Source organism: Pseudomonas sp. P106(2024), assembly GCF_057480815.1.
In genome coordinates this window covers 1-112,848 of sequence record NZ_JBLIYU010000016.1, presented here as the reverse complement: position 1 = coordinate 112,848, position 112,848 = coordinate 1, and the positions used below count along the sequence as shown (strand labels likewise).

Annotated in this window: 104 protein-coding genes, 1 tRNA gene, 3 pseudogenes and 1 riboswitch (1 of these 109 only partly in view); of the genes and pseudogenes, 39 read left to right on the top strand and 69 right to left on the bottom strand. The window is 62.8% G+C overall.

Going from position 1 to position 112,848, the window contains the following annotated elements; all coding sequences use genetic code 11:
* The 11 genes from AC25M7_RS21640 to tssB form a co-directional block, all read right to left on the bottom strand.
* Positions 1-1,735: the 5' portion of a type VI secretion system Vgr family protein gene (locus tag AC25M7_RS21640; protein ID WP_486971452.1), read on the bottom strand. The gene continues 428 nt to the left of window position 1, outside the view; the window shows 1,735 of its 2,163 coding nt (coding positions 1-1,735); it begins with the start codon at positions 1,733-1,735; its stop codon lies off the left edge, out of view.
* 72 nt (positions 1,736-1,807) lie between these two features.
* Positions 1,808-2,323 (bottom strand): Hcp family type VI secretion system effector, encoded by a 516-nt coding sequence (locus AC25M7_RS21635; protein WP_102682902.1) that lies wholly within the window; start codon positions 2,321-2,323, stop codon positions 1,808-1,810.
* Between the two features lie 133 nt (positions 2,324-2,456).
* Positions 2,457-3,311: a type IVB secretion system protein IcmH/DotU gene (gene icmH / locus AC25M7_RS21630; protein ID WP_186595390.1), complete on the bottom strand. Its 855-nt coding sequence runs from the start codon at positions 3,309-3,311 to the stop codon at positions 2,457-2,459.
* 1 nt (position 3,312) lies between these two features.
* Entirely contained in the window at positions 3,313-4,650 is a 1,338-nt protein-coding gene (tssK, locus tag AC25M7_RS21625) for a type VI secretion system baseplate subunit TssK (protein WP_213883007.1), read from the bottom strand.
* 52 nt (positions 4,651-4,702) lie between these two features.
* Positions 4,703-5,497, bottom strand: coding sequence for a type VI secretion system lipoprotein TssJ (gene tssJ, locus AC25M7_RS21620; RefSeq protein ID WP_186595380.1), 795 nt, complete (start codon positions 5,495-5,497; stop codon positions 4,703-4,705).
* Complete coding sequence (locus tag AC25M7_RS21615; RefSeq protein WP_486971451.1) at positions 5,494-6,051, bottom strand: FHA domain-containing protein; 558 nt, start codon at positions 6,049-6,051, stop codon at positions 5,494-5,496. The genes tssJ and AC25M7_RS21615 overlap by 4 nt, the downstream gene beginning before the upstream one ends.
* Positions 6,048-7,064 (bottom strand): type VI secretion system baseplate subunit TssG, encoded by a 1,017-nt coding sequence (gene tssG / locus AC25M7_RS21610; protein ID WP_186595376.1) that lies wholly within the window; start codon positions 7,062-7,064, stop codon positions 6,048-6,050. The genes AC25M7_RS21615 and tssG overlap by 4 nt, the downstream gene beginning before the upstream one ends.
* On the bottom strand, positions 7,028-8,794 hold the full coding sequence (gene tssF / locus AC25M7_RS21605) for a type VI secretion system baseplate subunit TssF (RefSeq protein ID WP_486971450.1): 1,767 nt from the start codon (positions 8,792-8,794) through the stop codon (positions 7,028-7,030). Before tssF ends, tssG begins: the two co-directional genes overlap by 37 nt.
* Before the next feature lie 3 nt (positions 8,795-8,797).
* A complete protein-coding gene (tssE, locus tag AC25M7_RS21600; RefSeq protein ID WP_110739891.1) occupies positions 8,798-9,208 on the bottom strand; it encodes a type VI secretion system baseplate subunit TssE in 411 nt (136 codons plus the stop codon).
* Positions 9,205-10,695, bottom strand: a complete 1,491-nt coding sequence (gene tssC, locus AC25M7_RS21595; RefSeq protein ID WP_186595364.1) for a type VI secretion system contractile sheath large subunit — start codon at positions 10,693-10,695, stop codon at positions 9,205-9,207. Before tssC ends, tssE begins: the two co-directional genes overlap by 4 nt.
* 17 nt (positions 10,696-10,712) lie before the next feature.
* Positions 10,713-11,216: a type VI secretion system contractile sheath small subunit gene (gene tssB / locus AC25M7_RS21590; RefSeq protein ID WP_486971449.1), complete on the bottom strand. Its 504-nt coding sequence runs from the start codon at positions 11,214-11,216 to the stop codon at positions 10,713-10,715.
* 366 nt (positions 11,217-11,582) lie between these two features.
* On the opposite strand from tssB, the gene vasI reads away from it, so the two are divergent.
* The 4 genes from vasI to AC25M7_RS21570 all read left to right on the top strand — a co-directional run bounded on the left by vasI (position 11,583) and on the right by AC25M7_RS21570 (position 18,518).
* Positions 11,583-12,164, top strand: a complete 582-nt coding sequence (vasI, locus tag AC25M7_RS21585; RefSeq protein WP_213883010.1) for a type VI secretion system-associated protein VasI — start codon at positions 11,583-11,585, stop codon at positions 12,162-12,164.
* Positions 12,152-13,600: a type VI secretion system protein TssA gene (gene tssA / locus AC25M7_RS21580; RefSeq protein ID WP_486971448.1), complete on the top strand. Its 1,449-nt coding sequence runs from the start codon at positions 12,152-12,154 to the stop codon at positions 13,598-13,600. The genes vasI and tssA overlap by 13 nt, the downstream gene beginning before the upstream one ends.
* Positions 13,601-13,607: 7 nt before the next feature.
* Entirely contained in the window at positions 13,608-17,225 is a 3,618-nt protein-coding gene (gene tssM, locus AC25M7_RS21575; RefSeq protein ID WP_486971447.1) for a type VI secretion system membrane subunit TssM, read from the top strand.
* Positions 17,226-17,753: 528 nt separating this feature from the next.
* A complete protein-coding gene (locus tag AC25M7_RS21570) occupies positions 17,754-18,518 on the top strand; it encodes an SDR family oxidoreductase (RefSeq protein ID WP_307941941.1) in 765 nt (254 codons plus the stop codon).
* A 129-nt stretch (positions 18,519-18,647) separates the two neighbouring features.
* Here AC25M7_RS21570 and nhaA read toward each other — a convergent pair whose 3' ends face one another.
* Positions 18,648-19,850 carry a Na+/H+ antiporter NhaA gene (gene nhaA, locus AC25M7_RS21565; RefSeq protein ID WP_028691409.1) on the bottom strand — a complete coding sequence of 401 codons (1,203 nt, stop codon included), beginning with the start codon at positions 19,848-19,850 and terminating at the stop codon, positions 18,648-18,650.
* A 360-nt stretch (positions 19,851-20,210) separates the two neighbouring features.
* Positions 20,211-20,272, top strand: a riboswitch (Fluoride riboswitch).
* Positions 20,273-20,345: 73 nt separating this feature from the next.
* On the opposite strand from nhaA, the gene crcB reads away from it, so the two are divergent.
* Positions 20,346-20,663: a fluoride efflux transporter CrcB gene (gene crcB, locus AC25M7_RS21560; RefSeq protein WP_486971446.1), complete on the top strand. Its 318-nt coding sequence runs from the start codon at positions 20,346-20,348 to the stop codon at positions 20,661-20,663.
* 44 nt (positions 20,664-20,707) lie between these two features.
* On the opposite strand, the gene AC25M7_RS21555 is transcribed toward crcB, so the two are convergent.
* The gene (locus tag AC25M7_RS21555; protein ID WP_088851952.1) at positions 20,708-21,160 is read right to left on the bottom strand and encodes a thiol-disulfide oxidoreductase DCC family protein; all 453 of its coding nucleotides are present in this window, start codon (positions 21,158-21,160) and stop codon (positions 20,708-20,710) included.
* Between the two features lie 153 nt (positions 21,161-21,313).
* Here AC25M7_RS21555 and AC25M7_RS21550 point away from each other — a divergent pair, with 153 nt between their 5' ends.
* Both AC25M7_RS21550 and AC25M7_RS21545 read left to right on the top strand, forming a co-directional pair.
* A complete protein-coding gene (locus tag AC25M7_RS21550; protein WP_028691411.1) occupies positions 21,314-21,502 on the top strand; it encodes a DUF1289 domain-containing protein in 189 nt (62 codons plus the stop codon).
* A gap of 88 nt (positions 21,503-21,590) precedes the next feature.
* Positions 21,591-21,935 (top strand): hypothetical protein, encoded by a 345-nt coding sequence (locus AC25M7_RS21545; RefSeq protein WP_028691412.1) that lies wholly within the window; start codon positions 21,591-21,593, stop codon positions 21,933-21,935.
* A gap of 85 nt (positions 21,936-22,020) precedes the next feature.
* Here the strand turns inward: AC25M7_RS21545 and glpT are convergent, their stop codons facing one another.
* The 10 genes from glpT to AC25M7_RS21495 all read right to left on the bottom strand — a co-directional run bounded on the left by glpT (position 22,021) and on the right by AC25M7_RS21495 (position 32,591).
* Positions 22,021-23,373: a glycerol-3-phosphate transporter gene (gene glpT / locus AC25M7_RS21540; protein ID WP_028691413.1), complete on the bottom strand. Its 1,353-nt coding sequence runs from the start codon at positions 23,371-23,373 to the stop codon at positions 22,021-22,023.
* 208 nt (positions 23,374-23,581) lie between these two features.
* Positions 23,582-23,887 carry an NIPSNAP family protein gene (locus tag AC25M7_RS21535; protein ID WP_069017391.1) on the bottom strand — a complete coding sequence of 102 codons (306 nt, stop codon included), beginning with the start codon at positions 23,885-23,887 and terminating at the stop codon, positions 23,582-23,584.
* A 58-nt stretch (positions 23,888-23,945) separates the two neighbouring features.
* On the bottom strand, positions 23,946-24,500 hold the full coding sequence (locus tag AC25M7_RS21530) for a lipocalin family protein (RefSeq protein ID WP_028691415.1): 555 nt from the start codon (positions 24,498-24,500) through the stop codon (positions 23,946-23,948).
* A 63-nt stretch (positions 24,501-24,563) separates the two neighbouring features.
* Complete coding sequence (locus tag AC25M7_RS21525) at positions 24,564-25,139, bottom strand: hypothetical protein (protein ID WP_069017392.1); 576 nt, start codon at positions 25,137-25,139, stop codon at positions 24,564-24,566.
* Positions 25,140-25,220: 81 nt separating this feature from the next.
* Positions 25,221-26,237: an XdhC family protein gene (locus AC25M7_RS21520; protein ID WP_486971445.1), complete on the bottom strand. Its 1,017-nt coding sequence runs from the start codon at positions 26,235-26,237 to the stop codon at positions 25,221-25,223.
* Positions 26,238-26,284: 47 nt separating this feature from the next.
* Positions 26,285-27,619, bottom strand: coding sequence for a c-type cytochrome (locus AC25M7_RS21515; protein ID WP_486971444.1), 1,335 nt, complete (start codon positions 27,617-27,619; stop codon positions 26,285-26,287).
* Between the two features lie 17 nt (positions 27,620-27,636).
* Positions 27,637-29,880: a xanthine dehydrogenase family protein molybdopterin-binding subunit gene (locus AC25M7_RS21510; RefSeq protein WP_486971443.1), complete on the bottom strand. Its 2,244-nt coding sequence runs from the start codon at positions 29,878-29,880 to the stop codon at positions 27,637-27,639.
* A complete protein-coding gene (locus AC25M7_RS21505; RefSeq protein ID WP_062360968.1) occupies positions 29,880-30,335 on the bottom strand; it encodes a (2Fe-2S)-binding protein in 456 nt (151 codons plus the stop codon). The genes AC25M7_RS21510 and AC25M7_RS21505 overlap by 1 nt, the downstream gene beginning before the upstream one ends.
* A 149-nt stretch (positions 30,336-30,484) precedes the next feature.
* Positions 30,485-31,987 (bottom strand): glycine betaine/L-proline transporter ProP, encoded by a 1,503-nt coding sequence (proP, locus tag AC25M7_RS21500; protein WP_050706435.1) that lies wholly within the window; start codon positions 31,985-31,987, stop codon positions 30,485-30,487.
* A gap of 145 nt (positions 31,988-32,132) precedes the next feature.
* Positions 32,133-32,591, bottom strand: a complete 459-nt coding sequence (locus AC25M7_RS21495) for a GNAT family N-acetyltransferase (RefSeq protein ID WP_088851945.1) — start codon at positions 32,589-32,591, stop codon at positions 32,133-32,135.
* A gap of 141 nt (positions 32,592-32,732) precedes the next feature.
* On the opposite strand from AC25M7_RS21495, the gene AC25M7_RS21490 reads away from it, so the two are divergent.
* The 3 genes from AC25M7_RS21490 to AC25M7_RS21480 all read left to right on the top strand — a co-directional run bounded on the left by AC25M7_RS21490 (position 32,733) and on the right by AC25M7_RS21480 (position 39,980).
* Positions 32,733-33,308: a hypothetical protein gene (locus AC25M7_RS21490; protein WP_280092577.1), complete on the top strand. Its 576-nt coding sequence runs from the start codon at positions 32,733-32,735 to the stop codon at positions 33,306-33,308.
* A gap of 703 nt (positions 33,309-34,011) precedes the next feature.
* Positions 34,012-35,721, top strand: a complete 1,710-nt coding sequence (locus AC25M7_RS21485; RefSeq protein WP_062360974.1) for a ShlB/FhaC/HecB family hemolysin secretion/activation protein — start codon at positions 34,012-34,014, stop codon at positions 35,719-35,721.
* Between the two features lie 38 nt (positions 35,722-35,759).
* Positions 35,760-39,980, top strand: a complete 4,221-nt coding sequence (locus AC25M7_RS21480; protein ID WP_486971442.1) for a hemagglutinin repeat-containing protein — start codon at positions 35,760-35,762, stop codon at positions 39,978-39,980.
* A 254-nt stretch (positions 39,981-40,234) separates the two neighbouring features.
* Here AC25M7_RS21480 and glsB read toward each other — a convergent pair whose 3' ends face one another.
* The 8 genes and pseudogenes from glsB to AC25M7_RS21440 form a co-directional block, all read right to left on the bottom strand.
* Positions 40,235-41,152 carry a glutaminase B gene (gene glsB / locus AC25M7_RS21475; protein WP_028691427.1) on the bottom strand — a complete coding sequence of 306 codons (918 nt, stop codon included), beginning with the start codon at positions 41,150-41,152 and terminating at the stop codon, positions 40,235-40,237.
* A 149-nt stretch (positions 41,153-41,301) separates the two neighbouring features.
* Positions 41,302-41,808, bottom strand: coding sequence for a GNAT family N-acetyltransferase (locus tag AC25M7_RS21470; RefSeq protein WP_486971455.1), 507 nt, complete (start codon positions 41,806-41,808; stop codon positions 41,302-41,304).
* A 9-nt stretch (positions 41,809-41,817) separates the two neighbouring features.
* Positions 41,818-42,375 (bottom strand): annotated as a pseudogene (locus AC25M7_RS21465) (HD domain-containing protein); the annotation flags it as partial.
* Between the two features lie 25 nt (positions 42,376-42,400).
* Positions 42,401-43,570: a MerR family transcriptional regulator gene (locus tag AC25M7_RS21460; RefSeq protein WP_486971441.1), complete on the bottom strand. Its 1,170-nt coding sequence runs from the start codon at positions 43,568-43,570 to the stop codon at positions 42,401-42,403.
* 144 nt (positions 43,571-43,714) lie between these two features.
* Entirely contained in the window at positions 43,715-44,494 is a 780-nt protein-coding gene (locus tag AC25M7_RS21455; protein ID WP_486971440.1) for an ATP-grasp domain-containing protein, read from the bottom strand.
* A 42-nt stretch (positions 44,495-44,536) separates the two neighbouring features.
* The gene (locus AC25M7_RS21450; RefSeq protein ID WP_232853790.1) at positions 44,537-45,190 is read right to left on the bottom strand and encodes an HD domain-containing protein; all 654 of its coding nucleotides are present in this window, start codon (positions 45,188-45,190) and stop codon (positions 44,537-44,539) included.
* Positions 45,191-45,286: 96 nt separating this feature from the next.
* Positions 45,287-45,670 carry a tautomerase family protein gene (locus AC25M7_RS21445; RefSeq protein ID WP_186595299.1) on the bottom strand — a complete coding sequence of 128 codons (384 nt, stop codon included), beginning with the start codon at positions 45,668-45,670 and terminating at the stop codon, positions 45,287-45,289.
* A gap of 99 nt (positions 45,671-45,769) precedes the next feature.
* Positions 45,770-46,087: a hypothetical protein gene (locus AC25M7_RS21440; protein ID WP_084941257.1), complete on the bottom strand. Its 318-nt coding sequence runs from the start codon at positions 46,085-46,087 to the stop codon at positions 45,770-45,772.
* 205 nt (positions 46,088-46,292) lie between these two features.
* Between AC25M7_RS21440 and bla the strand changes: the two genes are divergently transcribed.
* Positions 46,293-47,168 carry a class A beta-lactamase gene (gene bla / locus AC25M7_RS21435; protein WP_486971439.1) on the top strand — a complete coding sequence of 292 codons (876 nt, stop codon included), beginning with the start codon at positions 46,293-46,295 and terminating at the stop codon, positions 47,166-47,168.
* A gap of 48 nt (positions 47,169-47,216) precedes the next feature.
* On the opposite strand, the gene AC25M7_RS21430 is transcribed toward bla, so the two are convergent.
* From AC25M7_RS21430 to AC25M7_RS21410, 5 genes and pseudogenes are all read right to left on the bottom strand, one after another.
* Positions 47,217-48,080 carry a sensor domain-containing diguanylate cyclase gene (locus tag AC25M7_RS21430; RefSeq protein WP_028691434.1) on the bottom strand — a complete coding sequence of 288 codons (864 nt, stop codon included), beginning with the start codon at positions 48,078-48,080 and terminating at the stop codon, positions 47,217-47,219.
* A 245-nt stretch (positions 48,081-48,325) separates the two neighbouring features.
* Positions 48,326-49,366 carry a hypothetical protein gene (locus AC25M7_RS21425; protein WP_028691435.1) on the bottom strand — a complete coding sequence of 347 codons (1,041 nt, stop codon included), beginning with the start codon at positions 49,364-49,366 and terminating at the stop codon, positions 48,326-48,328.
* A 126-nt stretch (positions 49,367-49,492) separates the two neighbouring features.
* Positions 49,493-49,709, bottom strand: a pseudogene (locus AC25M7_RS21420) (ArsB/NhaD family transporter); the annotation flags it as partial.
* Positions 49,710-49,894: 185 nt separating this feature from the next.
* Positions 49,895-50,275 (bottom strand): hypothetical protein, encoded by a 381-nt coding sequence (locus AC25M7_RS21415; protein ID WP_241412460.1) that lies wholly within the window; start codon positions 50,273-50,275, stop codon positions 49,895-49,897.
* Between the two features lie 204 nt (positions 50,276-50,479).
* Positions 50,480-50,944, bottom strand: coding sequence for a nuclear transport factor 2 family protein (locus AC25M7_RS21410; RefSeq protein WP_062360986.1), 465 nt, complete (start codon positions 50,942-50,944; stop codon positions 50,480-50,482).
* A 182-nt stretch (positions 50,945-51,126) separates the two neighbouring features.
* Here AC25M7_RS21410 and AC25M7_RS21405 point away from each other — a divergent pair, with 182 nt between their 5' ends.
* Positions 51,127-51,318 carry a hypothetical protein gene (locus tag AC25M7_RS21405; protein ID WP_069017408.1) on the top strand — a complete coding sequence of 64 codons (192 nt, stop codon included), beginning with the start codon at positions 51,127-51,129 and terminating at the stop codon, positions 51,316-51,318.
* A 1-nt stretch (position 51,319) separates the two neighbouring features.
* Here the strand turns inward: AC25M7_RS21405 and AC25M7_RS21400 are convergent, their stop codons facing one another.
* The 3 genes from AC25M7_RS21400 to dkgB all read right to left on the bottom strand — a co-directional run bounded on the left by AC25M7_RS21400 (position 51,320) and on the right by dkgB (position 54,147).
* Positions 51,320-51,961, bottom strand: a complete 642-nt coding sequence (locus AC25M7_RS21400; protein ID WP_486971438.1) for a YceH family protein — start codon at positions 51,959-51,961, stop codon at positions 51,320-51,322.
* Between the two features lie 144 nt (positions 51,962-52,105).
* Positions 52,106-53,287, bottom strand: coding sequence for an MFS transporter (locus AC25M7_RS21395; RefSeq protein ID WP_036986217.1), 1,182 nt, complete (start codon positions 53,285-53,287; stop codon positions 52,106-52,108).
* A 56-nt stretch (positions 53,288-53,343) separates the two neighbouring features.
* Positions 53,344-54,147, bottom strand: a complete 804-nt coding sequence (gene dkgB, locus AC25M7_RS21390; protein WP_028691441.1) for a 2,5-didehydrogluconate reductase DkgB — start codon at positions 54,145-54,147, stop codon at positions 53,344-53,346.
* Positions 54,148-54,456: 309 nt separating this feature from the next.
* Here dkgB and AC25M7_RS21385 point away from each other — a divergent pair, with 309 nt between their 5' ends.
* Complete coding sequence (locus AC25M7_RS21385; RefSeq protein WP_062574440.1) at positions 54,457-55,317, top strand: AraC family transcriptional regulator; 861 nt, start codon at positions 54,457-54,459, stop codon at positions 55,315-55,317.
* A 65-nt stretch (positions 55,318-55,382) separates the two neighbouring features.
* On the opposite strand, the gene AC25M7_RS21380 is transcribed toward AC25M7_RS21385, so the two are convergent.
* Together AC25M7_RS21380 and AC25M7_RS21375 are read right to left on the bottom strand one after the other, a co-directional pair.
* Positions 55,383-55,877: a DUF934 domain-containing protein gene (locus tag AC25M7_RS21380; protein WP_028691443.1), complete on the bottom strand. Its 495-nt coding sequence runs from the start codon at positions 55,875-55,877 to the stop codon at positions 55,383-55,385.
* Positions 55,861-57,513, bottom strand: a complete 1,653-nt coding sequence (locus AC25M7_RS21375) for a nitrite/sulfite reductase (protein ID WP_062360993.1) — start codon at positions 57,511-57,513, stop codon at positions 55,861-55,863. Before AC25M7_RS21375 ends, AC25M7_RS21380 begins: the two co-directional genes overlap by 17 nt.
* A 217-nt stretch (positions 57,514-57,730) precedes the next feature.
* On the opposite strand from AC25M7_RS21375, the gene AC25M7_RS21370 reads away from it, so the two are divergent.
* Positions 57,731-58,807: an ABC transporter substrate-binding protein gene (locus tag AC25M7_RS21370; RefSeq protein ID WP_207852323.1), complete on the top strand. Its 1,077-nt coding sequence runs from the start codon at positions 57,731-57,733 to the stop codon at positions 58,805-58,807.
* A gap of 340 nt (positions 58,808-59,147) precedes the next feature.
* On the opposite strand, the gene AC25M7_RS21365 is transcribed toward AC25M7_RS21370, so the two are convergent.
* Positions 59,148-59,366, bottom strand: coding sequence for a DUF2970 domain-containing protein (locus AC25M7_RS21365; RefSeq protein ID WP_028691446.1), 219 nt, complete (start codon positions 59,364-59,366; stop codon positions 59,148-59,150).
* Positions 59,367-59,411: 45 nt separating this feature from the next.
* Positions 59,412-60,353, bottom strand: coding sequence for a LysR family transcriptional regulator (locus AC25M7_RS21360; protein ID WP_028691447.1), 942 nt, complete (start codon positions 60,351-60,353; stop codon positions 59,412-59,414).
* 140 nt (positions 60,354-60,493) lie between these two features.
* Between AC25M7_RS21360 and AC25M7_RS21355 the strand changes: the two genes are divergently transcribed.
* Positions 60,494-61,723, top strand: coding sequence for an acyl-CoA dehydrogenase (locus AC25M7_RS21355; protein WP_486971437.1), 1,230 nt, complete (start codon positions 60,494-60,496; stop codon positions 61,721-61,723).
* 120 nt (positions 61,724-61,843) lie between these two features.
* Positions 61,844-61,993: pseudogene (locus tag AC25M7_RS21350) on the top strand (SPFH domain-containing protein); the annotation flags it as partial.
* 268 nt (positions 61,994-62,261) lie between these two features.
* On the opposite strand, the gene AC25M7_RS21345 reads toward AC25M7_RS21350, so the two are convergent.
* A complete protein-coding gene (locus tag AC25M7_RS21345) occupies positions 62,262-63,674 on the bottom strand; it encodes a purine-cytosine permease family protein (protein WP_028691450.1) in 1,413 nt (470 codons plus the stop codon).
* 393 nt (positions 63,675-64,067) lie between these two features.
* Here AC25M7_RS21345 and AC25M7_RS21340 point away from each other — a divergent pair, with 393 nt between their 5' ends.
* Positions 64,068-64,493, top strand: coding sequence for a GTP pyrophosphokinase (locus tag AC25M7_RS21340; RefSeq protein ID WP_028691451.1), 426 nt, complete (start codon positions 64,068-64,070; stop codon positions 64,491-64,493).
* 6 nt (positions 64,494-64,499) lie between these two features.
* On the opposite strand, the gene AC25M7_RS21335 is transcribed toward AC25M7_RS21340, so the two are convergent.
* From AC25M7_RS21335 to AC25M7_RS21325, 3 genes are all read right to left on the bottom strand, one after another.
* Positions 64,500-65,189, bottom strand: a complete 690-nt coding sequence (locus tag AC25M7_RS21335) for an endonuclease (protein WP_028691452.1) — start codon at positions 65,187-65,189, stop codon at positions 64,500-64,502.
* A gap of 6 nt (positions 65,190-65,195) precedes the next feature.
* Positions 65,196-65,438, bottom strand: coding sequence for a DUF1654 domain-containing protein (locus AC25M7_RS21330; RefSeq protein WP_028691453.1), 243 nt, complete (start codon positions 65,436-65,438; stop codon positions 65,196-65,198).
* Positions 65,439-65,664: 226 nt separating this feature from the next.
* On the bottom strand, positions 65,665-66,753 hold the full coding sequence (locus AC25M7_RS21325; RefSeq protein WP_028691454.1) for an asparaginase: 1,089 nt from the start codon (positions 66,751-66,753) through the stop codon (positions 65,665-65,667).
* Positions 66,754-67,093: 340 nt separating this feature from the next.
* On the opposite strand from AC25M7_RS21325, the gene AC25M7_RS21320 reads away from it, so the two are divergent.
* The 7 genes from AC25M7_RS21320 (at position 67,094) to AC25M7_RS21290 (ending at position 74,210) form a co-directional block, all read left to right on the top strand.
* A complete protein-coding gene (locus AC25M7_RS21320; protein WP_486971436.1) occupies positions 67,094-68,041 on the top strand; it encodes a substrate-binding domain-containing protein in 948 nt (315 codons plus the stop codon).
* Positions 68,042-68,172: 131 nt separating this feature from the next.
* Positions 68,173-69,726, top strand: a complete 1,554-nt coding sequence (locus tag AC25M7_RS21315; protein WP_028691456.1) for a sugar ABC transporter ATP-binding protein — start codon at positions 68,173-68,175, stop codon at positions 69,724-69,726.
* Positions 69,723-70,715 carry an ABC transporter permease gene (locus AC25M7_RS21310; protein ID WP_028691457.1) on the top strand — a complete coding sequence of 331 codons (993 nt, stop codon included), beginning with the start codon at positions 69,723-69,725 and terminating at the stop codon, positions 70,713-70,715. Before AC25M7_RS21315 ends, AC25M7_RS21310 begins: the two co-directional genes overlap by 4 nt.
* 4 nt (positions 70,716-70,719) lie before the next feature.
* Positions 70,720-71,745 (top strand): LacI family DNA-binding transcriptional regulator, encoded by a 1,026-nt coding sequence (locus AC25M7_RS21305; RefSeq protein ID WP_062361001.1) that lies wholly within the window; start codon positions 70,720-70,722, stop codon positions 71,743-71,745.
* A gap of 9 nt (positions 71,746-71,754) precedes the next feature.
* On the top strand, positions 71,755-72,663 hold the full coding sequence (gene rbsK, locus AC25M7_RS21300; RefSeq protein ID WP_069017411.1) for a ribokinase: 909 nt from the start codon (positions 71,755-71,757) through the stop codon (positions 72,661-72,663).
* Entirely contained in the window at positions 72,660-73,064 is a 405-nt protein-coding gene (gene rbsD, locus AC25M7_RS21295; RefSeq protein ID WP_062361004.1) for a D-ribose pyranase, read from the top strand. The genes rbsK and rbsD overlap by 4 nt, the downstream gene beginning before the upstream one ends.
* A 135-nt stretch (positions 73,065-73,199) precedes the next feature.
* A complete protein-coding gene (locus AC25M7_RS21290) occupies positions 73,200-74,210 on the top strand; it encodes a nucleoside hydrolase (RefSeq protein WP_062574427.1) in 1,011 nt (336 codons plus the stop codon).
* Here AC25M7_RS21290 and AC25M7_RS21285 read toward each other — a convergent pair.
* A complete protein-coding gene (locus AC25M7_RS21285) occupies positions 74,182-74,394 on the bottom strand; it encodes a hypothetical protein (RefSeq protein WP_028691462.1) in 213 nt (70 codons plus the stop codon). The genes AC25M7_RS21290 and AC25M7_RS21285 overlap by 29 nt on opposite strands.
* Positions 74,395-74,681: 287 nt before the next feature.
* Here AC25M7_RS21285 and AC25M7_RS21280 point away from each other — a divergent pair, with 287 nt between their 5' ends.
* Positions 74,682-75,002 carry an I78 family peptidase inhibitor gene (locus tag AC25M7_RS21280; protein WP_028691463.1) on the top strand — a complete coding sequence of 107 codons (321 nt, stop codon included), beginning with the start codon at positions 74,682-74,684 and terminating at the stop codon, positions 75,000-75,002.
* Positions 75,003-75,212: 210 nt separating this feature from the next.
* Here AC25M7_RS21280 and AC25M7_RS21275 read toward each other — a convergent pair whose 3' ends face one another.
* Positions 75,213-75,425, bottom strand: coding sequence for a cold-shock protein (locus AC25M7_RS21275; protein ID WP_007956027.1), 213 nt, complete (start codon positions 75,423-75,425; stop codon positions 75,213-75,215).
* A gap of 162 nt (positions 75,426-75,587) precedes the next feature.
* Positions 75,588-75,890 carry a hypothetical protein gene (locus AC25M7_RS21270; RefSeq protein ID WP_028691464.1) on the bottom strand — a complete coding sequence of 101 codons (303 nt, stop codon included), beginning with the start codon at positions 75,888-75,890 and terminating at the stop codon, positions 75,588-75,590.
* Positions 75,891-76,223: 333 nt separating this feature from the next.
* On the opposite strand from AC25M7_RS21270, the gene thrS reads away from it, so the two are divergent.
* The 10 genes from thrS to AC25M7_RS21220 all read left to right on the top strand — a co-directional run bounded on the left by thrS (position 76,224) and on the right by AC25M7_RS21220 (position 84,796).
* Positions 76,224-78,146: a threonine--tRNA ligase gene (gene thrS, locus AC25M7_RS21265; protein WP_028691465.1), complete on the top strand. Its 1,923-nt coding sequence runs from the start codon at positions 76,224-76,226 to the stop codon at positions 78,144-78,146.
* On the top strand, positions 78,146-78,697 hold the full coding sequence (infC, locus tag AC25M7_RS21260; RefSeq protein ID WP_011533207.1) for a translation initiation factor IF-3: 552 nt from the start codon (positions 78,146-78,148) through the stop codon (positions 78,695-78,697). Before thrS ends, infC begins: the two co-directional genes overlap by 1 nt.
* A gap of 61 nt (positions 78,698-78,758) precedes the next feature.
* Positions 78,759-78,953: a 50S ribosomal protein L35 gene (gene rpmI / locus AC25M7_RS21255; protein WP_003250667.1), complete on the top strand. Its 195-nt coding sequence runs from the start codon at positions 78,759-78,761 to the stop codon at positions 78,951-78,953.
* 28 nt (positions 78,954-78,981) lie between these two features.
* Positions 78,982-79,338 (top strand): 50S ribosomal protein L20, encoded by a 357-nt coding sequence (rplT, locus tag AC25M7_RS21250; RefSeq protein ID WP_003250671.1) that lies wholly within the window; start codon positions 78,982-78,984, stop codon positions 79,336-79,338.
* Positions 79,339-79,449: 111 nt separating this feature from the next.
* On the top strand, positions 79,450-80,466 hold the full coding sequence (pheS, locus tag AC25M7_RS21245) for a phenylalanine--tRNA ligase subunit alpha (RefSeq protein WP_028691467.1): 1,017 nt from the start codon (positions 79,450-79,452) through the stop codon (positions 80,464-80,466).
* 31 nt (positions 80,467-80,497) lie between these two features.
* Positions 80,498-82,879 (top strand): phenylalanine--tRNA ligase subunit beta, encoded by a 2,382-nt coding sequence (gene pheT / locus AC25M7_RS21240; RefSeq protein ID WP_486971435.1) that lies wholly within the window; start codon positions 80,498-80,500, stop codon positions 82,877-82,879.
* A gap of 4 nt (positions 82,880-82,883) precedes the next feature.
* Positions 82,884-83,186 (top strand): integration host factor subunit alpha, encoded by a 303-nt coding sequence (ihfA, locus tag AC25M7_RS21235; protein ID WP_009394049.1) that lies wholly within the window; start codon positions 82,884-82,886, stop codon positions 83,184-83,186.
* Positions 83,167-83,523 carry a MerR family transcriptional regulator gene (locus AC25M7_RS21230; RefSeq protein WP_011533210.1) on the top strand — a complete coding sequence of 119 codons (357 nt, stop codon included), beginning with the start codon at positions 83,167-83,169 and terminating at the stop codon, positions 83,521-83,523. The genes ihfA and AC25M7_RS21230 overlap by 20 nt, the downstream gene beginning before the upstream one ends.
* A gap of 99 nt (positions 83,524-83,622) precedes the next feature.
* Positions 83,623-83,699, top strand: a tRNA-Pro gene (locus AC25M7_RS21225).
* 500 nt (positions 83,700-84,199) lie between these two features.
* Positions 84,200-84,796 (top strand): hypothetical protein, encoded by a 597-nt coding sequence (locus AC25M7_RS21220; RefSeq protein ID WP_258800164.1) that lies wholly within the window; start codon positions 84,200-84,202, stop codon positions 84,794-84,796.
* Positions 84,797-85,040: 244 nt separating this feature from the next.
* Here AC25M7_RS21220 and AC25M7_RS21215 read toward each other — a convergent pair whose 3' ends face one another.
* Both AC25M7_RS21215 and AC25M7_RS21210 read right to left on the bottom strand, forming a co-directional pair.
* Positions 85,041-87,305, bottom strand: coding sequence for an nSTAND3 domain-containing NTPase (locus tag AC25M7_RS21215; protein ID WP_486971434.1), 2,265 nt, complete (start codon positions 87,303-87,305; stop codon positions 85,041-85,043).
* 363 nt (positions 87,306-87,668) lie between these two features.
* The gene (locus AC25M7_RS21210; protein WP_486971433.1) at positions 87,669-88,760 is read right to left on the bottom strand and encodes an HNH endonuclease; all 1,092 of its coding nucleotides are present in this window, start codon (positions 88,758-88,760) and stop codon (positions 87,669-87,671) included.
* Positions 88,761-89,232: 472 nt separating this feature from the next.
* Here AC25M7_RS21210 and AC25M7_RS21205 point away from each other — a divergent pair, with 472 nt between their 5' ends.
* Positions 89,233-89,469, top strand: coding sequence for a hypothetical protein (locus AC25M7_RS21205; RefSeq protein ID WP_028688843.1), 237 nt, complete (start codon positions 89,233-89,235; stop codon positions 89,467-89,469).
* A 76-nt stretch (positions 89,470-89,545) separates the two neighbouring features.
* Positions 89,546-89,854, top strand: coding sequence for a DUF3077 domain-containing protein (locus AC25M7_RS21200; protein WP_258800160.1), 309 nt, complete (start codon positions 89,546-89,548; stop codon positions 89,852-89,854).
* A 138-nt stretch (positions 89,855-89,992) separates the two neighbouring features.
* Here the strand turns inward: AC25M7_RS21200 and AC25M7_RS21195 are convergent, their stop codons facing one another.
* The 6 genes from AC25M7_RS21195 to hxsD all read right to left on the bottom strand — a co-directional run bounded on the left by AC25M7_RS21195 (position 89,993) and on the right by hxsD (position 94,763).
* Positions 89,993-90,382, bottom strand: a complete 390-nt coding sequence (locus tag AC25M7_RS21195; protein ID WP_036986459.1) for a hypothetical protein — start codon at positions 90,380-90,382, stop codon at positions 89,993-89,995.
* A complete protein-coding gene (locus AC25M7_RS21190; RefSeq protein ID WP_486971432.1) occupies positions 90,379-90,942 on the bottom strand; it encodes a hypothetical protein in 564 nt (187 codons plus the stop codon). Before AC25M7_RS21190 ends, AC25M7_RS21195 begins: the two co-directional genes overlap by 4 nt.
* A 197-nt stretch (positions 90,943-91,139) precedes the next feature.
* The gene (gene hxsA, locus AC25M7_RS21185; protein WP_486971431.1) at positions 91,140-91,748 is read right to left on the bottom strand and encodes a His-Xaa-Ser repeat protein HxsA; all 609 of its coding nucleotides are present in this window, start codon (positions 91,746-91,748) and stop codon (positions 91,140-91,142) included.
* The gene (gene hxsC / locus AC25M7_RS21180; RefSeq protein ID WP_486971430.1) at positions 91,745-92,974 is read right to left on the bottom strand and encodes a His-Xaa-Ser system radical SAM maturase HxsC; all 1,230 of its coding nucleotides are present in this window, start codon (positions 92,972-92,974) and stop codon (positions 91,745-91,747) included. Before hxsC ends, hxsA begins: the two co-directional genes overlap by 4 nt.
* A gap of 5 nt (positions 92,975-92,979) precedes the next feature.
* A complete protein-coding gene (gene hxsB / locus AC25M7_RS21175) occupies positions 92,980-94,467 on the bottom strand; it encodes a His-Xaa-Ser system radical SAM maturase HxsB (RefSeq protein WP_486971429.1) in 1,488 nt (495 codons plus the stop codon).
* Positions 94,464-94,763: a His-Xaa-Ser system protein HxsD gene (gene hxsD / locus AC25M7_RS21170; protein ID WP_331832904.1), complete on the bottom strand. Its 300-nt coding sequence runs from the start codon at positions 94,761-94,763 to the stop codon at positions 94,464-94,466. Before hxsD ends, hxsB begins: the two co-directional genes overlap by 4 nt.
* A gap of 191 nt (positions 94,764-94,954) precedes the next feature.
* Between hxsD and AC25M7_RS21165 the strand changes: the two genes are divergently transcribed.
* Complete coding sequence (locus AC25M7_RS21165) at positions 94,955-95,164, top strand: AbrB/MazE/SpoVT family DNA-binding domain-containing protein (protein WP_262952272.1); 210 nt, start codon at positions 94,955-94,957, stop codon at positions 95,162-95,164.
* Between the two features lie 99 nt (positions 95,165-95,263).
* Here the strand turns inward: AC25M7_RS21165 and AC25M7_RS21160 are convergent, their stop codons facing one another.
* The 11 genes from AC25M7_RS21160 to AC25M7_RS21110 all read right to left on the bottom strand — a co-directional run bounded on the left by AC25M7_RS21160 (position 95,264) and on the right by AC25M7_RS21110 (position 111,978).
* A complete protein-coding gene (locus tag AC25M7_RS21160) occupies positions 95,264-97,087 on the bottom strand; it encodes a hypothetical protein (RefSeq protein WP_486971428.1) in 1,824 nt (607 codons plus the stop codon).
* A 71-nt stretch (positions 97,088-97,158) separates the two neighbouring features.
* Entirely contained in the window at positions 97,159-97,581 is a 423-nt protein-coding gene (locus AC25M7_RS21155) for a hypothetical protein (protein ID WP_486971427.1), read from the bottom strand.
* Between the two features lie 523 nt (positions 97,582-98,104).
* Positions 98,105-102,196 carry a DEAD/DEAH box helicase gene (locus tag AC25M7_RS21150; RefSeq protein ID WP_486971426.1) on the bottom strand — a complete coding sequence of 1,364 codons (4,092 nt, stop codon included), beginning with the start codon at positions 102,194-102,196 and terminating at the stop codon, positions 98,105-98,107.
* 263 nt (positions 102,197-102,459) lie between these two features.
* Positions 102,460-103,419, bottom strand: a complete 960-nt coding sequence (locus AC25M7_RS21145) for a carbohydrate kinase family protein (RefSeq protein ID WP_486971425.1) — start codon at positions 103,417-103,419, stop codon at positions 102,460-102,462.
* A 41-nt stretch (positions 103,420-103,460) separates the two neighbouring features.
* Positions 103,461-104,951 (bottom strand): xylulokinase, encoded by a 1,491-nt coding sequence (gene xylB / locus AC25M7_RS21140; RefSeq protein WP_486971424.1) that lies wholly within the window; start codon positions 104,949-104,951, stop codon positions 103,461-103,463.
* A gap of 16 nt (positions 104,952-104,967) precedes the next feature.
* Entirely contained in the window at positions 104,968-106,443 is a 1,476-nt protein-coding gene (locus AC25M7_RS21135) for a mannitol dehydrogenase family protein (protein WP_486971423.1), read from the bottom strand.
* 10 nt (positions 106,444-106,453) lie between these two features.
* Entirely contained in the window at positions 106,454-107,566 is a 1,113-nt protein-coding gene (locus AC25M7_RS21130; protein ID WP_062361025.1) for an ABC transporter ATP-binding protein, read from the bottom strand.
* A 159-nt stretch (positions 107,567-107,725) separates the two neighbouring features.
* Positions 107,726-108,559 carry a carbohydrate ABC transporter permease gene (locus AC25M7_RS21125; protein ID WP_028692024.1) on the bottom strand — a complete coding sequence of 278 codons (834 nt, stop codon included), beginning with the start codon at positions 108,557-108,559 and terminating at the stop codon, positions 107,726-107,728.
* Between the two features lie 10 nt (positions 108,560-108,569).
* On the bottom strand, positions 108,570-109,493 hold the full coding sequence (locus tag AC25M7_RS21120; protein WP_096049907.1) for a carbohydrate ABC transporter permease: 924 nt from the start codon (positions 109,491-109,493) through the stop codon (positions 108,570-108,572).
* 70 nt (positions 109,494-109,563) lie between these two features.
* Positions 109,564-110,874 carry an ABC transporter substrate-binding protein gene (locus tag AC25M7_RS21115; RefSeq protein ID WP_486971422.1) on the bottom strand — a complete coding sequence of 437 codons (1,311 nt, stop codon included), beginning with the start codon at positions 110,872-110,874 and terminating at the stop codon, positions 109,564-109,566.
* A 198-nt stretch (positions 110,875-111,072) separates the two neighbouring features.
* Entirely contained in the window at positions 111,073-111,978 is a 906-nt protein-coding gene (locus AC25M7_RS21110) for an AraC family transcriptional regulator (RefSeq protein ID WP_062361029.1), read from the bottom strand.
* A 413-nt stretch (positions 111,979-112,391) separates the two neighbouring features.
* On the opposite strand from AC25M7_RS21110, the gene AC25M7_RS21105 reads away from it, so the two are divergent.
* The gene (locus AC25M7_RS21105; protein WP_028692020.1) at positions 112,392-112,688 is read left to right on the top strand and encodes a DUF3077 domain-containing protein; all 297 of its coding nucleotides are present in this window, start codon (positions 112,392-112,394) and stop codon (positions 112,686-112,688) included.
* Positions 112,689-112,848 lie beyond the last annotated feature (160 nt).

Genomic DNA, 112,848 nt, shown 5'->3' with positions numbered 1-112,848 from the left:
TTCGGCCTATATCGACAAACGTATCCTGGCCAATCCGGACCCGCTCATCATTGCCCACCGTTTGGCTGCGGTCATGGCCGATACTGAGCGTCTCGTCATGATCGACCTGTTCACTGCGGTCATTGCCGACGAAAGTGGTTTCGTTGTGTTTGACGACGTTGTTCTGGTCCTTCTCCGCATGGATGAACACCTCCTGCCGGCCCAGCTCATCCTCAAACCGCAACTCATTGAACCCATCCCCCTTATGAGTCTGGCTCTTGATGGTCATGCGGGTCTTGTGATCGGGCAGGTCGTAGGGCGGCAACTGGTTACCGCAATAGGTGCGCCCGGTGATCATGGGTTGATCGGGGTCGCCGTTGACGTACTGGATGATCACGTCCTGGCCGATCCGCGGGATGGCCATCGAGCCCCAGCTGCCACCTGCCCAGCCTTGGGATACCCGGACCCAGCAGGAGCTGAACTCGTTGTTGTTGCTCTCCCGGTCCCAGGGAAAACTGACCTTGACCCGGCCCCATTCGTCGCAATAGATCTCCTCACCTGGCGGGCCGACCACGGTGGCCATGTGGGGACCGTCGACGCGGGGCTTTTTGAGCGGAGCAGGGCGCCACTCGGTTCTGCCGGGTACCAGCTGAGCGGTTTGCTCGTAGTGCGTGCTCTGGTCGAGGCCAGCGGCTTCTTCCTGCAGACTGGTGAACTGGCTGCCCTTGTGCAACACGCTGTTCACGCGCCAATGCGCATTCAGATCATCACGTGGGTGGCCGGTGAGCGTGAAGCTGAGCCCAGGCTGCAGCCTGACGTCATCGCCCTGAACTTGTGCAATGCGCACATCATGACGCAGGGCAGTGATCCGGTTTTCGGTAAACGGTTTGCCCACGGCATCGCGTTTGTAGCGGCCGGGATAGTCGAAACGCTCGTACTCGGTGGACTGGTGTTCCAGGAAAGGGCCGTAAGCACGGTGTTCCTGGCGATACGCCGGGTGAGTGAAGGTGTAGTCGCGCTGGACCTGTCGTGAGGTTCGGACCTGCTCGCTGTAGCGCAAGCGCCGTAGGCAAGGCCTGGTTTGATCGCCGCCACTGTTGGATTGATACAGGACGGTGTTGGGATCGATAACGTCCTCGCTATCGAAGAGGTCATTGTTGTCGGTCTCGAGCGCGCCATGGCTGATCAATCCAAGGGATTGCAGTTGATCCGTGATGATCAACTTATGCAGTTTTTCACTGTGCTCGAAGCGATAGACGAAGCCCTCTTCAGCCGCCAACCGGGCGATGAAGTCGAGGTCGGTCTCGCCCGCTTGCACGCAGAATTCGCGCACCTGGTGGTTCAGGCTCGCGCGAAGCTCGTATTGATCGATGCCCTGACGCTGGAGCATCAGTTCAATAATCTGCGGGACGGTCTTTTGCTGAAAGATGCGCCAGTTCGAGCGCAGTCCGGCGCGGGCCAGGATGGGCTCGACCAAGGCGTGGTAGTAGGTACGGTAAAAGCCGCTTTCACCCTGGCTGAATCGGCTGACCAGCCCATGCACGTGGCGCAGCGGACCTTTGCCATCCCAGATTGTGAATACGATGGGTTTATCCAGCAGTTGGCCGAAATCGATGTCGGGCTCGAAGCTGATCAATTCCAGCTCGAGCGTGAAAGGCGCGCTGATTTCTTCCTGGAGTTCAAACGACACCACTTCAAACTCGGCATTGCCAACGAGTGGCTCAAAGGTGTACCGAAAATCAGATTGGCTGGGCATGAAATGTCCTTCCGCCGTCCGAGAGTTCAAACGCCCCCGGCAGGGCCTGCCTGCCAGGGATGTTCAGCCGGGTTAGACGACCGGCTTACGCCAGTCGTCGGAGCCTTCGGTGCCAGCGGTGACGTGTGTCCAGGAGATCTTGCGGTATGACATCGAGACCTCGATCAACTGGGTGAAGTCAGCGTTCTCCTTGTTTTGTGCATGAGGCAAGGTGGTGTTGATGTCGACGATGGTGGCGTCCTCCAGCTTGGTGGTAAAGAAATGCTCCTGCTTGCCCTCTACCGAAGTGCGGTACCAGTTGACTTCAACGGTCGGCAGCATTTCGCCGCTGGACAGGGCCTGATACATGAGCGGTGTCGCCTTGTTCAGGGCGCTGGTGAAGATGAAAGGCTTGTGGACCCGTTGGCCTGCAGGTTGGCCGCTTTGCGGGTCGGTGGGTACGGTCACCTGGTGCTTGATCTCTTGCACCAGAATCTCGTCTTCGTGGCCCTCGACAAACACGTTGCCGACCGAATCGGAGGTGAAGGCGCCCGCGGTGATGTTGCCTTGGGTCTGGCCTTCGATCTTGATGTAAGCGGGTGTTGGCATGGCAGTTTCTCCTGCGTCCATGTGGATAAGCACGCGCATGAGCGGCAGCGTGGCCATCGGAATCGATGGGCTTTTTCAACGCAGCAAACGCCGCGTCAATTCGTTGAATACGGTTGTGCCGACTGCCGGCTGTTCATTGCTGCAAGATGCCGTTGAGCGACTGCAGCACCTCGCTGGTGATCAGGTGCAGGCGGTAGCTGTAGATGCCGTAGGCGGTGGCCATGGCGATGGCGGAAATCACCAATGGGCTCCACCAGGGCCACTGCCGATTCATGCGGAAGTTGCGCGGGGCAACGTTGGTGTAGGGGTCAGAGACCGTTGTCGGCGTGGGCCCTCGTAGTTCACGGATGATTCCGTGGAGTTGGTGAATGAGGGTATTCAGCGTTTCTTCGCCTTTGGGCGCGAGGGCGTACTTGCCTTTGAGTCCCAGGCACAGGATGAAGTACATGAACTCCAGCACGTCCTTGTAGCGCTGGGGCTCTTGCATCAGGCGCGAGATAACGGTGAAGATCTTTTCGCCGCCGAACGTTTCGCTGTGGAAAATGCTGAGCAGGGGCTCTTGGCTCCAGTAACTGGTCTGCCCCCAGGGGCGCTCCATCACAGCTTCATCGATGAACAGGCAAAGGCCGTACGAATACGCCAGAAGTTGCGTGGTCTCGTAGCCATGCTGACGCATCTCTTGCTGGATGTTTTCAATCTGGATGCGTACCTGTTGGTGCACTTCCTCGATGTTGGGCAGCGCATCGAGCGTGCGTAGACGCATGACCAGTCCAAGCAGTGGTGTGGCTGCGTCCAGCATCAGGTTGTCGTAGCCGCCCCGTAGCTGAAAGTCGGGATCGGCGGGGTAGCCTTTGTCAACAGGGGCGGGCTTTGGTGTGGTTGCCTCGCAGGCCTCGGCGCCAGTGGGTAAAGCCTTTCCAAGCTTCGATGGCAACTGCTCAGTTTGAGCTGATGCGGTTTCATTGCGTGTGAGGTGGTTCTCTTGCATCTCACTCACTCCTGATCGCCCAGAACTGCAACTCAAGCCCAGGGAACTCCCCCGCGATATGAATCCCGAAACCGTTGGCCGTCTTCATGCAGACCCAGGCCGGGTCGCGGCGGTCGAGCTCGAAGTAGCTGAACCCTGCATGGAAGGGCAGGTCGCGAGGGGCAACAGGCAGCGGATTTAGCGCAATGCCGGGCAACTGCTTGTGCACCAGGTCATTCAAGGTGTCCAGGGATGTGACCTTGGCTTTCTGCAGGAACAGCCGGCGCAATGTTGGCGGCGGCAGGTCCGCGCGCACGGCAAGAATGAAGTCCGCGTCATCGATCAGGCGGCGGTCTTCGAGCGTTGTCGTCATCACGCCGTAATCCAGCGCGTCCAGCGGCAGCGAGATGGCCCGCGGTTGCAGGACCGTACCCAGGGCGCGGCGTAAGGTGTCCTGCAGTGGCTTGAATGACGTGCGCAGAGCCGTGTGCTGATAGGCGGGGAATTCTGGAGGCAGCCGGCTTTCGTCGGTGAAGGTCACGAACTCGCCACAGGCCTGGCTCATATGCAGGTACAACTGCTCGGGGTGTGTCTGCCCCTGCCTGGCCAAGTGCTGGAAGCACGGCCACCAGCGGTTCATGGCCTGCAGCAGGTTGAAGTCGCGGATGTCGGCAATACCGGACTGGCCCGATGCGCCTATCCGGCTAGCTAGGTTGCGCGAGCGCTCGCGCAGGGTATTGGTGATCTCCTCGAGGTAACGCTGGAGTGCCGGCACCGCCCGTACCGAGACGCTGGTCGGGTAGAACCCTTCATCCAGTTGCAGGCTGCCATCGGGCCGGCGCTCCAGAATGCGCGCCATGGCAAGGCGGGTGTAAGCGCTGCTGTCATCGGCCTTGCGTTTGAGCTGAAGGTTGGGCACTGCCAGATCGACCTGCGCCAAGTCGCCGTCGGCGCTATGGGTGTCCTTGATTTCCTGAGCCTGTGCGCTGTAGCGGAAGTTGGCGGCATTGTCGGGCCAGCTCACCTCTCGGCCACCCTCGGTGCGCAGTGGCAGGCAGAGATAGATCTCGCTGTCTTTCGCGCCGTTGTCCTCGATTTCCAGCGGCGGCGGCGGTGGCAGATCTGCCGGGATATCGAACACGGTGCCGTCCGGCATGATGCCGCGTGCGCGGGTGATGGCGATCTTGCCCAGGCTCAAATATTCGTCGTTCAGTTGCAGTTCGCTGAATCCATAGAAAGCTGCGTTCAGGCTGCCAAGGCGTTGATGCAGGGCCGCTTCAGCGGCACGGCCAGCCTGCTGGAAATGCTGCGGTTTGACGAACAGACCTTCAGGCCACAGGACGGGATTACGTGAACTCATGAGCGCTCCATGTCAGCGTGAGTAAGTGAGAAGGGCAGGGTTGCAGGCGCCATCAGTCCTCCTCCTTGAGCAGGATCTGCGTGTCGTTGAGCAAGACCGACAAGATCATGTGTTGGCCGCGCGGTGGAATGCGCAGTACCTGGCTCCAGGTCGCGTTTTCCTGGTGGCGGTAGTCGGCGATCACCGCGATGAACCGGGTCTCGGCCTCGATAGCGGCAAACGGAATGAACTTGAATTGCCCGGGGCGTAGCAGATAGTCGTCATCACGAATGTAGGTGCTGCGCAGCACCTTGGCGGGATCCTTGTCCAACAGCTCATAAATGCTGTTGCGCAGCAGCGAGTCGTCGCGCAGTTGCAGGATCTTGATGGCCATTGGGGTGGCGGCCGGCTCGGAGGCCACTGTGGTTGTACGCGGTAAGGTCAGCACCACATTCGAGTCTTCGTAGTGGCCCGGCGTACTTTCCTCCAAGGGAGAACGAGCCGGCTCATCGGCCTCGTCCTCTGGCAGTTCGACGGGCGAGAAGGCCGGGAATTGCTCGTTAAGAAACTCGAGCAGGGTCTCGACTTTCTCGGTCAGGGCATAGGGGTCGCCCGCGCTCAAGCTGACCGCGTAGGGGCTGTATTCCAGGCTGCTTTCTTGCTCAGTCGCTGCTTGCAGGCTGTTGGGGTTGCTGTTGAGCGTGGGGCTCGCGTTGATGCTGAACGCGATTTCGGTGGGCTGATCCTTGGTCGCGCCGACGGGTATCGAGGGGTCCATCGCCACTTGGCCCATCTTGCTCAGGGCGGTGCAGCCCGAGGACCCGATCAGTGTTGCCAGAAGGCCGGCCATGAGTGAATGGCGCGTCATGAGCGTTCTCCTGAGATCAGTCGATCCAGCGGGTTCTCTTGCACTGGCCGCGTCACTGCTTCCAGGGCCGCCAAGGGATCGTTGCCCATGCCCGGATCGAAGGCCGAGCAGATCTCAGCGACGACTGGGGCAGCCGTGGGCTTGTGCAGCCAACGCTGCGCGGGTGCATCCATGATGAGTCGCTCGAGCACCCGCAAGTCAGTGTTGAACAGCTCTTCCAGCGAACGGGCATCAGCTTGTGAAAGCTGAACCAACAGTCGATAAGCGCCAACACGTAGCCGGTCACCCTCGAGCAAACGCCTGGCCGATAGCGGCCCCAGGCTATCGAGGTTGTTGTTCAGGTAGGTGCGCTCGCAGCGGTCGATCACGCAGAAGCCGCCTTCGATCCAGCGGATCTCGCAATGGATCGGCGCCACGCCCTGCTCACGATCATTGATCAGCCACGTGGTTCCCGCGCTGCCGACGGTGCCACCTGCACGATCGAATTCGTGCCGGGCGGTGACGTTGTGCTGCAACTGGTCGAGGTTGGTGATGCTCAAGATCAACGTGCTCATGAGCGCCCCCGGAACCGCACGACGGGGCTGATCTGGCCGCGGCGGTCATCGACGAAGCTGGTCCAGCCCAACTGGGCGCCACGGCTGGGGTGCAGGCAGAAGGGCGACAGCGCGTGCTGCTTCAGCCGCAGCTCCAGGTCGTAGGCCAAGCCGTCGCGCAACAGGAAGTCGATCAGAGCACGCAAGCGGTTGAAGTTGATGCCGCTGGGCAGCAGGTAACGCAGCTGTGCCTGGTCGAGCTCGCTGATCACGATGGTGAACTTGCTGCTGCGAGTTCGCGTGCGGCTGCCGACCATGAAGGAATTGCCCAGCTCACCATTGTTGCGGCCAAGGCTTACCTGTTGCTGGATTGTCGTAGGTACCAAGCGGGTTTCGAACTCGCGAATCTGCACCTGCTTCAGGTCGAAGCAGTGCGCGATGATGCCGGCGACGGTACCCGGTGCGCGGCTGCGGCTGGCGATGACGCCGGCGAAGCTGAGCAGCCGGCTCCAGGGCAACGCCGTGTCGCCGCGTAGCTGTTTGTCATTCAACCCGAGCAGGGCAAAGATGTATTGGGAGAATCCATCGCTGGCACCCGGCTGGAAACGAATGTAGTAGCGGTACTTGCGCCAGATGCGGTGTAGCAGGCTGAGCAGGTAGTGATTGAAGAAGTCGAAGAACGCCGGACGCACGCCGATCCCCTGTGCATGCTCGTATGCCACCTGCTCCAGGTAATAGGAGGGCAAAGGCGAATCAGTGCCGTGCAGGCCCATGAACGTGGTGCACACGCGATAGCGATCTTGTGCTTCGGGCATGCGTTCGGCCTTGCAGATATCCGAAACGGGGAAGCTCAGGCGTGGGTCGCTGCCAAGCCGCACGCGCAGGCGGGCTTCTTTGCTGGGCCAACGGGGTTCAAGATCGTCTCCGTGAAGCCCGTGGAGGCGCTCGAGCAACTGGTAGAAGTTGTACCGGTGCGCGCCCGCGAGCAACTTGTCGGCTAGATCAGCGGTTGCTTGCCGGTCTGGATGGGCCATGTGTAATGCTCGTTGTTGGTGATGTTGATCACTTCCAGCTGATGGAAGGAATTGATGCTGGAGTACAAGGCGAAGAAGTGCGCGAGCACACAGCCGAACAGGTAAAGGTCGCCTTCGCAGAGGAATGCAGCCTGGTCGAGCTTCAGTTGCGTGCGCAGGCCGCGAATGGGCTGCCCCTTGATCAGCCAATCCAGAGGCGCCGTTTGGATATCCCGGATGCCGTCGAGGCGTTTGCGGGTGGTGCGTGTCTGCTGGATGTCGTGCAATGCCGCGAAGTCATAAGCGCGAATAACCGCCTTCAATGGCTCGGCTGAGAGCAGCGACAAGTAGTTGAGCGACATGTTGGATATCAAGGACCATTGCAACTGGCCGTCCAGCACCGGCCGAAAGGGGCGGGTCGGTGCACAGATATTGGTGTAGGTGGTCAGTGGCGGGGTGACTTCGCTGAGCACATTGATGTCATCGATGCCCAGAGCCAGGGGTAGATCGCGGTTGGTGCAGGTCAGGTCGATGGACGCCGTTTCCAGCTCACCGATATAGGTATTGGCGTCGGCACGCACGAAGGCGATGCGATGCGTGACGCCATCACCTCGCAGTGAGTCTTCGAGGGTGTAGCGGTAATACAGCGCCGTGCGCCCTTGAACATGCTCGATCTCATGGGCGAACGATTCGAAGGGGCGGAAGGTTCGCAGGTGTTTACCAGTACTTCCGTCGTTTGTCGTACGGGTGCTGATCACCTGATCGACACTGAAGATTTCGTAGGCGTGGCACTCGGCACCTTTGGGTGTGAGTTCGACCTGGGCGGCCTCGTTGGAGAGGTCAATGGGGTCGGCGCTGTGCTTGAACAGGTTTACCGCAGGGGCGCAGAACAGGTTGAAATCCGCTTTGCCAATGCGCAGCGAGTCTGGTAGCTGACGGGTGAAGTGGAATTCCAGACCCACTTGCTGAGTCGTCTGACCAGGCCAGATCTTCTCCAGGCCTGTCAGGGCGAAGAAGTGAAAGCGCTCAGGAAAAATGAAGTATTCCTGCAGGATCCGGTAACCGTCGAAGACGTTCTGCGGATAAGGCAACAACGCGTCGTCCGGGCTGAAGCCTGGGAAGACGATGCTGCTGGCCGGCAGCCGGCGAGCCTGACCATTGATGGTCACGCTGACATGGCTGAGATAGTGAGCGATCCATAGGTACAGTGTGCGCGCTGTTCGGGTGGTACCGCTCAGGTGAAAGTCGAGGCTGGTGCATTCGAGCGTATTCAATGGGCGCTCGACCAACGTGTGTAGGTCGATGCGAACCACTGAACTGTCGAGCGTTTGTGTTGAGCCCACCGCGTCGATCTCGAACGGATGAATGTCCACGGCGGTACAGGTGCGGAACTCACAGGGAATTCCGTCGACAGGCTTGGAGAACAGGCGTGCCCCCCTTGGCACGCGTTGCGACTGGCTGAGCGCCTGTTTGCACGGTGTGAACTGGATGATCGTGGCGCTCGGCAGCGGGCGAAGGTAGTTGGGCCACAGCAGTTGCAACATGGGGTGCGTCAGCTCTGGGAGGTCGTCCTCCAACTTGAGGCGCAGCTTCGCCGTCAGGAAGGCGAAGGCTTCCATCAAGCGCTCCACATCGGGGTCGCTACCCCTCTTGCCCAGCAGCCGGGCAAGTTGTGGATTGTCCTGGGCGAAGTCGTCCCCAAGTTCATGGAGGTAGCGCAACTCTTCGCTGAATCGATCTTTGAGCGACATCGATTACCTCACTCGGGTATGGCGGTTATGGCCGTTGACCAGCAACTCCAGTTGCAACTGCTCCGTGTGGTTATTCACCTGCACTTGGCAGTCCAGCCTGAAATGCAGCTCCTGAGGGGCGTGACAAGCGGGCACGGCCTTGAGTGAACGTACCTGCACGCGAGGCTCGAAACGCTGGATGGTGCGGCGTATGTCGGCGCTCACTTGTTTCAGGAGGTCGCCACTGCTCACGTCATGCCCGTTGAAATCGCGCAGGCCCAGCTCAGGGCTGCTCTGTGAGCAACCCTGGCGAGCGTTGAGCAGCGTTTCCAAGTGGCGCTTGATGGCGGCGAACTTGTGGGACGCGTTCTCTTGCCTGGACGGCGCCCGGATCACGGACTGATCGGCAACCAAGCGGTCGAAAAATCCGCTCATTGGGTGTCGAGCCGGCCTACCAGGGAGATCTCGAAGTTCGCGCCCATGTATTTGAAGTGCGGGCGTACTGCGAGCGAAACCTGATACCAACCCGGATCGCCGGCAACGTCTGAAACCTCGACCTTTGCAGCACGTAGGGGACGGCGGCTGCGCACGTCGGCCGAGGGGTTTTCCTGGTCGGCGACGTACTGCTTGATCCATTTGTTCAGCTCGGACTCAAGGTCGCGGCGCTCCTTCCAGCTGCCGATCTGCTCGCGTTGCAGCACCTTGATGTAATGGGCCAGCCGGTTGACGATGAACAGGTAAGGCAACTGTGTGCCCAGCTTGTAGTTGGTTTGAGCCTGCAAGCCTTCCGGGGTCTTGGGGAAGTTCTTCGGTTTCTGTACCGAATTGGCCGAGAAGAACGCGGCGTTGTCGCTGTCCTTGCGCATGGTCAGCGCAATGAAGCCTTCTTCGGCCAGCTCGAATTCCTTGCGGTCGGAAATCAGCACCTCGGTTGGGATCTTCGCTTGCAACTGCCCAAGCGCCTCGTAGAGATGCACTGGCAGATCCTCCACGGCGCCACCGGACTGCGGGCCGATGATGTTCGGGCACCAGCGGTAGCGGGCAAAGCTGTCGTTGATGCAGCTGGCCAGCAGGAAGGCGGAATTGCCCCACAGGTAATTGTCGTGTCGCCCGTCGATACTTTCTTCGTAGTTGAAGCTTTTGATCGGCTGTTCCTGGGGGTGGTAGGCCGAGCGAAGCATGAAGCGTGGCCCGGTCAGCGCTGTGTGGCGGGCATCTTCGCTTTCACGGAAGGCGCGCCATTTGGCATGTCGCGGCCCTGCGAAAATGTCTTTGATTTCCTTCAGGTTTGGCAGCTCTTCAAAGCTGCTCAGATTGAAGAAATCGGGGGCGGGGGCGGCCAGGAACGGGGCATGCGACATGGCACCGACAGAGGCCATGTAGCTCAGTAACTTTATGTCTGGCGAAGAGGGGCCGAAGTTGTAGTTTCCCAGCATGGCCGCCACCGGCTCACCACCGAACTGCCCATAGCCTGCGGTGTAAACGTGTTTGTACATACCGCTGCAGGTGATATCGGCGGCATTGTCGAAATCGTCGAGCAAGTCTTCTTTGCTGACATGCAGGATTTCAAGCTTGATGTTCTCGCGGAAGTCCGTGCGGTCCACCAGAAGTTTGAGGCTGCGCCACGATGATTCGAGCGCCTGGAATTCCGGCTGATGAAGAATGGCATCCATTTGCTTGCTGAGCACTCGATCCAGTTCTGCAATCATCTGGTCGACGCGATGTTTATTGATTAGTTGATCTGGATCACCAGTTTTGAGTATTTCTGCAATAAAAGCCGATACGCCTTGACGAGCGACTTGATAGCCCTCTTGAGTGGGCACTAGTTGTGTTTGCGCCATGATCTGATCGAGCAGAGTGGCATGGCTCAATGTCTCGCCAGATAGTTCAGCGGCGAGGGAGGTGCTGGTTGGCTTTGGCATGGGGACGCTCCGTTGTCTCAGTCTTCTTTTGGCGCCTCAAGCACCAGGTCCAATTCTTCGGCGAGTTGTTTGCGGGCCTGCTCGTTGTTCAACAGGTGATGCAATTGCTTGCGGAAAGCGGGCACGTTGCCCAGCGGGCCTTTCAGTGCCACCAGCGCCTCACGCAGCTCCAGAAGCTTGCTGAGCTCTGGTACTTGGCGGGCGATGCCGTCTGGCCCGAAGTCATTGATCGATCTGAACTGCAGATTGACCGCCAGCTCCGCGTCGATGGCCGTGCTGAGCGTGGACGGTACCGACATGGCCAAGCTGACATCGGCGTCGTTCAACACGTTGTTGAAGGTGTGTTTATCGATGCGCATGACCGATCGGTCTTCCAGCGCACGGGTGTCATCCAGGCCGAAGTCGCCCATTACCAACATCTTGTGCGGCAGCTCTACTTCGGCCTGTTCATCGCCGGTGGCGGGTACGTATTTGATGTTGATGCGTTCTTTGGGTGCAACCGATCCTGTGGATTTTGCCATCGCAGAATCTCTCCGTGTTCTAGTAAGAGTTGTCCGTATTGAGTTTTTATTTGCAAATTAGTGTGTGGGAAATTTCCTAATTACTTGTTGGGGGTGTAAACAAGGTGCGGGATTGGTTGTGGGTCGCGTAAAAACATTGCGCTTGGTTTTATCATGTCGTCGAGTATGAAAATGTAAAAAAATATTTTTTTGTTTGTTGCTGTCCCGATGGGCTAGGCTCTTGCTGTTTGCGGGAATTTGAGTGCCTGGGAGGGCTGTTTCAGATCCACTGATTTGAATAGGTCATATGCACTATATGAAAGGTATTTACTTGCGATGCTTGGTAATAAAAATTGTGGCGTAAGTCTTTGGCTGGTGCTCGGGTGTATGCCAACACCCGTGTATTCCGATCAGGATTGTTCGCGGATCGTGTCCAACCTTGAGCGTTTGGCGTGTTTTGATGAGGCCGCCGGAACGCCTGCACACTCGGTGCCCATGCAGTGGTCGCCGCCAGAACAGGACTCACCCACGGTGCGCCGGGTGCTGACTCACGAAGCAGGACGCCATCCCGACGACCTAACGTTTCGACTCACGCCTGAAGACGACGGGCTGACGATCTCTGCACCTGCAATCGCTTCGGCCGTGTCGCATCCCTACTTGGTGATCAGTTGTTTGCAGAACATCTCCAGGCTGCAACTGGTCGCCGCGCAACCCATTGATGCTGGTCGGGTGACGGTGCGATTGCAGGGGGAGCGGAGCACCACCGTCGCAACCCCTTGGCAGGTGACGGAGAACGGTCAGGTACTCGATGCGGGCCGGGGCTTGCCCGGAATCGAGCAGATCAAGCAACTTATTGGGGCCCATCGCATTCAGGTCCAAAGCGACAACCCTTCCATTGATGGATTGGTCTTCGATGCCCAAGGCCTGGACCCGCTCATCGACGAGGCGCGCAAAACATGTCGCTGGTAGCAGAGGTCAACGCACAGGAAATTGCCCGGCTGCTCGCACCCATCGATGCGCAGGCACCGGTCGGTCTGTTTGATGTGGAGGACGAAACCTATCAGGCCATTGACCAGGAAATGGTCAAGCTGGGCGGGCTGCAGGCATCCACCATCGACTGGGCCTATATCGAGGAAGCGTCACGACAGTATCTGGCGCAGCAGTGCAAGCACTTGCGTATCGTCGCGCACCTGAGTGCTGCGTGGCTTCGCAGTGGATGTTGGGAGCGATGGGGTTTTACCTTGGCGTTGCTGGCCGGCATGGTCGAGCGCTATTGGGAGGTTGCGCATCCAAAGCCTGGCCCCAAAGGTTTCCTGGGCAAGCGCAAGCTGGTTGGCCTTGTGCTCGATCGCTTGAACGAAGCGCTGCCGCGCCTGGACCGCTACACATTCAGCCCTGCTCATGCGGCCGTAGCTCAAGAGGCATTGCAGCGCCTGCGACAGCAGCAAGCCGTTGCTCAGTTGGATGGAGCCATTCTGAATGCTGTCGACCGACTGCTGCGCAAGCAGGCGGAGCAGGCGAGTGGCGCTGGCGAGCCTGCTGCGGCGAAGTCGTCGGCGGCGGCCAAGTCTGCACCGCTGGCCGAGGTCATTGCCACCCCAATGCCTCGTGTGTCGTTAGGCAACGAGCGTGAATCACGACGGGCCGTGCTGGCCATGGCCGAGATGATCAATCAACAAGACCCCTACGACCCGACGGGCTACCAGTTGCGTCGATTCGGCCTGTGGTCCCATATCCAGGCGGCGCCTCAAATCAAGCAAGGCAATCGCACGGAACTGATGGCGGTGCCGCTGGATATCGCCAGCGACTATGAAGAGGCGATTGCTGGCACCGCGATCGACGCGGTGTTGCTTCAGCGGATCGAAAAGAGCGTGACGGCTTGCCCCTTTTGGGTACGCGGCAGTTTCCTCGCGGCCAGTGCGGCGACACGGCTGGCGATGGGGGAGGTAGCTGAGGCAATCCGCGCAGCGACTGCCCGATTCGTCCAGCGCATGCCCGCGCTCCAGCAATTGTGTTTCAGCGACGGCAGGTCGTTCGTGGACGATCAAAGCATGGCTTGGCTCAGAGGCGCAGCTGGGCAAACGCAAGCCGAATCTGCCCACGAGTTCGCAGGCCTGCGCGAAGAGTTGGCCGGTCAGTTGGACGCAGGTGGGGTAGAGCCGGTCTTGCTCAAGTTGCAGGCCATGCAGGCGGACCTTCGTGCTCCGCGTGAGCGCAGCCATACCACCGTCATTGCGGCCGATCTCTTGGCAGCGCGAGGCGTGTCCTGGCTGGCTCAGGACCTGTGCGCCAGCGTCGCACGGACCATGCAGCACACCACGGCCGCCGTTTGGGAGCCAGAGGTGTTTCGACGACTGCAACAGTATGCCCCTGCCCATGTGTTGGCTGATCAGAACAAGGACTAGGCCCCCCATGAATCAACTATGGAAGCTATTGAAACGTTGGGGTTTGCCCCTGATGACTCGGATCGGCCTGGCCATGCCGCTGCTGCTTGTGCTGGGTACCGTGTTGATGCTGGTCGCCATCTGGTGGCTCGGGCCGCAGTGGACGTGGCGTGAACAGCACCCGCTGGCCAGCATGGCGCATCGCAGCTTGGCCAGCCTGGTGCTCGTGCTGGTGCCGCTGTTGTGCTGGCTAGTGGTGCTGCGCAGGCGATACGTTCGCCTGCAGGCTGAGCGCAAGCAGGCGGTGGACGCTGAGCTGGACAGCGTATTGCCGCTGGTTCAGGCGCAAGAGAAAGCCTTGGACCAAGGACTTTCGCGATTTCTCGATGGCGCAGGCGGGCGACGTGCGTTGTATCGATTGCCCTGGTACTTGGTGATAGGTGACCAGCATGCTGGCAAGACCAGCTTCATCGATCGCACAGAACAAAGCTTTTCCCTGACCCGCATCGACAAGGCACAGGCTCGGGGCAGGCAGGCCCAAACGCTAGCCTTTCCGATAGGTTGGTGGGTCAGCAATGATGCGGTGATCATCGATCCGCCAGGGGCGTTCATCCGGCAGGAGTCGCTGGCAGGCTCGCCCGTCGACGAATCAGTCACACAGCAAGTGCCACCTGCAACCTCGGCCAGGCTGTGGCAGCACCTGCTGGACTGGTTGTTGCGCAGCCGCAGCCAGAGAGCCCTCAATGGCATATTGCTGGTAGTCGACTTACCCGCGCTATTGCATGGCACACCCGAGCAGCGCATTGCCTTGGCGCATGTGTTGCGCGCCCGTCTGTACGAGGTCAGTAGTCAATTGGGTTCGCGGCTGCCGCTGTATGTGGTGCTGACCAAGTTCGACCTGTTGGACGGGTTCGACCAGTTCTATGCCGGGCTTTCCGTCCCCATGCGGGAAAAAATGCTCGGTTTCACGTTCAAGCTGGATGCGATCGGTACGTTCGACGCTTGGCTGGAGGAGTATGGCGATCACTACGAACAGTTGATCAGCCAGCTGTTCGAGCAGGTGGTGGATCGGCTCGATGCGCTGGACAGTGCTGCGCAGCGCGCGCGCCTGTTCTCATTGCATGCCCAATTGATCGGCTTGCGCCCAATACTGCTGGAATTCCTGAAAGAAGCGCTGGCCAGTGATCGCTACACCACGCCAGCCTTGGTACGCGGGGTGTACTGGTCCTCGGTCATCCAGCAAGGTGACATGATCAATGCGTTCGTGCGCGAGGCCGCGCAACCCTACAAGACGAAGCTCCCTCTGCTCGAGGGGAAGGCGCAAACCAAGGCGCTGCCGTACTTCATCCAGCATGCGTTCGGGCGCGTCATCTATAAGGAAGCCGGACTTGCTGGGGATAACATCAAGGTGGCACGCAGCAAGCGCCAACTCCTATGGGTGGGCTCAGGGGTAGGCATGCTGGCTTTTTGTGTCGCCATCGCCGGCTGGCAGCGCTTTTTCGACATCAATGGCGACAAAGCCGCCAACGTGCTTGCCAAAAGCAGGGAGTACAGCCATCACGAGGTGGACCAACGTCTGGATCCTACCGGACGCAACCTGCTGGAGCCGCTGGACCAGATTCGCGATGCGGTATCGGTTTTTGGCGACTACCGCGCTGCATGGCCGGGTGTTTCCGATTTTGGCCTGTATCAGGGGCGCGCTATAGGCCCGCGTGTCGATGAGGCATATATCAGCTTGCTCTCCAAGCGGTTTCTGCCGGCCTTGGCCAGTGGTGTGATCGATGCCATGGATGCGGCGCCGCCAGGCAGTGAGCAGCAAATGGCTGCCCTCAGGGTTTACCGCATGCTGGAAGACCGTCAGAACCGCCGCACCGAATGGGTCGAAGAGTGGATGGCCCGACAATGGCAGCAGAAATTCCCTGGCCAGGGGCAACTGCAGCGTGACCTCATGCGTCACCTTAAGTACGCCTTGGCCTACGCCGATACCGACCTGCCGCAGTACAGCCAACGTGTCGCGGTGGCGCAGGCAGCGCTGCGCAAGGTGCCGCTACCCGAGCGGGTTTACGCCGGCCTGAAACAACAGGCTGGGGAGCAGTTGCACACCGGGCTGGACTTGCGTCATCAGGTTGGGCCTGCCTTCGACGTGGTGTATCAGCCATCCATGGGCGCCAGGATGGGTAATGATGTGCTGTTAGCGCCGATGCTCACTGCCAAAGGTTTCAAGGAGTACTTCGAGCCACGCAGTCAGAGCTTCGCCGATTTGGCGATGATTGACCAATGGGCGCTGGGCGAGCGTAGCCAGCTCGATTATTCGGACGCCGACAGGGAGGCGCTGAGCGAACGGCTGCGCAACTTGTACAGCGCCGATTACATTGACAGTTGGCGCCGTGCCCTCAACGCTTTCAGCGTGGCTGATTTCCGTGACCTGGACCATGGTGTCGCGATCCTGCAGCAGTTGACGGGGCCTGCGGCGCCGCTGCATCGATTGCTCGATACGGTAAGGGACAACACGTCGCTCTCATCGACTGGTGTTGTTGAGGTGGCAGATGAAGCCAAGACCGTGCCACCGACAAGTAGTAAGCCTGGGCATCAGCAGGCGTGGACTATTCAAAGGGCCTTTGCCGGGCTGAGCGCGATGCTGCAGGCAACGGCAGAGAAGCCTAGCTACTACGATGAAACCCTGGCTGCTATCGCAGACGTGCACGACTACGCCAAGGCGGTGCAGGACAGCCCGGACCGAGGCAAGGCTGCTCTGCAGGCCGTGCATCAGCGTTTCTCGATGATCGGGCATGATCCCATCGGCACCTTGCAACGGGTATCCACCGGCTTGCCTGAGCCGATCAACCACCAGGTCCGAAAGGTGGCTGATCAAACGGCGCAGGTATTGAACGTTGAAGCCCTGCGCGAGTTGGAACGGCGCTGGGACGCCGAGGTGTACAGCTTCTTCCAGCAGCGCCTGGCAGGTCGATACCCCTTCGTGGCCAGGGCGCCCGACGCGTCCCTGGATGACTTCGAGGCGTTCTTCGGGCCGAAGGGCCGGCTGAAGCAGTTCAATGAGCAGTATCTGAAGGTGTTCCTGAAGGACAACCTCGAAGCCCTGCAAACCGGCCAGCAGGGGCAGTCCCTGATCCGCAGCGATGTGATCGAGCAGTTGGAACTGGCAGACCGCATTCGCGAAACGTTCTTCGATCAACGCGGCAACTTGAGTGTGCAGTTCAGTATCGAGCCGTTAGGGCTGAGTGCGAACCAGCGCACCAGCCTGCTGGATCTGGACGGTCAGTTGATTTCCTACACCCATGGCACGAGCCAGATCACCGGCATTATCTGGCCCAATACGCTTGGGCAACATGTGCGTAGCAACCTGACACTGCTCAGGCAGAACGGCAACAGCAGCAGCCTGGAGTACCGAGGGCCATGGTCCATGTTTCGCCTGCTCAGTCGCGGTTCGCTCAATGGGCGGACGGCGACCAGCGTGGATCTGAGTTTCAGGACTGGTGATGGTGTGATGCGCTACCGACTCAGCGCAGAGAAGGCCTTCAACCCAATTACTCAACAACCGTTCAAAGGCTTCCGCTTGCCGCGCGGGTTGCTGCAACAGACATCCAGTGTGGCTCTGGTCGGACAGACGATCGCACCTGTCATGTAAGGAGTGGGCGATACAAAAGGAAGGGCGAGTTCAAGCTTTGCATTACTGCACCCAGGCCATCGAACAACTTGAGGCTGGGATGCGCACCGTGCGCAATCCGATCGTCGCAGGAGGAGAAGTGATGGAAGAAGAGGTGACCCCGCTATCCGAACAAGCATTGTTCGTGAGCCATGCTAAGTGCCTTCTTACAAAGAAGCTCTTCGAAGAGATTCGCGCGGCAGTTCGTAGCGAAGTGTCGGTAGCGGTGCCACCGATATCTGGGCATGGGTTCGATGACTGCATGCAAGCTTGCGCAGGCGCCAGATGGTGGCCCTACCAGGGGGGCACAGCGCTCGTGTTCGCCGTGTCCCATCTTCACCTGAAGCAATCAGTTTGCCTCGCCCTTGACCAGTGCTCCCGCTGACTCGTCGAATCCTCATCTTGCTGTCGGCTGACCACAGTCCGCAAGAAACGGAGAGCATCCCCCTTGTACCGCACCCGATAGTACCCGCGCACCCTGCAAATCATCTTCAGGACGAGGTACTCATCATGCAACTGGCAGGCAAAGTGGCAATCATCACCGGCGCCAGCTCCGGTATCGGCCGAGCCGCGGCGACATTGTTCGCCCGGCACGGCGCCAACCTTGTGCTCACGGCCCGGCGCCAGGCCGAACTCGAGCAATTGACGGCGGACATCGCGGCGGCCGGGCAAGGCCGGGCTATTGCCGTGGCTGGCGACATCACCGATGCGGCGTTGGTCAGGGAACTGGTGGACGTGGCGGTGGCGCGCTTCGGTGGCCTGGATATCGCCTTCAACAATGCCGGTACCCTCGGTGAACTGGGCGCCGTCCCCGAGCTGTCCCTGGAGGGCTGGCAACACACCCTGCACACCAACCTCACCAGCGCCTTCCTCTGCGCCCAGGCGCAGATTCCGGCGTTGCTGGCCCGTGGTGGCGGCTCGCTGATTTTCACCTCGACCTTTGTCGGCCACAGCGTGGGCATGCCGGGCATGGCCGCCTATGCGGCGAGCAAGGCCGGCCTGGTCGGCCTGGTCCAGGTCATTGCGGCGGAGCAGGGCTGCCGTGGCATACGCGCCAACGCGCTGCTGCCCGGCGGTACCGATACGCCCATGGGCCGTAGTGCGATGAACAGCCCCGAGGCCCGGGCCCATGTCGAAGGGCTGCATGCCCTCAAGCGTCTGGCCCGGCCGCAGGAGATCGCCGAGGCGGCGTTGTTCCTGGCGTCGGAGGCATCGAGTTTCATGACCGGGGCGGCCATGCTGGTGGATGGCGGGGTGTCGGTGGTGCGGGGGTGAGGTGGGCTGCAGGTTCCGCGTGGCCCTTTAAAATGATCGCGGGGCAAGCCCACGCAAGTCCAGTTACTACACGCAAGTTCAGTTACCAGTAGATTGAACGGGGCTGCCAGGCAGCCCCGAGCGTTTGCATCAATCCGCCGGTTTGGGCGCGAAGCGCAGGATCAGGCAGGCGATCACCGCCGACAGCAGCGAGCCCAGCAGGATGCCGATCTTGGCTGCGTCGATCTTATCGGCCTGGCCGGGGAAGGCCAGCTCGCCGATGAACAGGCTCATGGTGAAGCCGATGCCGCACAGCATCGCCACGCCGTAGATCTGCAGCCAGCTGGCGCCATGGGGCTTGCTGGCCAGGCCGGTCTTGACCGCCAGCAGCACGCCGCCGAACACGCCCAGCTGCTTGCCCAGCAGCAGGCCCAGGGCGATGGCCAGTGGCAATGGAGCGAAGATGTCGCTCAGGCCCAGATTGCCGAACGACACGCCGGCGTTGGCGAAGCCGAAGGCTGGCACGATGAGGAAGCCGACCCAGGGCGCCAGGCCATGCTCCAGCTTGAGCAGCGGGCTGGCTTCGCGGGCCTCGCTGCCGCCGGTGCTGTAGGGGATCAGCAGGGCGCCGACCACGCCGGCGATGGTGGCGTGAACGCCCGACAGCAGGGTCACGTACCACAGTGCGGCCACGCCGATCAGGTAGGGCCACAGGCTGACCACGCGCAGGCGGTTGCAGGCCAGCAGCACCGCGACGATGCCGGCGGCGCCGGCCAGGGCCAGCAGGTTCAGCGACGAGGTGTAGAACACGGCGATGATCGCCACCGCACCCATGTCGTCGATGATCGCCACCGACACCAGCATCACCTTGAGCGACAGCGGCGCATGCCGGCCGAGCAGGGCCAGGGCGCCGACAGCGAAGGCGATGTCGGTGGCGGCCGGGATCGCCCAGCCGTCGGCCAGGCCCGGCTCGCCACGGGACACCGCCAGGTAGATGAGCGCCGGCACGGCCATGCCCATCAGTGCCGGCAGTGCCGGCAGGCGGCGCTGCTCCCAACTGGCCAGGCGACCGTCGACCAGCTCGCGCTTGATCTCCAGGCCCACCAGCAGGAAGAAGATCGCCATCAGGCCATCGTTGATCCACATGTGCACGGTCATTGGGCCGAGCTTGTCGGTCAGCACCGGGCCGACGGGCAGGTGCAGCAGGTGCTGGTAGGCGCTGGCCCAGGGGCTGTTGGCGATGACGATGGCCAGCGCGGCGGTGAACATCAGCAAGACGCCACCGGCCGCCTCTGTGGCCAGCAGGTGCCGCAGCATCGAGCGCGGCTTGAGGGGTGGAAGGGGTGCGGTCATATAACGCTCCTCGTTCATGGCATCACCCTCGCGGTGGCAGTGTCGCGACGGGCAACGGGCACGGCGGGACGCTGGCTCCGGGCAAGACGGGCCACTGCGGCGAAGGGCGAGAAGAAGGATGGAAAATGCGGCGCAGCGACCCACGCCGTGAGGACACGGGGCAGGAAGGGCCATGGGGAATGGAGGCATGCGTGCAACATGGACGGATCTCACGGAAAACAAATGAATGTTCTCCGTATTCGGGAAGGCTCCCGGGCGCACGCAGCACACGCCAGGCGGCCATTCTAGCTGTGCAGTCGAAGGTTTGTGTTGCATTTTTGCATCGAAATGTTGCCAAGCGAAGGTTTCGACCCGTAGCATCGCTCCTCAGGAGATGGCATTCCTCCTTGAACCGCCTCAGCGCTGATGATGCCTGCGCAACCCCATTGGAGGGCGCGTAGGCCTGTGCCTGTCTCTCTCCATGGGGGTCTTTCGGACCTTTCCTGGAGCTAGTCGATGAACCTCTCGTTGATTTCCGTTGTCGTCGGTGGCAGTGCCGGTTGCGTATTGCGCTGGATCCTTGGCCTGCGCCTGAACTCGCTGTTTCCCGGGATGCCGTGGGGCACCTTGCTGGTCAACCTCGTCGGTGGTTTCGTCATCGGCGGCGCGATGGCCTTCTTTTTGCGCTTCCCCAATCTCGATCCGGCCTGGCGGCTGCTGATCACCACGGGCTTTTGCGGCGGGCTGACCACCTTTTCGACGTTCTGCGCCGAAGTGCTGTCGATGCTCATGCACGGCCGCGCTGGCTGGGCGATGGCCACGGCACACCTGTGACAACCAGGTGGCGCGGGCCAGCCAGTGGACCTGGTGAAGACGGTTCATGGCTGCAGCCCGAGAAAACGACGTTGATGGTCTGGGCTGGGCATCAGGCATTGCTCATATCGGCCGAACAGCCGATAGCGGTTGAGCGCCACACGATCGTACAACCCGTCCCGCAACCTGCGAGGGCAGAGACGCAGCATGCGCAGCAGTGGCCAGGCGCCGGGCAGTTGGCGTACTACCTCGAAGAATGCCTCGGAGCGCACCCAGTAGTGGTTGTCACGAATGACCGCCATGGTGTCGAACGCCATCACGGGCAGGCCTGCCCAGGCCAGCAATGCCTGGCCTTCGGCTGACTGCACCGTGGCCAGGCGGATACGTTGGTGGCGATCGTGGCGGATAACGAACGTCGCCCAGCCGTTGCACAGCTTGCATACACCATCGAACAGCAGCACGGTTTCCCCTGGCGCGAGCAGAGGGGCGTGAGAGGGGCGCATCAGGGAGGCGGGCATCGCTTGATTCCGTTCAGGCTGGAAGCGGCATTTTAGAGGCTTTGGATGGGAAGTAGCGATTAATCGGCGCGCAGGGAGCCGCGCCCTAGGGACTGGCCGGTTCAAGGGCGATTGTCGAACCGTTATCATGCGCCCCCGATATTGGAGCGCCCCATGGCCAAGGACATCGACAACCCCTGCGTCTCGCTGTGCCAACTCAATGGCGAACTGTGCGTGAGCTGTGGCCGAACCCGGGATGAGATTCGCAAATGGCGGGGCATGAAGCGCCCGGAGAAGATGGCGACCGTGCAGCGGGCGGCTTCGCGAATGAAGGCTATCGTCAAGAAGAACGCCAAGCGCTAGGGCAAGACGCCGTTGCGGCCTGGCCCGGGCGTCAGGCGCGCTTGCGTGTCCCTGACACCTGCTGATGATCCGAATTCATGGGGAAGCTATGCGCAGACTGTGGCGAAGGTACCTCGCACTGTTGGATGCGGACCTCAGTAACAAGGTCTTCGACAACTTCAAGAACTTGCTGGTGTGCGCGCTGCTGTTCGCCGCGGGCACCGAGGCGATCCATGGCAACCAGCAGATGCTGTTGGGGTTGTGGGTGTCCAGTTTCACCGGCTGGGGGTTGATCCTGGTGTCGGCGTTGCTGTTGCTGTTGAACATCAGCGACACGCTGCATCGTCTGGCGAAGTTGCCATACCACACGGTACTGCAGGTCATCCTGTGCCTGCTCTATCTCATCCTGGCGTCGCGAGTGGTCGAGATTGTCTGGAGTTTCCGGGCGGAGTAAGGACGCTCCTTCAGGAGGCGACCGCGACACCGCCTGGTCGTCCAGGCAGTGTCGTTACGGTACGTGTCGCCGATTCAGGGGGCTATCAGGCGATCGCCTCGCGACCTGCACTTGCCGCCTTGCTGTGCCAAAGGGTCGGCACCATGAACGCGATCGCCAGCACGCACGCGCTCACCAGCAGCACGAAGCCGCCGTCCCAGCCGAAGTGGTCGACGGTGTAACCCATCGCCGCGCTGGCCGCGACCGAACCGCCCAGGTAGCCGAACAGCCCGGTGAAGCCGGCTGCGGTACCGGCGGCTTTCTTCGGCGCCAGCTCCAGCGCCTGCAGGCCGATCAGCATCACCGGCCCGTAGATCAGGAAGCCGATGGCGAACAGCGCGATCATGTCGACGGTCGGGTTGCCTGGCGGGTTGAGCCAGTAGACCAGGGTGGCGACGGTCACCAGGGCCATGAATACGATCCCCGTCAGGCCACGGTTGCCGCGGAAGATCTTGTCGGACATCCAGCCGCACAGCAGGGTGCCGGGAATACCGGCCCACTCATAGAAGAAGTAGGCCCACGAGGTGGTGTCGACGCTGAAGTGCTTGGCTTCCTTCAGGTAGGTCGGCGCCCAGTCGAGCACGCCGTAGCGCAGCAGGTAGACGAACACGTTGGCCATGGCGATGTACCACAGCAGCTTGTTGCGCAGCACGTACTCGACGAAGATCTGCTTGGCGCTGAATTCCTGCTCGTGGCTCTCGTCGTAGCCTTCGGGGTAGTCGTTCTTGTACTGCTCGACCGGCGGCAGGCCGACCGACTGCGGGGTATCGCGCATGGTGGCGAAGGCGAACACAGCCACCAGCACGGCCACGGCGGCGGGCACGTAGAAGGCGGCATGCCAGTCGTTGGTCCAGCCCAGGCCCAGCAGGAACAGCGGGCCGATCAGGCCGCCGCCGACGTTGTGAGCGACGTTCCACACCGACACCACGCCACCGCGCTCCTTCTGCGACCACCAGTGCACCATGGTTCGCCCGCTCGGCGGCCAGCCCATGCCCTGGGCCCAGCCATTGATGAACAGCAGCACGAACATGATCGTCACGCTGGATGTGGCCCAATGCGCGAAACCGAAAATGAACATCACCCCGGCCGAGATCAGCAGGCCGAAGGGCAGGAAGTAGCGCGGGTTGGAGCGGTCCGAGACCAGGCCCATGAGGAACTTGGACAGGCCGTAGGCGATGGCGATGGCGGAAATCGCCACGCCCAGCTGGCCGCGCGTGTAGCCCTCTTCCTCGATCAGGTAGGGCATGGCCAGTGAGAAGTTCTTGCGCAGCAGGTAGTAGCCGGCGTAGCCGAAGAAGATCCCGGCGAAGATTTGCCAGCGCAGGCGGCGATAGGTGCTGTCGACGCGCTCGTCGGGCAGCGGCGCCTGGTGCGCGGCAGGGCGGAAGAAGGCAAACATGTGAAGCTCCCAACTTGTTATAGGTATGCGAAAACGAATTTTACATTTTCGTTACAGAAAAAATACCGGTTTCGCTGGGAGATTCTGTTGTTTTGTGAACCTGGTCGGCTGCCGCCATGAAGCAAGCCCGGCACAGGGCATGGTTCACGGCGGCACACGCCCCGACCAACTGATAAAAGAGCTGTGATGTGGCGCAAATGACCCTGGCTCAGTCGAGCACAGGGCGCAGGAAGTTGCGTTCGTAACTGAGGATGAAGCGTTGCTCGCTGGCCAGGGCGAAGGCGGCGATGCATTCCGGGTCGGTTTCCGAGGCAATGCGGTACTGCTCGTAGGCCGCCAGGCTGGGGAAGCTGAACAGGGCGTAGGCGACATTGTTGGCGCCTTCGCTGGGCAGGAAGTAGCCGTGGTGGGTGCCGCCCATGCGGTTGACCAGGCCGATCCACAGCTTGCCATAGGCCTCGAAGGCTGGGATCTGGTAGGGGTCGATGATGTACTTGAGGTGGCAGGTGATCATTGCACGCAATCCTTTGGGTGAGCCGGGTGGCTCACCTTACAGGGGCGGATGGCGGCCGTCACTGGGGGGCTGGCTGGCGCCAGATCAGTTGGTCGGTGGGATAGCCCTGCTGGCGTGCCAGCTCCAGCAGCTGTTCTCGGGTCTGGGCACTGACGGTCGGTGAGCGCGACAGCAGCCACAGGTACTCGCGGTTCGGATGGCCGACCAGCGCCACGCGATAGTCCGGGTCGTGGTAGAGCACCCAGTACTCGCCCTTGGTCAGGCCGGGGGCCAGGCGGCTGAACCAGTTGTCGAAGCGCACCCAGAGCTTGTCGGTGCGTCCGGCCACCTGTGGCTCGGCGAGGCCGTGGGCCTCATTCCACTGGCCGTCCTTCTCCAGGCAGCGATTGGTCACATCGATACGACCGTCCTCGCGCAGGCCGTAATGGGCCTCGGATTGCACGCAGTTGCGCTGGAAGAACATCGGCAGGCGCGCCAGTTCGTACCAGGTGCCCTGGTAGCGCTGCAGTTCTATCTGTTGCGTGGTAGGCGGCGGCTCGTCGCGGGCGCTGGTGCAGCCCGTGAACGCGAGGGTGAGGCAGCAGTAAAATGGCACGGCCAGGCGCATCGCCATGGAAAACCTCCTGAAGGGGGAAAGGGCTCACATGATATTCGATGCGCGGGCCGGCCAAAGGTTTTACTGGGCTGGGCGCGAGGTTTCCACGCGCAGGATCTCGGTATAGATGGCGTCGACGGTCTGGTCGACCTTGAGGTTCTTCATGCGTGCCTGCAGGTCCGGGTCCTCGACCTTGACGACTTGTACCTTGCCTTCAGGCGGCAGCAGGGTGACCTCATGGGTGTTGAGGTCGATCTTCTTGATCTGCGAGGTGACCTTTACCTGGCGGAACGCCTCGCCGCCGGGGTTGGGGTTGTCCTTGGTGGCGCGGATAGTGCCGGATTCCTCGGACGCTTTCGGTGCGCCGCCTTCCTTGGTGTTGAGCACGTAGGCCACGGCGCGGGTCACGTAGATGTCGACCTGATCGCCGACCTTGAGGTTGGGCAGGGCCTTGGCCTGTTCGGTGAGCTGGAAGGTCACGTCCTTGTCGTGGGGACCCTTCACCGTGACCTGGCGATTGGTCAGGTCGATCTTGGTCACTTCGGTGGTGACATGGCTTTCCAGCGCCTCACTGGCGATGGGCAGTTCGGCGGCGTGGGCGGTGAGGTTGGCGGCAAAGATGAGCGAGGTGAGAGCGATGGCGCGGGTCGGGTTCATTGGCCTGTCTTCCTTGTGGTCGAGGGTGCATGCGAGAGGAAGCATAGACACTGGTTGGCAGGTGTGCGGCAGGTTCAGGCACTAGAAAGGTTGATGGTCACGCTGGCGCTTGGCCCCGGACACACTCACCGCCCCCGGCAAGTTCACGGCGTTCTTGGCCGCCAGCACTTCGGCCATCACGCTCACCGCGATTTCCGCCGGGGTCTTGCTGCCGATGTAGATGCCAATGGGCCCATGCAGGCGCTCGAGGGACTGTTCGGTTTCGCCGAAGTGCTCGATCAGCCGCTCGCGGCGCAGCTGGCTGTTGCGCCGCGAGCCGATGGCGCCGATGTAGAACGTCGGGCCGTGCAGGGCCTCAAGCAGCGCCAGGTCGTCGAGCTTGGGGTCGTGGCTGACGGCGATGATGCAGGTGCGCAGATCGGCCTTGAAGTCGCGTACCACATCGTCCGGCATGCCCTTCAGGTATTCGACGCCGGCGACCGACCAGGTGGCCATGTGCTCGGGCCGGGGGTCGCACACCGCCACCCGGAAGCCGTTGAACAGGGCCATGGTCGCCAGGTACTCGGCCAGCGCGCCGGCGCCGATCAGCAGCATGCGGTAGCCGGGGCCGAGGGTGTTGGTCATCTGCCGGCCATCGAAGCAGAACTGTTCCGGGGTGGCGGTGGGTTCGAGCTCGACCGCGCCGTCGGCCAGGGTCAGCTGGCGACGCATCAGCTGGCCGTTGTCGAGCTGCTCCAGCAGGTGTCGCAACGAGGCGATGGCGGGCATGAACTCGAGAATCAGTTCCAACGTACCGCCGCATGGCAGGCCAAAGCGGTGGGCGTCGTCGGCGCTGATGCCGTAGCGGATCACCTCGGGCGCCCCCTCGAGCAGGCCGGGGCCGCCGTAGGCGGTGGTGTAGCGGTGGATCAGGTCGTCCTCGATGCAACCGCCGGACACGCTGCCGACCACCCGGCCGTCGTTGCGCAGGGCCATCATCGAGCCGACCGGGCGCGGCGACGAACCCCAGGTGCGGGCGACGGTGGCGAGCAGCACGCGATGGCCGGCCTGGAGCCAGTCATGGGTGGTGCGCAGGACCAGCAGGTCGATGCTTTCCATGGTGTCCTCGTGAGTCCGTAGCTCGCGCTTTACCCGTGGGAGCGGTATCAGCGCATATGCAGGATGATCGGGCTGCTGCTGGCCGGGTCGGTATGCCCGCGCAACGTGCCCACCGCCTTGGCCTGCACCTCGCCGCCGTGATTGCCCCACGCGCCGCGGGCGAAACTCAGCACCTGGGCGATCTCCTGGTCCGACAACTGCTCGCGGAACGCCGGCATGCGGTAGGCGTCCGGCACCCCGGCGGCGACGATGCGCTGCGAGCCGTTGAGGGTGATGTTGATCGCCGAGGCATTCTCCGTGGCCAGCATCGAGGTGGCGCCCGCCAGTGGCGGCATCCACTCGGCCTGGCCCTTGCCGTCCAGGCCATGGCAGCTGGCGCAGCGGGTCGCGTAGGTATGCGCCCCTGGCGTGTCGGGCCCGGCGGCAACCGCCTGGTACTGCCAGGGTGCGCCGTCACGCCCCGGGTCGCCGGGCAGTGACTTGAGGTAGCGGGCGATCGCGTTCAGGTCGTCGTCGCTCATGAACTGCGTGGAGTTGTTGAACGCCTCGGTCATCGAGCCGTACACCACCGCGTGCTTGTTCCGCCCGGTCTTGAGGAACTGCACCATCTCCGGCTCGCTCCAGCGCCCGAGCCCGGTGTTGTGGTCCTGGCGCAGGCTCGGCGCGTACCAGCCATCGAGCAGGGCGCCGGCGAGGAACGGCGCGCCGCTTTCGTCCAGGGCCTTCTCGTTGAAGGCCAGGCCCCGAGGCGTGTGGCAACTGCCGCAGTGGCCGGGGCCCTGGACGATATAGGCGCCGCGATTCCACAGCGGGTCTTGGTCGGCCTTCTGCGCATAGGCGCTGGTCGGCGCGAACAGGCCGTTCCACAGGGCGATGGGCCAGCGCAGGTTCAGCGGCCAGGGAATGTCGCTGGGGACATTGGCCTCGGCGGCCGGCTGCACGCCCTTCATGAAGAACGCGTAGAGCGCCCGCACATCGTCGTCGCTGAGCTTGACGTAGGACGGGTAGGGCATGGCCGGGTAGAGCCGTCGCCCACCCGGCGCGACGCCCTGGCGCACGGCGCGGTCGAAGTCGGCCAGGCTGTAGGCGCCGATGCCATGCTCGCGGTCCGGGGTGATGTTGGTGGCATGGATGGCGCCCAGCGGCGTGGCCATTTCCAGGCCGCCGGCAAACGGCGCCTTGCCCGGCAGGCTGTGGCAGGCCACGCAGTCGCTGAGCCGGGCGACGTATTCGCCGCGGCTGACCAGGGTGGCGTCGGCGCTGTCCGTGACGCTGAAGGGCGAGGCGGGCTCGCGGGTGACGTACCAGGCCAGCAGGCCTGCCGCGACCAGGCACGGCAAGGCCAGCCAGCCTGCGGTTCTTGCGAATCGGCGGTTGTTCATGGGCTGTCCTTGTCGTGTCAGCTGAAGGTATGGCGGTTCAGGGGCATGCTGCGCACGCGCTGGCCGGTGAGCTGCGCCACGGCGTTGGCCACCGCGGGCGCCACCGCCGGCAGCGGTGGCTCACCGATGCCGCCCATCTTCGCCCCGCTCTCGACGATGCGCACATGCACCCGGGCCATGCGCGACGGCGGCAGCACCGGGTACAGGTCGTAGTTGCGTGCCCGTGGCATGCCGTTGAGCCACACCGACTCCTCCAGCAGCACCTGGGACAGGCCCAGGGACACCGCGCTGTTGACCTGGGCCTCGATGATCGCCGGGTTGACGATGCTGCCCGGGTCGATGGCCTGCCAGATGTCGTGCACCCTGACCTGGCCGCCCTCCAGCGACACTTCGGCGATCACCGCCGCCTCCGAGCCGAACGGCGAGGCCATGGCCACGCCGCGGGCGCGCTTGCTGCCGTCCTTGGCGGTGAACGGGCCGCGTTTCCAGCCACCGGACAACTCGCCCACCGCCTGCAGCAGGGTGGTCAGGCGCGGGTTGCCCTGCAGCAGTTGCAGCCGCAGCTCGAAGGGATCGTGGCCGCCCTTGTCGGCCAGCTCATCGAGGAACGACTCGTAGAAGAAGTCGTTGAGCGAGTTGCCCACCGAACGCCAGTAGCCGAGCATGGCCGGGCCTTTGACATAGATCTGCGCGGTGCGCTTGTTGGCGATGGCGTAGGCCTTGCCCGACAGCCCTTCCAGGGCGGTGGGGTCGACCTTGTCGCCCTGCTTGCCGGCGAGCGACTCGGTCGGGCCTTCGGTGGCGCTGATCGCCTCGATGGCCACCGGCAGGCCTTTTTCGTCCAGGCCGGCGCGGAACTTGACCACGGCCATCGGCCGCATGGCATCGCGCAGGAACTCCTCCTCGCGGCTCCAGATCAGCTTCACCGGCCGACCCACGGCCTTGGCCAGGGCGATGGCCTGTGGGTAGGGGTTGGCCGAGTCGTACAGGAAGTGGCGGCCGAAGAAGCCGCCGAGCAGCGGCGAGTGCAGGGTGATCCGCGCCGGGTCCAGGCCGGTGCGCTTGGCGATGTCGTCGCGGAACATGTCCTGGGCCTGGTTCGGCAGCCACACCTCCAGGCTGCCGTCGGGATTGAAACGGGCGGTGGCGGAGGGCGGCTCCAGCTGCGCATGGTTGAGGTACTGGTTGTGGTAGGTGGCCTCGACCGTGGTCTTGGCGCCTGCCAGGGCGCCTGCCACGTCGCCCTGGTTTTCCTCGTCACGGCTTGGCCCGGTCTGGGCGGCCAGGTGGTCGCGCCAGCCGTCGCTGGAAAAATCGGCGGGCATCGCACGCACCTGGCTGTCGGCAGCCGCCTCCTTCCAGTCCACCTGCAGTGCTTCGACGGCGCGCTTGGCGTGCCACCAGCGTTCGGCGACCACGGCCACCGCGCCGGGTAGCTGATGCACCGAATGCACGCCCTTCATGGCCTTGACCTGTTCCTCGTTGCGCAGGCCGCCGACGCTCATGCCCAGGCGCGGCGCATGCTGCACGGCGGCGTGGAGCATGCCGTCGACCTTGATGTCGATGCTGTAGAGGGCCTTGCCGGTGGACTTGTCGTAGGCGTCGAGGCGCTGTACCGGCTTGCCGATCCAGCGGAACTGGCTGGGGTCGCGCAAGGTGACGCTGGCGGGGTCCGGCACCGGCAGGTCCATGGCCGTTTCGGCCAGTTCACCGTAGCCGAGCGAACGGCCCGAAGCGGCATGCACTACCTTGCCCGGCTCGGTGGTCAGCTCGCTCACCGGCACGCCCAGCCGCTGGGCGCCGGCCTGCAGCAGCATGGCCCGGGCCAGGGCGCCGAGGCGGCGCATGGTCGGGTAGCTCATGCGCACCGACATGCTGCCGCCGGTGATGCGCAGGCCGTTTTCCATCACCACGTAGGCTTCGCCGGCGGGCGCGCTTTCGACCAGGAAGCGGGCAGGATCGAGGTCCAGTTCCTCGCCGACGATCTGCGCCATGGCGGTATTGACGCCTTGCCCGCCCTCCATGAATGGGCTGAGCAGGCGCACGCTGCCGTCCGGGCGCAGCTCCAGGAAGGCCGGCACCTGGGTACCGCGCTCTGGGGCGCTGGCGGCCTGTACGCGTGGTGCGCCTACTGGCAGGCCGAAGCCGAGCACCAGCGCGCCCACGGTGGTGCCGACCAGAAAGCGCCGGCGCGACAGGTTGACGGTTTCACCTGCGGGCAGTTTGAGTAAGTCTTCGGGGGTATCGATGCGTGTGCTCATCAGGCTTTACCCCCTTCGGCGAGATCCTGCACGGCGGCATGGATGGCGTTGTAGGTGCCGCAGCGGCACAGGTTGACCATCGCCGCGTCGATCTGCGCAGTGCTGGGTTTGGGCGTGTGCTTGAGCAGCGCGGTGGCCGCCATCACCTGGCCGGACTGGCAGTAGCCGCACTGGGCGACCTGGTGCTCGACCCAGGCGGCGACCACGCGTTTGCCCACGGCATCGTGCTCGATGGCCTCGATGGTGGTGATCTCGCGGCCGACCACGCCGGCCACCGGGGTGACGCAGGCGCGCACCACGTTGCCGTCCACCAGCACCGAGCAGGCGCCGCACTGGGCCAGGCCGCAGCCATACTTGGTGCCGGTCAGGCCCAGGTCGTCGCGGATCACCCAGAGCAAGGGCGTGTCGGCGTCAGCCTCGACCTGGTAAGTCTGCTGGTTGATTCGTAATTCCATGGGCTCACCTGCTGATCATCGGTTGTGGAAGCGGGGAATACGCTGTTCCCCAATCCAGAAACGCTAGCACAGCGGCCCATTGCGCAACCGATACACCCCGCAGATTCAGAGGATCAGGCAAGCAATCCGGCGGAATGCGCAAGTAGCCCTCAATCGATGCGCGGATGCTGCTCTGCGAGGGTCTTGCGCCTGGCCTCGAGCTCGGCGATCTGCGCGTCGATGTCCTCGATCTTCTGCTCGATGTTGTCGTGGTGCTCCTGCAGCAGTTCGCGGGCTTCCTCGATATCCGAGGCGGCCGGGGCGGCGCCGCGCAGCGGGCGGTTGGCGGTCTCCTTCATGGTCAGGCCGGTGAGCAGGCCGATCACGGCGATGACCATCAGGTAGTAGGCCGGCATGTACAGGTTGTCGCTGGTTTCCACCAGCCAGGCGGCCAGGGTCGGGGTGAGGCCGGCGATCAGCACCGAGATATTGAAGGCGCTGGCCAGGGCGCTGTAGCGGATATGGGTGGGGAACATCGCCGGCAGGGTCGAGGCCATCACGCCGATGAAGAAGTTCAGCAGCACGGCGAGGATCAACAGGCCTGCGAAGATCACCGCCAGCTTGCCGCTGGTGATCAGCATGAACGCCGGGATCGCCAGCAGGAACAGGCCGACGCTGCCGATGATGATGAACGGCTTGCGCCCCCACTTGTCGCTGAGCAGGCCGATGATCGGCTGCACGAAGAGCATGCCGACCATGATCGCGATGATGATCAGCACGCCGTGGTCCTCGCTGTAGTGCAGGTTGTGCGAGAGGTAGCTGGGCATGTAGGTGAGCAGCATGTAGTAGGTGACGTTGGTGGCGATCACCACGCCGATGCAGGTCAAGAGGCTGCGCCAGTGCTGGGTGGCGACTTCCTTGAACGACACTTTCGGGCCACTGGCCAGGCCTTCGCGGTCACCTTGCTCGAGCTTGTCGACGTGTTGCTGGAACGCCGGGGTTTCTTCCAGGGCGTGGCGCAGGTACAGGCCGATCAGGCCCAGCGGCAGGGCCAGGAAGAACGGCAGGCGCCAGCCCCATTCGAGGAACTGTTCCTCGCCAAGCACCGTCGAGATCAGCACAACCACCCCGGCGCCAAGGACGAAGCCGGCGATCGAGCCGAAGTCCAACCAGCTGCCAAGGAAGCCGCGCTTGCGGTCCGGGGCGTACTCGGCGACGAAGATCGACGCTCCGGTGTATTCGCCGCCCACCGAGAAGCCCTGGGCCATCTTCGCCAGCAACAGCAGGATCGGCGCCCAGATGCCGATGCTGGCGTAGGAGGGGATCAGGCCGATGGCGAAGGTGCTCAGCGACATGATCACGATGGTCGCGGCCAGCACCTTCTGCCGTCCGTAGCGGTCGCCCAGGGCGCCGAAGAACAGCCCGCCCAGCGGGCGGATCAGGAACGGCACGGAGAAGGTGGCCAGGGCGGCGATCATCTGCACGCCGGGGCTGGCGTTGGGGAAGAACACCTTGCCCAGGGCATAGGCGACGAAGCCGTAGACACCGAAGTCGAACCACTCCATGGCATTGCCCAGGGCGGCGGCGGTGATGGCCTTGCGCATCTTGGCGTCGTCGACGATGGTGATGTCCTTCAAGCCGATGGGCTTGACGGGTTTCCTGCGTGATTTCATGGGCCGTTGTCCTTGAAGGCTTGGGGCGTGGCCATGGTTTGGCCAGCCTTGTACCTAGGGTCAGATACAACGGCGCGCTAAATAATTCCCTGCGGGGTCATTTGCGTGGGTAAACCATGCGTGATTTCTGTAGGAGCGGCGCTGGTCAGAGCGTGCGAGACATCAACCAATGGCTATGCCCCCAGGCCTCGAACTGCTCCATATGCGTCCAGCCACGCTTGGCGTAGTAGGCGTCCTGGTCGTGGGTATGCAGGTAGAGCGTGGCAACTCCGTTGCTGCGGGCATGCTCGCAGACACCTTCGATCAGCCGCTCCGCCAGGCCTTGCCCACGCGCCTCTGGGGCGACGAACACGCAGGCCAGCCAGGGACCGAGGTCGCTGCGTCCGGGCAGGTCGTCGCTGGCTAGGGCGGCACTGCCCAGCAGGCGGTCGCCGTCCAGGGCGACCAGGCATTGCCATTGACCGTTGTGCTGGCCTTCGGCGAATTCGCGTTGCCAGTCGGCCAGCGGCACGTCCGCGTACTCATAGTGGAACTGTTGGTGCAGCCACTGGGCGAGGGTGTCGCTGTGGGCCATGTGGTGTTTCAGCCAGTCCAGGCGGAGCATGACGATGTCCTTTCAGGGGCAGGAGGGGTGGACCTTTGCGCGAAGCATACACCGCAGTGCGTGAGCGACGAGGATGATGGCGTTTTGATTTTAAGGGTGCGCAGCCGTTATCCTTGCGCCCGCATTCATCAAGGAAGAACCATGCACCTGTCGTCCCGCCTCAAATCGCTTGTAGCCCTGTCACTTGCCAGCCTGCTCGGTGCTTGCGCCAACTACCACTACAAGGAGTACCAGGGGGACTGGGCGCCTGAGACGATGACGCCCTATGATCTGTCCGGCAACCAGGCCGACGCACCGGTCGTGTACTTCGCTACCGTCCGTTACCGCGCCCTGGGCGTGCCGTTCCATCGCCTGCTGCTGGCCACCCATGTCGACGACCAGTTGCTCGAAGGCGCCGGGCGCCGCTCGATCCTCGATATCGCGGGCAAGCAGGCGCTGCGGCTGACGCCGGGCAAGCACTCCCTGAGCTGGTGCTGGGCCTCGATGAACGCGCTGGGGACCGGTGGCGGCAAATGCGGTTTCACCGCGCGCGATGTCGAGTTCCGTGCGGGCAAGCGCTACATCGTCGACTTCGACACCGTCGATGCCATCAACGGCCCGCCCGGGCGAGAGACGATGACCATCACCATCACCTCCGAGATTCGCGACCTCGACACCCGGGAGGTGGTCTACCCGCCCAAGGGCAGCGAAGCGCTGACCAAGAGTATGGATGGTTGATCGACCCGACCAGCGCAAGGGGGCTTCCACATCTGTTTCGGGCCAGCCAATCCTGTTAGGTTATCGCTGTTCGCCTTGGCGCATGCCTTGAAACAGGTGGAACGTCAGTGATGCCCATGCTGAAACAGCGTCGTACCAACAAGGCGGATCAGGTACTGGCACAGGACTGATTGGCCCGAAACAGATGTGGGAGCGGGCTTGTCCCGCGATGCGCCGCGCGGGCGGCGCTCCATCTTGCAGGCGCTGCAATACGCTCGTCGAACACCTGGAAAACATACATTCCAGAGCGAATCGCTCTTAATTATATGGCGCAACTTTTGCGCAATTTTCAACCCACTTGTCTCTCGGTCAATCTACCGACAAAGCAGAATCTTGTTCCACTCCCGCCCGTACGACTAAAGTCCGGTGTCTCCCGTTCGTGTCTACAAGTACCGTGGGGCCAGACAGTCATCAAGTTCGATTGTTGGACAATTAGATCTCGTCAACCCCTTTACCCGCTCTGCCACGGGCTAGCCAGTGACCATGCGGTCATGACTGGCGCCATGTGGTAATTAGCAGTCGTTAACTTTTCCGCGAGCGTTTCAACAAACAACGCTCAACTTTCTAAAGTTATTGCGCGTGTGCCGATAACCCTCGGTGACCGTGCTGGGAAGTTCCAAGTACTGCGATTCTCGCTGTGCCTTTGCCTGCGAATGGGTGTTGTATGTCGTACCTGTCTGCTGTTGATCGTCGTCAATTAACGCTGTCTGTCGCATTGGCTTGCCTGTGTGTTGGCAACCTGCATGCCGAGACATTTACGCCCGGTCAGGAAGTGCTGCGCCAACAACAACAGCAGCAACACGACCTGCAGCAACTGCAGTTGGAACAACGCCGCCGGCAACTGCAACGCGGTGCATTCACCGCACCCGACAACACTGCGCAGACACCCAAGGCCTCGGCTGCGGATGCGCGCTGCTGGCCGCTGGCCGGGGTGCGCATCGGCGGTGTCACGCTGATCGACCGTGCCACCCTCGATGCCCGCATCGACCCGCTGGTGGCCGCGTGCATGGGCGTGGGGCAGATCAACCAGCTGCTGGCGGGCATCACCGCGCTGTACCTGGAAAAGGGCTATATCGCCAGCCGCCCCTACCTGAGCAGCGCCCCGACGGCCGGGCAGTCGCTGGACATCCTGGTGGACGAAGGCTACCTGGAGGCCATCGAGCTGGCCGACCAGCGCCTGCCGGTGTCCCTGGCCGGGGCCTTCCCCGGCATGCTCGGCGAGCCGCTGAACCTGCGCGACCTGGAGCAGGGCCTGGACCAGCTCAATCGCCTGCGTTCGGTAGACCTCAGTGCCGACATCGCCCCCGGCAGCCAGCCGGGTGCCTCACGGATCATCCTGCGCCCACGCAGCGCCGGCCAACCGCGGGTTTCCGTGGGCCTGGGCCTGGACAATCTCGGCAGCGCCAGCACGGGGCGCGACCGCAGCGTGCTCAGCCTGAGCCTGGACAACCCGCTGGCGCTCAACGACCTGCTCAGCCTGTCGGCCAGCGATACCCTCAACCAGGGCGATCGCTACAGCCGCAATGCCAGCCTGTATTACGCCATTCCCTATGGGTACTGGACCTTCAGCCTGTTCGCCAGCCATGCCGAGTACCGCTCGCCGATCAAGCTCAGCACCTTGACCCTGCACAGCACCGGCATCACCGATCAGCTCAGCCTGCGCGGCGAGCGCGTGCTGTGGCGCGACCAGCGCCATCAACTGAGCGCCAGCCTGCAACTGGCGCACAAGGACGTCGACAGCGAATTCGCCAAGGTCCGCCTGGATGTGCAGAGCCCGACGCTGACGGTGGCCGAAGCCGGGCTCAACCTGTTCTGGCTCGACAGCGCGGTGTGGAACCTGGACCTCAACTACGCCCAGGGACTGCACTGGTTTGGCGCCGACGACGATGCCGATCGGCCAGTGCCCGACCTGCCCATGGCGCAGTTTCGCAAGTACCGCGCCGGCCTCGGCCAGTGGCGCAATGGCCACCTGCTGGGCCAGGCCTGGCAGTGGCAGAGCCAGCTCAACCTGCAGTACAGCCCCGACCCGCTGCCGGCCATCGAGCAGTTGCTCGGTACCGACGATTCCGCCGTGCGCGGCTACCGCCTCAGCAGCCTGTCCGGGGCCAGCGGAGCGGTGTGGCGCAACACCCTGCGCCTGCCGTTGCAGCCCCAGGGGCCGCTGACCATCACCCCGCGGCTGGGGCTGGACCACGGCTGGATCAAGGCCGACCACGGCGCCGCCAGCCAGCGCCTGAGCGGCGCGAGCCTGGGCCTGAACCTGAGCTGGAAGGCCCTGCAGCTGGATGTCGACTACCAGCGCAGCCTGACCACCCCCAGCGGTTACCACCGCGAGCCCGAAGTCTGGCTGTTCAGGGCCGCCGTGCAGATTTGAGCGCACCGAATTAGCAGTACCGACATGGAGAGTGACCTATGCCCAAGACCCCTTTTACCTTCAACCTGTCCCCGCAAGGCAAGCTGCGCTGGGCGATAGCCAGCCTGTTCCTGGCCACGAGCCTGCCCCAGGCGCTGGCCGGCGGCGTCGTGGTCGCCCCCGGCCCCGGGGGCACGGCACAGTTGCAGACCCAGGGCGGCGTGCCCATCGTCAATATCGTCGCGCCCAACGGCGCGGGCCTGTCGCACAACCAGTTCCTTGACTACAACGTCGACCGCCAGGGCCTGGTGCTGAACAACGCCCTGCAGGCCGGCCACTCGCAGCTGGCCGGTGAGCTGGGGGCCAACCCGCAGTTCCAGGGCCAGGCGGCGAGCGTGATCCTCAACGAAGTGGTCAGCCGCAACGCCTCCGCCATCAATGGCGCCCAGGAAATCTTCGGCCGCGCCGCCGACTACGTGCTGGCCAACCCCAACGGGATTTCGGTCAACGGCGCCAGCTTCATCAACGCACCCAATGCCAGCCTGGTGGTGGGCCGCCCTGAACTGGACGCGGGCCGGCTCAAGGCCCTGGGCACCCAGGACGCCAGCGGCCAGTTGCAGGTGCAGGGCGCCGGCCTGCGCAACGATGGCGGCTCGGTCAACCTGATCGCCCCGCGCATTGACAGCCAGGGCCGTCTGGATGCCCGTGACCAGCTCAACCTCACCGTGGGCCGCAACCAGGTGGACTACGCCAGTGGCCAAGTCCAGGTCGTCGACCGCGGCGCGGCCAGTGGCGAGCAGCGTATTGACGCCAGCCTGTTCGGCGCGATGCAGGCCGGACGCATCAATATCGTCAGCACCGCGCAAGGTGCCGGGGTGCGGGTTGGGCCGGGGCAGGTCGACGGCCGCGACGGCGTGCGCATCGACTCGGCGGGAGACCTGAACGTCAGCGGCGCTGCAGTGGCCGACTCGCTGGAAGCGACCCGTGCCGGCGTGCGCAGCAGCCAGGGTGATGTCGAACTGCGTGGCGCCCAGGACCTGACCCTGGCCGCCGCCGACGTGGCCGGGCGCGATGTGAAGCTCGACGCCGGACGCAACCTCACCCTGAGCACCGTGCAAAGCCGCAAGCTTCAGGAAAAACGCGAGAACTGGCGCAGCGGCGCGCTGGGCATCGACTGGGAGACCTACCAGCGCACCCAGACCGACAGCGACACCCGCGAGCACGCCACCCGGGTCGTGGCCCAGCGTGATGCCGGGCTGAACGCCGGCCAGGATCTCACCCTCAGCGCCGCCAGCCTCGAGGCGCCCGGCAAGCTGAGCCTGGACAGCGGCGCCGACCTGCGTCTGACCGCCGCCACCGAGCGCCAGGTGCAGACCGACCAGGGCAAACACACCAAGGGTTTCTGGAAGGCCGACTGGGACAACCGTAACGAAACCCAGCGCAGCGTCACCAGCCAGCTCAAGGGGGGCGACATCGCACTGCACGCCAAGGCCTCGGTGCTGGCCGAAGGTGCCCAGCTGACCAGTGGCCAGGACATCCGCATCGCCGGCAAGCAGGTGCAGATCAGCAACGCCTTGCGCACCGACCAGCGTGACAGCCAGAACCAGCAGAGCAAGTTCTTCGGCGTCAGCCACAACGAAGCCAAGCAGAACAGCCGGGAAAGCACCGCGGTGCGCAGCGAGCTGGTGGCCGGTGGCAGCGTCGGCCTGAACAGCGCCGAGGGCATCGACGTGGTCGGCTCGACGGTCAAGGCCAGCGGTGCGCTGAACGCTGATGCGGCGGGGGATCTGAAGGTCGCCTCGGCCCAGGACACCCGAGAGCACAAGAGCGCCAGCAGCAGCCGTGGCTTCGTTGCGTCGGCCAAGGAGACCGCGCCGGGCTCCGGGCAGTATCGTGCTGGCGTCGGCTATGCGAGCGATCGTCAGAGCACCAGTGGCAGCCAGGTCAGCCAGCAGGGTTCCAGCCTCAGCGGCAGCGAAGTTCAGTTGACCGCCGGCGGTGACCTGAGCGTCAAGGGCGCCGCGGTGAAGTCAACCGCGGGCGATACCACCTTGGTCGGCAAGCAGGTGTCGCTGCTGGCCGAGCAGGACAGCCGCAGCGAGACCCGCGACAGCAGCCACACCGGCGGTGGCGTCTACCTTACCGCTGGCCTCGACCGTGCCGGCGCCGGGGTCGACTTCGCCCATGGCACCCAGCAGGACGCCTCGAGCAGCACCACGGCGAAGACCACCGGCCTCGACAGCGCCGGCAGCTTGAAAATCAAGGCCGACACACTGGCCAGCGAAGGCGCGCAGGTGAACAGCGCCGGTACCCTGAGCATCAGCGCAGGTCAGGTGGACAACCGCGCGGCCCGCGACACCATCAACACTAGCCATCAGCAGAGCAGCTGGACGGCGGATGTCGGTGTCAACGTCGAGTACAAGGACATTGCCCGGCCAATCGCCGGGGCGGTCAAGGATGTGGTGGACGGCAAGGTGTCGGTCAAGGATGCGCTCGACGGCAAGCTACCGCTTAATGACGTCAAGGACGTGCTGGACGGCAAGACTTCGCTGACCGCCGCTCTGGGCAAGCTTGGCACGCCGAACCTGGGCGTCGACCTGGCCGTGGGCCATGCCAGCCAGCAACAGGGCGAGCAGACTGGCACCGCGGTGGTCAGCCAGTTCAATGGCCAGGGTGTGCAACTGGACGTGGCCGGTGCGCTGAAGGACCAGGGCACCCGCTACAACGCCAACGGCGGCGCGCTGGACATCAAGGCCGGTTCGCTTCAGGCCGACGCGGCCAGCAACACCCACAGCCGCAGCGAGCAGCAGGTGAACGCCGATGTGTCCGCCCGGATCTACACCAAGACCGGCGAAGACCTCAACGTGACCGCCAATGGTTCCGGTGGCAGCAAGCACTTGAGCGAAGATACATCCACTGCCGTGGTCGGTACTTTCAGTGGCAGCCAGGGCCTGAACATCCAGGTCGGTGGCGATGCCCGCTTCGAAGGCAGCCGCCTCGACGGTGGCCAGGGCGCGGTGGCGGTCAACACCGGCGGCAAGCTGGCCCTGGACCAGGCCAGCAACCAGGCGCGTCGCGACACCGGTAGCCTCGGTGGCAGCGGTTCGTTGACCGTGGGCACCTTGCCGGTGGGCGACAAGGTCGACCTGGGCGCCGGGTTCCAGCTCGACCATGCCGGCGAGCACAGTGTCGACAGCAAGGCCCAGGTGGCGAGCATCAGCGGCAACGGCCCGGTGCGACTGGGCAGTGGTGGCGACCAGACCCTGCAGGGCACGCGCATCGACGCGAACGGCCCGGTCGAACTCAAGGCCGGTGGCGCCCTCGACCTGCAGGCAGCCAGCGATACCCGGACTGTCAGCGGCAGCCATCTGGGCGGCGGCCTCAACCTCGGCGGCAAGGCTGCCACCGGTGAGCAAGGGCGTGATCTGAGCGGCAAGCTGGGCGGCAACTTCAATGTGGGCCAGACCAACGAACGTTCGCAGACCCTGGCCGGCGGCCAGTTGAACAGCCATGGCAACGTGGACCTGTCCGGCCAGTCGGTGCATCTGCAGGGTACGCAGGTCGGTGCCACGGGCGTCAACGCCAGCGCAGGCGAGGGTGGCCTGGCGCTGGAGTCGGCGCAGTCCACTCAGGCCCGCACCAACTGGGGCGTCGAGGTGAAGGCCGGGAGCAACCTGAGCCGCACTACGCCGGCGGACGCGGGGCAAGAGGTCAGCTCGTCCCATGACTTCGACCTGGGCGGCAAGGTGCAGGTGGACCATCTGCAGGCCACCACCCAGCAGAACAGCCATATCACCGCTGGCGATGTGACCCTGAACAGTGCCGGTGCGGCGCAACTCAGCGGCGCACGGGTCGACGGCCAGCAGGTCGGCGGCAAGCTGGCGGGCGGGTTGACGGTCGCGGAACGCCAGGACACCACCACCTCGGTACGGGTCGACCTGGGCGCGGGCCTGGCCGGCAAGCCGGGCGAGGCGAAGGAGGGCCAGGAGAAACCAGGCTTCGACTACACGCCGTCGTTCAATGCCCAGGGCGAGTTCGTGCGCAAGGCCGGGGTTACGCAGGCTTCGGGCATCTCGGCACAGCGTGGGCTGGGTCTGCAGGTCAAGGGTGTGGAGCAGGGCGGTACCACGCTCGGTGCCGATGTGAAACCGCTCGGCTACCAGGTCAAGGCCACCCTCGACCTGCCCAAGCTGCCTGAAGCCGGTCTGCCCAGCGTGTCGCTGGATGACGGCAAGCTGAAGGTCGGGCCGGTGACGGTCGAAGGGCGTATCGAAGGCTGAACGTCTTCCATTCACACCAATGAGGTCCGGGGCGCTTTGCGCCCCTTTTTGTTGGTTGAAACTCTAAGCTTCGTACGAAAAAACGATGGGTGGGGGTGAGCCCTTGGGCCTGGCGCGAGAGCTGTAGGAGCGAGCTAGCCTCGCGATAGCACAGGACCAGGCCGTACCATGGGCGCATCTGACTCCATCGCGGGGCAAACCCGCCCCCACGCAGGTTATGTATGCAGTCCAGTGCCTGCCTGCAACAACCTCGCTCAGACCGCCGAGAACACCGACCCGGTCATTCGCTCGCTCAGCAGCTCCAGCGCCCGCAGCCCTGCCAGCGAGTTGCCCGAGGCGTTCAGCGCCGGCGACCACACGCAGATGCTGTAGCGCCCCGGCACCACCGCGACGATGCCGCCGCCCACGCCGCTCTTGCCTGGCAGGCCGACCCGGTAGGCGAAGTTGCCGGCCTCGTCATACAGCCCGCTGGTGGCCATGATCGCGTTGACCTGTTGCGCCTGGCGCGGGCTGAGCACCTGCTCGCCGCTGTGCGGGCAGTAGCCGCTGTTGGCCAGGAAGGCAAAGCCGCGGGCCACGTCGGCGCAGCTCATCGACAGCGCGCAGTGATGGAAGTAGCTGCGCAGCACCGCATCGACATCGTTGTGGAAGTTGCCGAAGGCCTGCATCAGGTAGGCCATGGCCGCGTTGCGCGCGCGGTGCTGGTATTCCGACTCGGCCACCACGGTGTCGCTGACGATGCGCGGGTTGGCCGCCAGGCGGCGGACGAAGTCGCGCATCGACAGGGTGGGGGTGGCATAGCGCGACTGGTTGATGTCGCAGATCACCAGCGCCCCGGCATTGATGAACGGGTTGCGGGGCCGGCCTTTCTCCACCTCCAGCTGCACCAGCGAATTGAACGCCTGGCCCGACGGCTCGTAGCCCAGCCGCGACCAGATGTCCTCGCCGCTGTGGTTGATCGCCTGCACCAGGCTGAACACCTTGGAGATGCTCTGGATCGAGAACGGCGTGTGCGCATCGCCCGCGCAGTGCAACTGGCCGTCCAGGCTCTGCACGGCGATGCCCAGCTGGTTCGGGTCGACCTGGGCGAGGGCGGGGATGTATTGCGCCACCTGGCCCTGGACGAGCAGGGGGCGGACGTGGTCGAGGATCTCTTGCAGGAGTGCTTGCATCGGGAAACCTGGTGCGAAGGAAAGGCGCGTTCGAAAACGTTCAGGTAGACGATGGTCGCTGGCTGCGGAGCACATTTGTGCGTGTCGGCTCGCGGGGTGATGCGCAACCTCCGGGAGCGGGGCAAGCCCGCTCCTGCAGTGACCGCGTTCTACGCGTTGGAGGTTGCCTCGAACGCCGCGCAGTACTGCACGCTGCCCTGCGCCACATCACCGCTGAAGGACAGGACCTGGAAGTACTCGGCGGGCACGCCCGGCAAGCTCAGGCCCGGTTGGGCCTTGAAACCGAAGCGGCCATAGTACCCCGGGTCGCCCAACACCACGCAGCCCTGGCCACCCAGCCCGTGCAGGCGGGCCAGCGCGGCGTTGATCAGCGCCGAGCCGATGCCCTGGCCCTGACGCCGCGGCAGCACCGAGACCGGCCCCAGCCCGTACCAACCCTCGGCACCCGACGACAGCGTCACCGGGGAGATCGCCACATGGCCGACGATGACGCCGGCCTCCACGGCCACCAGCGATACCGTGAGCGCTCCGGCCTGACGCAGGGCGCTGACGATGAACTGCTCGGTGTGGCTGCTGTGTTCGGCGTTGGCAAAGGCGGCTTCGGTCAGCTGGCCGATGGTGTTGGCGTCCTCCGGGCGCTCGTCGCGCAGGCTGATGCCATTGTCGAGATGCCGGCGCGTGTCGGCGTCGATCAGGCCGCGCAGGGCCTCGAACAGCGGCGTGGCGGCAGTGTAGCGCTTGCCGTAGTCGAGGTTGAAGGCATAGTCGAAGCCCGGAGGATTGCGCCCCTGGTTGTGCTGCAGCAGGGTCTCCAGCTTGTCGAGGGCCTTGACCGCCTGTGCCTCGGCCGAGGTGGCGGCCTCGTACTCCTCCCACAACGCCATGATCTCCTCGCGCAGGGCGGCGTCCAGACTCGCCATCAGCTGCAGCAGGTCTTCGCGTTCCTGCCGGCTCTTGTCGGGGAAGCCCTGTTTGCTGACGGCCGGGACGTCGCCGCTGATGGCCTCGCCCAGGTCGTGGACCAGGCACATCTTCAACACCTTGAGCAGATCGAGGTCGCCCAGTTCGTCGGCGAAGGTGATGGCCATCAGGCACAGCCGCCAGGTGTGCTCGGCGGTGCTCTCGGCGCGGCCGCTGGAGGTGTGGGCGCTGCGGATCACGCTCTTGAGTTGTTCGGCCTGGCGCAGGAAGGCGAGGCGGTTCTGCAGTTTTTCGATGTTCATGGTGGCTCCATGTCCTGGGGCGGGTTCAGCGCGTCTGCATGACGAACAGATGATACCCGTACTCGCCCAGGTGGTTTTCGTGGGTCTTGAGTTCGCGGCGGATGTCGGCCAGGGCCTGGGAGGCGAAGTCCTCGTCCGCCAGGCTGGCCACGCGTTCGCGCAGCGGCTCCAGATAGTTGGCCCAGGCCTGCGCGCTCAAGGGGAAGTGCGACAGGGTGCGATAGCCCAGGCGGGCGATGGCGGCCAGGCGCGTGTCGACGCTGTGCAGGTCGGGGTAGGCGGCCTGCCAGAACGCCTCGGCCGCAGGGGCGAGCCTGTCGGCCACCCGCACCAGGTCGCTGATGACCAGGTAACCCTGGGGCTTGAGGAAGGTACGCCAGTACGCCAGGGCGTTGTCGAAGCCCATGATGTAGGCGCAGCCCTCGGCCCAGATCGCGTCGAAGTGCCGAGGCGCGAACGGCAGCTGGGTCATGCTCGCGCAAATCGGCGTGACCCGTGCCTGCAGGCCCTTGTCGAACAGGGTCGCCCGCAGGCAGCCAAGGCTGTGCTCGTCGTTGTCTAGCGCAGTGATGTGCGCCTGGCTGTGTTCGGCCAGCAGCACGCTGGAGGCGCCACGGCCGCAGCCGATGTCCAGCAGTGTCGCGGGGGCGTGGGGCAGGGCGTGCAGTGCTTTGAGTGAGTCCTCTGGCGACCCTGGGCCAAGGTGCTCAAGGCCCTCGAAGAGGCGTTCGAAGTCGGCCATGTAGCGGTCGTGTTCGTTCATGTCGCGGGACAGCCATTTCAGGCGCAGGGCCTGCTTCTCATTGAATCCTTGCCGGCGCAGCCACGCCAGGTGGGCGCCGGGCGCCTGCTGCTCGAGGGCCTCGTGCCAGGGGCGCATGGACGACAACCCGAGCATCGCCGCCAGCAGGTCACGTGAGCGTTGCCGGGCGGCGATCTCTTCGTCCAGGGTGTGCAGGCGTTCGAGCAGGGCCGCGCGGTCCAGGCGTGCCTCCAGGCAGGCCTGGCACTCCTTCAGGCTCAGCCCGCCGGCCTGCAGTTGCTGCAACAGCCGCAGCTGCTGCAGGTCCTGCTCGCCGTAGGTACGATAACCGTTGGCCTGGCGCCGCGAGGACACCAGTCCGAGTTTTTCGTAATAGAGCAGCGTGGAGCGGCTCAGGCCCACCTTCGCCGCCAATTCGGAGATGCGATACACCGGTCTTCCCCTCATGCAGTGGGGCGATGATGAACTATGAAGCTATAGACAGGTAAAGCGGGTTTCTAAAGAAACAGGCGTTTCTTGAGATCGGGGTTGCCTGTGATCACAGGCAGCGCCGGCGTGCTCTTGAAGGATGTTTTCTCAGCGGCTCTTCAACAGGCCCACGAAGCGCTTTGTGGGCCATTCCTTGAGGTCGGATACCTGGCCGTCGCCCAGCTCCACCAGCCGCAGCACGCCATCGGCGCGCATCACCGTGTCGACCGAGAAGAACGGGCTGTCGATCCGCTTTGCGCACTCTCGCACCAGCTCGGGCACCTTGCCATCCGCACCGTGGGCGCATCCATCGAGTACGAAGTAACGACGCTCGGTTTCCTTGAGGTAGCTTTCCCGCCGCCTGACGCAGATACCGCCCTCGACCTGGCCGCGGTATTGGCGCATTTGGGCCACCAGCGGCGCGATTTCCCGAGGGCTGTCCACCAGGCTGCCGGTGCCGGTGTTCAGCGATTTCACATAGTCCTTGATGAAATAGCCCGGCCATTGCAGGCCGGCGAGCGCCTGCTCGAAATCGGCGTCGTCGGGCAGTATCACCGTTTCGCTTGTATGCGCGGCCAGCAACGGGTACCACTGCGGCAGGTGATGACACTGCCGGTACTGCTCGGGACTGGTCAGCGCGGCGGCGGTACTACCATGCAGCAGGTCGACCAGCACGGCGTAGGCCTCGGGCGTCAGCATCCAGCCCCGGTACAACATGCAATCGCCGGGATTGAGGGCGCGGGAGGTTTCGAGCAGACCGGCTTGAAGGGCTTCGAACGAGAACAACAGGGTGTCCAGTCCGGCCGCCAGCGCCGCGTTGTACTCCTCGGCGTACTGTTCATCGGGCTGTTTCAGGTTGAAGGGTTCGCAGGGATAGAGCAGTCGCATCGGGTTTGCTGTCCATGGCAAGGGTGGGAGGCGCAAAGGCTGTCAGTCTACCCCGATTTCCTCCATGAATTCGGCGAGGAACGACGCCAGCCGCTGATGCCTGAGCGCGGCCAGTCGCGCACCTTCGCCGGTCTGAAAGCCTGAGGCGAGCTTGAGCAGCTTGGTCGGGAAGTGCTCGATGGCGAAGCGGTTGTCGCGATAGTCCCGGTCTGCGGCGGTGGGGTTCTCGACGTCGTAGAGCGCCGACCCCGTGCGCCCGGCCACATAGAAGCAGCGGGCGATGCCGACGGCACCGATGGCGTCGAGGCGATCGCTGTCCTGGAGGATCTTCGCTTCCAGGCTCTGTGGCGGCAAACCTGCCGAGTAGCTGTGGGTCATCACTGCATGGGCCACCTGTTCGATGCGCGGTAGCGGCCAGCCCATGTCGGCGAGGATCGCGGCGGCGCGTTCGGCCGAAAGCGTCGAGGCCTGCGCACGCAGGGGCGAGTTCTTTTCCACCGCCACGCAATCGTGCAGCACGGTGGCGGCGACCAGTACGTCGAGGTCGCCGCCTTCCTTGGCCTGGATACGCTGGACATTGCGCCAGACCCGTTGCAGATGGGCGAGGTCGTGGGAGCCGTCGTTACCGTCGGCGGGCAGATAGGACAGCAGTTGGGCCGCCAGGGCTTGCAAGGGGAAAAATGGCGCGCTTGCCATGAAAGGGTTCACCGATCAAACGGAGGATTGAATTCTACGTTGGCGATTAGCGAAGCCGGAGCATTGTCCTTGCCGTTGTCCGGGCGCGGCCTTACATCAACTGGCGTACTGGGCGATACCGTTGCCGAACGACCAGTTCTCCTTGCGCACCTCGACCAGGTTGATGAACACGTCCTGCGGTCGCACCCCGGCATCGTGCTCGAAACCTTCGGCGATGGCCTGGTACAGCGCCTTCTTCTGCTCCAGGGTGCGGCCTTCGTTGAGGGTGATCTGGATGAACACCTGGCCGTCGGAGCGTTGGATGCCCAGGTACTGTGGGTCGCTCACCAGGCCGTCGCCGTCGTGTTCGGTCAGGATCTGGAAATTGTCGTGTTCGGGCACATTGATCGTGCGCCGCATGCAGGCGTAGACGATCTGGCCGAGTGTGCGCAGATGGTTAGGGTCGGGGTGGCGCTTGATATCGATGCGTACCAGTGGCATGTGGACTCCTTGGACGATGGCCAGGCGAGACGCAGAAGCTGGTACGGCAGGATCAGGTATGAGCCCGGACAGGCGCCGGGCTCGGGAAGGCAACTACCGTTACTGTGGCAGCAGCTTTGAGGCGCGCTCGCTCGCGTTATTGAAGACCTCGATCAGCCTTTTCGCCAGGGCATCTTCGATGGCCGCTGCAGTGAGCAGGCCCTGGGTGAAACCGATGCCCTGGTCCTTGGCGACAGCCAGCTGCTGGTTGTTCTCTGCCTCGGCCATGTCGCCCAGGTAGTGGGCTGCACGATAGGCGTAGCGCTCGGGGAGTGTCAGCTGTTCGAGCTCCTTCAGCGAGAGGGCGAACTGGCTGGCGGCGGCGGGCTTCAGGCTGAGTTGCTCGAACTGGAGCAGGCTCAGGCGATCGGTAGTCAAGGCGAATCTCCGTTTCATTGCGGGAACACCCGGTTACTGTCCTGCCTTTTGCCGGTCAACGCAAGGGTGGCCAGGGCAGTGGCGCGAAAAGAATCCGCTTGCCCACGGCCTATGCTCGCCTGCCGGAGCGGTAAGGAGGTGCTTGGCTCGGGTGCTAAAACGTTCTAGCCTTCGCGTTTTGCTTATTTTCACAAGGGATGCCTGCATGATTTCAACCCTCAGCCGCCGCCGCGTGCTCCAGGGCGCGCTCGGCTGCTCGGCCCTGTTGACCTTGCCCGCCTGGGCGCACGATCCGCTGCGTCAGGCGATGCAACAGCTCGAGGCGGCCAGCGGCAGTACCATCGGCCTGTGGGCCCTGGACACCGGCAGCGGTCGGCAGCTGGCCTGGCGCGGCGAAGAGCGCTTCGCCTTCTGCAGCACCTTCAAGGCCGTCCTCGCCGGTGCCGTCCTGCACCGCAACGAGGCCGAGCCGGGCTTGCTGGCGCGGCGCATCGCCTATGGCGCCGAGCAGTTGGTGGTCTATTCGCCGGTCACCGAAAAGCATGTCGGGCCCGGCATGACCGTCGCCGAACTGTGCGCCGCCGCCGTGCAGTACAGCGACAACACTGCTGGCAACCTGCTGCTCGAGCTGGTCGGTGGCCCGCCCGGGCTGACGGCGTTCGTCCGTGGCCTGGGCGATCCGACCTTCCGCCTCGATCGCAACGAGCCGACGCTGAACACCGCTTTGCCGGGCGATCCGCGTGACACCACGACGCCCCTGGCCATGGGCGTGACCTTGCAGCGCCTGCTGCTCACCGATGGCCTGCCCGCCGGCGCGCAACAACAGCTGCAGGCCTGGCTCAAGGGCAACACCACGGGTGATGCCCGTATTCGCGCCGGGCTGCCGAAGGACTGGGTGGTGGGCGAAAAGACCGGTTCGGGCGACTATGGCGTGGCCAACGATGTCGCGGTCATCTGGCCCAAGGGCCGGGCGCCGTGGATCCTGGTGGTGTTCAGCCGTGGCACGAAACAGGATGCGCCGTGGAACAGCGAGACGATCGCGGCGGCGACGCGGGTGGTGGTGGAAGCCTGGAAGGGCTGAGCAAGTGTGCGGGCCACATCGCGGGCAAGACCAGATAACACCTGGCCATCACCCCACCCGCGCCCGCCGCCGCTTCTTGCGGTACATCTCGCCATCGGCATGGCTGAGCAGGGTGTCGGCATCCTCGCCATCGGTGGGGTAGCAGGCCACGCCGATGCTGCAGGACGGCATCCTGACGTCGCCGAACTCGGCGCCGAGCGGCTCCTCCATGACCATGGCGATCTGCTCGACCACCTCGTACACGGCGTCCTCCGACGGTACATCGGTCAGCAGCACGATGAACTCGTCGCCGCCGATCCGCGCCACGGTGTCCGCTTCCTGCACGCTGTCCTGCAGGCGTCGGGCGATGGTGCACAGCACGCGGTCGCCGGCCGCGTGACCGTGTACATCGTTGATACCCTTGAAGTCGTTGACGTCGAGGAACAGCAGGGCCAGCCGGCGCTGCTGCTGGCGGGCGGCGCGCAGGGCGGTGGCCAGGCGGTCGTTGAACAGCGAGCGGTTGGTCAGCTTGGTCAGCGGGTCATGATGGGCGAGAAAGCGCAGTTCCTGCTCGGCCTGGGTGAGGGCTGTGATGTTGCGGGCGACGCCGATCCGCGCGCCCACCTCGTCGGACCAGAAGGCCGCCCAGAGGATATGCACGATCTCGCCATCCTTGCGTACATAGCGGTTGCGAAAGTCGAAGTGCGGGGTGCCGTCCATGACCCGGGCGATCGAGGCGCGGGTGGTTTCCAGGTCATCCGGGTGCATGTAGCGGGTGATCGGGGTGCCGGTCAGTTCGTCGGCGCGGTAGCCGAGCAAGGCCTCGCAGGCGTTGCTCACGAATGCGATGGTGTCGTCCCGGTCGACCACGAACACGGTGTCCAGCATCAGGTGGATCAGCCTGGGGTAGAGCGCTTGCAGATCGACGGGCATAGGGCAGAAGTGTCCGAAACGGGTAGCCCGGTCATGGTCCGATCACGCAGGGCGGCCGCGCGAGGTCCTGCAAGCCGCCGGGGGCCGCTCGCCGCGCCCGTGCAGCATACACAGGCTCGGGGGCGCGGCACACTACCTGCGGACAAGCAAACCGTCGGCAGCTTCAGCGCCCCTGCCAGGTCCGGGTCGCAGACCGTGACCGTCATGCCCCGATAGCATGGGGCAGACCGTCGCTCGGTGACGGCCTAGAGTTTCCAGCATCCGGCGAAGCGCTTGCAAACCCCTTCGCGTTGATCCAGTTCAGCCATGTTGCGCAAGTGTTCGAGGCTGATCTGCGCGATCGTCTCCTGCAGGACATAGTTGTAGTAGTAGGCCATGTCGCGCATGCGCTGGGCCTTGCTCGGCAGGCGCGCATCGTTGGTGCCACCGGCCCAGACCTGCAACTGCTCGTCGCGCACGCTGCGCAGGTAGGCGCGGCTGTCGGCGTCGTAGCGTTCCAGCGTGCGTGCCTTGAGGTTGGCGAGCGCCTCGGCGAAGGTTTGCAGGTTCTGCTGGTACTGCTGCCAGTAGGCCTCTGGCAGATCGAGGCCCAGTTCCCGCTTGCGCGCTGCTACCTGGACTTCGGGGGAGGCTTGCCGAGTCAGGGCGACGGCTTTGCGCAACGTGGTCAATTGCTCCATCTCCGGGGTGACGCTGTCGCGGATGATGCTGTCGATCAACGCGGTGCGCCGGGCGGTGTCGGGCAGCGGTGTGGGTTGTTTCGGGAATAACGCCGAGGTACCCCAGCAGGCGCTCGGGATGGTGTCGATCATCGGATAGGGCTGGCGTTGGTCCTTGCCCTCGACCCGTTGCAGGCGCACCAGCGTTGCCTGGCAGTAGCCAGGCGACTGGTCGAAGCGCAGTTCATATTCGGAGCCTGCCTGCGGTGTCAGGGTGAACGAGGCCGAGCAGACCGTGTTGGCGCTCTGGGTGTTGGCGCGAACATGTATCGGCTGACCGGGTTCGAGGCGGATCTCGTAGTAACTGTTGCTGTTTGCCGGCGGCGGCACGCTCATGTCGGCCCGTCGGCGAGAGTCGGGCACGAACAGATTGTTGAGGATGCCGCTGGTCCGGCCTTCACAGCGCGCGCTGTCGAACAGGTCGAGGGTGGCGCTGCCATTGCCCGAGATGTAGCGCAGCTTGGCTGCATCAGGGCGGGTGCTGTCGATGTAGGTGCCATTGATACTGCAGGCGCTGACCAGGGTGGACAGGGCGAACAGGGCAAGCAGGCGGGTGGCGGAGGGCATGATCGTCCGTGAGTGAGGCCGTGGGGGCGCCGATGCTAGGGCGATTCTGGCTACTCGTCCAGTGGGCCGAAGATGATCAGCCCACGGTAGTTGAGCGAACCGATGAGGCCAGGTGCTTTTGAGCGCCTACAGGCTTTCTCCGGCGTTCAGGATGCCGACCTTGAAGTAGTCGCCCCAGGTGACGCACATGCCCTTGCGCTCCAGTACGTGCAGCCAGAGCAGGGTGGCGAGGCTGCCGATGGGGGGGCTTGGGCCCCAGGTCGCAGCCGATGACATTGGCGTAGATCATCGCTTCGCGCACCAGGCCTTGGGCATCGCTGGCCTGGATCGACAGGGCACCGATGGTCTCGTCGGCGAGGCATTTGAATACCTCGGGGCGTGAGCATGATGATGGTCTATACATGTGGAAGGCCGAATATGCGGATTCCCATATGTGAATAGCAAGCCCGTCTGCGCGATGGCAGGGGTGTGGTTCAGGAGAGAGAGGCGAAGGTACTGCCTGCCCGAGGCAGGCAGCCTGTGAACTGTTCAGCGACGATAGTAGCGGTGGTCGTCATCATAGCGATGATGCAGGGCACGCTCGTGATGGCGCTCCCAGTAGCGTTGCCGTTGCATTTCCCGACGGTGCTGTTCCCGGCGCCATTGTTCTCGCCGCCACTGTTCCCGACGCCAGTCGTCGCGGTGGTCATGCCAGCGTTCGTCGTGCCGGTAGCGTTCGTCGTGGGCCAGCAGCGGTGCGGACGGCGTGCTGGCCAGGCTTGGCCAAGGGCGTTCGCTGGCCTGGCGGTCCGCCAGGTCGAGGCTGTGGGCGGGAGGTGTCGAAGTCTTCATGGGGGCGGCGGATGCCGAGCCTGCGGCCACAAGTGCGAACAGGCCAACGAGCAGCAGGCATGGGGCAGGGAAGTTCATGAGTGAAGACAACCTCTGATTGGCAATTGAAGGTGCGTTCGGTGGTTGCTGGAACAACCGTGGAGCGCACTCACCCAATAGACCGGGAAAACGGAAAAAGTTCTGGAGGCTGCGTACGACCTGTCTCGTCTGCTCGGTAATCCCGCTATGTGCCCGCCGGTTGTTCGGGGCCGTTGAGCGGCCCCGCAAATCCGGCGTCACTGTTCAGAAACCGAACTCGCTCAGCCCCGGATGATCGTCCGGGCGGCGCCCCAGCGGCCAGCGGAACTTGCGCTCGGCCTCGCTGATGGGCTGTTCGTTGATGCTGGCGTGGCGGTTGCGCATCAACCCGTCCTCGGCGAACTCCCAGTTCTCGTTGCCGTAGGCGCGGTACCACTGGCCGCTGTCGTCGCGGTACTCGTAGGCGTAGCGCACGGCGATGCGGTTGTCGGTGAAGGCCCAGAGTTCCTTGATCAGGCGGTATTCCAGCTCGCGGTTCCACTTGCGGGTGAGGAAGGCCTGGGCCTCTTCGCGGCTGGTGCAGAACTCGGCGCGGTTGCGCCAGTGGGTGTCGAGGGTATAGGCCAGGGCCACCTTGGCGGCGTCGCGGCTGTTCCAGCCGTCTTCGGCCAGGCGCACCTTCTCGATGGCGGTTTCACGGGTAAAGGGGGGCAGTGGTGGGCGGGACATCGTGGTCGTTCCTTGCAGGGAGTGGGTTTGCAGGACCGAGATTAGACCCATCGCAGGGCAGGGAGAATCGGTATACCGGGCACTTCATAATTGTCCTCGGAGGAACAATCCGGGCGGGAGTGTCAGGCCTGGCTGTCTATAGTTACCGCACAAGCGACCCCCAGCCCCACTGGAGCCCACTCATGACCCTGATCAGCCGCGAACCCTGGTGGCTCGTCCCGCCCAAGCCCGGGCAGACCGAGCAGGACCTGCACTGGGGCTACCTGGAAATCTACGCCGACGGCCGCACCGTGTTCGTCGACCAGCGCCCCAGTGAGCGGGAGCTGGCCGAACGCAAGAGCTGCCGTCACTTTCCCGATGCCGAAAAGCCCTGAGTCAACCTTCGAGTTGGGCCAGGCGTGCTTCCAGCGCCGCCACTCGGGCTTCCAGCGCCTCGATGCGCTCGTCCGCCGCGCTGGTGGAGCGGTGGCCGCCGTCCTGCTGGCGGGCGGCGAGAATCGCCTCGATCTCGGCCGGGTCGCCCAGGGCGTGGGTGTAGCGGTCTTCGCGCTGGCCGGCCTGGCGCGGCAGGTGCAGGGCCAGCTCGCGCGAGACCAGGCGCTCGAGCTGGTGCTGGACCTGATCGACGTCCTCGAAGGCGTACAGGCGGTTGCTGCGAGTCAGCAGCTCGCTGAGGGTCTGCGGGCCACGCAGGAACATCAGCCCCATCAGTACCAGCTGCGCCGGCACCAGCTCCAGGGCCTTGTCCACTCTATGCTCCCAGCGGTCGGCGCGGCTGCCCATCTGCAGGCGCGCCATCTCCTGGCTTTCCAGGTTGCGCAGGGCCTGGCCGACCTGGCCGGGCGTCAGGTTCATGACGGGTTCGCGGCTGGTCTTCTGGTTGCAGGCCAGGACCAGGGCATTGAGGGTCAGGGGGTAGGTTTCCGGGCTGGTGGCCTGTTTCTCGATCAGCGAACCGAGCACACGGCTCTCGATGCTGCTGAAACGGCCTTCGCCGATGGTTTCGTGTTCTGACATGGCCCTGTCTCGTTGCGAGGAAAAGGCCACTAGCCTAGGTAAAGCGTCGGGCTTAAGCAATCACTGCCGCCGTCGCGAGCCGGGCCTGCACGCATCACCCAGGGTATGAGTGATAGCGGAGCCGACCCGCTGCGGCGACAGCGATCAGGCAGTGCTGCCCAATGCCTGGTCGCTGGCCTTGCCGCGCCCGCCCAGCCACACCAGCAGCAAGCCGGTCGCGGCCAGCAGGCCACCGGCCATTGGCACCGCCGCATAGCCCAGGTCCAGGCTGATCACCGCGCCACCCAGGGCGGCGCCGACGGCATTGCCCAGGTTGAACGCACCCACGTTGATCGATGAGGCCAGCCCCGGCGCCTCGGCGGCGGCGGTCATCACCCGCATCTGCAGCGGCGGCACCACGGCGAAGGTGAACACACCCCACACCAGCAGCGCCAGCGCGGCGCCGACATGGCTGCCCAGCACCAGCGGCATCAGCAGCATGATCGCCGCCAGCGCGCCGAGGAAGATCCGCGCGGCGCCGTCCAGCGACCAGTCGGCCAGCTTGCCGCCCAGGCTGTTGCCGAGGGTGAAGCCGACGCCGATCAGCACCAGGCCGAGGGTGACGAAACTGTCGGAGGCACCGGTCAGTTCGGCCAGCACCGGGGCGACATAGGTGTACAGGGTGAACATGGCGCCGGCACCCAGGACCGTGGTGGCCATGGCCAGCAGCACGTTGGGGCGGGCAATCACCGCCAGTTCCTTGCGCACATGGGGCACGCTGCCGCGCTCGCCCTTGGGCAGGGCGTACCACAGCGCCGCGATGGCCAGCACGCCGAGCACCGCGGTGCCAGCGAAGGCCATGCGCCAGCCGACCTGCTGGCCGAGCCAGGTGGCGGCCGGCACGCCGCCGATATTGGCGATGGTCAGGCCCATGAACATGGTGGCCACGGCACTGGCCTGCTTGTCCCGGGGCACCACGCTGGCGGCCACCACCGCGCCCAGGCCGAAGAAGGCGCCATGGTTGAGGCTGGTGATCAGGCGTGAAAGGAGCAGGGTGTAGTAGTCCGGCGACAGGGCCGAGAGCAGGTTGCCGAGGGTGAAGATGCCCATCAGCATCATCAGTGCGGCGCGCTTGCCGAAGCGGCTGAACAGCAACGTCATGATCGGCGCGCCGACCATCACGCCGATGGCGTAGGCGGTGATCAGCATGCCCGCGCTGGGAATGCTGGCGCCGACACCATCGGCGATCACCGGCAACAGGCCCATGGGCGTGAACTCGGTGGTGCCGATGCCGAAGGCGCCGATGGCCAGGGCGAACAGCACCCGTTTGGGGGAAAGCGTGCTCATTGGGAGCTCCGAAAAAGCGGTTGAGAACGGGGGTGGGCTTCCATGCCCGGTGCAGATCAGTCCCAGTTCGGCGCCAGGCCGTCCGGGCTGACTTCGCGGCCGTTGCGTTCCAGGGTGGCGATGCGCGCCATGTCGTCGGCGTCCAGGCGCAGGCTTTGGGCAAGCAGGTTGCTGGCCAGGTTCTCACGCTTGGTGGACGACGGGATCACCGCGTAGCCCAGTTGCAAGGCCCAGGCCAGGGCCACCTGGGCCACGGTGGCCTTGTGCTTGGCGGCGATCTGCGCCAGCAGCGGATCCTTCAGCACCTTGCCGTAGGCCAGGGTCATGTAGGAGGTGGTGGTGATGCCCTGCTCCTGGAGGAAGGCAGTCAGCTTGCGGTTCTGCAGGTACGGGCTGAGCTCGATCTGGTTGGTGGCGATCTCGCCCTGGCCGACCACGGCGATGGCCTGGCGGGTCAGCTCGATGTTGAAGTTGGAGATGCCGATCTGGCGGGTAAGACCCTGGTGCTTGGCCTCGGCCAGGGCCTGCATGTATTCGGGCAGCTCGACGCCGTTGCCTGGTGCCGGCCAGTGGATCAGCAGCAGGTCGACATGGTCGGTGCGCAGCTTGGCCAGGCTCTCGCGCAGGCTGGGGATGAGCTTGTCGGCGGCGTAGTGGTCGACCCAGATCTTGGTGGTGATGAACAGCTGGTCGCGCGGCACACCGCTTTCGGCAATGGCTTGGCCGACTTCGGCCTCGTTCTTGTAGATCTGCGCGGTGTCGATGGCGCGGTAGCCCAGCTCCAGCGCCGACTTGACCGAATCGATGACGGCCTGGCCGGTGAGGCGGAAGGTGCCCAGGCCGAAGGAAGGAATGCTCATGGATCTGCTCCTGTCGAGTGAGGGGATCGAAGCCCGGACAGTGGGGTGCGGGTTCGAACGAGTGAGCGCAGTTTGCGCCGTTCGGCGGGATTGATTAAGACGCCGGTGAGTCAAGGTCCTTTGACTTGGAGTCATGAATGGGAGGGTGGGTTGTGATTGGTGGCTAGGCAATAGGGGTATCAAGCAGGGGGATGCATCCGGCATCATGGCAAACCTGCAGGTGGTTGTGATTGAGCAAATGCGGCTAGGCAGGCCCGAGCGCGGATCGACGAAGCTGTGGCCTGCCGTATTTCCAGGAGCACACTGACCTTGCCCGTCAACGTTCATTACAAGACCCGCTTCGACGCCGTGCTCGCCTATATCCAGGACAACCTGGAAGGCGACCTGTCGGTGGAGGCCCTGAGCGCGGTGGCGCACTTTTCGGTGTTCCACTTCCATCGCCAGTTCAGCGCCTATGTGGGCGTGCCGGTTGCCCGCTACGTGCAACTGATGCGACTGCGTCGCGCGGCCCAGCGGCTGCTCGGCCAGCCAGGCCACTCGGTGCTGGCGGTGGCGCTGGAGGCGGGCTTCGAAAGCCCGGAAGCGTTCAGCCGGGCGTTCCGCCGGGCCTTCGGGCATGCGCCCAGCGCGTTCCGCCGCCGGCCTGACTGGCAGGTATGGAATACGGTGTTTGCCATTCCTCATTTTTCCAGGAGCATCACCATGCAGGTACGAATCGTCGATTTCGCCGCCGTGCGCCTTGCGGCGCTCGAGCACCGTGGGCCGGCCAATCGGGTCAGCGAGACCGTGCGCCACTTCATCGACTGGCGCATGAGCAGCGGGCAGTCGCCCGTGGCCAGCAGCCGCAGCTTCGGCATTCCCTACAACAACCCGGACACCACGGCGCCGGAAGACTTCCGCTTCGCCATCTGCGGGGAAATCCACGAGGCGGTGGCGCCGAACGCCCAGGGCGTGCGGGAGTCGAGCCTGCCCGCCGGACGCTGCGCGGTGGTGCGGCATGTCGGCTCGCCGGACCATATCGGCGAGACGATCTATCCGCTCTACCGCGACTGGCTGCCGGCCAGTGGCGAGGAATTGCGCGATCATCCGTTGTTCTTCCATTACCTGAGCATCTACCCGCAGACGCCGCTGGAGCAGTGGCAGACCGATATCTACGTGCCGTTGCGCTAAAGCACGGTCGGCCCCAAACGCAACAGCCCGCCGATTGGCGGGCTGTTGCGTAGGGCCAGGAGCGATCAGCGGCGGCGGAACAGCGGCAGCGGCTCGTCAGTGGCGCCCTGGTAGGTCACCGAGAAGTCCTTCAGGCTCTGCAGCGCGTCTTCCGGGTCCTTGTCGGCACGGATGGCGAACGCGTCGAAGCCACAGCGGGCCATGTAGAACAGCTGGTCGCGCAGCACGTCGCCGATGGCGCGCAGCTCGCCCTTGAACTTGTAGCGGTCACGCAGCAGGCGCGCGTTGGAGTAGTTGCGCCCGTCGGTGAAGGCCGGGAAGTTCAGAGCGATGACCTGGAAGTGCTCGACGTCTTCGCCGATTTCCTCGGCTTCCTCGTCGCTGTCCAGCCAGATGCCCAGGCCGCCGTCGCGGGCCTTGAGCAGGCTCGGATGGTCACGCCACAGCTGCAGCGGCACGATGTAGTCGTCGCAGTTGGTCAGCTCGTCGATCGAGACGTCCTTGGGCAGCAGGTGCCAGGTTTCGTCGACGATCTGGTTGTTCTTAATGATTCGCTGCATAGACGCGTTCCTTGAAGGGGTCGATGCCGATCCGCTGGTAGGTGTCGATGAAGCGCTCGTCTTCGGTGCGCTGCTCGACGTACACATTGATCAGCTTCTCGATCACGTCGGCCATGTCGTCCTGGGCGAAGGAGGGGCCGAGGATCTTGCCCAGGCTCGCGTCGCGTGCGGCATTGCCACCCAGCGAGACCTGGTAGAACTCCTCGCCCTTCTTGTCCACGCCAAGGATGCCGATGTGGCCGACGTGGTGGTGGCCGCAGGCGTTCATGCAGCCGGAGATGTTCAGGTCGAGCTCGCCGATGTCGAACAGGTAGTCCAGGTCGTCGAAGCGGCGCTGGATGGACTCGGCGATCGGGATCGACTTGGCGTTGGCCAGCGAGCAGAAATCCCCGCCCGGGCAGCAGATGATGTCGGTCAGCAGGCCAATGTTCGGGGTGGCGAAGCCTTGCTCGCGCAGTTCCAGCCACAGCGCGTGCAGCTGGCGCTGCTCGACGTCGGCGAGGATGATGTTCTGCTCGTGGGAGGTGCGCAGGAAACCGAAGCTGTAGCGCTCGGCGAAGTCCGCGACGGCGTCGAGCTGCTTGTCGGTCAGGTCGCCCGGGGCGACGCCGGTGGGCTTGAGCGACAGGGTCACGGCGACGTAGCCCGGCTTCTTGTGCGCGCGGGTGTTGCGCGAGCGCCAGCGGGCGAAGCCTGGGTGCTCGGCGTCCAGGGCGCTGTAGTCGACGTTGTCGAGGGCCAGGTACTCGGGGTCGACGAAGTGGCGGGCAACGCGCTGCACCTCGTCCTCGGTCAGGGTGGTGCTGCCACCGCGCAGGTGGGCCATCTCGGCCTCGACCTTCTCGGCGAACACTTCCGGGGTGAGGGCCTTGACCAGGATCTTGATTCGCGCCTTGTACTTGTTGTCACGGCGGCCGTAACGGTTGTACACGCGCAGGATGGCATCCAGGTAGCTGAGCAGGTCCTGCCAGGGCAGGAACTCGTTGATGAACGAGCCGATCACCGGGGTGCGGCCCAGGCCGCCGCCGACCAGCACGCGGAAGCCCAGCTCACCGGCGGCGTTGCGCACCGGCTCCAGGCCGATGTCGTGCACTTCGATGGCGGCGCGGTCGTCGCTGGAGCCGTTCACGGCAATCTTGAACTTGCGCGGCAGGTAGGCGAATTCCGGGTGGAAGGTGGTCCACTGGCGGACGATCTCGCACCACGGGCGCGGATCCACCAGCTCGTCGGCGGCGACACCGGCGAACTGGTCGGTGGTGACGTTGCGCAGGCAGTTGCCGCTGGTCTGGATCGCGTGCATCTGCACGGTGGCCAGTTCAGCCAGGATTTCCGGGATGTCTTCCAGCGCCGGCCAGTTGTACTGCACGTTCTGGCGGGTGCTGATGTGCGCGTAACCCTTGTCGTAGTCGCGGGCGATCTTCGCCAGCATGCGGGCCTGGCGGGCGTTCAGCTGGCCATAGGGCACGGCGACACGCAGCATCGGCGCGAAACGTTGGATATACAGGCCGTTCTGCAGGCGCAGAGGGCGGAATTCTTCTTCGCTCAGCTCACCGGCCAGGTAGCGGCGGGTCTGATCACGGAACTGCTTGACGCGGTCCTCGATGATCCGCTGATCGTACTCGTCGTATACGTACATATAAGTCCTGTCTCAGGCTAGCATGCAGCTAATCGCGCGCACGGCCGCGCACTCCAGGTCGGAGCCGAGGCACGATAGCAGAGTGGGTTTATGCGCTAAAGTGATGTTTTTGCATATGAAAAGAACCATTTGGACTAAGTGAGACTGACTGGCATTTGTCCGCGCCGGTACATCGCGGCGCTATAATCCGGGGTTTGCTCCGCAGGGAAGTATCAGCATGCTCAAGGCCTTGTGCCAGAGCCTGTGCCTGAGCCTGCCACTGGCAGCGAGCGCACAGGCAGCGTCCGTGGTGTTCCTCAACCCGGGCTATTCCAATGAGACGTTCTGGGTCGATTATTCGCGCTTCATGCAGGCCGCCGCCCAGGACCTGGGCATGGCCTTGCGCGTGCAGTACAGCGAGCGCCGTGCCGACCTCGCGCTGACCCAGGCCCGCGAAGTGCTGCAAGGACCGCAGCGCCCGGACTACCTGGTGCTGGTCAACGAGCAGTATGTCGCGCCAGAGATCATCCGCCTGTCACGGGGCACCGGGGTCAAGCTCTTTCTGGTCAACAACGGCCTCACCGACAGCCAGGCGCACAGCGTCCAGGCACAGCCCGACAAGTATCCTGAAGTGCTCGGCACCCTGGTCAGCAACGACGAGGCGGCCGGTTACCAGATGCTCAAGGCGATGGTGGCGCAGGTGCCGACTGACGCAGGGCCGGTTGACCTGCTGGCCTTCGCCGGGATAAAGACCACGCCCGCCTCGCAATTGCGGGTGCAGGGCATGCGCCGGGCGCTGGCGGAGTCCCCCCAGGTGCGCCTGCGCCAGGTGGTGTATGGCGGCTGGCGCCGCGAACGCGCCTTCGAGCAGGCGCAGATGCTGCTGGAGCGCTACCCCGACACGCGCCTGGTGTGGTCGGCCAACGACCAGATGGCGTTCGGCGCCATGCAAGCGTTCGAGGCCCTGGGCAAGGTGCCGGGGCGCGATGCCCTGTTCAGCGCGGTCAACAGCTCGCCCGAGGCCCTGCGGGCGCGGATCGACGGGCGTCTGAGCGTGCTGATGGGCGGGCATTTCACCCTCGGCGGCTGGGCCATGGTCATGTTGCATGATGATGCCCAGGGGTTGGCAGTGGGGCGCGACGGCCAGCGGGAACATAGCGTGCCGGCCTTGCAACTGATCGACGCGGACAAGGCCCGGCGCTGGCTCAAGCTGCTGGAACAGGACAACCACGGCATCGACTTCCACCGCTTCAGTGCCGAGGGCAGGCCGACGGACTTTCGCTACCCCTTTCTCACGTCACCCGTCGACTACTGAAAACCCCTGCTTGAGGGAAGGGCATTGCTGGACTTAACTGCTGCTTGTGAAGTGCATTCCCATAACCACTACAAGAGGCAATGCAATGGGAAACTCTACCAAGGTCCGCAAAGCTGACAGCAGTGTCGATGCTTGGGCGATCCTGTGTCTGATCGTGCTGGTGGTGGTCACTGCGGTGTATTGGGTCAGCCATCAGTAGCCAGTAGCGCAAAACTGCTCGAGACCGTGAGTAACACCTGAACCGCCCGCGGAAGGGATATCCGCGGGCGGGTTGCGTTTGGGCCAGCTAATGCATACCCCCTGTAGGAGCGGCCTTGTGCAGGGGCTGGCCCTGGCGCGGCTAGCGCGCCGTCAGGTGCAGCGCCAGCTGCACCAGGCCAATCAGCACGAAGATGAAGATCAGCGTGAACAGCGTTCCCATCACGATGAAATGGCTGGCCTTGCCGTAGGTGAAGTCGCGCGCGCGGTTCTTGCCGCTCTGCACGCCGAAGGCGGCGGCGAGGATGCTTTGCAGCATCTGCCAGAAGGTCGGTGGCTTGCCGTGTTGGTGGTCGTCCATGAGTGGCTCCCGGGTTCAGAGGCAATCCCCCACAGTGTAGGCGACTCAGGCCGAGGCCATGGACGAATCCGCCTGCTCCTGCTCATCCTGGGCCACCACCCGCTCGCACAGCTCGATGATCTGCTCGCGCATCCAGCGGTTGGCCGGGTCCTGGTCGGTGCTTTCGTGCCAGTACAGGTGGGTCTCCAGCGCCGGCACCTCCACCGGCAGCGGCTGGTGACGCAGCTGATGACGGCGGGCGAAGCGCTCGGGCACGGTCATGACCATGTCGGTCTGCTGCAGCACCTGCGAAGCCATCAGGTAGTGCTGCGAGCGCAGCGCGACACGGCGCTGCACGCCCATCTTGCCCAGGGCCAGGTCGACATAGCCCAAGCCGTTGCGGCGGCTGGAAATATGGATGTGGGTCATGGCCAGGTAGCTGTCCAGGGTCAGCTTGCCGTCGGCCTGCGGATGGCCGGGGCGCATGGCGCAGACGTAGCGGTCCTGCATCAGCTTGACGTGGCGCACTTGTGGGTCGGTATTCAGCGGCGCGTCGACGGCGAAGTCCAGGCGCCCGGCGGCCAGTTCCTTGGTGGTCTCGCGGCGCTTGCACAGGAAGCTCTCGATCACCAGTGCCGGGGCCAGGCGGCGCAGGCGCTGGAACAACGGCGGCAGGATCACCGCCTCGGTGAGGTCGGTCATGCTGATGCGAAAAGTCTTGCTGGCCTGCAGCGGGGTGAAGATGCGGCTTTCCTGCACCGAGGTGCGCAGCAGCGACAACGCGTTGCGCACCGGGCCGATGATGTTCTGCGCCATGGGCGTGGGCACCATGCCCTGGGCGGTGCGCACGAACAGCGGATCGTTGAAGGTCTCGCGCAGGCGCGACAGGGCGTTGGACACCGCCGGCTGGGTGATGCCGACGATCTGCCCGGCGCGGGTCAGGTTGGCTTCGGTGTAGATGGCGTCGAAGACGATGAACAGGTTGAGGTCGACCTTGCTGAGGTTCATGGGCGCCGCTCTTTGTTGGAATTATCGGGTGATCATATATTGGTTATGAATGTTTATACACGTAGAAAATAGACTAGGTGGATGAAGGGTGGCTGTTCTAGGCTCAGGCCCATGTTCTTCATTGACTGAAGGTAGCCCCGATGGATTTCGCCTATTCGCCCAAGGTCCAGGCACTGCGCGAGCGCGTCAGCGCATTCATGGATGCATACGTCTACCCGGCCGAGCCGGTGTTCGAGCGCCAGGTCGCCGAGGGCGACCGCTGGCAGCCCACCGCGATCGTCGAGGAACTCAAGGCCAAGGCCCGCGCCGAGGGGCTGTGGAACCTGTTCCTGCCGGAATCGGAGTACGGCGCAGGGCTGACCAACCTCGAATACGCGCCACTGGCCGAGATCATGGGCCGCTCGCTGCTGGGGCCCGAGCCGTTCAACTGCTCGGCGCCGGATACCGGCAACATGGAAGTGCTGGTGCGCTACGGCAGCGAGGCGCAGAAACGCCAGTGGCTCGAGCCGCTGCTGCGCGGCGAGATCCGCTCGGCGTTCGCCATGACCGAGCCGGACGTGGCCTCCTCGGACGCCACCAACATGGCCGCCACCGCCGTGCGCGACGGTGACGAATGGGTGATCAATGGCCGCAAGTGGTGGACCTCCGGCGCCTGCGACCCGCGCTGCAAGGTGATGATCTTCATGGGCCTGTCCAACCCGGACGCCCAGCGCCACCAGCAGCACTCGATGATCCTGGTGCCCACCGACGCGCCCGGGGTGAAGATCGTCCGCCCGCTGCCGGTGTTCGGCTACGACGACGCGCCCCACGGCCATGCCGAGGTACTGTTCGAGAACGTGCGCGTGCCTTATGAAAACGTGCTCCTGGGTGAGGGCCGCGGCTTCGAAATCGCCCAGGGCCGCCTCGGCCCAGGCCGGATCCACCACTGCATGCGCTCGATCGGCATGGCCGAACGCGCCCTGGAGCTGATGTGCAAGCGCTCGGTCGAGCGCACCGCCTTCGGCCGGCCCCTGGCGCGGCTGGGCGGCAACGTCGACAAGATCGCCGACTCGCGGATGGAGATCGACATGGCCCGCCTGCTGACCCTCAAGGCCGCCTACATGATGGACACCGTCGGCAACAAGGTGGCGCGCAGCGAGATCGCCCAGATCAAGGTGGTGGCGCCGAATGTTGCGCTGAAGGTGATCGACCGGGCCATCCAGATTCATGGCGGGGCCGGGGTGAGCGGTGATTTCCCGCTGGCGTACATGTATGCGATGCAACGCACCCTGCGCCTGGCCGACGGACCGGATGAAGTGCACCGGGCGGCGATCGGCAAGTATGAGATTGGCAAGTATGTGCCCAAGGAGATGTTGCGCAGCGGACACTGAAGAACATCGTGAACCGCCCGCTCAGGTTCGGCTGCACGCCTGAACGGGCTCACCCTCGGCGCCATCGCTGCCGTGTTCAACGAAGTGTTCTTCTACAACGAAGCGGGCCAGATGACCCACGCCAACGCAGCAGACCAGGCGCCGGTGCCCAGCGTGATGATGGGAGGCTCCGACGCTGGGCTTGGGCGTCAGGACGAGATGGGCAAACTGATGAGCGTGCTCGCGACCAAGGCGGCGAAGGATCTGGTGCTGGACCTCAAGACGCCTTGAGTAAAAATCTGGCCACCGGTCCCCGCATTGGTACCTGAAACTCCCAAGGCGGGGCTGGCTTGTCGGACCGGGAAGTCGGGGGCTGGCAATTTTTGCATGGGACACTCCTTGTGCGGGAAGTGCGCATGCTCGCCAAGGTGTTTTGCCTGAAGTAGTCAGCTGGGTCCGCTTGCGATGTAGGACGTTTCTTGATGAGCCTTGAGTAGGCCTGGCAAGGGCAGAAGACCCGCCGTGGCGGGTCTTCCTGTCGATCATCAGCCCGGCGGATTCAGACCCCCGCCGCCAGCTTTGCACTCACCTGGCGACGGCGATATGCGCTGTCGCGAGTGGCCAGCCACCAGTACAGCGGCGAGGTGATCGCCAGCCCCACCAGCCACGACAGGTCGGCGCCATTGATGTGTACGGATACCGGCCCGACATACAGCGGCGTGTTCATGAACGGGATCTGCACCGCGATGCCCACCGCGTAGGCGATCAGCGCCTGTGGGTTGTAGCGGCCGTAGATGCCGCCGTCGACCTTGAAGATCGAGTCGATGTCGTAGTCGCCCTTGTGAATGACATAGAAGTCGATCAGGTTGATCGCCGTCCACGGCACCAGCACCACCAGCAACACCAGCACCATGTCGACGAAGTGGCCGATGAAGTCCGCCGAGGCGAACACCGCCACCACACAGCAGGCGGCCAGGACGATCAGCGACAGCACGGCGCGGCTCTTGGCGGTGGGGATCCAGCGGTAGGCGAAGGTCTGCACCAGGGTGATGATCGACAGCACCGCACCGTACAGGTTGAGGGCGTTGTGGCTGATCACGCTGAGCAGGAACAGCACCAGCATCAGCGGGCCAAGGGTGCCGGTGGCGAGCTTGACCGCGTCCATGGTGTCCATCCCGGCCGGGATCGCCAGCACCGCGACCGCGCCGAAGATGAACGACAGGCTCGAGCCCAGGGCCGAGCCCAGGTAGGTGGTCCAGAAGGTCGAGGACACCTTGACGTCGGCCGGCAGGTAGCGCGAGTAGTCCGAAACGTAGGGCGCGAAGGCGATTTGCCACAGCGCCGCCAGCGACACGGTGGCCAGCCAGCCGGCCAGGTTGAAGCCGCCGCGGGTGAGGAAGTCGTCGCTCTGCACATGGCTGAAGATGTAGCCGAAGCCGACCACGATGCCGATGCCCAGCACCCAGGTGCCGATGCGGTTGAGCACGTGGATGAAGCGGTAGCCGATGATGCCGATGATGCCCGAGCCCAGGGCGCCGATGACGATGCCCACCGGCACCGGCACGCTGTCGACCACGCCGTGCAGCGACTTGCCGGCCAACACGATGTTGGAGGCGAAGAAGCCGATGTACATGACCCCGGCGATCACCACCACCAGCAGGGCGCCGAGCGAGCCGAACTGGGCACGGCTCTGGATCATCTGCGGGATGCCCATCTGCGGGCCCTGGGCCGAGTGCAGGGCCATGAGCACACCGCCGACCAGGTGGCCGACGAGGATGGCGACGATGCCCCAGACCAGATTGAGGTGGAACAGCTGCACGCCCAGCGCGCCGGTGACGATGGGCAACGGCGCGATATTGCCGCCGAACCACAGTGTGAACAGATCCCTTACCTTTCCATGGCGGTCTTGCGGCGGCACGTAGCCGATTGTGTGTTTCTCGATGAGGGGTGCCGAATTGGCTGCACTGGTCATGACTGACTCCAAGGCAAGGTGGGGCATCGGGGGAAGCCCGGGTGCGTGCCGGCAAGGGGCGACGCGTTCTTGTTGGAGCGATGATGCGGGGTGGGCGGGTATCGAGAAATTAGTAAATTTGTGCTCATGAACCTTAAAAAACCTAAGGCTGGCAAAAGGTTAAGCGGGGGACGGCAGCAAGGAGGATGCCAGGTGGCCGGAGGCCTTGGCGGGCGGGGGCTGCACAGCGCCTTCGGGTCGTGAAAGGTCCATTGTGGTGCGCGCTGCGCAATAACCTGGCACTGGCTGCGTGGGTGATCACGCGGCACGTCCGCTCCCGTTGGCAGTCCGCTGCAGTGAGGGCGCACAGCGGCTATGCTGTCTAGTGCGGGGGTTCAAAGAGGGGATGACTTCATGGCGACGCTGGAGCGGGCCATCGCGATGGCCATCAAGGCACATGAAGGGCAGTTCGACAAAGGCGGTGCGGCGTACATCCTCCACCCGCTGCGGGTGATGGAGCGAGTGATCACCCCGGAACAGCGCATCGTCGCGGTGCTGCACGACGTGCTGGAAGACACCCCGCTGACCCTGTCCGACCTCGCCCGCGAAGGTTTCCCGCTGAAGATCCTCGCCGCGCTGCTGGCGCTGAGCCGTCGCGAAGGGGAGAGCTACGAGGCCTTCGTCATCCGACTTGGCGTCGACCCCCTGGCGCGCCAGGTCAAGCTCGCCGACCTGGCCGACAACAGCGACCTCTCGCGCATTGCCCATCCTGGCCCGGCCGACCTGGCCCGGCTGTCCCGCTACCGTGAGGCCAGCGCCTACCTGCAGACGCTGGCCTGACCCTGCTCAGCCACAGGCCTTGAGATTGACCGGCCCGACGAACTCGTTGCCACGGCCCATCACGCATGCCACCTGCTGGTTGCGCTGCAGCTCCCAGGCCTGTGGCGGGTAGGTCTTGTTCCAGGCCTCGAACAGCTGGCGGTCCTGCTTGGACAGCCTCAGGTCATACTGCTTGCTCATATAGAAGTAGGTGCGCGCGATCATCCCGCGGATCGATGGGCGCGGCATGACCTTCTTGGCCTTGAAGTCGACCTGGGTCAGGCAGCTGCCGTACTGGCCATGCTGCTCGGGCAGCCAGCCGAAGCTGAAGTTGCTGCGGTCGCCGTTGACCTCGCCAATGCTCGGCACCAGGTTGTGCAGGTCGGCCTCGGCGCGCTGGTAGACCTTGTCGTGGCGCGAGCAGTTCTTGCGCCCGCCATCCTGCCAGCACTGGCGCTGGTGGCCGATCTGCCAGGCCGGGACGATGTGCTCCCATTCGATGCGCGAGGCGCGGTTGAGGTTTTTGCGCGGCGCGTAGCCGCAGGAGGCCAGGTCGACCTTGTTGCCCTTGTACTTGCAGCCGCAATAAAACTCCGTGGACTGCGGCGCGTACAGCTTCCAGGCGACCTTCTTGGCCTCCTGGAAGGTGCGCGGGGCGTCGGCGTGGGCGAGGGGGGCAAGCAGCAGCAGGCAGGCGGCGAAAAGCGAAACTCTCATGCGCGGTCAGTCTTCCTTCGGCACGGTCCAGAAAATCTGTACGCCGCCATCGTCGCGGTGGGCGAGGGTGACGTTGTCGTTCTCGGCGATTTCCTCAAGCAGGGTTGCCCAGTCGTCGGGCGACTCATGCTCCAGGCGGAAGATCAAGGCGGCGCGGCTGCGCTGGGCGGTGGGGCTGTTGATGATCTTCTGGATGCGCTGACCCAGGAGTTCATAACTGCTTGGCGACGCGGAGGCGGGTTTGGCCACGGGGCTGTTCCTTGTTTTGCTGTATGTGCATACAGTATTTCACTGTAAGCCGTTTCGCAACAGCAGGTAGGATGAAAGCCGTATAAGACCGTGGTAGAGGGATTGGTTCCATCGAAAGCATCGCGGGGCAAGCCCGCTCCCACAAAGTCGTTGCAGACTTGTGGAAGCGGGCTTGCCCCGCGATAGGGCCGCTATGTTCAACACACCAGCCCGAGGCGCAGGCCGATCAATATTCCCAGAAGATCCGCTGCAGCTCCTTGCTGTCCTGGGTCTTGGTCATCGCGACCATCGCCAGGATCCGCGCCTTCTGCGGGTTCAGGTCGTGGGCCACGACCCAGTCGTTCTTGTCGTCAGGCTGTTCGGCGTTGCGCAGCACGAAGCCGCCCTGGTTGACGTGGGACGAACGGATGATCTGCACGCCGTCCTTGCGCAGCTCCTGCAGCGCCGGTACGACGCGCGACGATACCGAGCCATTGCCGGTGCCGGCGTGGATGATCGCCTTGGCGCCACCCTGGGCCAGCGCCTTGTAGGCGGTGTCGGTCACGTTGCCGTAGCCGTAGGCAATGTCCACGGCCGGCAGCTTGCTGATGGTCTTGATGTCGAACTCGGAGTTGACCGTGTGGCGCTTGGCCGGCAGGCGGAAGAAGTACGACTTGCCTTCCACCACCATGCCCAATGGGCCCCACTGGCTCTTGAAGGCTTCGGTCTTGATGTTGACCGCCTTGCTCACGTCACGACCGGACTGGATCTCGTCGTTCATGGTCACCAGCACGCCCTTGCCGCGGGCGTCCTTGCTGCTGGCCACGGCCACGGCGTTGTACAGGTTGAGCATGCCGTCGGCGGACATCGCGGTGCCCGGGCGCATCGAGCCGACCACGATGATCGGCTTGTCGGTCTTTTCCACCAGGTTGAGGAAGTAGGCGGTTTCTTCCAGGGTGTCGGTGCCGTGGGTGATGACGATGCCATCGACGTCCTTGCTGTCGGCCAGTTCGGCGACACGCTTGCCCAGCTTGAGCAGGTCGTCGTTGCCGATGCTCTCCGAGGCGATCTGCATCACCTGCTCACCGCGCACGTTGGCCAGGTCCTGCAGCTCCGGCACGCCGGCGATCAGCTTGTCGATGCCCAGCTTGGCGGCCTGGTAGGTGGCGCTGTTGGCGGCACTGGCGCCGGCGCCGGCGATGGTGCCGCCGGTGGCCAGGATCACCACGTTGGCAAGTTTCTGTTGTTGCGCGGCTTCCTTGGCGGAAACGGTGGTCGGCAGTACCAGTAGCAGCGCCAGGGCGCTCGGTGCGAAGGTCTTGATAGCGGTTTTCATCATTTCTGCTTCTCTCTTCCTGGAGGAGATGTGCGTTATGTCGCACTGGGATAAGGCAGATTTCGTACCAGCAACTACCGTTCGTCGAATTTCATCTTGAAACCCCTGTTTTGACTGGGGGTACTCGAATCGACCGCAGGGTCAGGAAGGTAGTCTTTGTTCGGCTGGCCGAATTTATGTAGGAAAAATGTTCGGTTTTTCGGATGGATTGCGGATAATCCGACGCGTGGAGCTGTGGCTGCCTACGCAATGGATTTGACAAAACCTACGGCTGTTTCCATAGTTGATCACCGCAAACGTTTGCGATCCGATAAAAACCACAAGATTCGGAGTCATTTCCATGAAACTGCCGTTCCCCGGCCGTCCACTGGCCCTCGCCGTTTTCTCCTCGCTGATCTTCGCCCTCTCCACTGCCCACGCCGAGGAAGCGCCCAAGGTCGCCCTGGTGATGAAATCCCTCGCCAACGAGTTCTTCCGCACCATGGAGGACGGCGCCAAGGCCTACCAGAAAGAGCACCCGAACGATTTCACCCTGGTGGCAAACGGCATCAAGGACGAGACCGACACCGGCAACCAGATCCGCATCGTCGAGCAGATGATCGCCACCGGCGCCAATGCCCTGGTCATCGCCCCGGCCGACTCCAAGGCGCTGGTGCCAGTGATCAAGAAGGCCATGGACGCCGGCATCACCGTGATCAACATCGACAACCGTCTCGACCCTGCCGTGCTCAAGAGCAAGGGCATCAGCGTGCCGTTCGTGGGCCCGGACAACCGCAAGGGCGCGCGCCTGGTCGGCGACTACCTGGCCCAGCAGAAGCTCAAGGCCGGCGATCAGGTCGGCATCATCGAAGGCGTGCCGACCACCACCAACGCCCAGCAGCGCACCGCCGGCTTCAAGGACGCCATGGAAGCCGCGCAGATGAAGATCGTCTCGGTGCAGTCGGGCAACTGGGAGATCGACAAGGGCAACGCCGTGGCCGCCTCGATGCTCAACGAATACCCCGAGCTGAAGGCGCTGCTTGCCGGCAATGACAGCATGGCCCTGGGGGCCGTCTCGGCCGTGCGCGCCGCCGGCAAGACCGGCCAGGTGCAGGTGGTCGGCTACGACAACATCAACGCCATCAAACCGATGCTCAAGGATGGCCGTGTGCTCGCCACCCTCGACCAGGCGGCCAGCCAGCAGGCGGTGTTCGGCATCCAGGCGGCGCTGAAGATGCTCAAGGGCGAGCAGCCGGGCGTGGATGCCGACAATGTCATCCAGACGCCGGTCGAGATGATTACCCAGTGATGTTGTGATCCCTGTAGGAGCAGGCTTGCCCCGTGATCACCGGCCTGACCGGTGCCATGCGCCGCGTCGACGGCTTCGCAGGGCAAGCCCGCGCCTACCGGGGTGTTGTGCCAACCTAGGAGAGTATGGCCATGTCAGTATCGGCCAATGAAACCGTGCTAGCCGTCAGCGGTCTGGGCAAGACCTACGCCCAGCCCGTGCTCGGCGACGTCACCCTCGAGCTGCGCGGCGGCGAGGTGCTGGCCCTGACCGGCGAGAACGGCGCGGGCAAGTCGACCCTGTCCAAGCTGATCAGCGGCCTGGAGATCCCCACCACCGGGCAGATGCGCTATCGCGGCCAGCCCTACAGCCCCGGCAACCGCGCCGAGGCCGAGCGCCTTGGCGTGCGCATGGTGATGCAGGAGCTCAACCTGCTGCCCACCCTGACCGTGGCCGAGAACCTGTTCCTCGACAACCTGCCCAGCCGCCTCGGCTGGGTCAGCCAGAAGCGCCTGCGCCAGCTGGCCAGCGCGGCCATGGCCCAGGTCGGCCTGGACGCCATCGACCCGGACACCCCTGTGGGCGAGCTGGGCATCGGCCACCAGCAGATGGTCGAGATCGCCCGCAACCTGATCGGCGACTGCCATGTGCTGATCTTCGACGAACCCACGGCCATGCTCACCGCCCGCGAGGTGGAGCTGTTGTTCACCCAGATCGAGCGCCTGCGCCAGCGCGGCGTGGCCATCGTCTATATCTCCCATCGCCTCGAAGAGCTGCAACGCGTGGCCCAGCGCATCGCCGTGCTGCGCGACGGCAAGCTGGTGTGCGCCGAGCCGATCCAGCGCTACAACAGCGAGCAACTGGTCAACCTGATGGTCGGTCGCGAGCTGGGCGAGCATATCGACCTCGGCCAGCGCAGCATCGGCGCGCCGCTGCTCAAGGTCGACAAGCTCAGCCGTGGCGACAAAGTGCGCGAGGTGTCGTTCGAGGTCAGGGCAGGGGAGATCTTCGGCATCTCCGGCCTGATCGGCGCCGGGCGCACCGAGTTGCTGCGCCTGATCTACGGCGCCGACCGCGCCGACAGCGGCCAGGTCGCCCTCGGCCAGCCGCCGGTGCCGGTGGTCATCGATTCGCCCAAGGCCGCGGTCAAGGCCGGCATTGCGCTGATCACCGAGGACCGTAAGGGCGAAGGCCTGCTGCTGAGCCAGTCGATCAGCGCCAACATCGCCTTGGGCAACCTCGGTGCCGTGTCCCGCGCCGGCGTGCTCGACCGCGACGCCGAGCGCGCGCTGGCCGAGCGCCAGATCGGCGCCATGCGCATCCGCAGTGCCAGCCCTGCCCAAGCCGTGGGCGAGCTGTCCGGCGGCAACCAGCAGAAGGTGGTGATCGGCCGCTGGCTGGAGCGCAACTGCCAGGTGCTGCTGTTCGACGAGCCCACCCGCGGTATCGACGTCGGCGCCAAGTTCGACATTTATGGCCTGCTCGCCGAGCTCGCCCGCCAGGGCAAGGCCATCGTCGTGGTGTCCAGCGACCTGCGCGAGCTGATGCTGATCTGCGACCGTATTGCCGTGCTCAGCGCCGGCCGTCTGATCGACACCTTCGACCGTGATCACTGGACCCAGGACCAACTGCTTGCCGCCGCCTTCGCCGGCTACCAGAAACGTGATGCCCTGCTGCACGACGCAGCCCCCAGGATGGACGCATGAAAACCACAACAAATACATCGGGCGCCGCGCCCGTGCGCCGCAGCGGCACCTATTTCGGCCTGGGCACCTACCTGGGCCTGGCCGGCGCCTTGCTGGCGATGATCGTGCTGTTCTCGATGCTGAGCAGCCACTTCCTGTCCTACGCCACCTTCAGCACCCTGGCCAACCAGATCCCCGACCTGATGGTGCTGGCGGTGGGCATGACCTTCGTCCTGATCATCGGCGGCATCGACCTGTCGGTGGGCTCGGTGCTGGCCCTGGCCGCCTCGACGGTCAGCGTGGCGATCCTCGGCTGGGGCTGGAGCGTGCTGCCTGCCGCGCTGCTGGGCATGGCCGTGGCCGCGTTGGCCGGCACCGTCACCGGCAGCATCACTGTGGCCTGGCGCATCCCTTCGTTCATCGTCTCGCTGGGCGTGCTGGAGATGGCCCGTGGCCTGGCCTACCAGTTCACCGACTCGCGTACCGCCTACATCGGCGACGCCTTTGCGTGGTTCTCCAACCCCATCGCCTTCGGCATCTCGCCGGCCTTCATCATCGCCTTGCTGGTGATCGTTGCCGCCCAGCTGGTGCTGACCCGCACCGTGTTCGGCCGCTACCTGATCGGCATCGGCACCAATGAAGAGGCCGTGCGCCTGGCCGGCATCGACCCGCGTCCGTACAAGATCCTGGTATTCGCCCTGATGGGCGTGCTCGCCGGCCTCGCCGCGCTGTTCCAGATCTCCCGTCTGGAAGCCGCCGATCCCAACGCCGGCTCCGGCCTCGAGCTGCAGGTGATCGCCGCCGTGGTGATCGGCGGCACCAGCCTGATGGGAGGCCGCGGCTCGGTCATCAGCACCTTCTTCGGCGTGCTGATCATTTCGGTGCTGGCCGCAGGCTTGGCCCAGATCGGCGCTTCGGAGCCGACCAAACGCATCATCACCGGGGCGGTGATCGTCATCGCCGTGGTACTCGACACTTACCGCAGCCGGCGCGCGAACCGGCGGAACTGAAACCATGGCAACCATCAAAGACGTCGCGGCACTGGCGGGGATTTCCTACACCACCGTGTCCCATGTACTGAACAAGACCCGCCCGGTCAGCGAGCACGTGCGCCTGAAGGTCGAGGCGGCGATCGCCGAGCTCGACTACGTGCCCAGCGCCGTGGCCCGCTCGCTCAAGGCGCGCAGCACCGCCACCATCGGCCTGCTGGTGCCCAACAGCGTCAACCCGTACTTTGCCGAGTTGGCCCGGGGCATCGAGGACGCCTGCGAGCGCAATGGCTACTGCGTGATTCTGTGCAACTCCGACGACGACCCGCAGAAGCAGCGCAGCTACCTGCGTGTGTTGCTGGAAAAGCGCATCGACGGGCTGATCGTCGCCTCGGTGGGCGAGGACCAGGACCTGCTCGACAGCCTCAGCGGCGTGCGCACGCCGATGGTCATCGTCGACCGCGCCCTGGACGGCGTCGAGGCCGACCTGGTGCGCATCGACCACGAGCAGGGCGCCTACCTGGCCACCCGCCACCTGCTGGAGCTGGGTCACCGCGAGATCGCCACCATCGGCGGCCCGGTGGACACCGGTGTCAGCCAGCTGCGCATGGCCGGTTTCCGCCGGGCGATGGCCGAGGCCGGCGTGCGCGTTGCCCCCGGCCATGTGCTGCACAGCGACTTCACCAGCCCTGGCGGGCATGCCGCCGCGGCGCGCCTGCTCGACGGCGAGCGGCCCACGGCGATCTTCGCCGGTAACGACATGATCGGCTTCGGCGTGTTGCGCGCCGCCGCCGAGCGCAACATCGACGTGCCCGGCGAGCTGTCGGTGATCGGCTTCGACGATATCGAGCTGAGCCGCTATGTGTACCCGGCGCTGACCACGGTCGGCCAGTCGATCCGTGAACTGGGCGAGAGCGCCGCCGGCCTGTTGCTGTCGCGCATCGTCACGCCACGGCGCGAAGGCGGCGCCGAGCAGCGCATCGTCGCCCCGCGCATCGTTTTGCGTGAATCCACCGGGCCGCGCCCGGACCTGTTCAACGATTACCGTTAAGGAATACCCATGGATGCCAAGGTGGTGGTGGTCGGCAGCCTCAACATGGACCTGGTGGCCCGCGCCCAGCGCCTGCCCCGGGGCGGCGAGACCTTGCCCGGCGAAAGCTTTTTCACCGCGCCCGGCGGCAAGGGCGCCAACCAGGCGGTGGCCGCCGCGCGGCTGGGCGCCAGCGTGGCAATGGTCGGTAACGTCGGTGATGACGCCTATGGCCAGCAGTTGCGCCAGGCGTTGAAGCGCGAGGGTGTCGATTGCCAGGGCGTGAGCCTGTGCGAGGGCGTGTCCAGCGGTGTGGCGCTGATCGTGGTGGATGCCGCCAGCCAGAACGCCATCGTCGTCATTCCCGGCGGCAACGGCCTGCTTGGGCCCGAGTCGGTGAGCCGCTTCGACCACCTGCTGCAGGGCGCCGAGGTGATCATCTGCCAGCTTGAGGTGCCCACCGCCACCGTGGCCTGGACCCTGGCCCGTGGCCGCGAGCTGGGCAAGACCGTGATCCTCAACCCGGCGCCGGCCAGCGGGCCGCTGCCGGCGGAGTGGTATGCCTACATCGACTACCTGATCCCCAACGAGAGCGAGGCCGAGGCCCTGGCCGGGGTGCAGGTAGAGGATCAGGACAGCGCCCGCCGGGCGGCCGAACGTCTGCGTCAGCTGGGCGCGGGCAAGGTGATTGTCACCCTGGGCGGTGACGGCGCGCTGTTGGTCGATGCCGCCGGCAGCCGGCACTTCCCGGCGCCGCGGGTGCAGCCGGTGGACACCACGGCGGCCGGCGACACCTTCGTCGGCGGCTTTGCCGCTGGCCTGGCGCGCGGCCTGCCCGAGGGCGAGGCGATCGCCTTCGGCCAGCGCGCCGCCGCGTTGTCGGTGACCCGTGTCGGCGCGCAGCCTTCGATCCCTTACCTGAAGGAGCTGGCGCCATGAAGAAGACGCCACTGTTGAATATCGCCCTGTCGCGGACCATCGCCGGGCTGGGCCATGGCGACATCCTGGTGATCGGTGATGCCGGCCTGCCGGTGCCGTCGGGCGTGGAGCTGATCGACCTGGCGCTGACGCCGGGCATCCCGGACTTCGCCTGCGTGCTGCGCGTGGTGCTGAGCGAAATGCAGGTCGAGCGCCATGTGCTGGCCGAGGAGGTGTTCCAGGCTTTGCCGCCAGGGTTGGCCGAGGTCGAGCGGCTGCATGCCGGCGGCGAGCTGGGCCAGCGCCAGGTGCTCAGTCATGCCGATTTCAAGACCCTGTGTCGCCAGGCCCGGGCCGTGGTGCGTACGGGGGAGTGCAAGCCCTACAGCAATATTGCCCTGGTGGCGGGCGTTACCTTTTAGACCGAATGCGAGGGCTTTGCCCTCGGTCGCAGCGCAAGGCCGCCCCCACGGGTTGGGTTGTGGGGGCGGCTTGCCGGCGAAAGGGCCGCAAAGCGGCTCCCGTTGAAACCATCCCCTAGCAACAAGGAGTGCTAAATGTCCCTCAAATCCCTGCTCCAAGGAGCCGTCCTCATGTCCGCGCTAGCCGCCACTGCCGTCATGGCCGCGCCCCGCGACCTGATCATCGATACCGACCCCGGCGCCGATGACGTGGTGGCCCTGCTGCTGGCCATGGCCTCGCCCGAGGAACTGAAGATCCGCGCCATCACTACCGTGGCTGGCAACGTGCGTCTGGAAAAGACCTCGCGCAACGCCCGTCTGGCCCGCGAATGGGCAGGCCGCGAAGAGATCCCGGTGTACGCCGGGGCAGGGCGGCCGATGGTGCGCACGCCGATCTACGCCGCCAACGTCCATGGCGAGGAAGGCCTGACCGGCGTCCAGGTCCACGAACCGAAAAAGCCCCTGGCCAACGGCAATGCCGTGCAGTATCTGATCGACACCCTGGGCGCTGCTGAGCCCCACAGCATCACCGTGGCCATGCTCGGCCCGCAGACCAACCTGGCCCTGGCGCTGATCCAGAAACCCGAGATCGTCAACGGCATCAAGGAAGTGGTGGTGATGGGTGGCGCCCACTTCAACGGCGGCAACATCACCCCGGCCGCCGAATTCAACTTGTTCGCCGACCCCCACGCCGCCGAAGTGGTGCTGGCCAGCGGCGTCAAGCTGACCTACCTGCCGCTGGACGTCACCCACAAGGTGCTCACCAGCGACGCCCGCCTCAAGCAGCTGGCGGCGGTGAACAACAATGCCAGCAAGCTGGTGGTGGACATCCTCAACGCCTACATCAAGTTCGACATGGACAACTACGGCATGCCCGGCGGCCCGGTGCACGACGCCAGCGTCATCGCCTACCTGCTCAAGCCCGAACTGTTCAAGGGCCGCCAGGTGCACATGGTAGTCGACAGCCGTGAAGGCCCGACCTTCGGTCAGACCATCGCCGACTGGTACGGCGTGCTCAAGCAGCCGGCCAACGTGATGTGGATCGAGGAGGGCGACGCCCAGGGCTTCTTCGACCTGCTCAGCGCCCGCCTGGCGCGATTGAAATAGCCTCGTGCGGCGCGTGGCGCTCGAGCACTTGCTCGATGAAGCTGCGCGCCGCGTCACCCCCGCGGTCGCGCACCAGCAGGTCGACGGCGATCAGCATCAGTTCTTCAGGTGTGCTCGGGCTGTAGGCGCTCTGGCCCTCGTCCCACTTGACCTTGATATCGGCGTCGATGCTATGGCTGCTCATGGGGCGGTTCTCGCTGGGCCTGGGTGAAAGGTCGAATACCGCGTCCTGGCGTTCGAAGGGGAGGCGTTTTGCGCTCCGCTTCTTGCAGTAAATCATGCCTTTGCGTGACGGCACCTGCGACTTAAGCATAAGAGGCGCGGTTGGCCGAACCGACGGTTCGGTGCAAAATCCGGTGACGATTGCCTTTCGCGTCAAGTGGCCGAGTCAGGCAGAATCGTGCGGTTGTGCAACAAATGCCTGGAGGAATTGTCGCATCAGGCAGTTCCCGGATTTATTTAGGAGGATTCATGTTCCGTACCCGCGCTTCCCTGGCGACCTTGCTGGTGGCTTCCGTTCTGACAGGTTGCAGCACCGGTGGCTCCTCGGGCGGCAGCAGTACCCAGGCCACCCCGGCCGGCAATGATGGCCGCTGCGAAGCCAGTGGCGCCGACTTCACCATCGGCAAGCTGGCCTCGCCAGAGTTGTTGGAGCAGGCGCGCAAGGCTAGTGGCTCGCAGATGGCGCGCATCCTCAAGCCTCACGACATGATCACCCTGGAATACCGCTCCGAGCGGCTGAACCTGAATGTCGACGACAAGGGTGTGGTTACCCGCGTCAACTGCGGTTGATCCAAGCCCAGAATTGGCCCCCTGTTGGAGCGGCCTTGTGTCGCGATAGGGGTGCGCAGCGGCCCCAAGTTCGTCGCCACAACACAGATCGCCGGGGCCGCTTTGCGGCCCTATCGCGACGCAAGGCCGCTCCCACAAAGGTACTGCGTGATTCTGGCAGGCAATAAAAAACCCGCCACAAGTGGCGGGTTTTTTGCAGCTATCCGAAAATTACTCCGGACGAACCTGCGCAGCCTGCATGCCCTTCTGGCCTTTTTCGGCGACGAAGGAAACAGTTTGGCCTTCTTTCAGGCTTTTGAAACCGTCGGTTTCGATAGCCTTGAAGTGTACGAACAGGTCGTCGCCGCCGCCTTGAGGAGTGATGAAGCCGAAGCCTTTCTCATCGTTGAACCACTTGACGGTGCCGGTTTGGCGATTGGACATGGGGTGAATCTCCAGAAACATGATTTTTTATCGGGGTGCAATGTCGCGAAGCTTCAGTGGCACCGACGACACTATAGTCCATTTCTACGCATCTAGCGCCTTTTACCTTCGCAGGATGTTGATCCAGCGCAAAAGATGCGTGAAATGGCCCGCTAACCCTGGTTATTTCGGCTTGCAGGAGGCCTGAACCACCTGCTGGGCCTTCTGCATCAGCTTGGCGTCAACGCCGTCCTGGCTGTCGAGGTCTTCGATCTCCTTATCGTTGAAATTCTTTTTGATGGCTTGGGCGCCACACTCGCAGTGCTTCTTCGCCATCGCCGCGTCCACGCCCTGGCCGCTCGCCACCTGTTGGCACTGGGTCATGTAGTGCGCTTCCTTACCGGCGGGGAAATTGCCTGCATTGGCAGCCAATGGCAGCAGCAGGGCGCTTGCGGCGCAGGCAGCCAGAAGGGACTGAAGTCGCATAACCGGACACTCCTTGGGTAAAGGTCTCATCAAGAGTAGGTTGCTTCAGAAGGTCTGATAGGAAATTTTCCGTACAAGTTCACCCCGGCGGCGTAATTTCCAAATATTTCCGCGACCCGGTGCAACCCGCGTGCTAGCATGCTCGGCTTGCGGCTCGCCACCGGCGGCCAGCAACTTTTACCTTCCAGTCACTCTGGTTCGACCCTGGCAGGCCGAAAGGTCTCTGCCACTGTGAGGCAGGCTTTCCCGCGGGAAAGGCAGGGCGGATCTTGTACTGGCTCATCCCAACCCACGTGACCTTTGGTAGGGGTCACCACTAGGAGAGGAGGCGCCATGCCCGTTATTACTCTTCCCGATGGCAGTCAACGCACGTTCGACCAGCCGGTATCTGTAGCCGAAGTCGCCGCATCCATTGGTGCGGGCCTCGCCAAGGCCACCTTGGCCGGCAAGGTCGACGGCAAGCTCGTCGATGCCTGCGACAAGATCGACCACGACGCCACCCTGCAGATCATCACCCCTAAAGATGAAGAGGGACTGGAGATCATCCGTCACTCGTGCGCCCACCTGATCGGCCACGCGGTGAAGCAGCTGTACCCGACCGCCCGCATGGTGATCGGCCCGGTGATCGACGAAGGCTTCTATTACGACATCGCCTACGAGCGTCCCTTCACCCCGGACGACCTCGCCGCCATCGAAAAGCGCATGCAGCAGCTGATCGACACGGACTACGATGTCGTCAAGAAGATGACCCCGCGCGCCGAAGTCATCGACGTGTTCACCCAGCGTGGCGAAGACTACAAGCTGCGCCTGGTCGAGGACATGCCGGATGAACAGGCCATGGGCCTGTACTACCACGAAGAATACGTCGACATGTGCCGTGGCCCGCACGTGCCGAATACTCGTTTCCTCAAGGCATTCAAGCTGACCAAGCTGAGCGGCGCCTACTGGCGCGGCGATGCCAAGAACGAGCAGCTGCAACGCGTGTACGGCACCGCCTGGGCCGACAAGAAGCAGCTGGCCGCCTACATCCAGCGCATCGAAGAAGCCGAAAAACGCGACCACCGCAAGATCGGCAAGCAGCTCGACCTGTTCCACCTGCAGGAAGAAGCCCCGGGCATGGTGTTCTGGCACGCCAACGGCTGGACCGTGTACCAGGTGCTCGAGCAGTACATGCGCCAGGTTCAGCGTGAAAACGGCTACCAGGAGATCAAGACCCCGCAGGTCGTCGACCGCATCCTCTGGGAGCGTTCCGGCCACTGGTCCAACTACGCCGAGAACATGTTCACCACTTCGTCGGAAAACCGCGACTACGCGGTAAAACCGATGAACTGCCCGTGCCACGTGCAGGTGTTCAACCAGGGCCTCAAATCGTACCGCGACCTGCCGCTGCGCCTGGCCGAGTTCGGTGCCTGCCACCGTAACGAGCCGTCCGGCGCCCTGCACGGCATCATGCGCGTGCGTGGCTTTGTACAAGACGACGCGCACATCTTCTGCACCGAAGACCAGGTGAAGAAAGAAGCCGCCGACTTCATCAAGCTGACCCTGGATGTGTACAAGGACTTCGGTTTCACCGACGTCGCCATGAAACTCTCGACCCGCCCCGCCAAGCGCGTGGGTTCCGAAGAGCTGTGGGACCGCGCCGAAGGCGCGCTGGCCGACGCCCTGAACGAGTCGGGCCTGGAGTGGGAATACCAGCCGGGCGAGGGCGCGTTCTACGGTCCGAAGATCGAGTTCACCCTGCGCGACTGCCTCGGCCGTAACTGGCAGTGCGGCACCCTGCAGTACGACCCGAACCTGCCGGAGCGCCTGGACGCCAGCTACATCGCCGAAGACAACAGCCGCGTGCGCCCGGTGATGCTGCACCGCGCCATCCTCGGCTCGTTCGAACGCTTCATCGGCATGCTCATCGAGCACTACGCCGGCGTGTTCCCGGCCTGGCTCGCCCCGACCCAAGCCGTGATCATGAACATCACCGACAAGCAGGCCGATTTCGCCCTCGAGGTGGAAAAAGCCCTGAACGGTAGCGGATTCCGTGCCAAGTCGGACTTGAGAAATGAGAAGATCGGCTTTAAAATCCGCGAGCATACGTTGCTGCGTGTCCCTTACCTTTTGGTTATAGGGGATCGCGAAGTCGAAACGCAAACCGTCGCTGTGCGCACCCGCGAAGGCGCAGACCTGGGCTCGATGCCCGTCGCGCAGTTCGCTGAGCTGCTGTCGCAAGCGGTTTCCCGGCGTGGTCGCCAAGAATCGGAGTAATGACTATTAAGCGTGAAATGAGAAACGATAAACGAACTGCACCGAAAGCCCCGATCAACGAGAATATCTCGGCACGCGAGGTTCGGTTAATTGGTGCTGACGGCGAGCAGATTGGCATCGTCTCGATTGATGAAGCGCTGCGTATCGCTGATGAAGCGAAGCTGGATCTGGTGGAAATCTCTGCAGACGCGCAACCGCCCGTCTGCAAGGTGATGGACTACGGCAAGCACCTCTTCGAGAAGAAGAAGCAGGCCAACGAAGCCAAGAAGAACCAGAAGCAGATCCAGATCAAAGAAATCAAGTTTCGTCCAGGGACGGAAGAAGGGGATTACCAGGTAAAACTACGCAACCTGGTACGTTTCCTTAGCGATGGGGACAAGGCCAAGATCTCTCTGAGATTCCGCGGCCGTGAGATGGCCCACCAGGAGCTGGGCATGGAGCTGTTGAAGCGGGTCGAAACCGACCTCGCCGAATACGGCACCGTTGAGCAGCATCCGAAGATGGAAGGACGCCAGCTTATGATGGTCATCGCCCCCAAAAAGAAGAAGTAATCTCCCGGGCACGGCAGGCCTGATGATTATTGTGTAATTTTATCGAATGCGGAGTTCCAACATGCCAAAAATGAAAACCAAGAGCGGTGCTGCGAAGCGTTTCCTGAAAACCGCTTCCGGCTTCAAGCACAAGCACGCTTTCAAGAGCCACATCCTGACCAAAATGTCGACCAAGCGTAAGCGTCAACTGCGCGGTGCCAGCCTGCTGCACCCGTCTGACGTGGCAAAAGTCGAGCGCATGCTGCGCGTACGTTAATTTCGGTCAAAGATAGAGGAAGTTACTCATGGCTCGTGTAAAGCGTGGCGTCATCGCTCGTAAGCGTCACAAGAAAATTCTGAAACTGGCTAAAGGCTACTACGGTGCACGCTCGCGCGTATTCCGCGTTGCCAAGCAGGCGGTCATCAAGGCAGGCCAATACGCCTACCGCGACCGTCGTCAGAAGAAGCGTCAGTTCCGCGCACTGTGGATCGCTCGTATCAACGCCGGTGCCCGCACCAACGGTCTGTCGTACAGCCGTCTGATTGCTGGCCTGAAAAAGGCGTCGATCGAAATCGACCGTAAGGTTCTGGCCGATCTGGCAGTGAACGAAAAAGCGGCGTTTGCTGCGATTGTCGAGAAGGCTAAAGCCGTACTGGCTTAAGTACCCACGACAATCATCCGGCGGCGCCTGCGCCGTCGGGTGTAAAACGTCATCGGATAGGGGAAGAGCCTTCAAAAGCTCTTCCCCTATTTTCGTATCTGGAGTCTGTACATGGAAAACCTGGACGCGCTGGTCGCCCAAGCCCTCGAGGCCGTGGAACGCGCTGAAGACATCACTACCCTGGAACAGATCCGGGTTCAATTCCTCGGCAAGAAAGGCGAACTGACCCAGGTGATGAAGACCCTGGGCAACCTGCCAGCCGAAGAGCGCCCCAAGGTCGGCGCGCTGATCAACGACGCCAAGGAACGCGTCACCGACGTGCTCAACGCACGCAAGGCCGGTTTTGAAGAGGCTGAGCTCAACGCTCGCCTGGCCGCCGAATGCATCGACGTGACCCTGCCAGGCCGTGGCCAGACCACCGGCGGGCTGCACCCGATCACCCGTACTCTCGAGCGCATCGAGCAGTTCTTCACCCACATCGGCTACGGCATCGCCGAAGGCCCCGAGGTCGAAGACGACTACCACAACTTCGAAGCGCTCAACATCCCCGGCCACCACCCGGCCCGGGCGATGCACGACACCTTCTATTTCAACGCCAACATGCTGCTGCGCACCCACACCTCGCCGGTACAGGTGCGCACCATGGAAAGCACCCAGCCGCCGATCCGCATCGTCTGCCCAGGCCGTGTGTACCGTTGCGACTCCGATATCACCCACTCGCCGATGTTCCACCAGGTCGAAGGCCTGCTGATCGACCGTGGCATCAACTTCGCCGACCTCAAGGGCACCATCGAAGAGTTCCTGCGGGTGTTCTTCGAGAAAGAACTGGCCGTGCGCTTCCGCCCGTCGTTCTTCCCCTTCACCGAGCCTTCCGCCGAAGTCGACATCCAGTGCGTGATGTGTTCCGGCAAGGGCTGCCGCGTGTGCAAGCAGACCGGCTGGCTGGAAGTGATGGGCTGCGGCATGGTCCACCCGAACGTGCTGCGCATGTCCGGCATCGACCCGGAAGAGTTCCAGGGCTTCGCCTTCGGCATGGGCGCCGAGCGCCTGGCCATGCTGCGCTATGGCGTCAACGATTTGCGTCTGTTCTTCGACAACGACCTGCGGTTCTTGGCTCAATTCCGCTAGGCCCAATCGACGCAACTTTCAGGAGAACAGCATGAAATTCAGTGAACAGTGGCTGCGCGGTTGGGTAAACCCGCAAGTCTCCCGTGACGAACTGGTCGCCCGCCTGTCCATGGCCGGCCTCGAAGTCGACAGCGTGACCCCCGCTGCCGGCCAGTTCAGCGGCATCGTGGTGGGCGAGATCCTCACCACCGAACAACACCCGGACGCCGACAAGCTGCGCGTATGCCAGGTGAGCAACGGCGCAGAGACCTTCCAGGTGGTTTGCGGTGCCCCGAATGCCCGCCCAGGCATCAAGATCCCGTTCGCCATGATCGGCGCCGAACTGCCGGGCGACTTCAAGATCAAGAAGGCCAAGCTGCGCGGCGTCGAGTCGTTCGGCATGCTCTGCTCGGCTTCCGAGCTGCAGATCAGCGAAGAGAACGACGGCCTGCTGGAATTGGCGGCTGACGCCCCGGTTGGCGAAGACATTCGCAAGTACCTGAACCTGGACGACGCCAGCATCGAGATCGGCCTGACCCCGAACCGCGGCGACTGCCTGTCCCTGGCCGGCCTGGCCCGTGACGTCAGCGCCCTGTACGACGTGCCGGTCACCCGCCCGGTCGTGCCGGCCGTACCGGCTGCCCACGACGAAGTGCGCCCGGTCGAAGTCAGCGCCCCGGCCGCCTGCCCACGCTACCTGGGCCGCGTGATCCGCAACGTCGACCTGAGCAAGCCGACCCCGCTGTGGATGGTCGAGCGCCTGCGTCGCAGCGATGTGCGCAGCATCGACGCCGCCGTCGACATCACCAACTACGTGATGCTCGAGCTCGGCCAGCCGATGCACGCCTTCGACCTTGCCGAAATCAACGGCGGCATCCGCGTACGCATGGCCGAGGAGGGCGAGAAGCTCGTCCTGCTGGACGGCCAGGAAGTCGCCCTGCGCGCCGACACCCTGGTGATCGCCGACCACACCCGCGCCCTGGCCATTGCCGGCGTGATGGGTGGCGAGCACAGCGGCGTCAACACCGAGAAGACCCGCGACCTGTTCCTCGAGAGCGCCTTCTTCGAGCCGATTTCCGTTGCCGGCAAGGCCCGTTCCTACGGCCTGCACACCGACGCCTCGCACCGCTACGAGCGCGGCGTGGACTCGCAACTGGCCCGCGAAGCCATGGAGCGCGCCACTGCCTTGGTGCTGGAGATTGTCGGCGGCGAAGCCGGTCCGATCGTCGAGACCGTGAGCGAGCAGCACCTGCCGAACATCGCGCCGATCACTCTGCGCGCCGAACGCATCACCCAGATGCTCGGCATGGAGATGGACGCCGCCCAGGTCGAGCAGCTGCTCAACGCCCTGGAGCTGAAGACCAGCGCCAATGGGGCAGGGCAGTGGACGGTCACCGTCCCAAGCCACCGCTTCGACGTCAGCCTGGAAGTCGACCTGATCGAAGAGCTGGCCCGCCTGTACGGCTACAACAACCTGCCGGTCCGCTACCCGCAGGCCCGCCTGGCCCCGCAAGCCCGCCCGGAAACCTGCGGCGAGCTGCCGAACCTGCGCCGCCTGCTGGTCGCCCGCGGCTACCAGGAAGCCATCACCTACAGCTTCATCGACCCGAAACTGTTCGAGCTGTTCACCCCGGGCGTCGAGCCGCTGCTGCTGGCCAATCCCATCTCCAGCGACATGGCCGCCATGCGCGCCTCGCTGTGGCCGGGCCTGGTCAAGGCGATGCAGCACAACCTCAACCGCCAGCAAGACCGCGTGCGCCTGTTCGAAAGCGGCCTGCGCTTCGTCGGCCAGCTCGGTGACCTCAAGCAGCAGCCGATGATCGCCGGTGTCGTCACCGGCAGCCGCCTGCCAGAAGGCTGGGCCAACGGCCGCGACGGCATCGACTTCTTCGACGTCAAAGCCGACGTGGAAGCCCTGCTGGGCTACTCCGGTGCCCTGAGCGACTTCACCTTCGTCGCCGGCAAGCACCCAGCCCTGCACCCAGGCCAAACCGCCCGCATCGAGCGCGACGGCAAGGAAGTCGGCTACCTCGGCGCCATCCACCCGGAGCTGGCCAAGACCCTCGGCCTCGACCGCCCGGTGTTCGTCTTCGAGCTGGTGCTCGGTGATGTAGTCGAAGGCCGCCTGCCGAAGTTCAGCGAGCTGTCCAAGTTCCCGGAAACCCGCCGTGACCTGGCCTTGATCGCAGGTCGTGATGTAGCTTCGAGCTCGGTGCTTGAAGTAATTCGTGACAATGCAGGCGAATGGCTCACAGACCTCAGGCTGTTTGACGTCTACCAGGGTAAAGGCATTGATCCTGATAGAAAAAGCCTGGCCGTCGGCTTGACCTGGCAACATCCATCGCGCACTCTTAACGACGATGAGGTGAATGAAACCCTGCAAACCATCCTCACCTCGCTTGAACAAAGGTTGAACACCACGTTAAGGAAATAACGGCATGGGTGCTCTGACGAAAGCTGAGATGGCCGAAAGGCTGTACGAGGAGCTGGGGCTTAACAAGCGTGAGGCCAAGGAGCTGGTCGAGCTGTTTTTCGAAGAAATTCGGCACGCGCTTGAAGACAACGAGCAGGTCAAGTTGTCCGGTTTCGGCAACTTCGACCTTCGCGACAAACGCCAGCGGCCGGGCCGCAACCCTAAAACAGGGGAAGAGATCCCGATCACCGCGCGCCGCGTCGTCACCTTTCGTCCAGGGCAGAAGCTGAAAGCCCGGGTAGAGGCCTATGCTGGAACCAAGCCATAACGACGAGCTGCCCCCCATCCCGGGCAAACGCTACTTCACCATCGGTGAAGTCAGCGAGCTCTGTGCGGTAAAACCGCACGTGCTGCGCTACTGGGAGCAGGAATTTCCGCAGCTCAACCCGGTGAAGCGCCGTGGCAACCGGCGGTATTATCAGCGCCAGGACGTGCTGATGATCCGCCAGATCCGCGCTTTGCTGTATGACCAGGGCTTTACCATTGGCGGGGCGCGGTTACGGCTCTCCAGTGATGAGGTCAAGGATGAGTCCAGCCAGTACAAGCAGCTGATTCGGCAGATGATTGCGGAGTTGGAGGATGTGTTGGTGGTGCTGAAGAAGTGACCTGGTTGGCGACGAGTGGAAATTTTTGAAAAAAAGCTTCCATTATTCAAAAGGTTAGGTTACATTCTTCAACGTTCTCAGCGGTATCGAGAATGATGTCGGGGCGTAGCGCAGCCCGGTAGCGCACTTGCATGGGGTGCAAGGGGTCGAGTGTTCGAATCACTCCGTCCCGACCAAAATACTCCAAAGAATCCAGTCACTTAGCGGTGGCTGGATTTTTTTATGCCTTCGAATTTTGCTGCTGATAGAAATTTACCCCACTTTTTTGCGCCACCGAGATTTGATTAGATTTCGCGGGCGGCTTAGCACATCGAAATCCATGACTAAGCGTTGTTCAGAGCCGTTTACGTCTATGGATTGATGGTCAAATTCTCGCACCCAACTGATTTGCAAATGGTAAATATTGGATGGCCGCTTTCGACCCATAGCTGCCCTTCTTGGAGGGTAAGCCAACGGCCAAGAACGGTCCTTGGGCACCTTGAGAACGTCTGCCCAAACCTCATAGATGCCGTTTGTCCCCTTTTCAAGTTTTTTCTTCTAGCGCGCTACTCGATCTGCTTATAAACTCATCTGGCATCGAGGATGCTCTACCCATGAGCGGTGCATTGTTAGTTAGGTCTAGGCAGTCGAATTGGGGAATTTGACGTTTTTCTATACTCCGCTGAGGTGTTTAAAGTTGAGCTATTATGAAGAAGACGAAGATTTAGAGATTGTCCCTGGAAAGGACTGGATCTACATTGGTTGCGATGTAAATAAATTAAACTGGTCGAAGGTTGGAAAGACTACCGAAGGGCTGCATACTCGACATAGATCCTCTCAGAATCCAGATTATTGCATTTACACTGCCTTTGAAATCACTCGTGGTGATGTTCACGATATTGAGAGGAAGCTACTAAAGCACCTTGACGGCGAGAGTGGATTTCAGAGACTGCGCCACATGAGTACCAGCAACAGCAGTGAGTGTTTTAATCTGAATCCAGAAAGTATGACATGGCTTGTTGAGCAGTTCATTGATAAAAATTTCTCGTTGTGCGTTACTTATGAGAGTAGTCTTCATGGAGAGATGAGTCGCTACCGTTGCGATGATGCAGTTTATCAGCGTTTCCAGACTTTACATCACCCAGAGTCACAGTCTTCGGCACCTCAGCCTCTGTCACTGGGAAAGGGGAGTTACTTTACAGGGAATCAAGAAACATATGAGGTTGATCTCGGGGAAGGCTATTATATCGACACGCAGAGCGGCTTGACTATGTACCGAGACGATGAATATTGAGTAAGCCATATAGTAGCGGCAGAGCCATTGGTTGGACGTTTTTTGAAATTTAAAAACCTGAAATTACCCGGGGCCAACGGGATCTACTCGACTCCCACAAATTGCGACCTAACGCGAAAGACAGCTAGTGGCCGCTTGCTGCCCTCCACCAAGGGCAGCAAGCGGCCATATACAGGGTTGGAGCTGAGTGCGAATCGAATCTACAATGTTACTCGTCCGCAATATGTTATTTAGAATACGTGTTCTAGTCGCGCGAAAATAAATCGTCGATTGGATCTATAGGGCTAATTAATTGATCTGACCAGCTAATGCGTAGCTCTCTGTAAGAATCATAATCCGGCTCATGCTCTGATTCATAATAATATTTATCGTAGAATTTCTCCACATTAACTGATTCTGCAACACCTTCGGCTACACCGGATGAGTCATTAGCACCCAGATCAATGGCTTTTTCATCCATTAGTTCCAAAAACCTTCTGCGCGCTGTTGATTGTGAGCCACCGTCAGAGAACACCTCCGCTTCCGGGAATTCATCTTCAACTGACGCTATTAGATACCCAGTGATGACTTGATCATACGCCTCATAAAGCGACTGGTGCTTGGCAACATCAAAGCACTTTACAAGCTGCCCTAAAATTAGTAGCTCGTCATAACTTGGATCATTTTCGAAGGCTTCACCCAAAAAGGCTTCCACAGAAACTTTATTTACGCCACCACTGCGCAGCGCCCATAAAAGTACTCGTGCTGACGCCAAGAAGGATAGGCCACACTTTTCACCATTAATAAAGTCGATCGCTATTAAGAGGCCTTGGTCCGATAAGTCAAATTTATTGCCCAGCTCGGATCTCGCGATGCATAACTGGGCGACAAACTCTGCATTGCATCCAAGAAAGTTAATATCCAGAGCGGATGAAAATATATGATCTATTACTTTGATTGCTACGCATGCGCTGATTATTTTGTTGTCCAGCATATCCTTCAATGTCTTCAATGAAGATTGTGTCTTAAGGCTACTAAAACACTGCCGCAAAACTGGGGTATTGCTTGCGTACCTGTTGAATACGAAATCACCCAAAGATGGGTTAAACAATCGGACAAAATGCTGATTTTCGCCAACTACTAATCTCGTGAGCATCGAGCCGGATAAGTGGCGGAGGTTTAGTAGAAAATCCTTTTTCCCAGTAAGACTGGCTGCTCCTGGGCTCTCTAGATATCGCGCAAATGCCTCTGAAAGCTCAGTTTCAGTGATCATGCGTCCGTTCATAGCGACAAGTAAAACCAAGGCTCGACCACAGTCATCAAGTTGCGCTTGAAATGGATGATCCCAGACCTGAGACGGATCATTTAGCAAGCCAGTTACATGAGACCAGTAAGACTCCGAAGGGACATCCTCCAGTCGCTGGGCGTCGGTAATAAATCGGATTAGCCGAGGGTTAAAATTTTTATGATCAATAATGGTTCGATAGCGTTTATTTGAGTACAACTGTTCGATGTATTCAGGATCTATTTCGGAATGCCAGATGTGATTGTAAAGGATTCTAGCCTTATCAATCTTTGCTAAGGATTCAAGTGTGATCTCGAATTCGTTTCTATTCACATTTGAATTGTGAAACACATCGTTTAAGATCTTCCCTTGATTTAGGATGGTAGTTCGAGATGTCAGCACAAACCGCTTCTGGTGATTTTTGGCAATGCGCCTAATAAAACCTACAATCTTAGCTCCCTCATGGCCAGAAAGCGCTTCTAGGTAGTTGCGCCCCAAAAAGTCATCAAAATAGAAAATTTGCTTTGAGTCAGGATTAAAGACGCTCTCAGCCTCTTTAATGTCTTCAGAAATTACCGAAAGTTCAAAGCCGTCTGCGACATACTGTAAAATTAGTTGGCCAGCTAATGTTGTTTTGCCAATGCCCGCTGGCCCCGTGATGATTACAACGCTGGTAGCTTCAAGCTTTTCAATCGCTTGATTATGATTTGCAGTGGCAGCATATAATTTAGATGTCTCAACTATCTCGCCAAGTTCAAACTGGCTCCTGTCATGAATGGGCTTGTTAATCATATATGATAGGACATTCGAGCTCGCAATCCAGAGCTTGTAGTGACGCCTCTCGACATCTGGGTACTTTGCAAGTACGTCACTTAAATCCTCTCGCCCCAATATGTCTTCTGGCGATAAAACAAATGGCGATAAACTCTGCAGCAAGATTTTTTTATCATTGCGCGAAAGTGAGTGAGATACCGCTAAAATATATCGACTTGGCGATAGCTTTTGAACTTTAAGGCTTTCAAGACTCGTAATGGATTTAACTAGCTTTTCTAGCGGCGTCGAAACCCAGTGCTTGCACTGGAGAATCCACTCATCCCCTTCGGATCTATAAAAGCGCCCATCCACTCCAGCGTCACGTCCGGGCTTGAATCTCTCGAATCTTACTCCTTCCCTCGCGCTCAACAGGTCAGCGCAAAAGACTTCGAATTCTTTGTCATTCAACCGCGAAAAATCGTAATCGCTCACAAAAGCCTCGCTCAGAAGTGGGACACATGCCAGTAAGTCGCTCAGCATGAGAGTATAGTTGTTCGAAGCGCACATGAGCCATCAGGTTGCCAGTAGCAATGATGCATGCTCTCCTGAGCTGGTTGCCCATATGAATCAGGGCTTTGCCCCAATTCAGCATGCGATGTCGAAGAACGGATGACCTGACAGGTCGCTTATGGCAGTTAGCTGCCCAGCGCAAAGGCAGCTTTTGGTCGATAGCGGTCAATCGTGGCCGGCGGCTATCGGCCCAAAGTCGCGGCTTGGGAAGGGCGGTAATCGGCTAGAAGCTCCCATCCAAGGGTGCCTACGAATCTTGGGACATTTCAGTTTGACAAATTAAACTCAGCTTTCAATTGCTTTGAGTCGCTGCTTCAACTGCTCGTTGAGCGACATGCCATTTACGCCTGAGTGAATCTCGCGATGGCAAGATGGGCAGACAGCACCTACGTATCGAGGGTGGTCGAGGCCACCGTCGGAGAGCCGATTTACATGATGCGGCTCCAGGTATGGGGTTCCATCTTTCTTAAAAAAAGGAGCTGGCTTGTCACAGCTTTCACACAAGCCTTTGGCACGCATGAGAACGTAGTGAGCGACCTTTCGGCTGCGTTGGTAAATTTTGCGTTGCGCTGATTGGCCCATTTCATTCGTTACCGGTTTGCAGGCAGCCAGTGCGGCTATCCGAGCAGCCGCTAATGAATCTGCGAGTTCAACCTCTGTTTCCGGCTCAGTGTCTACACTCAGCTCTGGACTGCCCACAGGTACCAATCTGAATACAAGAGCAGTACGATCCTCGCCATCAACATCCGGCTGGGTTCGTTCAAAGACGTCGGCGCAGCAGAACTCACCTATGTAGCGATTACCTTTTCCTTTGCCGAGCGATTTGAACAGATGAAGCGTACGACCTGTCTCAGCATGCTCAGCGACAGCTCTGTTGCCACGGTTCAATGCCATAGGCCCACGCTGCCCTTCACCGGTGTAGAGAAACGCACCATTGTCCCACCGGTCGGCATAGCCATATTGCTCGCCACTATCGCCTGTAAACAAGAAAATCGCCGGGTGGGTAGCTGATGCAGCTATGCCGCTCTGCCGGCTACCCCCGAATGGTCCGTTGATTTCAGTCACGCGATCGTAAATGGCCCCAGGCTCGAACTGCAGGACTGGTTCTAGACCAGTGCTCTGCAGCTCGATGATGGAAAATCCACGCTTTTCTAAATAGCGGTTTGTGATGTGTCCGCCTGGGAATTGGCTAACTGCGATGCCGGTAGCCAAGGAGACTATTTTCTTTGCTGGGTACGATGTACCCCCTACAGCAATCGCGTAGCGGTGGGCAGGGTGCGTCTCCCAACCATGCCACTCTCGTCTTCCTCTAAAATCGCGGTCAAATTCCAGCAAAGCCTCGTCAATACGTTCCTTCGATACAGCTTTGATCGCCACGTGCGCTGCCCTTTGTCGCCGATGTTTGTAGGAAATTTCCCCATCGTCGCCAAAGTGATCAAACGGTTCAAGAAAAACTGGCAAAGCGCCACTGCGATCGCGGCGCCCGCGCGCGAGTTCGTATGCGTTTCAGGTCCATATTCGTTGTTGCAGCAGGCGTGCCCAGGGTCTGCTGAATCGGATTTTCCCTCTTCTCTGTAGTCCGTTTCCGAAACATACTTCTACCCCCTTACAGCCCGTTGCAGCCGCTGCATCACCCATCTAGTCTCGCCAAGTCGCTGCCAATTCAGCGACCGGTTTTGACAGACCGGGAAGATAGTAACGCGCGTGCATGGCCGTCTATGGTGGCTGTACGTGGGGCACCTCGGTGCGCCGGTTTCCTATTTTCCCGGTCTGTCAACCCGCGTACAGCTGCCACCTTTCTGTTTGACAGCAGAGAACGGTAGCTCCATTTGAAAATAGGAGCTCTACCATGCTGAAAATAGTCCCCGATCCACCCCTGCACGACAAATATACCACCCACACTCTCGAAGACCTCCTGGTCCAGATCTCCGAATACCTCGTCTGCGCCCTGACCGTGAGCCAGCAGACCGTCCTGCTCCATGCCAAACCCCCAGGTCAGGTCCTGACCCTCGCTGCCATGCACGAAATCGACAGCGCCCGCACCCTGGTGGAAGTGGCGCTGAGTCGCGTGCAATCCCGGCACTGACCTGGCGAGCCTGGGCTCGCACTTGATGTTCACCGATCAGGCCCCGCGCCGTTCGCGGGGCCGCAGGAGGAATGGTATGGATAAGGAATTGCAGATCCCGCGCATCAAGAAACTCGCCACCACCGGCGTCGGGCATTTCGGCGAAGGCGCGCAGGTGGGTGTGCAAGACCCGCTGTTCCGCGTGGTGGCGGGGCATCCGCTGGACCATGCGGTGGAACAGGCGACCGTGCTGATGTGTGCGGTGCACAAGATCAGTGATCTGGCGATGGTGGAGACTGATCATCTGCCTACGCTGCTGACGGCGGTGCATTACCTCAGTGGCATGGCCAAGGCGTTGGCCCAGGATGTGAATCATGGGTTGATGGTTGGGCGGGGGGCTGAGTAGGGGGAGGGTATCTGGCTGGTGGCTTGGTTGTCTGGGCGGGAGCTATCGCGGGGCAAGCCCGCTCCCACGAGTCCGCGCCTGCGAGCCCGATTCCTCGAACCCGGTCCCACAGGCCTGCTCCCGCGTTTCGGATAGCCGTTATGGCGCCAGATTCACGCCGTTACAGCGCCCCTTGGTGGAGAAGTCGTTGATCTGCCGCGCCTTGTTCACCGACATCAGTATCGTGCAGCCGCCAGGATGGGCCACGTCGTCCCAGTAGTTGGTATGGACCATCACGTTGCCTTGCATCTCGGCGGTGCTGCCGACCACCTCCTTTTGCACGTAGGTGGTATCGCGGTACCAGCCCAACTGCACCCCAGTGCCGTTGGGCAACGGCTCCATGCGCATGGGCGGGCCGAAGAAGTCGATGGCTTGCTTGGCGTCGCGCCCTTGCCATTGGTTGCCCGCCATCAGCTCCGGCAGGGTCGGGATGCAACCGGCCAGCACAGGCAGCAACAGGCCGAGGACCAGCAGTGGGCGCGTGCTCATCGTGGGGTGTTCGCCAGCATGTCGTCCAGCTCCTGCACCGCCTGGCTGTTGGCCTGGACGCCGATCAACTGGATGAACATGGCCTGGATGGTGGCGACCATCTTCGCCGCCGGCATCTTGCCGATCGACAGCATCTGGTTGCGCGCGCGGTTGTCGGGGGCGCAGACGAAGGCGAAGGTGCGCTGCAGCCAGTAGTCCTTTGGTGCGGCCCAGTCTTTGGCGTTGGTTTTTACATCCCTCACTGCGCCGTCGAAGCGACGTATCGCCCGGGCGCTGTCCAGGCGGATCTGGCGCTGTTTGCATTTGACCTGCACCTCGTAGGCGGCGAGGGTCGGGAAGGCCGGGTCTTCGAACAGCTGCATGACCTGGGCCGATTGCACGCCACCGGGCTTTTGCAGGATACCGGTGGCATCGGCGACGTAGACCTCGTTGTGCAGGCGTTCGCCTTTGCCGTAGATGATCCAGTAGTCGCCCGCAGCTTGCTCGGCCAGGGCCGAGGTGCTGCAGGCCAGAGCCAGGATGGCTAGCCATCGGCAGGGGAGTGGAAGTCTGTGACGCATGGAGTCCTTTCCCGATTTATGTAATCCAGAAGGGACTATACGAGCGCTGGGGGAGCAGGGTCGATTAGGGCGCTTGTGCTAATGGCCAAGCGCCTTTATCACTTAAGCGCAGTAATCAAAACCTTTCGCGAACGGCTTACATTGGGACTCGCCTGTTGCTAGAGCGAGTTCGCGGTGGACTCTTACCCTGACCAAATTTATGGAATCTTGATCCCCAGGGAGTTGAGGGTGGGTGTATCCATCCTGCCATTCACGGTCAGTGCACTATCCATTTGGAAAGCCATTAACGCGCCACGAGTAGCCTTGCCCATGACCCCATCAATTGTGCCTTGATAGTACTGGCGAACCATAAGTGCAGTCTGTACGCGCTTGACCAGGTTGCTTTTCTGTTCGTTGGTTGCGCGGGTCTTTGACGTACCCGGGCTAGCCCCGGTAGTAGTGCCGGACGACTGATAAAGGCTATTGCTGCTTGAAGTACTGTGCGAAGTGCTCGGCGCACTGTAGCTCCGTGTGCTGGTTGCGGGCGGGCTGTAGTAGCGAGGTGCGCTATAGCCACCAGACCCGCTGTAATGGGAACTGTGGGAACTGTGGGACCGATGTGAGCTGTGCGAGCGATGTGCCGCATAAATGTTCACTGCATCTGGGGCATTTAGCGTATCGGCAAAGACTGGAGGCTGCAGCTTGTCGTTCGGTTGCCAGTTCGTATCGGCAAGCGGTGTATGGCCCGCCTGTGCCAATGTGGTACCAGCCATCGGCAACAAGGTGATGCCACTGATCAGGATTTTCCAGCGGTCAAGCAATTTCACTGTGCACTCCTTGCATAGGCGCTAAAGGCCTCGGTCGATAGTTGTCGTACGCCGCGGCTCTGCCAGCGGTCAGTGTGGGATTTGAAGAACCCTGAGCAATGTTTGACGGCAGCGCATTGCTGACAGGTATCGATGAACAGGTTTTTCCAGTCGGAGATACTCTGGCGGGCGAATCGTGAGAGGTGGGGTGGGATCAAACACAAGGGCAGGTTGTAGATCGAAACCGACATCCCACGGTTGAAGAGGAAATAGGCGGTTTGGCTCAATGCCTCTTGATAATCCAGCGGGTCAATCCACAACTCCTCGTAGTGCTTTCTGGCCAGACCAGTACTTTCGATACCCATCAACGCAACGTGCCGTACGAAGGGGAGGTTCCTGAACACGTAGTGAGCTAATTCAGGCAAGCGTGGTGTGGTCAGGCGACTGAGTACCACGCGTATCTCAATGATCTGGTTAGCGCGTGCGAGGTTATAGAGTCCTTGCACGGTTTCGCTGAAGGCGCCCGGGGCCTGAACTACATGGTCATGGTCGACTGCGTTGTCGGCATACAGCGGAATGCCCCAGCTTAGCTGGGGGTGGCCTAGGGCCGCGAGGGCTGCGATCCAGCTCGGATCTTTGAACAGCCGTCCATTGCTGAGCACATGTATGGACTTCTGCGGCAAAACGGTTTTGCACTTGGCCAGAATCTCAAGCAGGCCATCACGATAAAGTGTGGGCTCTCCGCCGCTGATCCCCAGGTTTTCCTCGCCTGCATCCATCAGGTCGATCAGTCGAAGGTTTTCCTCGATATGCCAGCGGTCATCGATATCTTTAGGCGGTTGCGAGCACATCAGGCAGAGGCTGTTGCAACGATCCGTCATGAACAGCAGGTTACTGTCTGACCCGCGTCGATAGAGCACCCTTACCAATCCATTGCCAGGGGTAATGGCAATGACATCGCCAGGTTGAACGACATCCGGGTCTTTGGGGGAATGCAGATGTAGCCTGCCGTTGTCGATGGGGCTAGTGAGTGACTCTGGGGTCAGGAAGCCGCCCACTGGCAATGAAACCAGATGTGGATTTCGCTCAAGATCTTTGTTGGGTAGCCAGAGCAGCAAATCATTGAATTGCGCGGCACCGGCGCAAACTGCGACACCTTGCTCAATGAACTCATCCAAGGTGATGACCTTGAGCAGCTTTGGTTCATTCAGGTGTTGAATTTCGAAGTGGGTATCTTTGCGCAGCATCGTCCTCAGCCCCTGTAGCCTGGGAAGCGAACATCGTTGTATGAGCGCCTGTTCAACCAGGACAGCAGTACCCTTTGGACGTTGTCATCTCCATCGCGAAGCAAGGCGAACAAGTGCTTTAACAGCCCCATGTTCTTCTTGCAGAAACTGCTGAACAACCGGTGTCCGATTGGATCACCTTGGCGAGCATAATGTTCGACCGGGTCTGCGCCGCAGTAGGGAACCAATGCGCAATCCGAACAGCCCGGCAATGCCTCCGCGACGCCACTGGCAAGTAGCGCCTCCATAACGGGTGAGGCCAAAAGTTCTGACAAGGGTTGCTGGACTGTGCCCAACCTTAAACCGTCTTCGCCCATCTCCAGCAGCATCCGAGCCTCGTCCGACGGGTAGACGTAACCGTCATAGTTGTAGACCAGCGCCGCTGTACCCGCGCCGGCGGGTGAGCGCAGGTCGACATAGCCGGATGAGAAGGGCGTCAGGATGTTCTTCAGCAGCAAGCTGGTGTAGCTCTCCGACAGGCAGGTTCCTTGCTGGTTGATCTTCAGCAGATAGGCCAGCGCCTTCGTGTAGAAGGTCAGGTACTGCTCAATCGGATAGTCAAGGCGATGTGCACTCTTGGAAGCAAACCCGTAAGGGCTGAGCGGTCTAAGTGAAATGCTGGAAAAACCCTGCTTTACGTATTCGTCGATGATAGCTTCAGGCTGTTCAAGGCTTCGAGAAGTCAACGTTGTCAGTGCGGAGACTGCGTCGTGTCCAAGATGCTCACGGACCCGTTTTATGCCTTCCACGGTGCGCTCGTAAGAGTCTCGTGAAGGCGTTGGGCGGTTGGCATTGTGCAAGGGCGCCGGTCCATCGAGGGACGTCGAGAACTGGATGCGGTGCTGTTTTGCGAAGTCGAGTACTTCGTCTGTCAGGTGGTGCAACGTTGTGGTAATGACGAACTGAATATCTCGTTGCTCGACCAAGTTTCGTGCAGCTACCCATTCGACAATCTGGCGTACACGTTCGAAGGCCAGAAGTGGCTCGCCGCCCTGGAACTCCACTGTCAGGGCGGGAGCGTTCGACTCGAACAAGCGATCAACAGCAGCGAGTGCATCCGCTTCCGATAAGTCATGGCCTGAGCCACCCAGCGGTGCGCGCGAAACTTGGCAGTACTGGCAGGTGTGGTTGCAGCGTAGCGTTACCACGAACAAGTGCAGGGCTGGGCCCTGAAAAAGAAAGTCTTTGCGGCTGCGATATTGCGCCGCCATTTCGGGAAAAGGATCGTGACGTGTCGGTTCGTAGATGAAATGGCGAGCTAGCAGGTCTTTGTAAAAAGGTGTGCCTGCTTCTATGTCGAAGTAACTAAGGGCTCGCAACTGCGCGTCGTTCACGTGCATGTACTCGCCTGTATCGGAGGTGAGCAAAATGTCACGTTCATTTGCGGTGTTCAGGCGCATGAAGCGAAAGGGCAGCAGACGGTAGCCGTTAGCGTCGGTCGCAATCAGTGTCACCGCGAAACTCCGCATCCAGCAAGCGCTGCCCGAGCCAGCACCTCACGCAACCCAGATGTCTCACGGTTGATGTGATCACGTAGGGCAAAGTCATTTAAATGCTGGAGGATCAGCGAATGCGCCTGCTCCTGAGGCAGCATGACTTTCGCTTTAGCAGGGAAGGCAGTGAGGCTGATCTGGTCAGCTTCAATGCCGATCTGAATCACGACTGTGTCAGCCAAGGCGTAAGCGGTTCGTTGCACCACGCTGAGGGAATAGGCTGCGCTGTCGAGTTTCAGCATGACTGGCCATGTCATTGGAACCGGTCCTTCAAATCCGTTGGGAACGTGTGGATTTTGCCGGCTAACGAGGCATAGTGCCATCATATTTTTTTACATTTTTAACGGTGGCTCGCTCTTGATTTGCCGTAAACGATTCTGCTGTAGCATTCATCTGATCAGACCGCACATGCGGCAGTCGTCGCATGGTTCGGATGAAGGAGCAAAACATGTCCAAATCAAGGGTGAACATGGCTCTTCTAGCCATCGAACGCGAAGCGCAGAAGGCCGAGAAAGCTATTCTTGAGCTTGTCCACATGGACATGACCGAGAAACCGGAACGTCTCCAGCCCATCCCTGCATCGTTGCTGAGTCGCATGGCTGATCTTCGGGCACGGGCACAAGCGAATCGCAAGCGCACCGTGCTGTTCGAAGGTTGAGAACGCGATAGTCAGCAGACAACCTCTGTACACTCACGCCCCCGGTCCTGCTTGTGCCGTCCTCCCTGTCGCTTACGCCAAAGGCTACGTTGGGCGCCTTCAGACCGCCCGTTCCAGCAGTTGGGCCTCTGCGATCTGTCCGTTCTCATAACGCAGCAGTACCTGACGCTCCCCTTGATCGAACAGCGACTGCTGCAGTTGCTGGGTGTCCCGCGTGCCTTGGGCCAAGACGCTGGTCAGGCCGTCCAGTTGCGCCGTGAAGCTCTGTTTCAGCGAGGCGTCGAGGCTGAACATGCGTGAGCTGGTCAGTTCCATCTGAGAGTTGTAGATGCTGCGGCTCTGGTTGCCGATTTCTTCCAGCTGGCCGAGGCTTTCGAGAGCCTTGCTCGCCTGCGCGCGGTAGCGCTGCAGTGGCTCGGCCAGGTAGCGCAAGGCACAACTGACCACCTGCAGCTGTGCGGTTTGCAGGTAACCGCTGACCCAGCCCTCCATCTTCGTCAGGCTGTCCTGCAATGCCTGGCGGGTGCTGTCCACACCGAACAGTTTGTCTGCCTGCACATCCCGAGCGTGCTTCAGCTCTTCGTCCATCTTGCGATTGAAGTACTGGGCCAGGGAGGTGATCTGGCTATGCTGATTTTCCAGTGTCTGGCGAGCAGTGCCGTCGATGCCGTCGTGCGGATAGTGATCGAGCACGCCTTGGGTGTATTCGAACAGTCCAGTCAGTTCTTGCCACTGCGCTTCATCCAGCTCGCGCAGCACGTTGTCCAGCTGGCGCTTGATGGCACCCAGCTTCTCGTTGATGTCGTGCAAGTGCTTCTGGCCCACCGCCGAGGACACCGCGTTCCACACCACGCCACTGAGCAGCACGTTCTGCAGGTCTTCAGGCAGTGACAGGCTGGCCTGTTCACTGATCTTGCCGCCGGTACGCACGAAGGCCCGGACGCTGCCGTCGCCGTTGGCGTTCTTGGTCAGTGTCTCGAACGGCAGGCTGCACACCACGTAGTTGCCGCTGGCCAGCTCGCCCATGGCGGCCAGGCCGGGCACATTGGCCAGCAGCGGGTTGAGCGCACTGATCTGGTCGGTTGGCAGTGAGCGATGGGTACCTGCGGGCGGGCGTTGCACGACGTTGAGCTTGAGCAATGTGCCGCCCTGGCCGTCCTGGACCACCAGATCGGCCGTGGTCTGGGAAGCGGTGGCCACTGGCTGGGTGTCGGGGCGTGTGGCCGGGGGCGTGGCGGGTGCTTCCCGGCGCAGGCGGATCCAGCCCATCTGGGCAACGAAGGGCACGGTCACGCGGTAGGCTTCAGCCACGCTGCTGTGCAGGCCCACGCCGGCCGTGAAGGCAGCGCCGAAGGGGTTCAGGCGCAATCCGGTGGTCGCGGCCATGGTGAACAGTGCCGCGCTGCGCGAGGCGGAGAGGCCGATCATGCTGGCGGCCCCTTTGGGCAGCGCCTCTTCAAGTTTGAACAGCCCAGTCAGCACCTTGGTGCTGGTGGCCCGCTCGAAACGCTCGCTAGCCGGTAGCTCCCGCCAGCCGGCACCGAACAGCGCCAGGGCGATTTGGCGTTCCTTGTCCGCCACGCTGGTTGCGCCGCTGCCGTTGAGCTTCTGGTACACGTCGTTGACGATCTCGGCGTAGGGCACCGCCGATTTCTTCAACAGGCGACGGGCCAGGTTCATGGCCGAATGCCCGCCGAACTGCTGCAGCTCATGGCCCAGCAGGTCAAGTTGCTGCTCGGTATAGCCCGCCGGTCGCGAGCTGTGCTTGGCCTGTACCAGCTGCTTCTTGATGTCTGCATCCAGGCCGGCGCGGCCCCGGGAGAAGTCGGTGATGATGTCCACCAGAATGTCCACTTCTTCGGGCGTGGCGCTGATAAGGCTGGTGAACAAGTCGTCGTCGCAATCGATTCCTGAGGTTGCCATCGTGTGTCCTTACCTTTTGAACGGTGTATCGGGTAAAGGGAGCTTGTGCTCCCGTACAAGGTGGGGTGGGCTCAAGGCACCAGCCAAGTGCTGGTCGGCTTGGCGTCTCGCTGAATGGCGACAGCTTGGCAGTGCTCCAGTATCGGCAGGATGTAGGTGATGACGACAGTGCCTGGACGACCATCGGGTTGGCGACGAGCTGCGTGGCAAAGCGGGCCGGCGTCCTCAGGCTTGCGGTTGGAGCGGATCTCGACAGCGCGTGCCTCGCCGAAGTGATGATTAGCGGCAAGATAATCCAGCGTTTGTTGGAAAGCCGTACGGGGCAGGGTGACCGAGCTGTTATTGGCGCCGGTTACCACCTCTACCTGGTCGTTGTTGACCGACGCGATTCTGAAATGGGTATTGCTGGCATTGGAGGGCGTTTGCAGCTCCGTGCCCTGCAAGCGGCTGATCAGTGCCCAGAGAGTGTTATCGACCTGGGTAATGTGCTGCATGGCGTTTCTCCTTGTTGTTCGCTGGCCGTCTCCTTAGATTAGCGTGGCTTGATATCCGAATGACATCATCCTTTGGACTTACCCGTGTAACGATCCAAGGTCGTCCTGCAACTGCAATTAGAGTTGCAGCGGGTGTCATACCGCGTGTCGCCTGCATCGCGGGGCAAGCCCGCTCCCACGATGATTTCGATGGTGCCGATGGCACTTCGCGAAACGTGCCTTCGTCTCTTTAATCTTGTAGCCCTTGGGCTACTAAAGTGAGGTTGTGTACGTTTTTTGTAGCCTATGTGACAAAGCTATCTGGATGAACAACGGTCTGGAGTTGCTTGACCATGATCCTTGACGTCCTTGTTCGTTCAAGGCTCGTGGCCATGCTTTACCGGGCGCGTGGCGAATAACGCGGCGATGATCGAGCAGCTTTGCGAGTCTGAATCGCTGGGTAAAAGGAAATACCGTTCGGGTTGCCGGGTGAGGTTTGCTGCGTGCCTTACCTCCCCGGCGACCCTGAGTTATACCCACCCGATCATTGCAGCGAACCCGCAAGCAGCGCCAACAGTGCGTCAGCATCCAACTTGGCACTCACTTCGCCGCCCTCCAACAGGCTGTCGGCCAAGTCTCGTTTGCGAGCATGCAGGGCGACGATCTGCTCTTCGATGGTGTTCTCGGCTACCAGCCGGTAAATCGTCACCGGACGCTGCTGGCCGATGCGATAGGCACGGTCACTGGCCTGATCCTCCACCGCCGGGTTCCACCAGGGGTCGAGGTGGATCACATAGTCGGCGGCGGTAAGGTTTAGGCCGCTGCCGCCGGCTTTCAGGCTGATAAGGAAGACTTCACCCGCGCCAGCCTGGAAGGCATTGACTCGGCTTTCCCGTTCCTTGGCGGGCACGCTGCCATCGAGGTACTGGTGGGCGATGCCTTTTTCATCGAGCCAGGCACGGACGATACTCAGGTGATCGACGTACTGGCTGAAGATCAAGGCCTTGTGGCCATTGTCCAAAAGCTCTTCGACGATCGCGGTGACCGCCTGGAACTTGCTGCCAGGCAGGGTCGAGCCGGGAGTCACCAGGGCCGGGTGGCAGCAGAACCGGCGCAGACGGGTGATCTCCGTCAGGATCTGGAATGATCTGCCTGCTCCGGGCGCCAGATCAGAGACATTGCTCACCGCTTGCTGGCGAACGGCCTCATAGAGGTGAGCCTCTTCATCGGACAGCGGTACTTTGTAGGTAATCTCTGTGCGCGCGGGTAATTCGTCGAGCACCTGGCTTTTCAGGCGGCGCAGGATAAAGGGCTGGATAAGCGCTTTCAGGGCCCGTCGGGCTGCTGCATCGCCCTGCTCGATGGGGGTAGCGAAGCGGCTGTTGAAGTGTTCCTGGTTGCCGAGCAGCCCTGGGTTGATGAATCGGAACAGGTTCCACAACTCGCCCAAGTGGTTTTCCAGCGGGGTGCCAGTGGCGACCACGCGGAAATCGGACTGCAAGGCCATTACTGCTTGAGAGCGTTTGGTCTGGGCATTCTTGATGGCCTGGGCCTCGTCCAGCACGACGCTGTGCCAGTGGCAGGCGGCGAAGGCTGCGCTGTCCTGCTGCAGCAACCCGTAGCTGGCGATCACCAGGTCGCCGGGGCCGAGATCTGCCAGGCTGCGCGTTTGCTGATACAGATGCAATTTCAGTTGTGGCGCGAAACGCCGGCTCTCAGCCTGCCAGTTGAGGGTTACCGACGTCGGTGCCACGACCAGTTGCGGGCCACCGGCGGCCCGCTGCAGCAGAACGGCCAGCAGCTGTACCGTCTTGCCCAGGCCCATGTCGTCGGCCAGGCAGGCACCGACGCCCCATTGAGCCAGGCGTGCCAACCAGGTGAAACCCTCATGCTGATAGGCGCGCAGGTCGGCCTGCAGGGTACGAGGGAGCTGAGGCTGGTGGTCGCGCATCGACTGCAGTTTATCGAGGTGCGCCTGCCAGCTTTTATCGGCCTTGAACTCGCTTACCTCGGCGGCCAGCCCGGCCAGCAACGGGGTAGTCAACGGGCTGAGGCGAAGGCCCTGGTCCGTGACACGATCAGCCAGACAAGCCAGTTCCTCCAGGCGTTGGCGCAAACGCTTGTCGAGTGCCAACCAGTCACGGTCGTCGAGCTTGAGGAAGCGTCCGGGGCTGGCCTTGAGCAGATCCAGAAGCTGGCGCAGTTGCAGAACCTTGCCGTCATCGAGTGCGACTTCCCCTTGCAGGATGAACCAGTCACCCTGTTTGCGCAGACCCAGCTTGAGCGCGTCGAGGTTCACGCGGCCCTTTATGCGCAGGCGCTCGCCCTCTGGCCAGACGCAGTGCAGCAAGTCGCCGTCCAATGCATGCAGTTCGCCAAGTACCTGCAAGGCATCCTGAGGCTGGTCCAGCTGCCATTCCTGGCCATCGCTGTTGGCGTTGGCCAGGCCGGGGCAGGCATGCAATACCTGTTGCAGTGCCTGGCGTTCGCCTGCCAGGTCGCGGCAGACCTGCAAGGGTTTGCCGTCGCGCTCGCCAAGCAGGTTCTGCGCGCCCTGGCCCGGGCGAAACCAGCTGCTCTCGGCCAAAGGGCGCACCAGCAGTTGCAAGCGCAAACCCTCGGCAAGTGGCAGCAAATGCGCGTACAGGCGCGTATCGGCAGGTTCCTGTTCAAGGTTCACCGAGAGCTCGGGCAGGTCCGAGTGGATGGGTAGCAGCGGTGCGATGGCACTGATGGCTTCGATCAGTTGCGCCTTGCCCGATTGCGGTACGCGCAGGCCGTCGCCGATGATCCTGGCGATCTGGCGCAGGTCGCTGTTGACCGGATAGAGCTGCAAGCGGGTCGGTGTCTGCTGATCAATGTAGAAGGTCTCGGCGGTGACGACGCCCGGCGGCTCGAGACGCAGATGGATCTGTCCGTCCTCGGCCTGAAGGTGCAGGCTGGCTTCGCCTGCCTGGAGATCGATGCGTGTGTCAGGGGCATCTTGCCAGAACAACGCCGGATGACCGACCAACCTGGGCAGGGCCATGCCAAGCGGCAATTCGTACTCGGTGTGGTAGTAGGACTGGCTGACTTGAATCGCGCTGATCACCTGGCGGTCTTGCTCGCAGAGAAAGTCCAGGCTGTCGCCCTCGTCCATGAGGCGTTTGAGTGCCACGGGGCGGCCCTTGCTCCATTGTCCTTTGGCCCCCAGTTTCTGCTCGCGTGGCTCAAGCTGGTTGCCGTAGCGATGAAGACTCAACAACCACGCCAGGCGGGTGCTCTTCTTGCCAGCCACGGCGACCGGTGCATTGGCCGGTTTCAGCTGACTCAATGCGCTAAGGGCATGCTGCCAGGCTTCCTGGCGCTGAAGCAGCGCAGTCAGTGGTTTGAAACCTGCATCGTGATGCAGGTCGTGAAGCTGCCGGGGCAAGCCGAATTGCATGGCGATCAGGGCGTCGAATTCTGCCGCCAACCAGTTGTAACCCTGTTGATCGAGTTCGCCTCGGTAACCTTCCAGCTTCGCGCGCCAATCGGGCCCACGCGCGAGTGGGGCATCCAGCCAGTACAGTGCCAGGGAGAGCATCAGCCCATCCAGGCCGTTGAGCGTGGTTGAACGCAGGTACGACAAGTCCGGCGTGTTGCCTTGCAAACGCTCGAACACCTGATAGAGCGCCGGATAAGCACTGCCGTAGTTTTCCTTTGTGCCCAGAACCAGTGCCTGTTTGAGCGCAGCGTAGTGCTGGCTGTCGTTTTCAGCGATCAGCGCCAGGCAGTACAGTGCATTGAGCAACGGTGGCAGGTCGATTTTGCGCTTTTTGGTCTGTTTGCGCTGATCGGTGAGCCAGGCCCGCAGCAAGCGCAGGGTTTCGTTAGGCTGGCCGCGCAGCAGCGACTGCAGGCACTGTGTCGTCAGAGGCAGCTCTTGCTCGCCATAGTGTTGCAGCGCCGCCCAGTCGCCACGCCAAAGCGCCTGTTGAACCAGTTGCAGGCGCAATGCGAGGGACTGCTTGAGTGCCATCTCCTGCTTGGCCAATGCATAGCTCTCGTCTGCAGGCCCCAGCAGGTCGTTGTTCAGGCGCAGGTGATCCTCGATCAGCAGCCTCCGCACCGTCTCGTCCAGTTGGCCGATGACTTCCCGCCCGGCCGGATCGCACTGCAGGAGGCGCATAGGGTGCTGGGCATGCCACTCGCTCACCGGGAGCACCCTGTACGACAGGTAAAGCGAGTCGGGCAGTCGCTGACTGTCGCCGCTCAGCAGGCGTATCCAAAGCTCTTGCAGTACTCGGGATCTGCCAGGCATTTGCCATTGCCCAAGTGCAGGCAAACTGGCGTTGATCCGGTGCAAGCGCAGGCCCCCCTCGGCTGTGCCCAGCAGGCTGAGGAGCACGCTGTTACGACACTGTGCTGTCACGCAGAAATATTGCCCTTCGTTGCGTTGCTCGACTTCGACCCAGCCCTGGCTTTGCAACCACTCCAGCAACGTGGGCAAGGTTGTGGCGTCAAGCAGCCTGCCACCATCGTCACGGATCTCCATGGCCCGCAGCAGTTTGAGCAGCGAGGTCTTACCTTTGCCAGGAACCGAGGTTACCAGCGCATAGAGAACAGCCTTGCAATGATCAGGCAGCGAATGGGGGGAGAGGGTGCTAAGGGACATCCTGGATCTCTTTGATGCGGTTGTGGCGCGGGTGCCCTGGGTCAAGTCGCCTGGTGATGCCCGCGCTGAGGTCGGCCTTGGCAGCAACTTGGCTCTGTATCTACCTGGTGCAGTACTTGATTCGGAATGCGAAAAATCCGGTGAAAGAGGATAGCACCAGGCATCGCTTCAATGCGGGCGTTTGGACGGTGACTTGGCCGCACGCTTGCGGGGCTGAAATCGCCGGGACCGCTTTGCGGTCCTTTCGCGACGCAAGGCCGCTCCTACAGGGGGGCGGCGTATGGGTTGGCTGGCAGCTCATGCTCGAAGGGCAGATTCGGGCCTGTTCGGGAGCAGGTGATTGCTGCGGCATGGATTGCGTAGGCGAGGATCGCATCGATGGTTTCATGGGGGAGCTTCGCCACACCGGCTGGGCTGTCTGCTCCGAGGCGTGCGAGGTAGGCGAGCACGGCGGCTTGGAAGGTGTCACCGGCGCCGACGGTGTCGCTTACCGGCAACGACATATCCGCTGGGCGCTGCCATGAGCCATGTGCGCAATGCACGCTGGCTCCGTCTGCTCCATGGGTGATGAAAACGAGTCGGCAGCGATCGTTTAGCCAGCCCCGCGCCACATCACGAGTCTCCCGGCCCGGATAGAGCAGGGCGATATCTTCCTCACTGGCCTTGATCACATGCGCATGTCCGGCAAACGCTTCCACCTGCCGCCGCCACAGCGCCACATCCGGCTGCGGATTTAGCCGCACATTCGGATCAAGGCTGATCAGCCGCCGGTCCCGCTCGCGCTCCACCAGCGCCATCAGCGTATCCGCCACGGGCTGCACTACCAGTGTGTATGAGCCCACATGCAACCCACGCACACGCTCATCCAACTCCGGCAGATGCGCCAGCGTCACCTGCCGATCCGCACAGCCTTCACCGCGAAACTGATACTGCGCCGAGCCATTGGCATCCAGCCCGACCATGGCCAAGGTGGTCGGTGCATCACTGGTTACCACATAGCGGCAGTCTACCCGTTCCTCTTCCAGCACCCGGCGCAGCCGGGCACCGAGGTAGTCGCTGGACAACCCGCCGAACAACGCCGATTCAACGCCCAGCCGGCGCAGGCCGACGGCCACGTTGAACGGCGATCCGCCGGCAATCGCGGTAAACCCCAGCTCGTTGCTGCGGTTGCTGTTTTCCAGGCTGAAGACATCGAACAGGGCCTCGCCACACACCAGGTACATGCAGTTCTCCAGAACGAAAGACAAGGGAAGGATACCCGCACTCAGCGTGCAGGCAGTTGATCCCGGTAGCGTTGATAGGCGACCTCGTACGCGGCCTGTTGCGCCGGGCGGGGCAGGGTTCGGGTGCTTTCGTCGAGGGCGACGCAGCGTTTGCACAGGGTTTCGAGGCTGTCGCCCTGGCCTAGTTGGCGACCGAGGCTCCAGGCGGCCTGGATCGCGGCGCCCAGGGCGGCGGCTTCGGTCTGTTGGGGGCACACCACTGGCAGACCGAGCAGGTCGGCCAGTACCTGGCGCCACAGCGGGCTTTTCGCTGCGCCGCCGACCAGGCGGATTTCGCTGCCTGGCAGGCCGCTGGCGCGCAGCAGGTCGAGGCCGTAGCGCAGGCTGAAGCAGGTGCCTTCGAGCACGGCGCGGCAGAGGTTGGCGCGGGTCAGGTTGGCGCTGGTCATGCCGTGCAGGCTGGCGGTGGCTTCGGGCAACGCGGGCACGCGTTCGCCGTCGAAGAAGGGCAGCATCAGCAGGCCGTCGGCGCCGATCGGGGCTTGGGCGGCAAGCTCAGTGAAACGCTCGAGGTCGAGCTCCAGCAGGTCGCGCACCAGGGCGCAGGCGCTGGTGAGGTTCATGGTGCAGATCAACGGCAGCCAGCCGCCGCTGGAGGCGCAGAAGGTCGCCACTTCGCCCTGGGCACTGACGTGGGGCTGGTCGGCGTGGGCGGCCAGGGTGCCGGAGGTGCCGAGGCTCAGGGTGATCATGCCGGGGACGATATTGCCGGTGCCGATGGCGCCGAGCATGTTGTCGCCGCCGCCCGTGGCCACCCAGGTCTGCGGGCTCAGGCCGAGGGCAGTGGCGGTCTGTTCGCGCAGGGTGGCGATGCAATCGCCGGATTCGACCAGCTCAGGTAGCGCCGCCAAAAGACGCTCGCCTGGCTCGATGTGCTGAAGGACATCGGGCGCCCAGGTCCGTCGGCGTACGTCGTAATAGCCGGTGCCGGAGGCGTCGCCGGGCTCCGTGCAGACGCGACCGGTCAGCCAGTAATTCAGGTAGTCGTGGGGCAGCAGGACATGGGCGAGGCGAGCGAACAGATCGGGATGATGGCGCTTGGTCCACAGTAACTTGGACAGGGTATAGCCCGGCGCGATCACCAGCCCGAGGCGTTCGAGCGAGCCTTGGGCACCGCCGAGGGCATCGAGCAGTGCCTGGTTCTCGGGCGCACTCTCGGTGTCGCACCAGAGCTTGGCCGGGCGCAGCACCTGGCCTTGGGCGTCGAGCATCACCAGGCCGTGCTGCTGGCCGGACACCGCCAGTGCGCGGATCGCGTGGCCATCCACACCGGCTTCTCGCAAGGCAGCGGACACCGCCGCACGCAAGGCATCCAGCCAGTCGGCGGGGTCCTGCTCGCGCCGGCCGTCACGGCCCTGGGGCGGCGCGTGGGCGGCGCTGCCCAGGCCGAGTACCTGGCCGCTGCCGGCGTCCAGCACCAGGGCCTTGGTGCCCTGGGTGCCGCAGTCGATGCCGAGGAACAATCCGTCCATTTCGAAACACTCCGTGTCAGTCGCCGAGGACCTGGCGCAGGGTTTCACTCACGCCGACTTCGCGCAAGCTGTCGTACAGGCGCTCGAAGGCGCTGACGAACGCCTTGGACGCGGGGATGGCACTGCCGAAGATCGCCTCGTCGCCCAGCACCCGGGCGGCCAGGCCGTCGCGCTGCACCACACGGGCCTGGCAATCGGCGGCGCGGGGGTCGGGGATGCTGTAGCGGTTGCCGTGCTCGTCTTCGCCGCGCAGGTACAGGGCCCAGGCGGCGACCACCAGGGCCACGCGCTCCAGCGGCTTGCCGTCGGCGATCAGGCGGTTGGCGGTGGGCACGATGAACTTGGGGAACTTCGACGAGCCGTCGGAGCACACGCGCTCCAGCTGGTCGGCGATGGCGCGGTTGGCGAAGCGTTCGCCGAGGCTTTGTTTGTAGCGCTCAAGATCGATGCCGGGCACCGGGGCCAGTTGCGGGGTTACGTCCTGGTCCATGAAGGTGCGCATGTAGCGGCGCAGCAGCGGGTCGGCAAGGGTTTCGTGGACGAAGCGGTAGCCTTGCAAAAAGCCCAGGTAGGTGAGGGCGAGGTGGCTGCCGTTGAGCAGCTTGATCTTCATCTCTTCATACGGGGTGACGTCGCGGGTGAACTGCACCCCGACCTTTTCCCAGGCCGGGCGGCCCGCGACGAAGTCATCTTCCACCACCCATTGCAAAAACGGCTCGCACACCACCGGCCAGGCATCGTCGACGCCGTGGCGCTCGCGCAGTTGCTGGCGGTGGGCGGGGCTGGTCATCGGGGTGATGCGGTCGACCATGGCGTTGGGGAAGCTGACGTGGCTGGCGATCCAGTCGGCCAGGTCGGGGTCGAGGCGCTGGGCGAAGGCCAACAGGGCCTTGCGGGCGACGTCGCCGTTGTGCGGGAGGTTGTCGCAGGACATCACGGTGAACGGCCCGGTGCCGGCGGCGCGACGGCGGCGCAGGGCTTCGCAGAGGTAGCCGAAGACGCTTTGCGGGGATTGCGGGTTGGCCAGGTCGTGCTGGATCTGTGGCAGGTCGAAGCGGAACTCGCCGGTGCTGTCGTCGATGCAGTAGCCGCCTTCGGTGATGGTCAGCGAGACGATGCGGATATTGGGTTCGGCCAGTTTGGCCAGCAGCGGTTCGGCGCCGTCCGCAGCCAGCAGCATGCCGTTGATGGCGGCGATCACGCGGACCTTGGTGTCGGGCTGGTCGCCCAGTTCGAACAGGGTGTAGAGGTGGTCCTGGCCGGCCAGGGCGTCGCGCATGGCGCGGTCTTCGCCGCGCAAGCCGATGCCGCAGATGGCCCAGTCGAGGCCTTCGCCGCCGTTCATCAGGGCGTCGGTGTAGGCGGCCTGGTGGGCGCGGTGGAAGCCGCCGACGCCGATGTGCACGATGCCCTGGCGCAGTTGGGCGCGGTCGTAGGAGGGGCGGGCGACGGTGGGCGGCAGTTGGCCGAGGTTGTGCTGGTTCAGTTTCATCCTGGAGTCCTTAGGCCGCTTGTTGCAGGCGTTTGTCGAGGGCCTGGCCGTTGCTGTCGAACAGGTGGCAATGGGCGGGATCGAAGGTCAGTTCCAGCGCCTCGCCAAAGGCTGGTGCGAAATCCCCGCGCACTCGCACGGTGAGCATTTCCCCGGAGGCGGCGCGCATATGGCAGTAACTGTCGCTGCCCAGTCGCTCGCTGACATCGGCGGTCACCTGCAGCGAGCCTTGGATACCTTGCCCGGCGCGGTCGATGTTCAGGTGCTCGGGGCGAATCCCCAGCGTCACCTGGCTACCGGCATGCAGTTCCCCCGCGCACAACGGCAGGGCGATACGGGCGCCGCACTCAAGCGCGACCTCGCACTGGTTGCCCTGGTTACGGCTCAGGTGCCCACGCAAAAAGCCCATCTTCGGCGTCCCCAGAAACCCTGCGACAAACAGGTTGGCCGGATGGTGGTACAGCTCCAGCGGCGAACCGACCTGCTCGATGCGCCCGCCGTTTAGCACCACCACCTTGTCGGCCAGGGTCATCGCCTCGACCTGGTCATGGGTCACGTAGATCATGGTCGCCGCCAGCTCCTGGTGCAGGCGCGCCAGTTCCAGGCGCATCTGCACGCGCAGGGCGGCGTCGAGGTTGGACAGCGGCTCGTCGAACAGGAAAATTTTCGGGTTGCGCACGATCGCCCGGCCGATCGCTACCCGCTGGCGCTGGCCGCCGGAGAGCTGGCGGGGCTTGCGTTCGAGCAGCGGTTGCAGCTCGAGGATGCGCGCGGCGTTGTCGACCTTGGCTGTCACCTCTTGCTTGCCGACGCCGGCCAGGTCCAGGGCGAACGACAGGTTCTTGCGCACGGTCATGTGCGGGTACAGGGCGTAGGTCTGGAACACCATGGCCAGGTCGCGCTTGGCCGGGGCGGTGTCGGTGATGTCGGTGCCGTCGAGGGTGATGCTGCCGCTGCTGACCTCCTCGAGGCCGGCGATCAGGCGCAGCAGGGTGGACTTGCCGCAGCCGGAGGGGCCGACGAAGACCACGAACTCGCGGTCGCGCACGTCCAGGTCGATGCCCTTGATGATGGCGTGGCCATCGAAGCCTTTGTGCAGGTTGCGGATTTTCAGGTCAGCCATAGGGGGTGTCCTCGGCGAAAGTCGGGGTTGGATGCGGGAATGCCGGGACCGCTTCGCGGTCCTTTCGCGACGCAAGGCCGCTCCCACAGGCGTGCGCGATCCCCTGTGGGAGCGGCCTTGTGTCGCGATTGGGCTGCAAAGCAGCCCCTGATAGCGGAGTCATTTGACTGCCCCAAACGAAAGCCCACGCACCAGCTGCTTCTGGCTGATCCAGCCAAAGATCAGGATCGGCGCGCAGGCCAGGGTCGAGACGGCCGAGAGCTTGGCCCAGAACAGCCCCTCAGGGCTCGAATAGGACGCCACCAACGCGGTCAGCGGCGCGGCGGCGGACGAGGTCAGGTTCAGCGACCAGAACGCCTCGTTCCAGCACAGGATCAGCGACAGCAGCAAGGTCGACGCCAGCCCGCCGCGGGCGATCGGCAGCAGCACGCGGACGATCTCCTGCCAGGTGCCGGCGCCGTCCAGCCGCGCGGCTTCGAGGATGTCCACGGGGATGTCCTTGAAGTAGGTGTACACCATCCACACCACGATCGGCAGGTTGATCAGGGTGTAGACGATGATCAGCGCCAGGCGCGAATCGAGCAGGCCGAACTGCTTGGCCAGCAGGTAGATCGGCATCAACACGCCCACCGGCGGCAGCATCTTGGTCGACAGCATCCACAGCAGCGTGCGCTTGGTGTGGCGGGTCTCGAAGAAGGCCATCGAGTAGGCCGCAGGCACGGCGATCAGCATGCACAGCAGGGTCGCCGAGAACGAAATCAGCACCGAGTTCCAGGCGTAGGCGAAGTAGTCGCTGCGCTCGTTGATGTGCAGGTAGTTCTCCAGCGTCGGCGCAAAGAGGAACTGCGGCGGCGTGGCGAAGGCGTCCAGCTCGGTCTTGAAGCTGGTCAGCAGCATCCAGAAAATCGGGAAGAAGATCACCAGGGCGATGGCCCAGCACAGCAGGCCGAGCAGCGCGTTCTTCAGGGTGCGGGTTTGCTTGAGTGTCAGCATGGCGGGCTCCTCAGCTGCGCGCGGTGAGGTTCTTGCCGATCATGCGAACCAGCACGATGGCGGCAATATTGGCGATCAGCACGGCGATCAGGCCACCGGCCGAGGCCATGCCGACGTCGAACTGCAGCAACGCCTGGTTGTAGATCAGGTAGGCGAGGTTGGTGGACTCGTATCCGGGGCCGCCGCTGGTGGTGGTGAAGATCTCGGCGAACACCGAGAGCAGGAAGATCGTCTCGATCATCACCACTACGGCGATCGGCCGGGCCAGGTGCGGCAGGGTCAGGTGCCAGAAGATCGCCAAGGGGCCTGCGCCATCCAGGCGCGCGGCTTCCTTCTGTTCCTGGTCCAGCGACTGCATGGCGGTCATCAGGATCAGGATGGCGAACGGCAGCCACTGCCACGACACGATCAGGATGATCGACAGCAGCGGGTAGTGCGCCAGCCAATCCACCGGCTGCGCGCCGAACAGGCGCCACACGGCGGCGAGGATGCCCGACACCGGGTGGAAGATCAGGTTCTTCCACAGCAGCGCGCTGACCGTGGGCATGATGAAGAACGGCGAGATCAGCAGCACCCGCACCACGCCGCGGCCCCAGAACTCGCCGGCTTCCAGCAGCGCGGCGACCAGCACGCCGAGCACCACGCTGATCGCCAGCACGCTGCCGACCAGGGTCAGGGTGTTGAGGGCACCGGGCATGAAGCCGGCGTCGGTGACGAAGAAGGCGAAGTTCTCAAGGCCCACGAACTGGTTTTCGCCGGGGTACAGCAGGTTGTAGCGGATCAGCGAGAAATACAGGGTCATGCCCAGGGGCACGATCATCCACAACAGCAGCAGCGCCACCGAAGGGCTGACCAGGAACCAGCCGGGGCCGACGCGGCGTTTGCCGGGGCGCGCGGTGGCGAGGCTCGGGGTGTCGAGGGCCGATGTGTTCATGGCGACTCCGTGTGCATCGGAAAGGGGCGGTCACCGCGCCGCAGGACGGCGCGGTCTACGGCGGTGAGAGCTACTTGTGGTAGCCGGCGCGCTTCATCTCGCGTTCAGTGGATTGCTGGGCCGAGGCCAGCACCTGGTCCACGTTCATCTGCCCGGTGAGCGCGGCGGAAAACAGCTTGCCGACCTGGGTACCGATGGCCTGGAACTCGGGGATGGTCACCAGCTGGATGCCCACATAAGGCACGGGCTTGAGGGTGGGGTGGTTGGGGTCGACGCGTTTGAGCGATTCCAGGGTCACCTTGGCGAACGGCGCGGCGGCCAGGTACGCGTCGCTGTAGGTCGAGGCGCGGGTGCCCGGTGGCACGTTGGCCACGCCTTCCTGCTCGGCCACCAGCTTGCCGTAGGCCTCGGAGGTGGCCCAGGTGCTGAAGGTTTTGGCGGCGTCCTTGGCCTTGGAGCTGGTGGGGATCGCCAGGGCCCAGGAATACAGCCAGGTGGCGCCCTTGTCGGTGACCTCCTTGGGCGCGAAGGTGAAGCCGACCTGGTCGGCGACCTTGCTCTGGCTCTTGTCGGTGACGAACGAGCCGGCGACGCTGGCGTCGACCCACATCGCGCACTTGCCGCTGTTGAACAGCGCGAGGTTTTCGTTGAAGCCATTGCTGGAGGCGCCGGGCGGGCCGTACTGCTTGAGGGTGGTGACATAGAAGTTCAGTGCGTTCTTCCACTCGCTGCCACTGAATTCGGGTTTCCATTGCTCATCGAACCAGCGCGCGCCGAAGGCGTTGGCCACGGTGCCGATCAGCGCCATGTTCTCGCCCCAGCCGGCCTTGCCGCGCAGGCAGATGCCGTACTGGCCCTGGTCGGGGTGGTTGAGTTTGGCGGCGAACTCGCCGAGCTGGGTCCAGGTGGGTTGCTCGGGCATGCTCAGCCCGGCTTTTTCGAACAGGTCCTTGCGGTAGTAGGTGATCGAGGCTTCGGCGTAGAAGGGCAGGGCGTACAGCGTGCCGTTGGCCGACAGGCCGTTGCGCACCGAGGGGAACACATCGTCGAGGTGGTAGTCGGCGGGCAGGTCGGTCATCGGCGCCAGCCAGCCCTTGGCGCCCCATAGCGCGGCTTCGTACATGCCGATGGTCAGCACGTCGAACTGCCCGCCCTGGGTGGCGATGTCGGTGGTCAGGCGCTGGCGCAGTACGTTCTCTTCGAGCACCACCCACTTGAGCTGGATGTCCGGGTGCTGCTGTTCGAACACCTTGGCCAGGCGCTGCATGCGGATCATGTCGTTGTTGTTGACCGTGGCGATGGTCAGGGTCTCGGCGGCCTGGGTGTGCAGCGGCAGGCTGAGGCAGGCGGCGGCCAGGCAGGCCTTGATCGAGTCGTTCATCGGTGAACTCCCTCGGGGAAGACGTTATTGTTTTTGTGTCGCTCGCTGCCGATTACACCGTTGTGCGACGACGCCGACAAAGCCTCGCCTGCACCTTGGCTGATACTTTTTTGCAGTGACTTGTGGGGTATACATTTCCCTGTAGGAGCGGCCTTGTGTCGCGAAAGGGTCGCTTTTACAGGAGATTGCGTATGACGTTCAGGCGCGATTCTGCTCGGTCAGTCGCTGGGTCACCAGGCTGCGGTAGTCGGAGGGCGTCATGCCCTTGAGCTGCAAAAAACGCCGGTTAAAGTTCGACAGGTTGCTGAAGCCCGACTCGAAGCACACTTCGGTCACCGGCAGCTCGCCCTTGGCCAGCAGCTCGCACGACTTGCTCACCCGCAGCCGGTTGACGAACTCGACGAAGCCGCGCCCGGCGGCCTGCTTGAAAAACCGCGAAAAGTAGGTCGGCGTCATCCCCAGGTGCTCGGCCACCGCGTTCTGGCTCAGGTCCTGGGCGTAATGCTGGAAGATGTAGTCCACCGCCCGGTTGATGCGCTCGACGTTGTGCTCGTCGGCTAGCTGCGAGGAGGTGACGGTGGACAGCAGCTGGTACTCCTCACAGGCGGCCAGCTGTTCCATGAGGATAAAAAAGTATCCCAGGCGGGTCATGCCGCAGCTATCGGCGATGCGTTGCAGCAGGTGACGGCTATCGCGGATCAGCGCCGGGTCGCGGAACTCGATGCCGTAGCGCGCTCGTGCCAGCAGCGGGGCGAGCTGGGTGAGCTCGGAGAACACCTGGCTGCCGCCTTCAAGCACCTCGTCGGTGAAGTTGACCAGCATGTCGCGCTTGGCCACCACTTCGTCGGGGCCGACCTGGCTGATCCAGTTGTGCGGAAGGTTGGGGCCGGTGAGGAACAGCGTGTCGGGGGCGAAGTTGCCGATGTAGTCGCCGATGAACACCTTGCCTGCACTGGCAACGATCAGGTGCAGCTCGTATTCCTTGTGGAAATGCCAGCGTACCAGCGGGCTGGGGAAGCCGTGCTGACGGTAGATCAGCGAGGCGCCTTCATGGTCGTCCATCAACTCGTAGGATGGGTCGGTGACTTTGCTGGTTCTGGGCATGGCGGTGGCTGGGCCTGGCGGGGCGAGGTGTCATCGTAGCCTGAAGTGCTGGAGCAGGGCAGATGCTTTGCAGCCAAGGCATCCCTGGTGCCACCCGATGCAGGTCAATGCGGCCTTCGTGGGCGCGGCGATGCGACTTGTCTCGCGGTGGACAACCTATGCGGAGAATATTTCAGGTCCTGCAGCCTTTGTTTCGTTGTTTATGTAGGCCTTTTCCTAAAGATGCCTTTTCCTGCCGGTAGCCCGTTGTAGCGCATTGGCGATCGCTTTAGTCTCGGCCTGCTCGTCGCGCTTCACCCGTCGGAACAGGCCGCACCACTGGGCAGCTTACTGCGCACGGATCGCGCAGTCAGGTATGGCGGTTCCGGAGGATGAAGCGCGACGGGCTCTTTCTTTTTCCAGGGGGCAAGGTCATGGACAAGGACGAACACGCAAAGGGCACCACAGACTTGAAGATCGTCAGTCTGGTCGGCCGCACCAAGCAGTTCTCGGTGCGCGACTGGGTGCAGGCGATCCCGGGGTTGCCGACCGAGGACGTGCTGCAGGAAACAACAATCATCCTGGGCTGTATCACATCGCTGACGTACCAGGCGTTGAGCCAGCCGAAAGAGGCACAGACGCTGATGCGGGCGACGTACTACCTCAGTGGCATGGCCAAGGCGATGATCGATGGGCAGTTGCCGGCCAAGTGTGAGCAAGGCGACAGTTGAACGTCGGCGTAACGGCAAGGGCCGCTTTCGAGCAAACGAAAGCGGCTTTTTCATCTGGAGGGGAAGTGTCAGATTTTTTGTGTGCGGGCCGGTAACGGCCTGCCGTCAGGCAGGCCCTGACTTTCACCAGGTCGGCCTGATGAACCGATCTCCGTACAAA

Coding starts and splice junctions, on each gene's coding strand:
- AC25M7_RS21485 (WP_062360974.1), top strand. CDS start 34,012: ATGTCGTACCTGTCTGCTGTTGATCGTCGTCAATTAACGCTGTCTGTC.
- AC25M7_RS21305 (WP_062361001.1), top strand. CDS start 70,720: ATGGCAACCATCAAAGACGTCGCGGCACTGGCGGGGATTTCCTACACC.
- AC25M7_RS21150 (WP_486971426.1), bottom strand. CDS start 102,196: ATGTCCCTTAGCACCCTCTCCCCCCATTCGCTGCCTGATCATTGCAAG.
- tssE (WP_110739891.1), bottom strand. CDS start 9,208: ATGAGCGGATTTTTCGACCGCTTGGTTGCCGATCAGTCCGTGATCCGG.
- AC25M7_RS21200 (WP_258800160.1), top strand. CDS start 89,546: ATGGATAAGGAATTGCAGATCCCGCGCATCAAGAAACTCGCCACCACC.
- AC25M7_RS21145 (WP_486971425.1), bottom strand. CDS start 103,419: ATGTACCTGGTGTGTGGCGAGGCCCTGTTCGATGTCTTCAGCCTGGAA.
- AC25M7_RS21490 (WP_280092577.1), top strand. CDS start 32,733: ATGCACCTGTCGTCCCGCCTCAAATCGCTTGTAGCCCTGTCACTTGCC.
- AC25M7_RS21120 (WP_096049907.1), bottom strand. CDS start 109,493: ATGAACACATCGGCCCTCGACACCCCGAGCCTCGCCACCGCGCGCCCC.
- AC25M7_RS21405 (WP_069017408.1), top strand. CDS start 51,127: ATGACCCTGATCAGCCGCGAACCCTGGTGGCTCGTCCCGCCCAAGCCC.
- AC25M7_RS21455 (WP_486971440.1), bottom strand. CDS start 44,494: ATGCGACTGCTCTATCCCTGCGAACCCTTCAACCTGAAACAGCCCGAT.
- AC25M7_RS21130 (WP_062361025.1), bottom strand. CDS start 107,566: ATGGCTGACCTGAAAATCCGCAACCTGCACAAAGGCTTCGATGGCCAC.
- AC25M7_RS21290 (WP_062574427.1), top strand. CDS start 73,200: ATGTCCCTCAAATCCCTGCTCCAAGGAGCCGTCCTCATGTCCGCGCTA.
- AC25M7_RS21205 (WP_028688843.1), top strand. CDS start 89,233: ATGCTGAAAATAGTCCCCGATCCACCCCTGCACGACAAATATACCACC.
- AC25M7_RS21525 (WP_069017392.1), bottom strand. CDS start 25,139: ATGAACCCGACCCGCGCCATCGCTCTCACCTCGCTCATCTTTGCCGCC.
- AC25M7_RS21615 (WP_486971451.1), bottom strand. CDS start 6,051: ATGAGCACGTTGATCTTGAGCATCACCAACCTCGACCAGTTGCAGCAC.
- AC25M7_RS21375 (WP_062360993.1), bottom strand. CDS start 57,513: ATGTACGTATACGACGAGTACGATCAGCGGATCATCGAGGACCGCGTC.
- rplT (WP_003250671.1), top strand. CDS start 78,982: ATGGCTCGTGTAAAGCGTGGCGTCATCGCTCGTAAGCGTCACAAGAAA.
- AC25M7_RS21535 (WP_069017391.1), bottom strand. CDS start 23,887: ATGATCACCTGCCACCTCAAGTACATCATCGACCCCTACCAGATCCCA.
- hxsD (WP_331832904.1), bottom strand. CDS start 94,763: ATGACATGGCCAGTCATGCTGAAACTCGACAGCGCAGCCTATTCCCTC.
- nhaA (WP_028691409.1), bottom strand. CDS start 19,850: ATGACCGCACCCCTTCCACCCCTCAAGCCGCGCTCGATGCTGCGGCAC.
- xylB (WP_486971424.1), bottom strand. CDS start 104,951: ATGGACGGATTGTTCCTCGGCATCGACTGCGGCACCCAGGGCACCAAG.
- AC25M7_RS21275 (WP_007956027.1), bottom strand. CDS start 75,425: ATGTCCAATCGCCAAACCGGCACCGTCAAGTGGTTCAACGATGAGAAA.
- AC25M7_RS21365 (WP_028691446.1), bottom strand. CDS start 59,366: ATGGACGACCACCAACACGGCAAGCCACCGACCTTCTGGCAGATGCTG.
- AC25M7_RS21230 (WP_011533210.1), top strand. CDS start 83,167: ATGCTGGAACCAAGCCATAACGACGAGCTGCCCCCCATCCCGGGCAAA.
- AC25M7_RS21165 (WP_262952272.1), top strand. CDS start 94,955: ATGTCCAAATCAAGGGTGAACATGGCTCTTCTAGCCATCGAACGCGAA.
- pheS (WP_028691467.1), top strand. CDS start 79,450: ATGGAAAACCTGGACGCGCTGGTCGCCCAAGCCCTCGAGGCCGTGGAA.
- AC25M7_RS21155 (WP_486971427.1), bottom strand. CDS start 97,581: ATGCAGCACATTACCCAGGTCGATAACACTCTCTGGGCACTGATCAGC.
- AC25M7_RS21310 (WP_028691457.1), top strand. CDS start 69,723: ATGAAAACCACAACAAATACATCGGGCGCCGCGCCCGTGCGCCGCAGC.
- proP (WP_050706435.1), bottom strand. CDS start 31,987: ATGAAATCACGCAGGAAACCCGTCAAGCCCATCGGCTTGAAGGACATC.
- AC25M7_RS21445 (WP_186595299.1), bottom strand. CDS start 45,670: ATGCCACTGGTACGCATCGATATCAAGCGCCACCCCGACCCTAACCAT.
- tssB (WP_486971449.1), bottom strand. CDS start 11,216: ATGGCAAAATCCACAGGATCGGTTGCACCCAAAGAACGCATCAACATC.
- pheT (WP_486971435.1), top strand. CDS start 80,498: ATGAAATTCAGTGAACAGTGGCTGCGCGGTTGGGTAAACCCGCAAGTC.
- tssM (WP_486971447.1), top strand. CDS start 13,608: ATGAATCAACTATGGAAGCTATTGAAACGTTGGGGTTTGCCCCTGATG.
- AC25M7_RS21280 (WP_028691463.1), top strand. CDS start 74,682: ATGTTCCGTACCCGCGCTTCCCTGGCGACCTTGCTGGTGGCTTCCGTT.
- AC25M7_RS21195 (WP_036986459.1), bottom strand. CDS start 90,382: ATGAGCACGCGCCCACTGCTGGTCCTCGGCCTGTTGCTGCCTGTGCTG.
- glsB (WP_028691427.1), bottom strand. CDS start 41,152: ATGCAAGCACTCCTGCAAGAGATCCTCGACCACGTCCGCCCCCTGCTC.
- vasI (WP_213883010.1), top strand. CDS start 11,583: ATGCCAACACCCGTGTATTCCGATCAGGATTGTTCGCGGATCGTGTCC.
- AC25M7_RS21335 (WP_028691452.1), bottom strand. CDS start 65,189: ATGAGAGTTTCGCTTTTCGCCGCCTGCCTGCTGCTGCTTGCCCCCCTC.
- crcB (WP_486971446.1), top strand. CDS start 20,346: ATGAACCTCTCGTTGATTTCCGTTGTCGTCGGTGGCAGTGCCGGTTGC.
- AC25M7_RS21115 (WP_486971422.1), bottom strand. CDS start 110,874: ATGAACGACTCGATCAAGGCCTGCCTGGCCGCCGCCTGCCTCAGCCTG.
- thrS (WP_028691465.1), top strand. CDS start 76,224: ATGCCCGTTATTACTCTTCCCGATGGCAGTCAACGCACGTTCGACCAG.
- AC25M7_RS21315 (WP_028691456.1), top strand. CDS start 68,173: ATGTCAGTATCGGCCAATGAAACCGTGCTAGCCGTCAGCGGTCTGGGC.
- AC25M7_RS21105 (WP_028692020.1), top strand. CDS start 112,392: ATGGACAAGGACGAACACGCAAAGGGCACCACAGACTTGAAGATCGTC.
- dkgB (WP_028691441.1), bottom strand. CDS start 54,147: ATGAGCATTCCTTCCTTCGGCCTGGGCACCTTCCGCCTCACCGGCCAG.
- icmH (WP_186595390.1), bottom strand. CDS start 3,311: ATGCAAGAGAACCACCTCACACGCAATGAAACCGCATCAGCTCAAACT.
- AC25M7_RS21395 (WP_036986217.1), bottom strand. CDS start 53,287: ATGAGCACGCTTTCCCCCAAACGGGTGCTGTTCGCCCTGGCCATCGGC.
- AC25M7_RS21125 (WP_028692024.1), bottom strand. CDS start 108,559: ATGCTGACACTCAAGCAAACCCGCACCCTGAAGAACGCGCTGCTCGGC.
- glpT (WP_028691413.1), bottom strand. CDS start 23,373: ATGTTTGCCTTCTTCCGCCCTGCCGCGCACCAGGCGCCGCTGCCCGAC.
- tssJ (WP_186595380.1), bottom strand. CDS start 5,497: ATGACGCGCCATTCACTCATGGCCGGCCTTCTGGCAACACTGATCGGG.
- rbsK (WP_069017411.1), top strand. CDS start 71,755: ATGGATGCCAAGGTGGTGGTGGTCGGCAGCCTCAACATGGACCTGGTG.
- AC25M7_RS21570 (WP_307941941.1), top strand. CDS start 17,754: ATGCAACTGGCAGGCAAAGTGGCAATCATCACCGGCGCCAGCTCCGGT.
- AC25M7_RS21320 (WP_486971436.1), top strand. CDS start 67,094: ATGAAACTGCCGTTCCCCGGCCGTCCACTGGCCCTCGCCGTTTTCTCC.
- AC25M7_RS21425 (WP_028691435.1), bottom strand. CDS start 49,366: ATGCCCTCCGCCACCCGCCTGCTTGCCCTGTTCGCCCTGTCCACCCTG.
- AC25M7_RS21410 (WP_062360986.1), bottom strand. CDS start 50,944: ATGTCCCGCCCACCACTGCCCCCCTTTACCCGTGAAACCGCCATCGAG.
- AC25M7_RS21480 (WP_486971442.1), top strand. CDS start 35,760: ATGCCCAAGACCCCTTTTACCTTCAACCTGTCCCCGCAAGGCAAGCTG.
- tssK (WP_213883007.1), bottom strand. CDS start 4,650: ATGAGTTCACGTAATCCCGTCCTGTGGCCTGAAGGTCTGTTCGTCAAA.
- rpmI (WP_003250667.1), top strand. CDS start 78,759: ATGCCAAAAATGAAAACCAAGAGCGGTGCTGCGAAGCGTTTCCTGAAA.
- AC25M7_RS21360 (WP_028691447.1), bottom strand. CDS start 60,353: ATGAACCTCAGCAAGGTCGACCTCAACCTGTTCATCGTCTTCGACGCC.
- AC25M7_RS21285 (WP_028691462.1), bottom strand. CDS start 74,394: ATGAGCAGCCATAGCATCGACGCCGATATCAAGGTCAAGTGGGACGAG.
- AC25M7_RS21505 (WP_062360968.1), bottom strand. CDS start 30,335: ATGGAATTACGAATCAACCAGCAGACTTACCAGGTCGAGGCTGACGCC.
- AC25M7_RS21520 (WP_486971445.1), bottom strand. CDS start 26,237: ATGGAAAGCATCGACCTGCTGGTCCTGCGCACCACCCATGACTGGCTC.
- tssF (WP_486971450.1), bottom strand. CDS start 8,794: ATGTCGCTCAAAGATCGATTCAGCGAAGAGTTGCGCTACCTCCATGAA.
- AC25M7_RS21340 (WP_028691451.1), top strand. CDS start 64,068: ATGGCGACGCTGGAGCGGGCCATCGCGATGGCCATCAAGGCACATGAA.
- AC25M7_RS21270 (WP_028691464.1), bottom strand. CDS start 75,890: ATGCGACTTCAGTCCCTTCTGGCTGCCTGCGCCGCAAGCGCCCTGCTG.
- AC25M7_RS21400 (WP_486971438.1), bottom strand. CDS start 51,961: ATGTCAGAACACGAAACCATCGGCGAAGGCCGTTTCAGCAGCATCGAG.
- AC25M7_RS21550 (WP_028691411.1), top strand. CDS start 21,314: ATGGCCAAGGACATCGACAACCCCTGCGTCTCGCTGTGCCAACTCAAT.
- AC25M7_RS21555 (WP_088851952.1), bottom strand. CDS start 21,160: ATGCCCGCCTCCCTGATGCGCCCCTCTCACGCCCCTCTGCTCGCGCCA.
- AC25M7_RS21495 (WP_088851945.1), bottom strand. CDS start 32,591: ATGCTCCGCCTGGACTGGCTGAAACACCACATGGCCCACAGCGACACC.
- AC25M7_RS21415 (WP_241412460.1), bottom strand. CDS start 50,275: ATGAACTTCCCTGCCCCATGCCTGCTGCTCGTTGGCCTGTTCGCACTT.
- rbsD (WP_062361004.1), top strand. CDS start 72,660: ATGAAGAAGACGCCACTGTTGAATATCGCCCTGTCGCGGACCATCGCC.
- AC25M7_RS21515 (WP_486971444.1), bottom strand. CDS start 27,619: ATGAACAACCGCCGATTCGCAAGAACCGCAGGCTGGCTGGCCTTGCCG.
- AC25M7_RS21450 (WP_232853790.1), bottom strand. CDS start 45,190: ATGGCAAGCGCGCCATTTTTCCCCTTGCAAGCCCTGGCGGCCCAACTG.
- AC25M7_RS21110 (WP_062361029.1), bottom strand. CDS start 111,978: ATGCCCAGAACCAGCAAAGTCACCGACCCATCCTACGAGTTGATGGAC.
- tssG (WP_186595376.1), bottom strand. CDS start 7,064: ATGGCCCATCCAGACCGGCAAGCAACCGCTGATCTAGCCGACAAGTTG.
- ihfA (WP_009394049.1), top strand. CDS start 82,884: ATGGGTGCTCTGACGAAAGCTGAGATGGCCGAAAGGCTGTACGAGGAG.
- AC25M7_RS21635 (WP_102682902.1), bottom strand. CDS start 2,323: ATGCCAACACCCGCTTACATCAAGATCGAAGGCCAGACCCAAGGCAAC.
- AC25M7_RS21160 (WP_486971428.1), bottom strand. CDS start 97,087: ATGGCAACCTCAGGAATCGATTGCGACGACGACTTGTTCACCAGCCTT.
- AC25M7_RS21545 (WP_028691412.1), top strand. CDS start 21,591: ATGCGCAGACTGTGGCGAAGGTACCTCGCACTGTTGGATGCGGACCTC.
- tssA (WP_486971448.1), top strand. CDS start 12,152: ATGTCGCTGGTAGCAGAGGTCAACGCACAGGAAATTGCCCGGCTGCTC.
- AC25M7_RS21530 (WP_028691415.1), bottom strand. CDS start 24,500: ATGGCGATGCGCCTGGCCGTGCCATTTTACTGCTGCCTCACCCTCGCG.
- hxsC (WP_486971430.1), bottom strand. CDS start 92,974: ATGCTGCGCAAAGATACCCACTTCGAAATTCAACACCTGAATGAACCA.
- AC25M7_RS21510 (WP_486971443.1), bottom strand. CDS start 29,880: ATGAGCACACGCATCGATACCCCCGAAGACTTACTCAAACTGCCCGCA.
- bla (WP_486971439.1), top strand. CDS start 46,293: ATGATTTCAACCCTCAGCCGCCGCCGCGTGCTCCAGGGCGCGCTCGGC.
- AC25M7_RS21380 (WP_028691443.1), bottom strand. CDS start 55,877: ATGCAGCGAATCATTAAGAACAACCAGATCGTCGACGAAACCTGGCAC.
- AC25M7_RS21345 (WP_028691450.1), bottom strand. CDS start 63,674: ATGACCAGTGCAGCCAATTCGGCACCCCTCATCGAGAAACACACAATC.
- tssC (WP_186595364.1), bottom strand. CDS start 10,695: ATGCCAAAGCCAACCAGCACCTCCCTCGCCGCTGAACTATCTGGCGAG.
- AC25M7_RS21190 (WP_486971432.1), bottom strand. CDS start 90,942: ATGCGTCACAGACTTCCACTCCCCTGCCGATGGCTAGCCATCCTGGCT.
- AC25M7_RS21430 (WP_028691434.1), bottom strand. CDS start 48,080: ATGCCCGTCGATCTGCAAGCGCTCTACCCCAGGCTGATCCACCTGATG.
- infC (WP_011533207.1), top strand. CDS start 78,146: ATGACTATTAAGCGTGAAATGAGAAACGATAAACGAACTGCACCGAAA.
- AC25M7_RS21325 (WP_028691454.1), bottom strand. CDS start 66,753: ATGAAAACCGCTATCAAGACCTTCGCACCGAGCGCCCTGGCGCTGCTA.
- AC25M7_RS21135 (WP_486971423.1), bottom strand. CDS start 106,443: ATGAAACTGAACCAGCACAACCTCGGCCAACTGCCGCCCACCGTCGCC.
- AC25M7_RS21355 (WP_486971437.1), top strand. CDS start 60,494: ATGGATTTCGCCTATTCGCCCAAGGTCCAGGCACTGCGCGAGCGCGTC.
- AC25M7_RS21370 (WP_207852323.1), top strand. CDS start 57,731: ATGCTCAAGGCCTTGTGCCAGAGCCTGTGCCTGAGCCTGCCACTGGCA.